The sequence below is a fragment of the Ruegeria sp. S263 genome (genome assembly GCF_056780525.1).
In genome coordinates this window covers 2,835,045-2,945,948 of sequence record NZ_CM165558.1, presented here as the reverse complement: position 1 = coordinate 2,945,948, position 110,904 = coordinate 2,835,045, and the positions used below count along the sequence as shown (strand labels likewise).

The following is a 110,904-nucleotide window of genomic DNA, read 5'->3' as shown; positions in this document are numbered from 1 at the left end:
CCTGAAGATGCGCGCAAGGACGCTATCGTCGTTTCACCCCACAAATTTCCTGGCGGGCCGGGTGCATCCGGGGTTTTGATCGTCAACAAGGCTGCGGTCAAACGCAACTGCCCCAGTTGGCCGGGCGGTGGCACCGTCAGCTTTGTCTCACCATGGCGGCACGATTACAGCGAAGACCTTGCCACGCGCGAGGAAGCGGGAACACCGAACGTGATCGGAGATATTCGGGCTGCGCTGGCCTTTATCGTCAAGGATGTGGTCGGCACGGATGAGATTGCCAGAAGGGAGGAACGCTATAACCAAATGGCTTTGGACGGATGGGGCGACAACCCGAAACTGACCTTGCTGGGCGCGGATCATCCGCATCGGCTACCGATCTATTCCTTCCTTGTGCGCGACAATGCGGGTCATCCGGTTCACCAGCAACTCTTCACCCGGATGCTCAGCGACATCTACGGTATTCAGGCACGTGGGGGCTGCGCCTGCGCCGGACCTTATGCGCATCGTTTGCTGGGAATCGACCAGGCCGCGTCCGAGGGGCTGCACGCGGCTTTGTCGGCGGGGGAAGAGATGAAGAAACCGGGCTGGGTGCGTCTAAACTTTTCGTACCTGATGAGCGATGAGACGGTTCAATTCATAATCGACAGCGTCAATGACCTGTCCCACCGGACCGAGGAATTCGCGCCCTATTACGATGCTGATCCGGCAACGGCCCGCTTCAAAGCGGCGTGACGGAATTGCCGCTTTTCTCAAGGCGTTGAGACAGGTATGAGAGGCTTCAATAAACGGAGCCTCTTATGACAAAGATCACCCCGCAACCCGGCATTATGGACATCGCGCTCTATCAGGGCGGACAGTCGCATGTGGCCGGGGTCAAGCATGTGATCAAGCTGAGTTCCAACGAAAACCCGTTTGGTCCCAGTCCCAAGGCGATTGAGGCTGTGCGCGACAGTGCGGCCACCCTGCATCGTTATCCCAGCACCGATCACGCCAGCCTACGCGCTGCGATTGGTGCGCGCCACGGTCTGGACCCGGCGCGGATCATTTGCGGTGTCGGCAGCGATGAAGTGCTTCAATTCGTGGCTCAAGCCTATGCTGGCCCGGGGGATGAGGTCATCTATACCGAGCACGGCTTTTCTATGTACCCCATCATCGCAAAGATGGCGGGGGCAACTCCGGTCATGGTGCCCGAGACGGACCGTCGCGTGGATGTCGATAATATTCTGGCGGCCGTAACCGGGCAGACACGGATCGTGTTCGTGACCAATCCGGGCAACCCGACCTCGACCATGATCCCAGAGGTCGAGTTGGTGCGCTTGGCCGAGGCCCTTCCGCAATCGTGCCTGATGGTCATCGACGGGGCCTATGCGGAATTTGTCGCAAATTTCGACGGTGGGGCAGCGCTGGTGGACCGGTTCGAGAACGTGATCATGACCCGGACGTTCTCCAAGATTTACGGGCTTGGCGGGATGCGCGTCGGCTGGGGCTATGCCGCGCAGGCGATTATCGATGTGTTGAATCGGGTGCGCCAGCCCTTCAACCTGTCGCTGACTGCGCTGGCGGCGGCCGAAGCAGCGATCAAGGACGAAGAGTATCTGACCTTCTGTCACACGGAAAATGCGCGGCTGCGGGTGTGGCTGGCGGATGAACTTGCCAAGATCGGCGTGCCGTCGGACGCGTCCAGCACGAATTTTATTCTCGCGCGGTTCCGCGATCAGGTCGAAGCTGAGGCATGTGACGATTACCTGAAAACGCAGGGTTTGATCGTGCGCCGTGTGGCGGGTTACAACCTGCCGAACGCTTTGCGGATCACCGTGGGCGACGAAGAAGCCTGCCGCCGTGTCGTCGCTGCGATCACTGAATTCAAAGAGGGCGCCGCATGACCCCAGTTTACGACCGTGTCGCGCTGATTGGGCTGGGCCTGATTGCATCTTCGATGTTCTGGGCCATCAAACGCGCGGGTCTGGCGGGTGAGGTGACGGGGTACGCCCGGTCCCACGCGACGCGCGAAACCGCGCGCAAGATTGGCCTGTGCGATCGGGTCTGTGATACGGCTCAGGAGGCCGTTAAAGGGGCCGATCTGGTCGTTCTCTGTGTGCCGGTTGGCGCGATGGGCGCGGTAGCCGCCGATATAGCGCCAGTATTGAAGCCGGGTGCAACCGTATCGGATGTGGGCTCGGTCAAGCGCCATGTGATTGAGGCGGTGTCGCCGCACATCCCCGACAGCGTGCATTTCATCCCCGCGCATCCCCTGGCGGGAACCGAGCATTCCGGCCCCGAAGCCGGTTTCGCTGAGTTGTTTGACAACCGCTGGTGTCTGTTGGTCCCGGTCGAAGGCACCGACCCCGAAGCCGTCGCGCAATTGCGCGCATTGTGGGAGGGGATGGGCTCAAACGTAGATGAGATGGATGCGGATCACCACGATCTGGTTCTGGCCGTGACCTCGCATGCGCCGCATCTGATCGCTTATACGATGGTGGGCGTTGCTGATGACCTTCGGCGAGTAACTGATAGCGAAGTCATCAAGTATTCCGCTGCCGGGTTCCGGGACTTTACGCGTATCGCAGCGTCGGACCCGACCATGTGGCGCGACGTGTTCCTGACCAACAAGGACGCAACGCTGGAAATTCTTGGCCGCTTTACCGAGGAGCTTTTCGCCTTGCAGCGGGCTATTCGTACCGGTGACGGTGATCAGTTGTTTGACTATTTCACACGGACCCGCGCGATCCGCCGTGGGATCATTGATGCGGGGCAGGATACAGATGCGCCCGATTTTGGACGGGGGAAAGCTGGCTCATGATAGGTGTCCAAAGGGTTCTGGCGGTTGGAATTGTGGCGCTCAGCGCCTCGCTTTCGAACGCGGCCCCTTTGGAACATTCCCTGATCCCCATGATGCGACCCTCTGCGGCCCCGGTCTTGGCCTTTGCAAGCCCGACCCCATCCAAGATTCGCCCCGAGTTGCGCCCTGTTTCAGCTCAGGTTCTGGCGGTCGCTGCGCGCCCGGTGAATGTGCCGACGCTTGGGCCAGATACGTCCCTTATGCCCTATCTGCGCCCGAAAGCGCTGGAACAGGAGGCGTTGTTCAAAAAGCGCAAGCTTCGCAAAGGGTCAGTCTGTGGTGATATTCAAATACAGGGCAAGGCCGTTGGCAAGGTTCCCGGCAAGATCAAGGCCTGCGGGATCAAGGATGCAGTTCAGATCACGTCCATATCGGGTGTCGCGTTAAATCGCCCGTCGACAATGGACTGCGGTACGGCGATTGCTTTGAATGAATGGGTGGACAAGACGGTTATTCCGACTTTCAAACGACGTGGTCCGGTGGTCGAACTGCAAGTCGCGGCGCACTATGCCTGCCGGACCCGAAACAATCAAAAGGGCGCGCGTATCTCTGAACACGGTAAGGGGCGCGCAATTGATATCTCTGGCTTCAAGATGGCGGACGGAGAGGTCGTGACCGTGCTGAACGGGTGGCGCAAGAACCCTTCACAGAAACAGTTGATCAAGATCTGGCGCGGCGCGTGCGGGCCGTTTGGCACAGTGTTGGGGCCAAACTCAGATCGGTATCACCGCGATCATTTCCACTTGGACACGGCGCGCCATCGCCGTGGGGCATACTGCCGTTAACGCAGGATAAGGCGCGGTGCGGGCCCAAGGGGCAATGGGCCCAAGGCAACAAACCCGTCTCGGAAATTCAACTGCATATCCAGCGCATTGGGATTGCCGCCAAGCCCTGCCATGAAATTCAATGCGCGTGTCACCGGGTTGACGGCCTGATCGGGCAGGGCACCCGCGGCATTGGCCATAGCGACCATGTCCCGCCAGTTCTCGGCCTTTATCGCGATTTCACCGGTTGGAATGCCCTGATTGTCAACGTCCAGTTGACCAGTCGCGAACAGGCGTAGCGCACCCCATTTCATCTCCGCCAGGTGGAGGTCGATCTTTTCTGGCTGGGGCCTGCTTTGTTCAAGCGCCGAGCGATCCCACACCTTGTCGAAGGTGGTTGTCATGTCCAATTCCAACGTCTCGAATGACTGGGGCAGGGTGGTTGCTGAACGCATGAGATCACGCAGGTCGTCACCGGGGGTAAAGCCGTCAATTCGCGCGCTGATGTTATAGGCTTCTGGCAGATCGGTTTGTTCCATGACCAAGCCAAGAGTCTCGCCGCCTGCCAGCGCCTCGGCATCGTCTGTGATGGCCCACGGTCCTGCCGTCAGTGCCATCTTTTCCAACACAAGGGCCACACCGGGTTGCAATTGTAATTCTGCCTGAAGGTCACTGGCTTGAATTGTTGCAGTCTGATCGAAGTAGGACAGGCGCTGCGGCGTGTCGGCGAACCGCAGCATTTGACGACCCGGCCAGATTGCAGGGCTTTGGAATTCAATCCAATCCGCGCTCCAGGCGGTGCCGTTGACGGGATCGGCGAGGGCTGGATTGTTCAGCCGTGTGACGTGATGCGTTGGGTAGCCCGCGGTTTCAACGGCAGAGAAGTCCGCTTGCCAGCCCATTTCTTCCTGCTTGTTGAACCAGGTCGTTATTGCGTTACGCAGCCCAAACCCGGCGATGAGCCAGTACGCGCTCCAGATCGCGAATACGAATATGACTGCTCTGATCAAACCGCGCATGGCAGTTGGCCCTTTTTCCCGCCTTGGAATTGATGTTTATAGGCGCAAACGAGCAAGGACCAGTGCAATGACAATGTGGGTATTCGGATATGGGTCGCTTTTGTGGAATCCCGGCTTTCCCGTAGCCCGAAGCGAACATGCCACCTTGCACGGATATGCACGTTCATTTTGCATGAGTTCGATCCACCATCGCGGCACCGAAGAAGACCCGGGGCTGGTTTTGGCTTTGGATGAACAGGCTGACGCGAGTTGCACTGGTCTGGCCCTTGCAGTTGAGGCGGGGCACGAGGATCGCACGTTGCAGGAATTGCGCGACCGCGAACTGATCTCATCGGCCTATGTTGAGAAAATGCTGGGCGTGCATCTGCACGATGGAGAGGTCGTGACGGCGGTGACCTATGTCATCGACCCCGACCATGTGCAGTACTGCGGGGGGATGCCGCTGGAGGAGCAGGCGCAGATCATCGCGTATGCGGTTGGGGGGCGCGGTCCGAATACAGAATACCTTTATAATACGGCTGAACACCTGACCGAGATTGGCCTGCACGATCCTGATCTTGAGTGGTTGGCGCAACGGGTGCGGACCATTGCCGCATAAACCCTTGGCGTAACCGGCGGAATTTCGCTAGATTCAGCGCAGAGCAGGAAAAAAACCGGGAACCACGCGCATGGCGCAGGCACATCAGGGCGCGAGACCGCATTTCTCGCAACCCATTCGCCAGATCGTAACGATGCTGGTCGCGATTGGTTTGGCGGGGTTGGGCGTCTTCATGGCGACGCCATATGTCCTGCCGGTCTTTTACGCAAACCCTTACCTGAACGGGTTCATCCTGCTGGTCTTTGTGGTCGGCGTCTTTGCCTGTTTTTATCAGGTAACCCAATTGATTGGCTCGGTCCGGTGGATTGAGGCGTTTGTCGGCGGTGTTGTCCGCGAAGATGCCCGCACCCCGCAGCTTTTGGCCCCCTTGGCGTCGCTGCTGCGCGAACGCGGTGCGCGGTCTCAGATCAGTTCCAGTTCGACACGGTCCATTCTGGATTCGGTGGCCGAACGGGTGGAAGAAGAGCGCGAGATCACGCGCTACATCACCAACGTGCTGATTTATCTGGGCCTTCTGGGGACTTTCTTTGGATTGGCCACCACGGTTCCAGCCATTGTCGACACGATCCGCAGCCTTAATCCGCAGGAAGGCGAAGAAGGTCTTGCCGTTTTCAACCGCCTCATGGTCGGGCTGGAATCGCAGTTGCAGGGCATGGGCGTTGCGTTCGGATCCTCGCTTTTGGGGCTGGCCGGATCGCTGATCGTGGGTCTGCTAGAGCTTTTTGCGGGGCACGGACAAAACCGGTTCTATCGCGAACTGGAAGAATGGCTGTCCTCGATCACACGCGTTGGATTTGCCGCAGGGGATGAAGGCAGCAGCGCCGAGCTGGCGGTCCTGACCCCGGTTCTGGATACGATGTCGGAACAGATGAACGCGCTGCAGGACCTATTTTCAGCGCAGGAGCGCGACCGTGTGGAGTTGTCGGCCAAGCTGGGCCAACTGGTCGACGTGATTGGCGACATGAATCAAAGGCAATCCGAAAGCGAAGGAGTCACGGCTGCGCTGGAACGTGTTGCGCTGGGACAGGATGCCTTGCTGGATCATATGCGCGAGCAGGGGACAGGCGACGGTATCGATGCCGAAAGCCGGATGCGCCTGCGGTCGATGGACGTGCAACTGCTGCGGATACTCGAAGAGATTTCGGCAGGCCGTCAGGAAAGCATGAGCGAATTGCGCAAAGATATCGAGTTGCTGGTCAAGGCGCTCACACTTCCCCGAGGCGCCGTGCGTACCGCTCCGGAAGGAGAGTAAGCCATGGCGCTGTCCCGTCGCACTGGTCAACGGTTCCAGGGGTCGGTCTGGCCCGGATTTGTGGACGCGATCACCGGGTTGTTGATGGTTCTCACATTCGTGCTGACCATTTTTATGGTCGTACAGTTTGTCTTGCGCGAAACGATCTCGGGGCAAGAGGATGAACTGACGGCGCTGTCTGATGAAATCGCTGCGCTCGCCGGAGCTTTGGGTTTGGAAGAGCGTGAAAACAGCCGTTTGCAAGCAAGACTAGGGGTTTTGAATTCAACTTTAACGCAGGTCGAAACTGAACTTGTTCAAGCCCAAATTCGCCTAACGGACTTCGAGGATCAGGTCACCGCGCTATTGGCGGAACAAGAGCGGGCGGAAGGCGCCATTGCGGGGCTTGAGGCAGAGCGCGATGAACTGTTGACCGAGCAAGACGCGTTGAATCTGGCGCTTGCCCAAAGCCGCGCCGAGATTGACGAACAGACCGAGGCCGCGCGCCTTGCCGCTGCCCGGCGTGAGGCTCTTGAAGCGCTGATCGCTGATCTTGAGCAAACCGAGACTGCACAGTCGGCGCTTATCACGGAACTTGAGGACCAACTGAGCGCCGAAGAAGCTGCAAGACTGGCCGAAGCCGCCGCTGCCGAAAACCTGCGCAACAGGTTGCAAGACGCCGACGCCGAATTAACGGCTATGACGCTGGCCCTTGAGGCGCAGCGCAAAGAGGCTGAGGACACTCTGACCCTTTTGGCGGCGGCGCAAGCTGCAAAGGCTGAATTGGAGCGGCAGTTCGGAGAGTTGAGCGCGCAAGACCTTCAGGCCCGGCTAGAGGCTGCGCTTGCCGCGCAGGTCGAAGCGCAGGATGAGGCTCAGGCGCAGCGGACGCTGGCCGAAGAACGCGCAGCCCTGCTTGCGGTCGCGCGCGACACCCTTTCGGTTGAGCAGACGATTTCCGAAAAAGCGCAGCGTGAGGCGGCCTTGTTAAATCAGCAAATGGCCGCTCTGCGACAGCAATTGGGCGGGCTGCAGGCTTTGCTTGACGACTATGAAGAGCGCAATGCGGCTGCGGATATCCAAATCCAGTCGCTGGGTCAGGATTTGAATGCGGCCCTCGCGCGCGCTGCGTCAGAAGAACGCCGTCGCCGCTTGCTCGAGGAAGCCGAACGCGCCCGTTTGGAAGCCGAAGCTGAGGCATTGTCAGGTCAGAACGAGGAACTGGTGGCCCAAGCAGAGGACCTGCAACGCTACCGCTCAGAATTCTTTGGTCGGTTGCGTGATGTTTTGGGTGATCAGGAAGGTGTTCGGATTGAAGGTGACCGGTTCGTATTTTCGTCCGAGGTTCTTTTCGACACAGGTTCGGCCGTTCTGTCCGGGGAAGGGCAGTTAGAAGTCGCCAAAGTTGCAAGTATTCTGCGAACCGTAGCGGCAGAGATTCCAGACGGCTTGAACTGGGTTATCAGGGTCGATGGCCACACGGACAACGTACCGCTGGCTGGGACAGGGCGTTACCGCGATAACTGGGAATTGAGTCAGGGACGGGCCCTGTCGGTGGTGCGTTACATGGTGGACGCGCTAGGCATCCCGCCCGAACGGCTGGCAGCCAACGGTTTCGGAGAATTCCAACCCGTCAACCCCGCCGACACGCCAGATGCCCGCGCTCAGAACCGTCGAATCGAATTGAAGCTGACCGAGCGGTAATGGACCTGTCCAAGGGGCGCGTCGCCCGATACCTGACACATCCTCAGGTTTCGATTGATCCTGCAGTCGACGTGACACGCTGGTCGTTAAACGAAACAGGCAAAATTCGGGTAATGCACTTGGCCGAGAACCTAGGAGCATTGAAACATACCACGCGTATTGTCAGCAGTCTGGAGGTCAAGGCCTTGGAAACGGCCCAGCCCTTCGCTGACGCGCTGGGGATTGGGGTCGAGTTGAACCCCGAGATGCATGAGAATGACCGTTCAAGCACGGGTTTTCTGCCCCCTGACGTATTCGAAGACGTCGCTGATCAGTTCTTTGCGCAGCCAGAGTGTTCAGTACGGGGATGGGAACGGGCCATTGATGCGCAGGCGCGAATATTGAACGCGGTGAAGGCGTGTTTGCCCAGCGGCGATGGCGGCGACATTCTGTTTGTTGGTCACGGAGGTGTGGGAACTTTGCTTTACTGCGCCTTGTCCTGTCTGCCGATTGACCGCCGCTATGATCAGGGCCCGAACGGAGGCGGAAATTGGTTTCAGTTCAGTCTTGATCAAATGAAACCGCTGCAAGGTTGGCAACCAATGGAGACGTTGTCAGGGCTTTAATCGTTCTGCCACAGGTTAGAAAAAGCCCGCCAATCAGAAGATGGCGGGCTTTGTGTCAGTGTTAGTGGAATTCTCAGTCCGCTGTTAGCAATGGCGGCTTGTCGCCCGGAATACGCGGCTGATCGGGGCCGAGAATTTCCAGGTTCAGATCACCCTTCTTGACCGAGACACGGACCACACCGCCCTTGGCCAGTTTGCCGAATAGCAACTCCTCGGCCAGCGGTTTCTTGATGTGCTCCTGAATGACCCGGCCCAGTGGACGCGCACCCATCTTGTCGTCATAACCCTTGTCGGCCAGCCATTCGGCCGCTTTGGGTGTCAGGTCGATGGTCACGTTGCGATCCAGCAACTGGGCCTCAAGCTGCAGGACGAATTTCTCGACAACCTGCAGAATGACCTCTTTCGGCAGCGGTGCGAATGAGATCACAGCGTCCAGTCGGTTGCGGAACTCAGGCGTGAAGGTCCGCTCGATCGCGGCGGTGTCTTCACCTTCGCGGCGGTCCCGCCCAAAGCCGATTGCGGCCTTGGCCTGTTCCTGTGCACCCGCGTTCGAGGTCATGATCAGCACCACGTTGCGGAAATTCACCGTGCGGCCGTTGTGATCTGTCAACTCACCGTGGTCCATCACCTGCAACAGGATGTTGAACACGTCCGGGTGCGCTTTCTCGATCTCGTCCAGCAGCAGCACGCAATGTGGATGTTGATCAACGCCATCGGTCAGCAGGCCACCCTGATCAAACCCAACATAGCCCGGAGGCGCGCCAATAAGACGGGATACCGCGTGTTTCTCCATGTATTCCGACATGTCAAAGCGCAGCAGTTCCACGCCCAGCGTATCCGCCAGTTGTTTCGCCACCTCGGTTTTACCCACACCGGTCGGACCGGCGAATAGGTAGTTGCCGATGGGTTTCTCAGGCTCACGCAGGCCAGCCCGCGCCAGTTTGATCGCGCTAGAAAGCGCCACGATGGCGTCATCCTGTCCGAACACCACCCGTTTCAACGATGTCTCAAGGTCTTTCAGAACTTCGGCATCATCTTTGGTGACGTTCTTGGGCGGGATGCGGGCAATCTTGGCGACGACAGCCTCGATTTCCTTGACGCCGATCGTCTTACGGCGCTTACTTTCGGCCACCAGATGCTGTGCGGCACCCGCCTCATCAATCACGTCAATCGCCTTGTCGGGCAGTTTTCGGTCGTTGATGTACCTTGCCGACAATTCCACCGCCGTTTTGATTGCGTCCGCGGTATATTTGATGGCGTGATGCTCTTCAAAATAGGGCTTGAGACCGCGCAGGATTTTCACGCTGTCCTCGACCGAAGGCTCGTTCACATCGATCTTCTGGAACCTACGGCTGAGCGCACGGTCTTTTTCAAAGTGCTGGCGGAACTCCTTGTATGTGGTCGAACCCATGGTACGCAGCTTGCCGCCCTGCAGCGCGGGTTTCAGCAGGTTCGACGCATCCATAGCGCCACCAGACGTGGCACCTGCACCGATCACCGTGTGAATTTCGTCAATGAACAGCACGGCGTCGGGATGCTCTTCCAGTTCGGTCACAACCGCTTTCAACCGCTCTTCGAAATCACCGCGATAGCGGGTGCCCGCCAGCAATGCGCCCATGTCGAGCGAATAAATCGTGGTCTCGGACAGCACATCGGGGGCTTCACCCGCGACGATTTTATGGGCCAGACCTTCGGCAATGGCGGTTTTGCCAACACCGGGATCCCCCACCAGCAGCGGATTGTTCTTTCGGCGGCGGCAAAGCACCTGAATGCAGCGCTCAACCTCATCAGAACGTCCAATCAGCGGATCGACATCCCCGGCACGGGACTTGACGTTCAGATCGACGCAGTATTTTCCAAGCGCGCTTTCTTTCTGCTCGCCTTCGCCCGCAGTGGATTGAACTTCTTCTTCGACCTGATCCGCGCCTGAAACCGACCGGTTCTCGCCATAGGCGGGGTCTTTGGCAACACCATGCGCGATGAAATTCACCGCGTCATAGCGGGTCATGTCCTGTTCTTGCAGGAAGTAGGCTGCGTTGCTTTCGCGTTCAGCAAAGATCGCAACCAACACGTTGGCACCGGTCACTTCGGTCCGGCCCGAGCTTTGCACGTGGATCGCGGCGCGTTGGATGACACGCTGGAAGGCCGCCGTTGGAACAGCTTCGGATCCGTCAATATCCGTGACAAGGTTCGACAGGTCTTCGTCGATGAATTCGACCAGAGTGCTTCGCAGTTCATCCAGATCAACACTGCAGGCTTTCATGACGCGGATGGCATCAGGTTCTTCCAACAGCGCCAGCAACAGATGCTCCAGCGTTGCAAATTCATGTCGCCGTTCGTTCGCAGCAGCCAAGGCCGCGTGAATGGCTTGTTCTAATGTGCTCGAGAATGAAGGCACGCGGGTGCTCCTCTGTCTTGGGTCGGAAGGGGCGCGGGCTTTAGGCCGGATCCCCATCCCAACCATGTCCTCATACTATTAGAGTTTGGTTGATCGCGGCCCGGCTTCAAGGGTTTTCTTTCACTTGACAGTCACATTTATTGTGACCGTGGCCGTGAAGAGCGCGAAATAAGCACTAAAAGCGATCTTTTCTAGCCCGGATTTCTGCGAAAACTGCAGCAGGATCGGCATTTTCCATCCCAAGATGCGCCTGAATCGCCGGATCTGTGGCGCGAAGGAACGGATTTGTGGCCTTTTCCAGCGCCAATGAGGACGGCACTGTAGGCTCATTAGCGGCGCGGGCGCGTGCGATATCTGCGACACGCTCCAGCAGGGCCGTGTTATCAGGATCGACAGTTAACGCGAATTTCCCGTTGGACTGCGTGTATTCGTGACCCGAGCATACCAACGTGTCATCGGGCAGGGCGGCCAGTTTCGACAGCGAGGCCCACATTTGCGGCGCGGTGCCTTCAAACAGGCGTCCGCAGCCAAGGGCCATCAGGCTATCGGCGGTGAAAACGACAGAGCTCTGTGGCATGTAGAATGCGATATGCCCGACTGTATGGCCCGAGACATCCATGACCTGCACGGGCTCTCCACCAATCTCGAACTGGTCGCCCTCGGCAACCTGTTGATCCAGCGGTGGCAGGCGATGTGCGTCGGCGGCAGCGCCGATCACCTTGGCCGGGTGTTTCTCGAGAATGGCGGGCAGGCCGTCCACGTGGTCGAAATGATGGTGGGTTAACAATACATGACTAAGCGTCCATCCCCGGTTTTCCAGTTCGGCCAGAATGGGGCCGGCCTCTGGCGCGTCGATCAATGCGGTGTTGCCGCTTTCTGCGTCATGGGCCAAAAAAGCGTAGTTATCGCTTAGGCATGGGATGGTGACGATCTCAAGAGGCATGGCCTTTTGCCCTTTCGTTGCTAGACTGCGCCGAAGCTAAGCCGATTGACCGGGTGTCCGCAATGCATCTTGATGTGCAGGATCTGAGGAACTTTTACTACCGCAGCACCCTGGGTCGTGCGGCGCAGGCTGCGATACGCGGGCGTTTGACGGAATTATGGCCCGAAGCCAAAGGGCAAACAGTGGTCGGCTTCGGCTTTGCCGTCCCGCTGCTGCGACCCTATCTGACTGAGGCGCGGCGTGTGATCGGTTTGATGCCGGGCCCTCAGGGCGTGATGCCCTGGCCTGCGGGGATGCCCAACGTGTCCGTCCTGACGGAAGAGACACTGTGGCCGATTGAAACGGGTCATGTCGACAAGCTGGTCGTCATGCACGGTCTTGAGACATCACAGCGCCCCAGCGAATTGTTGGACGAATGCTGGCGTGTCTTGGGACCCGGAGGTCGGGCATTCTTTATTGTGCCCAACCGGGCGGGGCTATGGTCGCGGACAGATCGCACGCCTTTTGGATTTGGCCGCCCTTATTCGGCGTCGCAGCTTGAGAGCCAGCTCAAGTCCCATCACTTTATTCCGGAAAACCACTGCTCGGCTTTGTATCTGCCGCCATCGTTCCGTCGATTTTGGCTGAAATCCGGAAGCTTGATCGAAAAAACCGGACAACGTCTGCCGACGATCATGGCGGGTGGGGTGTTAATGGTCGAAGTGACCAAGCATATCCGACCGCCCAGCGGCAGCGTTACGAAAGACGCCGAACGGCGTCCGATCAAGGCGCTTGATGGTCTGCTGAAACCGGCCTAGGCCAAGCCAGGCGTTTTACGCCGCGTCGGGCGTAGAAATTGCGGCAAAAAGGCCGCAGGAATCGCAAAAACTTACAGTTTGGTAACATTTTTCGCGCCCTCCAGCAGGAAAAAAGGGTCGCACCCACCGTAAGTGCTTGAAATGGCGTATTTTGTGGATAACGCGGAGGGGATTATAACGTATTGCTAGCTGGGTTCGGCTCTGCTACATCCCCGGTGATTTTGATCCCCGGCCGTAAGGGCGGGGTTTCTTCACGCCCCCGGGATGGCTGCGCGCGCGGTTTTTCGGGGCCTAATATTCGGAAGGGTGGACGTGTCCGAACCAGCTTCGATTTCCACTGGCATAGCTGAACGCTATGCCACGGCGATTTTCGAGATCGCGAAAGAGAACAAGGACCTTGCAGGTCTGGAAACCGGAATCAACGATTTGGCAGCAGCTTTGGGCGACAGCGCCGAACTGCGCGACCTGATTGCCTCGCCTCTGGTTTCGCGCGCCGAACAGGAAGGCGCCATTACTGCAATTGCCGATAAAATGGGTCTGAATGCCATCCTGCGTAATACGCTGGGTCTGATGGCGCAGAAACGCCGCCTGTTTGTTGCACCGCAACTGATTCAGGTTCTGCGCGACATGCTGGCCGAAGAGCGCGGCGAAGTGACCGCCGATGTCGCCTCGGCCAAGGCGTTGACTAAGACGCAAATCGATAAACTGTCCAAAACGCTGTCCGAGCGTGTGGGCAAAACCGTGACAATCAATGCGACCGTTGATGAAAGCCTCATCGGCGGTCTTGTCGTTAAAGTCGGCTCGAAGATGATCGACAGTTCGATCCGTTCGAAGCTGAACTCCCTACAGAATGCAATGAAAGAGGTCGGATAAATGGGAATCCAAGCTGCAGAGATTTCTGCAATTCTGAAGGACCAGATCAAGAATTTTGGTCAGGAAGCCGAAGTAGCCGAAATCGGCCGCGTGCTGAGCGTCGGCGACGGTATCGCCCGCGTATACGGCCTGGACAATGTGCAAGCCGGTGAGATGGTCGAATTCCCCGGTGGCATCATGGGCATGGCCCTGAACCTGGAAAGCGACAACGTCGGTGTCGTTATCTTCGGTTCTGACCGTGACATCAAAGAAGGTGACACTGTTAAGCGCACCAACTCGATCGTGGACGTTCCGATTGGTGACGAGCTGCTGGGCCGCGTTGTTGACGGTCTGGGCAACCCGCTGGACGGTAAAGGCCCGATCAACGCGTCGAAGCGTGGTGTTGCGGACGTCAAGGCCCCCGGCATCATCCCGCGTAAATCGGTGCACGAGCCGATGGCAACCGGCCTGAAATCGGTTGACGCGATGATCCCGATTGGCCGTGGCCAGCGTGAGCTGATCATTGGTGACCGTCAGACCGGTAAGACCGCCGTGGCTCTGGACACCATCCTGAACCAGAAAGTCTATAACGACGCAGCAGGCGACGACGAGTTGAAGAAACTGTACTGCATCTACGTGGCTGTTGGTCAGAAGCGTTCGACCGTTGCACAGCTGGTGAAGAAACTGGAAGAGTCCGGCGCGATTGAGTACTCGATCGTTGTGGCCGCGACCGCGTCTGACCCGGCACCGATGCAGTTCCTGGCACCTTACGCCGCGACCGCGATGGCTGAATTCTTCCGTGACAATGGCCGCCATGCGCTGATCATCTATGATGACCTGTCCAAACAGGCTGTGTCTTATCGTCAGATGTCGCTGCTGCTGCGCCGTCCGCCCGGACGTGAAGCTTATCCTGGTGACGTTTTCTACCTCCACTCGCGCCTGCTGGAGCGTTCGGCCAAGCTGAACGAAGATTTCGGTGCAGGCTCGCTGACCGCTCTGCCGGTGATCGAAACGCAAGGTGGTGACGTTTCCGCCTTTATTCCGACCAACGTGATCTCGATCACCGATGGCCAGATCTTCCTGGAAACCGAACTGTTCTATCAGGGCATCCGTCCTGCTGTGAACACCGGTCTGTCGGTTTCGCGTGTGGGCTCGTCGGCTCAGACTGACGCGATGAAGTCGGTTGCCGGTCCGGTTAAGCTGGAGCTGGCTCAGTACCGCGAAATGGCTGCGTTTGCGCAATTTGGTTCCGACCTTGACGCGGCGACCCAGCAGCTGCTGAACCGTGGTGCGCGTCTGACCGAGCTGATGAAACAGCCGCAGTACTCGCCGCTGACCAACGCGGAAATCGTTTGCGTTATCTTTGCGGGCACCAACGGTTACCTCGACAAGATCGACGTCTCGGACGTTGGCCGCTATGAGGCCGGTCTGCTGGCGCACCTGCGCGGCAAGCACGCCGACCTGCTGAAGTGGATCACCGACGAAGATCCGAAGATCAAAGGTGACGCGTCCGACAAGATCAAGGCAGCGATCGACGAATACGCCGCGACCTTCGCGTAACGGGGGGTTCCGATGCCTAGTCTGAAGGACCTTAAAAACAGGATCGAGTCGGTCAAATCGACCCGCAAGATCACCAAGGCCATGCAGATGGTCGCGGCAGCAAAACTGCGCCGCGCCCAGGAATCTGCCGAAGCCTCGCGTCCCTATGCCGAGCGGTTCAATGCCGTGATGGCGGGGCTGGCAGCTTCGGTCGGGGGCAGCGACAGCGCCCCCAAGCTGCTCCGTGGTACGGGCAGTGATGATGTGCATCTGCTGGTTGTGATGACAGCTGAACGCGGCCTTTGCGGCGGCTTCAACTCGAACATCGCCAAGCTGGCCCGCCAAAAGGCGGAAGAGCTGCGCGGCAAGGGCAAGACGGTCAAGGTTCTGACCGTCGGCAAGAAAGGCCGCGACGCGCTCAAGCGCGATTTGGGCGATCTGTTCGTTGGACATGTCGACCTGAGCGAGGTCAAGCGCATTGGGTACACCAACGCGCAGGACATCGCGAAGGACATTCTGTCTCGCTTTGACGGGGCTGAGTTCGATGTTGCCACGATCTTCTACTCGAAGTTCGTCAACGTCGTGACCCAGATCCCGACGGCACAGCAAATCATTCCTGCTTCGTTTGAGGACGACGCAGCGGGTGACGACAGCGGTGCCATTTTCGATTACGAGCCCAGCGAAGAAGCCATTCTGGCCGACCTGTTGCCCAAGGGGGTTGCGACCGCAATCTTCTCGGCTCTGCTCGAAAACGGAGCATCTGAACAGGGTGCACGGATGTCCGCGATGGACAACGCGACTCGCAACGCGGGTGAGATGATCGACAAGCTGACGATCCAGTTCAACCGCTCGCGTCAGGCCGTGATCACCAACGAGCTGATTGAAATTATTTCCGGCGCCGAAGCGCTGTAGAGACATACCGGAGACGAAACATGGCGAATGCAAAAGGCAAAGTCACACAGATCATCGGGGCCGTCGTCGACGTGCACTTCGAAGATCAGCTGCCTGAAATTCTGAACGCGCTGGAAACCACCAACAACGGCAAGCGCCTGGTGTTGGAAGTTGCTCAGCACCTGGGTGAAAACACCGTCCGCACCATCGCGATGGACGCGACCGAAGGTCTGGTCCGTGGCGAGGTTGTGACCGACACCGGCGCACCGATCTCGGTTCCGGTTGGCAACGCCACCCTGGGCCGCATCCTGAACGTGGTCGGCGAGCCGATCGACGAAAAAGGCGACGTTGTTGCGTCGGAAACCCGCGCAATCCACCAGCCCGCGCCTGAGTTCGCGGAGCAGTCGACCGAGTTGGAAATCCTGGTGACCGGCATCAAGGTTGTTGACCTGCTGGCCCCCTACGCCAAAGGCGGTAAAATCGGCCTGTTCGGCGGCGCCGGCGTTGGTAAAACCGTTCTGATCATGGAGCTGATCAACAACATCGCAAAAGTGCACTCGGGCTTCTCGGTGTTCGCGGGTGTTGGTGAACGGACCCGTGAAGGGAACGACCTGTACCACGAGATGATCGAATTGAACGTCATCAAGCCCGACAACCTGTCGGAATTGCAGGTGGCCCTGGTTTACGGTCAGATGAACGAACCTCCGGGAGCGCGTGCGCGTGTTGCTCTGACTGGTCTGACCCTGGCCGAGCAGTTCCGCGACCAGTCCGGTACCGACGTTCTGTTCTTCGTCGACAACATCTTCCGCTTCACGCAGGCGGGTTCCGAGGTTTCGGCTCTGCTGGGTCGTATTCCTTCGGCTGTGGGCTACCAGCCGACACTGGCCACTGACATGGGCGCCCTGCAGGAACGCATCACCTCGACTAAGTCGGGCTCGATCACCTCGGTGCAGGCGATCTACGTGCCTGCGGACGACCTTACCGACCCCGCGCCGGCAACCTCGTTTGCCCACTTGGACGCAACAACCGTTCTTAACCGTGCGATCTCGGAAAAGGGTATCTACCCGGCTGTTGACCCGCTCGACTCGTCCTCGCGTCTGCTGGACCCCGCGATTGTGGGTGAAGAGCACTACGCGGTTGCGACCGACGTTCAGCAGATCCTCCAGCGCTACAAGTCGCTGCAGGACATCATCGCCATCCTCGGCATGGACGAACTGTCGGAAGAAGACAAACTGACCGTGGCCCGTGCCCGTAAGATTGAACGCTTCCTGTCGCAGCCGTTCGACGTGGCCGAAGTCTTCACCGGTTCGCCGGGTGTTCAGGTCCCTCTGGATGTCACCATCTCTTCGTTCAAAGCCGTTGTGGCTGGCGAATACGATCACCTGCCCGAAGCGGCCTTCCTGATGGTCGGCGGCATCGACGAAGTGATCGCCAAAGCGGAAAAGATGGCCGCAGAAGCCGCCTAAGGAGTATCCCTGATGGCAAACACGATGCAATTCGACCTCGTCAGCCCCGAGCGGAGCCTTGCTTCGCTTGAGGCCACCGCGGTCCAGCTACCCGGCGCGGACGGGGACATGACGGCGATGCCCGATCATGCCCCCACCATCACCACGCTGCGCCCCGGTCTGCTGAAGGTTGAGGCACCTGCCGGAGCCAGCGAGTACCTGGTCACTGGCGGGTTTGCCCAGATCAACGGCGATGGCATGTCGGTTCTGGCAGAAAAGGCCATTCCGGTTGCGGAAGTGACTCGGTCGCACCTGGATGACCTGATCGCCGAGGCCCGTGCTTCGCACGAGGCTGCCAAGGCCGGTGAGGATCAGTCGATCGTTGACGATGCAGCCAAGCTGCTGGCTGACATGGAAGCACTTGGGACACATATGAGCCTGTAAGGTTCATATCATACCCGGATAGTAAGACGGCCCTGCAAAAGCGGGGCCGTTTTTTTGTCGTGATTTTGACAATGCCTCCGAATAAGCTGTCGGAATATTTGGTAAAGAACAAAAATCGAAGACATAAATGAAGGTTTTTCAAACACACCCGATTGGTATCGACCAAGGCGAAACAGTCTTGTTTTCTGACTTTTCGAACGGCGGGGATATGTGGACAGGCGAGGGCGCGCGGGAAAGGCGCTCGGCTGTTTCGTTCAGCCAGCCGTTCCGCTCTGTACCTGTCGTTCAGGTCAACATTTCGCTTTGGGATGTAGACACATCCGCGCCGTTGCGTGCAGAAGTCGTGGCCGAAGATGTCACGGCCACTGGATTCAATGCTGTGTTCCGTACGTGGTCAGACACGCGCATCGCCCGAATTCGCGTTAAATGGACTGCGATTGGTGAGGTGGCCCATGACGATGATTGGGATATCTCATAAGCCACTGATCAAGAGTTTTGGCCGTATTTACTCGTCCTGGTGTTCGATCATGTCCACGCGGGTAGCGTGGCGGCCGCCTTCGAATTCGGCGTTCAGAAAAGCGTCCACGATGTCCAGCGCCTGACCTTCGCCAACGACACGTGCGCCGATGGACAGCATATTGGCGTTATTGTGCTGACGGATCATCCGCGCCGAGAACGCATCGGAACAAACACCACAGCGGATGCCGGGCACCTTGTTGGCGGCCATCATGATCCCTTGACCGGTGCCGCACAAAATGATCCCAAGCGCACAATCGCCCGAGGCAACGGCCTGAGCGGCGGCCTTGCCATGCAGAGGATAGTGGGTGCTTTCCGGCGAGGTCGGGCCGATATCCATGACCTCCCAGCCTTGGGCGGAGATGTGGTCGCCTACCGCTTGGCGCAGTTCGATTGCGGCGTGGTCACTGGAAAGAACAATACGTTTGGGGGCTGTCACGGGAAGCTCCTGACTTGGTGGTCACGAAAAAGGGCGGCTGGTGGGCCGCCCGTTCAGATCAGTCCATATGGTACATGGATTCGTAGATCGGGGTCAGGGTCTTATCCTCGAACAGGGACGACACGCTTGTGCCATTCCAGATGTTCAGGATCGCCTGTGTAAAGATCGGCGCGGTCGGCACGATGCGGATGTTCTTGGCCTTGGCGACCTCTTTGGTGGGCTGGATCGTGTCTGTCAGCACCAGTGATTTCATCACCGAATTGGTAACGCGCTCGACTGCGGGGCCGCTCATGACGCCGTGTGTGATGTAGGAATGAACTTCTTTGGCGCCGTTATCCAGCAGCACCTGCGCCGCCTTACACAACGTTCCCGCCGTGTCGCACATATCGTCTACGATCAGGCAGATCTTGTCTTTTACGTCGCCGATCACCGTCATCTCGGCCACTTCACCAGCCTTCTCGCGGCGTTTATCCACGATCGACAGGGGTGCATTGATGCGCTTGGCCAGTTCTCGCGCGCGTGCAACGCCGCCTACGTCGGGTGAAACCACCATGATCTCGTCCAGATTGTCCTTGAACTGGTTTTTCACGTCCAGCGCAAAGATCGGCGAGGCATAAAGGTTGTCCACCGGAATATCAAAGAACCCCTGAATCTGCGCGGCGTGCAGATCCATGGTCAAAACGCGTTCGATCCCGGCACCGGTCAGCATATTGGCGACCAGCTTGGCGGAAATCGGCGTGCGGGCTTTGGTGCGGCGGTCCTGACGAGCGTAGCCGAAATAAGGGATCACGGCGGTGATCCGTTGCGCGGACGAACGGCGCAGCGCGTCGGCGATGATCAGCAGCTCCATCAAGTTGTCGTTTGCCGGGTTCGAGGTTGGCTGGACGATGAACATGTCCTCGCCCCGCACGTTTTCGAAAACTTCGACGAAAATCTCGCCGTCGTTGAACCGTTCGACGCGCGCATCGACCAAACCCTGATCGACGCCGCGATACAGGCTCATGCGTCGCGAGATGGTTTCGGCAAGAGGAAGGTTGGCGTTCCCAGCAATCAGCTTGGGTTCGTTGAGTGTCGGCATCGGCTGTTTTTCCCCGGGCAGCAATAGCAATGTGACAGATTCGTGATGTTGACACCGCTTATCATGGCCTTACCGTCTCGCAAAGATAACGCAGCGGAGAAAGTGAACATGGCCACCATTGACTACTATTTTGCGACACTCTCGCCCTTTACCTATCTGGCTGGAACCCGGTTGGAAGAGGTGGCGGCGAAACACGGCGCGACAATCAACTACAAACCGCTGGATATTATGGCCCTTTTCGGCCGCACGGGGGGAACACCCCCAAAGGATCGGCATATCTCGCGCATCGAGTACCGGGCGCAGGATCTGCAACGAACGGCTAAAAACCTGGGTATGGACTTCAACCTGCAACCCGCACATTGGCCAACCAACGCCGCGCCATCGTCCTATGCGGTAATCGCTGCAATCAAGGATGGATCAGGGGATATTGGAAAGCTGGTTCATTCCTTCGTTCGCGCGTGCTGGGCCGAGGAAAAAGACATCGCGCAGGATGATGTGATCCGCGATTGCCTGACGCAAGCCGGGTTTGATCCGGGGCTAGCCGACAGCGGCCTGCTGGTTGGGGCCGAGACCTATTCCGCGAATCTGGAAGAAGCCGTCGACCGCGGTGTGTTTGGTGCCCCGTTTTATATAACTGAAGACGGCCAACGGTTCTGGGGTCAGGATCGACTGGACGATCTGGATCGGCACCTGTCGGAGATGAAGGGGTGAAGGACGCAGAAAGCACGTCCCCAGTTTTCGTCAGAACACTTGGACAGGGCGCGCGCAAAGTGCTCGCCCTTCATTGCACAATCGCGCATTCTGGCGTGTGGGCCGGTCTGGCTTCAGCGCTGGGTGACCAGGCCACTTTGACCGCTCCGGACATGCTTTCGCATGGGTACAGCCCGGATTGGGACGGGCAGGGGGATTTCTTTGATCTCACGGCCGGTTTCTCTGCCGATCTGTTGGCCGAGCCGATGGATGTAATTGGCCATTCCTTCGGTGCGATGGTCGCGCTGCGGCTTGCCCTGGAATACCCGGACCGCGTCCGCAGTGCCGTGTTGATGGAACCGGTTTTCTTTGCCGTGGCAGCGCAGGATGCGCCTGACGTTCTTGCACGCCACGATCAAGAGGCGCAGCCTTATGCCGATGCCATGGCCGCTGGGGATATGCAGTTGGCCGCTCGTCTGTTCAACAGGATGTGGAGCGCGGATGTCAGCCCACGATGGACAGAAATGCAGGAAAAGACCCGCGCTGCGATGATACGGGGCGTGCCCGTTGTGCCTGCCGTGAAAGAGGCGGTGTTTGACGACCAAAAGGGCTTTTTGAAGCCTGGTGTTCTAGATCGTGCAACCGTGCCCATTTTGATTCTGAGTGGCACAAAATCGAACCCCGTCATGCCAGTGATCGGTAAGGGGTTACAGAACCGTCTGCCCAACGCGTCTTACGATGTCGTCGAAGGAGCCGGGCACATGCTGCCGATTTCCCATCCCGCAGCTACCGCAAAGCTTGTGCAGAATTTCTGGAAAACCACCGGGTCATCTGAATAAGCTGGCGTTTGCTCTGAGAGTTTTCAGAGCAAAGCGAGAAAGCGGTCGATATCATCCGAACTTATTGACCAGTCGCAAACGAGCCTGCAGGCGAGGGGTTCTTCCTCGTCTGCTCCATCAAGGTCCGCGCCCCACAGGTGATAGACCGCGCCAGCATCGTGCAACTGCCTGTGACGCGCGCGCGAAAACTCGGCGAAGATCATATTGGCTTGCGGTTCGTGCAGAAACGAGGCCCCTTTCGCGCGCAGCCCGTCCGCAAGCCGTGCGCAGTTGGCGTTGGCCTGGCGCGCCATTGTCAGCCACAGATCGTCCTGAAGGTAAGCCGCCATTTGCGCCGATAGGTAACGGTGCTTGGAAAACAGGTGCGCCCCGCGTTTGCGCCGTAGTTCAAATTCCCAAGCCTTTGTTTCGTCAAAGAATACAACGGCTTCAACGCCCATCAGGCCGTTTTTGGTGCCGCCAAAACTGACGACATCCACCCCTGATTTCCATGTCATCTCAGCTGGGGAACAGTTCAGCGCGACCAGAGCGTTGGTGAAACGCGCGCCGTCAAGGTGCACGGGCAGGCCGTATTCTTTTGCCACGCCGCACAATGCCTGCAATTCACCCAACGAATACACCGACCCGCGCTCGGTCACTTGTGTGATGGACACCGGTCCACGTTGGGGGCCGTGTACGCCGCGGGTTTCCTCTGCCAGAATTGCGCCACGCAACGCATCGGGGTCCATCTTGTCGCTGCCCGGGACAAGCGTCAGTTTTGCGCCAGAGTAGAATTCGGGCGCGTTGCACTCATCTTCGTGGATATGCGCAACCGGAGAACAGAATACGGTATCCCAAGGGTTGGAAAGCGTTGCCAGTGCTAGCGAGTTCGCTGCTGTGCCGGTTGCCACCAGATAGACCGCCGCCCCCGGAGCTTCAAAGATGCCGCGAATACGATCGCGCACCTCGTTCATAAGCGTGTCGGCGCCATACGCCATCTGATAGCCTTCGTTGGCCGCGTTCAAGGCGGCCATGACCTGCGGGTGTACCGGCCCGGAATTGTCAGAGGCGAAATACATCAGCTAGGCTCCTCGATGATATAATCTTCCCACTCTTCCATGGGGGTTTCGAACTCGGACACCGTGCGCCCCTGAACTGAGATCCCGGCGGAATGTACGCTGTCGGGCGTACCAGATATCAAAGGGTGCCAGTCGTAAAGGGGCTTACCCTCCCACAGCAGCCGATAGGCACAAGTCTGGGGCAGCCAATAGGCATGGCTGTCGATATTGTCGGGCTTCATAACGATGCATTCCGGCACAAATTGGTGGCGGATGTCATATTGCGTGCAGCGGCAGGTCTCATCGTCCAGCAGGCGGCAGGCAACGCAGGTCAGGCCGACCTCGCCAGTATCTTCATCCTCTAGCTTGTTCAGGCAACACTTGCCGCAACCATCACACAGCGCCTCCCACTCGCGCTGGTTCATCTTGGTCAGCGGTTTGCGTTCCCAGAACCGGGTGGCCAGACCATTGCGGTCAATCGGGTCGGTGGTCATAGCGCCGCCAGCAGCGTGCGGGCCGTGTCGCAATCGGTATCCATCTGGGTGATCAGCCCTTCCAGTCCGTCAAAGGTCATCTCGGGGCGCAGGTATTCGACCAAGCCAACCGAGAGAGTGGCACCATAAAGATCGCCCGAGAAATCGAATAAGAATGTCTCGATATTCGGGACTTCGCCGTTGAACATCGGGCGCGTGCCCACCGAGGCCGCTCCGTGATAGCTGCCCTGATGCGGGCCATCCAGAACATCGACCAGCACGGCGTAAACCCCAAATTTCGGAGGATGCAGCCCCTCAATCGACATGTTGGCGGTGGGATAGCCCAGTTCACGCCCGCGCTGTTCGCCACCGATCACCTTGCCCTCAATCCGGTGCCAGTGGCCCAGCATCGTGGCGGCATCACGCGGTCTGCCTTCGGTCAACGCGGTGCGGATCGCGGTCGAGGACACGATGTTTTCGGACCGCTCCATTAACGGCGCGATTATCACACCAAACCCCATCTCATTTCCAAAACGCACCAGATCTTCTGCCGTCCCGCTTCGCCCCTTGCCGAAACAGAAATCCGACCCAACAACCACATGCGATAGCCCAAGCCCCTCACAAATCACCGAGCGCGCGAACTGCTCGGGCGTTAGCCCGGCCAGCGCAGCGTTGAAGGGGAGTTCGTACAATTTCTTCACGCCCAGTTTCTGCAACCGGTGCGCACGTGCATTGCCTCGCATCAGGCGAAAGGGCGGAGAATCCGGGGCGAAGTATTCGCGGGGATGCGGTTCAAATGTCATCACGCCAAGCGATGCATCTGGCGCGGCGTTCCGCGCCAGTTCAATAACCGACTGGTGACCGATGTGAACGCCGTCAAAATTGCCGATGGCTACGCTGGCGCCACGGTCTTGAGGCTCGACAAACTGAAAATCCCGGATGATGCGCATAGCGACTGCCTAACGGGACTACAGCCGGTGTTCAAGAGGTTGAGAGGTCAGTCGAACTTGCGCGACGGTGCCAAAACCATGGCTTCGCCAACAACCACCTTTTTGCCGTCAACCGCGCAGTGGCAATCTAGCTTGACCCGACGCTTGGCAAAGTCGATGTCGATCACTTTGACTTCGGCATAAACCATGTCGCCGGGACGGACGGGTGCAAGGAACTTCAGCGACTGCCCCATGTAAACGGTGCCATGGCCGGGCAATTGCTCACCAATCACGGCCGAGATCAACCCAGCAGTCAACATCCCGTGAGCTATGCGCCCTTCGAAAATCGTGTCGCGGGCGTAGTCGTCATCCAGATGCACCGGGTTCCGGTCGGTCGAAACCTGCGCGAACATCTCGATATCTTCGTTTGTCACCACTTTGCGCAGGTGACGGGTCATGCCCATTTCGATGTCTTCAATACAGATCGTGCCGCGTGGAAGATTGTCCAACATGTCGCCCTCACTCGATTCGATTGGGCAACAAAAAAACTAAAGTCGCCCATATTGGGCAACTTTATTACTTCGCAAGCGCAGAAAATCAAGCCCTTTCTGATCAGCGCAATCGGCCGATTGTGTAGGTTGGATTGATGTTTTCCCTTGTAATATAATCGGTTAGGGATTCATGGTGGGGATGGTGCGACGTTTTGGTTTCAGCGGCGGCCAGCCCGCCCGAGATGAACAGAGAATCAATCCCTTCGCCCATTCCGCCCAGAATGTCAGTATGTGGCCCGTCACCGATCACCAAAAGATCGCCATCAGGGAAGTCGTGACCCAGTTCTTGTAACCTGCGACGTGCCAGATCATAGATTGGCGGGTGCGGTTTGCCGAAATACAGGCTTTCGCCCCCCATATCCGTATAAAGCTTGGCCAAAGCGCCGGCGCACCATTCTCGTACCTCACCGCGATCAACAACGATGTCTGGGTTGGCGCAAAGCAGCTTCATGCCTTTTTGCTTGGCATAAAGAAATTCTGCGCGGTTCACGGACGGGTCCGCCATTGGGTCGAATGGACCGCAACAGACGATCCCTTGGGCTTCGCTTAGGGGAACCCGCTCAATCTGGATGGGATGATGCAAAAGCTTCAGCGGCTCGAAAAAACCTGCATCCCGCTCCCATTCCCCCATAAAGTAAACTTTCTCACCGACAGCGCCCTGGAACATGGCTGAACGGGCAGAATTGCCGCTGCTGGCAATTGTGTCATAGGCGTCTTCGGGGACGTTGAACTGCACGAGTTGCTCTGCCACCCCCGCGCGGGGTTTAGGGGAGTTGGTGACCAAAACAACAACTCCACCCTTGGCGCGGTAGTCTTGCAAAGCCGCGACTGCCTCGGGGTAGGCGGTGATGCCGTTATGGACGCAGCCCCACAGGTCCACGAACAGGGCTTTGTATCGGTCAGAAATGTCAGAAAGTGTATGAATGATCTGGGTCATTTGATCGCCCCCGGGCACAGATATCGCATTTGCGTCAGCTATGGCAAAGCTGATGCGCTTTGACCATCCCGCAATGCAATTTCCTGACGTTTGTGTGGGTGCTTATCAGTTTTCTTCTGACAGCTTGTCCACGTCCGGGGCCTGCTGGACATTCTCGGTCCCCAGGATGAGTTGCGCACCAATTCTGTTCTGGAACCTTACGACAATCAGGTAGCCAGGGCCCAGCTCATCCTCCAATACGTCCACTAGCGGAGTTTCTCGTAGGCTGTCAGGCAGTAGCCCCGCGATCGAGGACACCTTGAAGGCTGCTTCGATGGGCAGGTCGACGATCAGCCACAGGTCTGCGTGTTTGCGCTTGGCGCTGACGTCGATGCGGATGATCTCGACCGAAACCGGGTCAGCCCAATCGCGGATCGCCTGAGCGACGCGAGCCTCGGTTCTGGTTTCAAGGTACCGGTTGTACGTGGATTTCCCCAATTGCAGGACCACGACAGCCAGAAACGCAAGGGTAACGAAAACGCTGGCTGTAAAGCTGAGTTTGCGTTTGCCCTTGCTAAACATCACCGACCGCGCAGCATAGACTATATAGACAGCGCAGGCGGACAGGATAATTGCCCCAAGGTTCGTCGCAAACAGCAACCCGGCTTCATAGGCGTCAGCGGGTTCGCCGAAATACAACAATACACCCGAAGCCGATAGCGGTGGCACAAGCGACACACCAATCGCGGCACCGGGCAGCAAGCTGGCCTCTGACCTGTTGATCTGCACATATGCTGCCGCCACGCCGGCGGCCAGCGCGACGATCAGGTCTTCGGTGCCCGGGTCAGTGCGCGCCAGCACCTGATCGGGGATCAATATGCCCCGAGGTACGTCCGCGACGTAGACCAGGAACCATGCCAGCAGAACGCTCAGGAACGCTGCGGTACAGACGGTCAAGGCCAGAAACAGCGCCCGCTTTAGCCACCCCATGACCATGGCTGCGGCGATTCCGAGGATCGGCGTCATCAGGGGGGCAACCAGCATTGCAGCGATTACAACTGCGCCGGAATTGCGCAGCATACCCATTGTGGCGATGATCACCGACAAGGTCAGCAGCATGGCAAAGCGCCGCCAATAAGCAGCTTGATCCTTGCCTTCAAACCGCAGGATATCCCGCGTCGTGCTATAGCTGAGCATGCTCATGTGATTGGTTTGGCCCGTGTTCCCAAGTTATCTTGGAACAGATTACCAACGGAAACGGATCTCGCAAATCTTTAGGCGCAAACAATAAAGGCGCCCTGAGGGGGCGCCTTTTCAATCGCAGGGTTGGCAGATCAGACCTTAAGGTTCGGGATGATCTGTTTTTTGCGGCTCATGATGCCGGGCAGAACGACCGCATCGCCATCGACGCTTGCGCCAAAGCTTTTCTCGGCGACGGATTTGACCAGATCGTTGGGGACCAGCAGGGTGGCCTCTTCGTTCAGGATGTCGACCACGAATAGCAGAACCTGATCGACGCCGTCTTCCTTGGCAACATCAACCATCGACGCGGCCAGGCTGTCTTTACGATCCAGCACAACGCCCGGAGCGGTGGTTTCCAGAACCGAGACGCGGAACTTGGTGCCGTCTACCTCATATTCCTTGCTGTCCATGCGGATCAGTTCAGCGTCCGAGAACGAAGACACGTCCGACTTCGCTGCGAACATGTCAGCGGCATAGGCCGAAACGTCCAGACCCAGCTCAGCCGCCAGTTTCTCGGCCACGGCGCGGTCATGCGCGGTGGTGGTGGGCGAGCGGAACTCCAACGTATCCGACAAGATGCAGGTCAGCGCCGCGCCTTTTACGGCGTCGGGCATTTTGGCAGCGTCGTCACCCATCAGGTCAACCATGATGGTCGCGGTGCAGGCCAGCGGGCGCACGGTGATGTCGATGGGGCCTTTGGTTTCCAGACCACCGACCAGCTTGTGGTGGTCGATGATGGCGCGGATATCGGCGCTGTTGACGCTGGCGGGCAGCTCGGCAGTGTTGTTGGTGTCAACGATGACAACAGGCGCGTCTGCGTCCACGTCCGCGATGATGCGCGGCTTGGGCAGGTCCCAGCGTTGCAGCATAAAGGCGGCCTCGGTGTTGGGTTCGCCCAGCAGAACGGGCTCGGCCTGTTCGCCTTTCACTTCGTTCAGGTACCACGACCACAGGATCGGAGAGCCGGTGGAATCGGTGTCGGGGGATTTGTGTCCAAATACGAGGGTTGTCATGTCAGGATCCTGAGGATGGTCATTTTGCGCGCCTTATAGGGCGGTCCTGCGGGCTTGTCACCCGCCCTCGCGTAAACTGCGACGAAGGGTGATCTTTGCCTCAGAATGCGGCACGTTCCAGTGTGTATCCGGCCTGCTCAAGTTGGTTAAGCAAGCCGTGCTCTCCACCCAGATGACCAGCACCGACTGCGATCACGGCCATCTGATCCTGAATCCCCAAAATATGCTGCATCCAGTTGTTGTTGCGTTCGACCAGAAGCTGCTGTTCGAAACCGCCCCATTCCTCGTCAAAGATTTCTTCTGAAAGACCCGAAGATTCGAGCCCCTGAAGGCGGGCGAACTGGATGATCTCGCCGTGTTTTTCTTCCAGATAGGCATTCAGCATGGTGGCCAACTGGTCCTCGCTGCTTTCAAACGCGTCCGCCATGCGCACCAAAGATTGCACTTGCTGTTCCATGGGGAATTCATCGAACATCGCCATCAGGTCTTCGATGCGTTCAAGCGAGAGCTGCGGGATGTTATGCTCGGCTGCCAGATCTGTCAGGCGTGCATCCATCCCGTGATTGGCTTCCGGGTCTTGAATCATGCAAGGTGGGATGCCAAGGGTCATGCTCAGGAACCATGGGCGCATTTTCGCACCCATCCAGCCGGGAATGCCGCGATCGGCCAGCCCCTTGGATAGCGCGGCCCAGTCTTCTTCTGACACCATGTCGATCAAAGTGGGTCCTGACGTGATCAGAACCGGGCTGAGGTCCTGCGCCAGTTGCTTTTCGAAGGCGTCCATTTCGGATTTTGTCACCTCGAAATAGAACGCGTCGGCTTGGCTGAGCGTCGGGGCCAGTCTTTCAACCACAGCATCCATACGCGGATCGTTGGTGTGCACAGTACCAATCAGGTGCAGAACCGTGTCACCCTTTGTGGCCGTCCAGTGATTGCCTTCGGGAAATGGGAAATCTTTCAAGGCCTGCTGCAGTTCCTCTTGCATCTCAGCCGAAATATCGGGCCTTAGATCCCGCCCTTCGCAGGCGGCATGAACCGCCAGCGGCAAAAGCGAAAAGAGGAAGACAAAAAGAAATCGCATCGGCACCATCCCGTTAAACCAAGTACTTATATGTGTCGCGACCTTGCCCTGCTCAAGGTGTCGGTTCAAGCGACTTGGATGCGGGTAAGGCTGATCTGTGTCTGGCATTCCACAGCAAAACGCCTAGCATGGCAGGATGAACCGCGAGCAGGACCTCTATCCCCCCATCAAAACGCTGTTAGAGCGTCAGGGCTATACCGTTAAAGGTGAGGTTGGCGCGGCTGATATCGTAGCCGTTCGTGATAGCGAGGAGCCAGTGATAGTCGAGTTGAAGCTGCGCTTTTCATTGGCGTTGTTCCATCAGGCCATCACCCGGCTGAAAGTAACGGATCAGGTCTATATCGGGGTAAGCAAACCGACAGGGCGCACAGCACGACGTGCTTTGAAGGACAATGTTGCGCTGTGCCGGCGTTTGGGGTTGGGCCTGATCACTGTCCGCGCGGATGGTGCAGTCGAGGTTCAGTGCGACCCCGGCCCTTATGCTCCGCGCAAAAACAAGGCCAAGGCTGCTCGGTTGTTGCGCGAATTTGATCGGTTGGAAGGCGACCCTAACGCCGGGGGCGCCACGCGGCATGGGATCGTTACTGCCTACCGTCAGGATGCTTTGAGATGTGCTGCCCATCTTGCCGAACAGGGTGCCACCAAGGGGGCCGAGGTCGCCAAGGCCACCGGTGTTTCTGAAGCCACCCGCCTGATGCGTGACAATCACTATGGCTGGTTCGACAAAGTAGAAAAGGGCGTCTATTGCCTGACCGAAGCCGGGCAGGAAGGGCTGAAGCACTGGGCTTACAGTTGGGAGCAGCCGGAATAGGACCCCACGTCAAAAAAACCTTCACGGCTTGTTGACTCGGGGATTTGAACTCCCTAGCTATGCGTCGTTATCACTCGCATACTCTGAGTGCTAACGCCCCGCCATCCGGCGAGGGGAGGATTAACAACTTTGAGCCCAAGGAGCTGCAAAGATGGCATTGAAACCGCTTCATGACCGTGTGCTGGTTCGCCGTACCGAAAGCGAAGAGAAAACTGCAGGCGGCCTGATCATTCCTGACAGCGCAAAAGAAAAGCCCAGCGAAGGCGAAGTCGTCGCGACCGGCGAAGGCGCACGCAAGGACAGCGGCGAGCTGATCGCAATGGCTGTAAAAGCTGGCGACAAGATCCTGTTCGGCAAATGGTCGGGCACCGAGGTTCAGGTCGATGGCGAAGAGCTGCTGATGATGAAAGAAAGCGACATCATGGGGATCATCGAGTAAGCCGCGCGCTTTCTCTGATCTTCATTCCCAACTTATTTCTCAAGGAGAAACGACATGGCTGCAAAGGACGTCAAGTTCGACACCGATGCCCGTAACCGCATGCTGGCAGGTGTGAACATCCTGGCCGATGCTGTTAAAGTGACCCTGGGCCCCAAAGGCCGCAACGTGGTTCTGGACAAATCCTTCGGCGCGCCGCGCATCACCAAAGACGGTGTCTCGGTTGCCAAGGAAATCGAACTGGAAGACAAGTTCGAAAACATGGGCGCGCAGATGGTGAAAGAAGTCGCCAGCCGCACCAATGACGAAGCCGGTGACGGCACCACCACTGCAACCGTTCTGGCCCAAGCCATCGTTCGCGAAGGTCTGAAGCAGGTTGCAGCTGGCCTGAACCCGATGGACCTGAAGCGCGGCATCGACCTGGCAACTGCCAAAGTCGTTGCAGGCATCAAAGACGCGTCGCGTGAAGTCAAAGACTCGGCAGAAGTTGCTCAGGTTGGCACCATCTCGGCCAACGGCGAAGCCGAAATCGGCCAGCAAATCGCAGACGCGATGCAGAAGGTCGGCAACGAAGGCGTTATCACCGTCGAAGAAAACAAAGGTCTGGAAACCGAGACCGATGTTGTCGAAGGTATGCAGTTCGACCGTGGCTACCTGTCGCCTTACTTCGTCACCAACGCAGACAAGATGATTGCAGATCTGGATGACTGCATGATCCTGCTGCACGAAAAGAAACTGTCTTCGCTGCAGCCGATGGTTCCGCTGCTCGAGCAGGTGATCCAGTCGCAGAAGCCTCTGCTGATCATCGCTGAGGATGTTGAAGGCGAAGCGCTGGCGACTCTGGTTGTGAACAAACTGCGCGGCGGCCTGAAAATTGCTGCTGTCAAAGCTCCGGGCTTCGGCGATCGCCGCAAAGCCATGCTGCAGGACATCGCAATCCTGACCGGCGGTCAGGTTATCAGCGAAGATCTGGGCATGAAGCTCGAGTCCGTCACCATGGACATGCTGGGCACCGCCAAGAAAATCGAAATCACCAAAGACGAAACCACCATCGTCGACGGTGCTGGCGAGAAAGCCGAGATCGAAGCACGTGTTGCTCAGATCCGCACTCAGATCGAAGAAACTTCGTCGGACTACGACCGTGAGAAGCTGCAAGAGCGCGTTGCCAAACTGGCAGGCGGTGTTGCTGTTATCCGCGTCGGTGGCATGACCGAAGTGGAAGTGAAAGAGCGTAAAGACCGTGTGGACGATGCTCTGAACGCAACGCGTGCTGCTGTTCAAGAAGGCGTTGTTGTGGGCGGCGGTGTTGCCCTGGTTCAGGCCGGTAAAGCGCTGGAAACTCTGGAAGGTGCAAACGCTGACCAGAATGCAGGCATCAACATCGTTCGTAAGGCAATTGAAGCGCCGCTGCGCCAGATCGCCGAAAACGCAGGTGTTGACGGTGCGGTTGTTGCGGGCAAAGTCCGCGAATCCGGCGACGTGGCATTCGGTTTCAACGCGCAGACCGAAGAATATGGCGACATGTTCTCGTTCGGCGTGATCGACCCTGCCAAAGTAGTTCGTACCGCTCTGGAAGACGCGGCATCGGTTGCTGGCCTGCTGGTCACCACAGAAGCGATGGTTGCAGACCGTCCTGCCAAAGAAGGCGCGGCACCTGCCGGCGGCATGCCCGACATGGGCGGCATGGGCGGCATGATGTAAGCTGTCTAAGCCTTAGTGCTTATGGATGGGGTCGCCTTCGGGCGGCCCCGTTTCGTTTGAAATGCCCGCTGCGCGGTCATGCCTCCGGCGGAAGTATTTTTGAACAGAAGAAGATCGGGGTTTTGGTTGCGGGAAAGTGAGTGTGCAAACGGCGTGGAACCCGCTATGCGATGGGTATGCGACTGTTTTTGCTCTCTGCCCTGACCATGTGCGCTTTTGCGGCGAATTCGATTCTTAATCGGTTGGCCATTGAAAGCGGTGCCGCTGATCCCGCCGGTTTTGCCGTTATGCGCGTTCTGGCAGGGGCTGTGGTGCTGGCGGTGCTGGTTTTTCTCAGAGGTGGGCATTTGCCGCTGCGATACACGCGTCGGATCGCCGGGGCGGGTTCCCTGTCTTTGTATATGATCGGCTTTTCGATTGCCTACCTGACACTGGACGCGGGACTGGGCGCGTTGATCCTGTTTGGGGTGGTCCAAATCACCATGTTTGCAGTGACATCGGTGACCGGAACAACTCCGGGCACCCGCCAGATTGCCGGGGCCGCGATTGCGCTTGGCGGGCTAGCTTGGGTGCTATGGCCGTCCGGTGAACTGCGCGTGGACCCAGTTGGAGCCGCCCTGATGACTGCTGCTGGGGTGGGCTGGGCCATCTACTCATTGGTTGGCCGATCCGAGCCGGACGCATTGGCCGGCACAGCGGCCAACTTTGTTGTCGCGTTGCCGGTCACCGCATTGGCCTTGTGGTCCGGCAGCACCGATTGGCACATGACTGCTAACGGTTACCTGCTGGCCGCCCTCTCTGGGGGTGTTACGTCTGGAATGGGCTATGCGCTTTGGTATCGTGTCCTGCCGCAGTTGGCACCGACCACTGCAGCGGTGGTCCAGTTGAGCGTTCCGATCATCGCGATTGTAGGCGGCGTCATCTTGTTGGGCGAGACAGCTTCGGTGCGCTTAATACTTGGTGCGACACTGGTGTTGGGTGGCATTGCGCTGGCGGTCCTTAAGTTGAAGCCGCGCTAGGGGTTTTAATGCACCCTGTTTGGGCTTATCTGGCCGCTATGAGATACCTGTTTGCCCTTGTTCTATTTCTTTTTCCTGCCGTGGCGCAGGCAAAGTGCGTCGTGTTGTTGCATGGGCTTGCGCGTACCGAGGCGTCCTTTACCGTGATGGAGCAGTTGTTCAAGGCGCATGGCTATACGGTCGTGCGGCCTAGTTACCCTTCAACGGATTTGCCGATCCCTGAGCTGGCCAACCAAACTCTGCCCGAGGCGTTTGCGGCCTGCGGCGACGACACAGTCAACGTCGTGGCTCATTCGATGGGGGGGATCCTTTTGCGGTATTGGCTGCAGGGTAACCAGCCTGAAAATCTGGGCCGCGCGGTCATGCTTGGACCGCCCAATCAGGGAAGCCAACTGGTTGATGAGTTGGGCGCATATGAGGTGTTTGGAATGCTGCACGGGCCTGCGGGTCTGGCGCTGGGAACGGGCCCAGAAGGAATCCCGGCCCGGTTACCGCCGGTTGATTTTGAGTTGGGGGTAATTGCCGGCGAAAATTCTCTGAACCCTTTGTTTTCCTCAATGATCGACGGCAAGGATGACGGCAAGGTTTCTGTCGAAACCACCAAGGTCGACGGGATGAAAGATCATATCGTCTTGCCCGTGACCCACACCTTCATGATGAATAACCCCCGCGTCATGGCTCAGGCGCTGCATTTTATCGAGTTTGGCCAGTTCGATCCGGAAATCACCTGGCTGGACGGGGTGCAGGATATTATTGATGAAATCTGCATTGGGCAGGATTGCTCTGAACCTGTCTCGGAGCCCTCTCAGTGACTGCTCTGAACCTGACGCTGACAGGTGCAGAGGTTCTGTTGCCGGACGCCGGTCTGACCGTTGCCAACCTGTCATTGGCCGAGGGTGTCTTTCAATCTGACTGTACAGGACGATCCATCGACCTGTCGGGGTATTTGTTGCTGCCCGGAATCATAGACCTGCACGGTGACGGATTCGAACGTCACATCGCGCCGCGCCGGGGGGCGATGAAACAGATGGATGAGGGTATCCTGTCGGTCGAAGCCGAGCTTGCCGCCAACGGGATCACGACCGCTGTCTTGGCGCAGTTCTATAGTTGGGAAGGCGGCGTGCGCGGCCCTGAATTTGCGGGGCAGGTGTTTGATGCAATCGCGTCGGTGAAAGGCCAGGTCGTAACGGACTTGCTGCCACAACTGCGGTTTGAGACGCATATGCTGGACGATTACAAGGGCTTGCCCGAACGTATCGCAGCGTGGCAAGTGCCCTATGTCGTCTTTAACGACCACTTGCCGCATGACCGCTTGGTAGAAGGGCGCAAACCGCCGCGCCTGACTGGACAGGCGCTGAAGGCTGGGCGCAACCCAGACAAACACTTTGAGATGTTGCTATCCATGCACGCTCGCAGCTCCGAGGTGCCTCAGGCGCTGGATGATCTCTGCGCGACGCTGGCGGGGCAGGGGGTGCGCATGGGCAGTCACGATGACGCGACCTCGACAACCCGGGCCGACTGGCGAAATCGGGGCGCGCGCATTTCTGAGTTTCCCGAAACGCTTGAGGCCGCCGAAGCCGCCCGCGCTGCCGGCGATCACGTTATTCTGGGATCCCCGAATGTAGTGCGTGGCGGATCGCATAAAGGCAATGCCAGCGCGCTGGACCTGATAGCTATGGGGCTGTGCGATGCTCTAGCCTCGGATTACCATTACCCCAGTCCACGCCGTGCCGCTTTGATGCTGGCCAAAAGCGGTCTGCTGGATTTTGCCGGTGCCTGGACGCTTGTGTCCTCTGGTCCGGCGCAGGTTCTGGGATTACAGGATCGTGGCACGCTGGCGCTAGGCCAACGTGCTGATTTGGTCATTCTAGACGCAAAGACACACCGGGTTGCCGCCACAATGGCAGCGGGTCGGATCAGCTACATGGCTGGTGATATCGCGGCCCGGTTCCTAGCCTGATCCACGTGCTTCATCTGGCTAAAAATATCCCCACCGTGGGCATCGCACGCCAGCGCGATTTCTTAGCGCATGATACGGTTGAAATGCCCCATCTTCCGACCTGCCTTAACTTCGGCCTTTCCATAGAGATGTAGGGCCACGTTACGCTCCTGCGCCAGTTCCGGCACGCGGTTCATGTCGGCACCGATCAGGTTTTCCATCACCACATCCGAGTGGCGCTGCTCGTCGCCCAAGGGCCATCCGGCCACGGCGCGAATATGCTGCTCGAACTGGTCGACGGCACAGCCGTTCTGCGTCCAATGGCCCGAGTTATGTACACGTGGCGCGATCTCGTTCACGATCAGGCCGCCGGGCGTTACAAACAGCTCGACCCCCATCACGCCCACATAGTCCAGAGCGTTCAGGATATTGGCCGCCAGCAAAACCGCATCCGTACGCTGTGCGGGGCGCAGACGTGCCGGGACCGTTGTGGTGTGCAGGATGCCGTCGCGATGCACATTTTCGCCGGGGTCGAAACAGGCCACCTGACCATCCAGCCCGCGGGCCGCAATGATCGAGATTTCGTGACTGAAATCGACGAACCCTTCAAGAATTGCAGGCGCGCCGGCCATGTCTGCCAAAGCGGTTTCGGCATCTTCGGGGGTGCGTAGTCGGGCCTGCCCCTTGCCGTCATAACCAAAACGACGGGTTTTCAGGATCGCAGGCGTTCCGATTTGTTCAATCGCGGCTGTCAGGCTGTCCAGATCGGTAATGTCGGCAAAAGGTGCGGTTTGCAGGCCGAGCCCTTGCAGAAATGTCTTTTCGGTCAGGCGGTCCTGGCTGACGCGCAGCGCCTCGCGGCCGGGGCGAATGGGACGGTGGGTTTCCAAAATGTCCAGCGCCTCGGTCGGGATGTTTTCGAACTCGTAGGTGATGACATCAACCGACTCGGCGAAGGCTTTCAAAGCGTCGGCGTCCTCATAGGCTGCCGTCGTCACCCGGTCGGCCACATGACCGGCCGGAGGGTTTGCGCCGGGCTCATAGATGTGGGTCAGAAATCCCAAACGGGCCGCTGCAACCGACAGCATCCGTCCCAATTGGCCGCCGCCAAGAATACCGATCGTTGCGCCGGGCTGCAGCATCTCAGTCATCGACAGGCTCCTGCGGGATCGAGGCCGAGAGCGCATCGCGCCACGTGTCCAACCGTGCGGCCAGAGCATCGTCCTGCAGCGCCAGTATGCCAGCGGCCATAAGCCCGGCATTGGCGCCACCTGCCGACCCGATGGCCATGGTCGCCACGGGAAACCCTTTGGGCATCTGCACGATGGAATAAAGCGAATTGACCCCGGACAACGCCCGCGTCTGGACGGGCACCCCAATCACCGGGACCCGCGTTTTCGAAGCCATCATGCCCGGCAAATGTGCAGCTCCGCCCGCACCAGCAATAATTACCTGCAGGCCACGCGACACGGCGGTCTTCCCATAGTCCCAAAGGCGGTCAGGCGTCCGGTGTGCTGAGACAATGCGCTTTTCATACGCCACGCCCAATTCATCCAGAATGTCTGCGGCTTCTTTCATCGTAGGCCAGTCCGATTGACTGCCCATGATGATCCCCACTTTCACGTCGCTCATCCGCTTGTGTCCCTGCGTTTCGAAAGAGCGCGCACTATAGCCAAATCCGCTTATGTGGCAATGCAGTACAGAGCGTTCAGGCGATGATATCCGGGGTCAGACGGTCTTCGATCAGGCGGATGACGTCTTTCAGGCGCAGTTTTTGTTTTTTCAGCCGTTTGATCGTCAGTTGATCGGACGTGCCCTTGGCCTGCAACGCTTCGATTGCCTCATCCAGATCGCGGTGCTGGCGGCGAAAAACCTCCAGCTCCACCCTTAAAACCTCATCTGTTTTCATTGAAAGATCGGTGGGCGCGTTCATGGGCGACTCGGTTGTTATTGTGGTGCTTGTCACACAAGATAGTGTGTCAGGCGTTATCCCGCCAGACCTTGTGGACATCCTGGTTTCTTCCCATATTCTATAGCATGCGGTTGCCAAAAAGGGGCCGCAAAACACGTCGCTTTGACAATAAAGGACGAAAATACGTGTCAAAACTTACTCTTGGCTCATACCCGCATCTTCTGGGGTTCGAGCAATTGGAACGCCTTTTGGAACGGTCTGCAAAGGCCGGAAATGAAGGATACCCGCCCTATAACATCGAGCAGACCTCGGATTTTTCGTATCGTATCACTCTGGCGGTAGCCGGGTTCGCGGAAGAGGATCTGTCGATCACCATCGAAGATCGCCAGCTGGTGATCCGGGGTCGTCAACGCGACGACAGCGAGGGGCGCATCTTCCTGCATCGCGGCATCGCGGCGCGTCAGTTCCAGCGCATGTTCGTGCTGGCCGACGGTGTCGAGGTGGGCGAGGCGATCATGGAAAACGGTCTGCTGCATGTGGATCTGACCCGCGCCGTGCCGGAAACCGTGGTGCAAACGATCAACATAAGAAAGGGGTAAGAGCAATGAATACACCGATAGAACTGAACGCCGAAGGCGACCGGATCGTCTATGTCAAAACGGTCGAAGTCGCTGATCTGCCTCGGGAACTGCGCGAACAGGCAGGGGATCTGGATCTGCTCTATGCTGTCCACGACTCGGACGGTCAGCAACTGGCGCTGGTCGCCGACCGCAAGCTGGCGTTCAACCTTGCGCGCGAGCATGACTTCTCGCCGGTGGCCGTGCACTGAGCACGGCCCCTCTGACGTTTTCCACGTGACATCTGCTGTCCGTCGGGCGAGTTATGCGAACCGGAGACGGTTTGCATAAGAAAGAGCGCGCGGAAATGAGCTGGTTTGATTTTGACTGGGTAGATGCCTTTACCGACAGGGCATTTGGTGGAAACGGTTGCGCCGTGGTCCACGGTGGGGCGGCCCTATCTGACAACACCTCGATGGCCTTTGTGCAAGAGACCTCGCTTGTCGAGTGCACGTTTACAGGACCGTCCGAGGTCGCCGACATCCGGGTCCGCTACTTTCTGGCCAGCCGAGAATTCCCATTTGCCGGTCATCCAACCATTGCGACTGTCGCGGCCATGCGGTCCCGTGGGTTAATTCAGGGAAATACGCTGACGCTGGAAACGGGTGCCGGTGTTGTTTCGATCCGCCTGATCGGGGATGAGATCGAGATGATTCAGGTCGCGCCACAGTTTGGTGCGTATGTTCCCGCCGATTTGGTGGCTGCGGCGACTGGTTTGTCTCAGGACGACATCATATCTCCTCCGCAGTTTGTATCTACGGGACTGCCTTTTTGCGTTACGGTGCTGCATGATCACGACGCCTTGCGAGCAGCCAAGTTGAATGTCGAGGCGCTTCGGGATGTGTCAGAAATGGCAGGGTTTTCTGGGTCTGACATGGCGGAACCTTTTCTTGTCACGCTGAAGGGCGCAACCGATGCAGGAGACACATTCTCGCGCTTGTTGCTGGCGCCACCCAGCCCGCCCGAGGACCCCTTTACCGGTTCGGCAACCGGGGCGATGGCCGCCTATCTGTGGAAACACGGTCTGATGGCGAAGGATAGGTTCACAGCCGAACAGGGGTACGACATGGGACGCCCCGGTCAAGCGACCGTGACCCGCGTCGGGCCTTCTGATGCGATGACTGGTATAAAGGTTGCCGGGCGTGGTCACGTTCTGATGCGTGGTCAGGTCAACCTGCCAGAGGTGTCTGTATGACCGAACCCGCCATTGCAATATTGCCTTATGGAAATCGTTTGGGGCCAAAGCTGTCATCGCTACCCCTGGCTGACCTGATCTGGCCCGAGGGGTGCCCCGAGCGACTGATCGGCAAATCCGTCGGGGACCTTGAGCCCACCGATCACTTGATCATGTACCCCAATTCAACTGTGCATCTACGCCTGCGCCGGGGCACCCGTGCGCAGATTTCCCTGATGATGGGCGAACCTTCGGCCATCCACGCCAAACACGACCGGATGCTGCGCTGGACGTGGCGGCGGTTTTTCCGCGTCCTGACGTTTCATGATGTTTTGCTGCAAGGTATCCCGAACGCGGTATTCCTGCCCTATGGCGTCACAATGATTCCAAACTGGCGCGAATTGGATGTGACCAAGTCAAAATCCTGTTCGTTGATCGCGTCAGGCAAACGTGATCTCGAAGGGCATCAGTTGCGCCACTCTGTCATCGACTGGGTGCGGGAAACTGATGCGGACGTGGATATCATGGGGCGGGGCTATAACCCCTTTGACCAAAAATCCGACGGCCTTGCGCCTTATCGCTATTCCGTAGTGATCGAAAACGTGCGCGAGAAAAACTATTTCTCCGAAAAACTGACCGACGCGATCCTGTGTTCAACTGTGCCGATCTATTGGGGTTGCCCGAATATCGACGATTTCATGGATAGTTCGGGCATGATCATATGTGAATCTGAGGCTGATATTCAGCAAGCGATCCAATCTCTGTCGCCCGAGGATTACGCAGCCCGCTTGCCTCGGTTGCAAGCGATTCAGGCCAAGGCTGCGGAGTTTGGGGATTTCGAAGGCCGCGCGGTCGCAGCCCTGCGCGCAGAACTTTAACCAGAAATGCAAAAGGCCCTCGCGCTGCGGGGCCTTTCATAGAACATATGCGCTGTCTTAGGAAGCTGCGATCAGGCCCATGCTTTCCAGCTTGAGCAGCACCTGATGGGCGCAGTTGTCGACATCGACATTCTCGGTCTCGACGCTCAACTCGGGGTTTTGGGGGACGTCATAAGGGTCAGAAATTCCTGTGAATTCCTTGATCTTGCCTTCGCGCGCCAGCTTGTACAGGCCCTTGCGGTCGCGACGTTCACATTCCTCGATACTGGTCGCGACGTGAACTTCACAGAAGGCACCGAACTGTTCGATATCTTCCCGAACCGCGCGGCGCGTGGTTGCGTAGGGCGCAATCGGTGCACAAATAGCGATGCCACCGTTTTTGGTGATCTCGCTGGCCACATAGCCGATGCGACGGATGTTCAGGTCGCGGTGCTCTTTCGAGAAGCCCAGTTCCGACGACAGGTTCTTACGCACAATGTCGCCATCCAGTAGCGTCACGGGGCGGCCACCCATTTCCATCAGCTTGACCATCAAGGCGTTGGCGATGGTGGATTTGCCCGAGCCCGAGAAACCGGTGAAAAACACGGTGAAACCCTGTTGGCTGCGCGGCGGTTTGGTCTTGCGCAGCTCGGCCACAACCTCGGGGAAGCTGAACCATTCGGGGATTTCCAGACCTTCGGCCAGACGGCGGCGCAGTTCGGTGCCCGAGATGTTCAGGATCGTGACGTTGTCCTTGTCTTCGATCTCGTCATTCGGCTCGTACTGGGCGCGCTCTTGCACATAGACCATGTGTTTGAAGTCAACCATCTCAAGGCCGATCTCGTCCTGGAACTTGCGGAACAGATCCTGTGCGTCATAGGGGCCGTAGAAATCTTCGCCTTGGCTGTTCTTGCCTGGGCCAGCGTGGTCACGCCCGACAATGAAGTGGGTGCAGCCGTGGTTCGCGCGGATCAGGCCGTGCCAAACCGCCTCGCGCGGGCCTGCCATGCGCATGGCAAGGTTCAGCAGCGACATCGAGGTGGTCGAGGCCGGGTATTTGTCCAAAACCGCCTCATAGCAGCGCACGCGGGTAAAGTGATCGACGTCGCCGGGCTTGGTCATGCCGACAACCGGGTGGATCAGCAGGTTGGCCTGCGCTTCTTTGGCTGCGCGGAACGTCAGTTCCTGATGCGCGCGGTGCAGCGGGTTGCGGGTTTGGAACGCAACGATGCGACGCCAGCCCAGCTTGCGGAAGTAGGCGCGCAACTCGTTCGGGGTGTCGCGACGGGCGCGGAAATCATAGTGGACGGGTTGCTGGATGCCGACAACGGGACCGCCCAGATAAACCTTGCCTGCCACGTTATGCAGGTAGTTCACCGCCGGGTGTGCGTCATCATCTGCGCCGAACACTTTCTCAGCCTCGCGCGCCTTGTCCGGGGTCCAACGGTCGGTCACGGTCATGGTGCCAAGGATCACACCCTCTTGGTCGCGCAGGGCGATGTCCTGACCTAGTTCGATAGTATCGGCAAACTCTTCGCTGACGTCCAGCGTGATGGGCATGGGCCACAAGGTGCCGTCGGCCAGACGCATGTTGTCTACGACGTTGTCGTAATCAGCCTCGGTCAGAAACCCCTTCAGAGGGTTGAACCCGCCAATCATCAGAAGCTCCAGATCGCAAATCTGGCGGGGGCTCAGGTCCCAGCTTGTCAGGTCAGCGGCTTCTACTTTCAGTTTCTGTGCGGATTCGTAGGAAACATATAGTTCAGGGATCGGAGCGAGATTGCTTAACATCGTCATTGGAATACTCTTGTCGAAGTGCGGTTTTGCCAGTGATTCAAGGGCGTTTGCGGGGCATTTGCCCCGACCGTTGGGCGAAGTCCATATACATTCATGAAACAAAGGACGAAATGCGCGGTTTTTTCGCGGAATGGAAGGATTTTCTGACATCCGGCAGAAATTACGACCGTGGTTCCAGCAATGGTCGGCAAAATGGTGCCAAAACGTGAATGTGTTCCTATGAGGAGGCACTTTCCAATAGGTCCGCCGCGCTTTGGACAGGTAGAGCGGGAATCGGTCGGGTCACACCGCGCAGCTGAAAGGACTTCATCCCGTTCAGATCGCCTTGGTACCCGGCAATCTTCAGCAAGTCGTCTGAGACAAGAAGTTCCACTTTCAATGCCTTTGTTTCGGCCTCCAACCGGCTGGCCACATTGACTGCATCGCCGATGATGGTGCGTGCGGCATTTCCCGCAGCACCGATTTCACCAAGAACTAAATCGCCCAGATGCAGGCCCATTCCGATGCGAATGCGCGGGCTTCCTTCGGCTTCCAGCTGCTGATTGAACCGCATGAGGGCGTGACTGACATCTGCCGCTGCCTTCAAACCCGCTTTTGCCGAACTTTCGGCATCAGGCGTTTCAAACACGGCCAGCAGCCCGTCGCCCATGTATTTATCAACCACACCCCCGTCAGCGGTGATGGCCGGAACGATGGCATCAAAAAACCGGTTCAGAAGAAAGACAATGTCGTAAGGCAACTGCCCCGTGGTCCGCGAGGTGAATCCCCGCATATCCAGAAATAACACGGCCAGTTTGCGTTCCTGACCCTGACTGGCATGTGCGCGCTGCCGCCCTCCGTCGGGGCGGAACATGCGAAAGGCCGTGATCGGTTCGGTCGGGCGTATCTGGCACGCCAACCGAGCACCATCGGGTGCGCTGACGGCTGCCAGACTGCGGGCTTCAACGTCACTGGGGGCCGGAAGTTTCTCGGCACCGTCTTCTACGATCACGCGACAAGTCGTGCAGCGTCCCTTGCCGCCACAAAGGGCGGTGTGGGGGATGCCGTTGGCCTGTGAGATTTCCAGCAGCGTCATGCCTTTCTCTGCCACGACTTCGGGGCCTTCGACGTATTTGACCCGCACAGAATGTCTGCGCCGCCAGAGTTTGCGACCAAGAAACACGGCAATGGACGTAGCCAGTGCAATCCAGAACGCCATCATTGCGTTGTCTTTTACACTGAAAAGGGCCTGAAACTCTTCGGGTGAGGGCCAGTTGTAATGTTCGATATATTGTTCGCGCAGTGAAGGATCAGCAAAATCGGTCCAAATCCTGCGACCCTCGGTCAGCAGGCCTGCAAGGGCAAAGGACGGAACAAAAACCGCCAACCCGATCAGATAGGGGGCTACGTTTGACCACCAACGGGTGAGGCGAAGCCACATATGCAGCCCGATGCAACTGTGAACCCAGACGACCAGTAACAGAAGGCCTTGCATGTAGATCGCGGAACTGGGCCACATCAGGGCGATAATATACCCCATCTCGTCGTTGACGTTGTATATCTCATGTGCATAGCGCGTGTGCACGATATGCGCGATCAATTGCAGCGGGATCAGCAAACCCAGTACCACTTGCAGGGCGGTGTTAAACGGCATTCGCAATGTGCGGCGTTGGCTAATGGAATACAGGGCAAGCCCGAAATGGGTGAACAAGGCCACGTACAGAACCGCGCTGCCGATGTCATGGCGTGTGACGGCGTGGCGACCGTCTTGCATATCGTGCAGATAATCGGTGTGGAATAGGCCCAGGCCAATATTGATGAAGTGAAAGAAAGCGAAGGCAAACAGGATTAAGCCGCTGCCAATCCGCAGCCGGGTTGCCCACCCGCCTTGCCAAAGAACGCTTTTCAATCAAGCCACCTGTATTCGCATTTCTTGCGCCCGAGTCTGGAGCGGCTGGGGCTATGGGTCAAGTTATGGTTGAGAATAGGATGGTTCCCACGGGGTTGCCTGAGCGTGGGCGCAAATAATGGCCTGGGAAAGATTGAACAGCACAATGTGGCTCAGCTCTGGGCGGGTCCGAGAGCTGTAGATCAAACCGTCAGCGTGTTTGGCACGAGCTTGGTCGGAATACCGCCATGTTGGTGAAAAGCCATGTTCTTTATGGATATCTTGCCAAACTATCGACGCTTTGTGCTGACCGCGCAGATCGATCAACCTTGCGCCCGATACTTCTGCCCTCTGCAATATTCTTGGTGGGTCGTTGGGCGAGACATATCGACGGATGGCAACACCCGCGCCTTCGGCGCTAAGAGAAGCGTAGAGAGCGATTTGCCCGGAATAATGAAAACGCCCCTCGGGTGCCTGAGCGGGAACCAAAGGGGCGCTAATTTGGGATAGAAACAGAATTCTCCAGACCGGGCCGGAGAACTCCATCATCACGTTACTCCTGCTCGGCCAAAAACCGTTCCGCATCCAATGCAGCCATACAGCCCATACCGGCGCTGGTAACAGCCTGGCGATAGATGTGGTCGGTCAGGTCACCCGCCGCGAAGACGCCCGGAACCGACGTTTCGGTCGAGCCCGGCTTGGTGACGACATACCCGCCCATATGGGTTTCCAGCGAGTCTTTGACCAACTCGTTCGCAGGCGCGTGGCCGATCGCAACAAAGACGCCTTTACACGGGATCTCGGTGACCTCGCCGGTCTTCACATTCTTGACGCGCACGCCTTCGACGCCCAACGGGGCATCCGTGCCGATGACTTCTTCAAGCTCGTGGAACCACAGCGGCTCGATCTTTTCGTGCTTCAGCAGCCGGTCCTGCAAGATTTTCTCGGCCCGCAATTCGTCGCGGCGGTGGATCAATGTCACTTTGCTGGCGAAGTTGGTCAGGAACAGCGCTTCTTCGACCGCAGTGTTGCCACCGCCGATCACCACGATTTCTTGTCCGCGATAGAAGAACCCGTCACAGGTTGCACAGGCGGATACGCCGAAACCCTTGAACTTTTCTTCCGACGGCAGGCCCAGCCACTTGGCACGGGCGCCCGTGGCAAGAATGACGGCATCGGCCGTATAAACTGTTCCGCTGTCACCCTTGGCGGTGAACGGACGTTTCGAGACGTCCAGATCATTGATGATGTCGCCGATGATTTCGCAACCCATCGCCTTGGCGTGGTCCTGCATGCGAACCATCAGATCGGGACCCTGAACTTCTGTATCGCCGGGCCAGTTCTCAACCTCGGTGGTGGTGGTCAACTGACCGCCGGGTTCAATGCCCTGAACCAGAATCGGCTCAAGCATCGCGCGGCTGGCGTAGACGCCCGCTGTATAACCGGCCGGTCCCGATCCGATGATCAGAACCTTCGTGTGACGTGTTTCGGCCATGGTACCCCCAACTCGATCTGCCTGTTTTGGGCGCTTGGCCCCTTGGCGAATGGATATAACGACCACAGTGCGGCGCTTAAAGCCCCTACCTGTCACACATCCGCTATGCGTTCAGCGAAAAGCGCCTAAAAAAAGAACACTGAAAATAAAGAAAATTGCGCATACGCGAAAGATTATTGCGCATCTTTGGGGTGCTGATATAACAACCGAAAATTCAGGAGCATTGAATGGTCGCGACACGGCTGGATGAGATTGACCGCAAGATTCTGGCGGAATTGCAGGCAGACGGTCGCATGACCAATGTCGAACTGGCAAAGCGAGTGGGAATTTCAGCCCCGCCCTGCCTAAGGCGTGTGCGCACGCTGGAAGATTCAGGGCTGATCCGTGGGTATCATGCCGAGGTGAACGCGCGCGAGTTGGGATTCGAAGTTCAGGTCTTTGCCATGGTCGGACTGGAAAGTCAGGCCGAATCCGAACTCAGTTCTTTTGAAGAACGCTGCCGCGACTGGCCTCTGGTGCGCGAGTGTCACATGCTGAATGGCGAGGTCGATTTCATCCTGAAATGCGTGGCCCCGGACCTAAGCAGTTTTCAGCAATTTCTAACAGGTGAACTTCTGACCACTCCGAACGTGGCAAGCGTGAAAACGTCGCTTGTGATCCGGGGCGCTAAGGACGAGCCCGGCGTACCTTTTGACGTGCTGGAAGAACGAATGAGCCGGATGGCTTGAACCGCGCGCGTTTATGCGCAGCACAACATGGCGGTAGAATCGCCGTGACGAGCAAGAACAGTGCCCAACCTAGTAAAATCTGCATAAAGCCCCCACTTTGCAGCAATATTTTTGTGTTTACGCTGTGATTGCGTCTACTTCTCCGTCACCGGCACGCGGCATCAACAGCGGGCCGAAATCGTTCAGCGAATCGACATGCGCAAACAGGTTCAGGTAGATTGACCGCAGCGAATGACTGATCATCCGAACTGCGTTGACCCCCGGGTGATAAGTTTCGAACTGTAGCCCATCAACCTTGATGACCGAGTGGCGTTTTAGGCAGATGTGAAACAGCTCGATCGGAGTGGGCGGAAGGGTTTCGATAACACTCATCCCGTCTTGAAATTCGTGGACCGGTGTCAAAATCGTTTCGTTGCCATGCAGGTGGCGCAGATGGGCCGGTGTCCCGACGATACGCGCGGCCGGACCCGCGATTACGCCAGACAAAGGTTTCTGCATCCCAAACGTGTCCGCCATGATGCGGGTCAAGGGGCGGGTGCGCCCGCGCGAGTCCTCGCGCCCTGGGACAAGAGTGACTGATCCTTTCCACAAAACAGTTTGCGAGGAACCGTCCTGCGTCAGAACGGTGTCACCGGGCAGCAGGTCTTCGATCGCCAAGGGACCCGTCTTTGTTTCAACCAGTGAACCGCGCGTAAATGCGCAGAATGCATCTTCAAACATCGGCAAAGCCGGTGCGATGTGCCGTGTCTGCGAAACGTCACCGTTTGGCATCAGCGAACTGACCTCATAGCGCCGCAGCTGCGCCTTGGGTTTGTTCGGCGATCTTGAGGCATCTTGCAGCATTGCCGAAGTATCAACGGCATTCCTGGCAGCCCGTGAGAGCGAATGTGGAATAGGCATAGTTATTCCGTCCCTTCTAGTACCCGCTCAGACGGAGTGACCTCTCGAAAGAGACCCGTCTGATTAGTCTTATTTTTTGTTTTGATTGAAAGGGCGACCCTAAGGCGGCGGTCGATTCGACGACGCGATGAAAAAATAATCCGCAGACCTTTGGCCAACATTTTGACCCCCCAAACAAACTCACACCAAAGCAGGCTGAAATTGCCGGCGCACACATGCCCCTGAACCTGACCGCTTTGAATACCTGCGGCAGGCCACACACCGGACCGGAGCACCCCTCCGGCGTGTTTCTTGGCCCTGGGGACCGGCAGCTTGGTACCCTGGGCATGTCGGTCAGCCTTGCTTTGCCAAACGGCGCGCAACTCTGACCGAGCGGCTGGAAACGTGTTTCCACGGCATCTCCAGCCCCTTCTCTTTGCTCGCCGCAACAACGGCGCTGAGAAAGCGAGATTTGATCTTCATTTTGTGTTCCTGCTCCTCGGGGGTTTGACACCCCGTTCCCTATGGTTAGCCAATGTGACGCCATATTGAGGCGCCGATAAGGCTGATCCGGGATCAATTCAGGACAAAATGAAGGTTGGCAGCTCCTCTTTCTTCATACTGTCTCGCACTGCTGGAGCATCGGCAGATAAGCACCTGAGAGCGGACAATAAAACTCAATTTGTTCCGACTCAGATAGACACAAAGAATGTGGCGAAAAAGCGGCGATATCGCCACAATTCGGTCTTGGTTTACAATTTGATTGCTGAAATCAGTCTGCCATAGTCGGCTTCTTTGGCGTGGGTCGCCCTGCGATAGGAATAAAATCTAACCGGATCGGAATAGGTGCAGTGCCGAGTCCACTCGGCTTGACCGATTCCCGCCTGTCGCAGCCTGTGAAGGCCAAATGCGGGCAGGTCGAACTGAAGCCTGTCGCCAGTGCCGTTCGCAAAAAACCGCAGGTTGTCTGGGGAATCCGCGACGAAATCGTCCAGAAACTCTGGACCCACCTCATAGGCTGTCTGCGAAATCGTCGGTCCGATCACTGCAATCGTATTTGTGCGACTTGCGCCCAATGCCTCCATCGCGTCGAGCGTGGCCTCCAACACGCCATCCAGCGCGCCTTTCCAGCCTGCATGGGCTGCGCCGATGACCTGTGCTTCGGGGTCGGCAAACAGAACTGGCTGACAATCCGCTGTCAGGATCGTGAGCGCCAGACCGGGCGTCGATGTTACCACCGCATCAGCCTTGGGCTTTTCCCCATTTATCGGTCCGTCGACCGACAGCACGGTTGGAGAATGGACCTGATGAACCCCAATCATTGCGTCGGGCGTAACTTCCATTGCGTCCGCAACCCGATTGCGGTTGATCGCTACGGCCTCGGTCTGATCCGAAGATCCATATCCACAGTTGAGCCCGGCGAATATGCCGGAAGACGCGCCTCCGCGACGGCTGAAGAACCCGTGGCGAACAGAGGACAGCATGTCCGAAGTCAGAATTTCCAGTGTCATGATTCCAGTCCCGGAGGGGGGGCGGCATAGGAAGGGTAGAGGCCCAGTACTTTGAACAGGTTTCCCATTTCATTCGGATGCGTCAACCTGCGATGTGCGGAAACCAGTTTATCAAGCTCGACCCCGCTGAGAGTCGCAGAAAGCTTCTGCGCGCGCGCAGTTATTCCCAGCCGCTCCAGAAATACCCCCTGAGGCGTCAGGCGCGTGTGGGCACATCCGGCGGCGCGTGTGGCGGTGGCCAGCGGCTCGAAATCGACATGGGCGGTCAGATCAGCCTGTCCCGGTGCCTGCAAAGGGTCTGCCCGCTGATGCTTGCGAACGGCCTGCAAGGTATCGCCCAGCGAATGCCAGTCGCCATAATCAACAATCAGCCCGGCTCCGCCTTGCGTCGCGATCCGGCCTGCCAAAACGGTGATAATTGGAATTGCGGATGGGCAGAGTTCGACGAGATCACCATCTTGTGTATCGTCCAGCCGATCCATCAGTGCCACCTGAGATGCCTGTGCCCCCAGACCATACGTCAGTGATTCGCCTTCACGCCCGACCAGACGCTCGCGCCATCCATCGCCGTCGCGTAGGAATTGACGTATGGGGAGGGCGTCGAAGAATTCGTTCGCGACCACAAACAGCGGTGCATCGGGCAGGTCGGCAACCGTTTCGATCCAGCGTGGCGTGTATCCCTTCAGGGTATCCGACTGGATTTGTCGAAGGATCGGGGAAGCCTCCAGCAAGGTGACTTCCGCGGCGTCGTGGAAGCCCTCAATGTTTCGGGTTGTGCGCAGAATGTCGGCCATCAACGTGCCGCGCCCCGGACCCAGCTCGGCAAGCGCAAAGCGGTTGGGGTGACCCTGATCTATCCAGGCTTGCGCCAACGACAAACCGATCAGTTCGCCAAACATCTGACTGATTTCCGGCGCTGTGATGAAATCGCCCAGAGTACCCAGAGGGTCGCGGGTGGAGTAATATCCCTGAGTTGGATGCAGCAGGCATTCGGTCATGTAGTCGGCCACGCTCATCGGGCCGTCTTGCGCGATGCGCGCAAGTAGGTGATCGGTCAGAGTCATCGAACAGATCGCGCACGCAGCGCGAACCACAAGCCAAGTGCGATCATGGGGATTGACAGCAACTGACCCATTGTCAGCCCATAGCCGCCGATATGCCACGCCAGCCCCAGCGGATTACCGGGCGAGATGAATTGTGCGTCCGGCTGCCGGAAAAACTCGACAATAAATCGCGAGGCACCATAACCGGCCAGGAAAACCCCCATGATCAAACCGGGTGTCTTGAACGCACCGCGCCGATAGGCCAGCCACAACAGTACCGCCCCCAGCAGCACCCCTTCCAGCGCCGCTTCATAGAGTTGCGATGGGTGCCGCGCGCACATGCCAGCAAGTACGCCGGGGCAATCCTGCGCGGCCGCACCGGGGAAAATGACGGCCCAGGGCAGCTCGCTCGGGCGTCCCCATAATTCCGCGTTTACAAAGTTTGCCAACCGCCCCAGCAACAACCCCGGCGGAACCGCGTGTGCGATAAGGTCGGCCAAGGACAATACCGGAACCTTGTGGCGACGCGCATACAGATAAGAGGCAACGACCACTCCGAGCAGTCCGCCGTGAAAGGCCATTCCGCCCTGCCAGACTTTTAGAATGTCCTGCGGGTTCGCCAAGTAATAAGCGGGTTGGTAAAACAACACGAAACCCAGCCGACCCCCCAGAATGACGCCGAGAATAATCCATGTGAGCAGGTCTTCCAGTTGCGCGGGCTTCATGGGTGGGGTCGATTCTGGCCAAAGGGCAGGCCGCCGCAGCGCCATTGCACCCAAGCGCCACGCGATCAGAATACCTGCAATATAAGCCAGTGCGTACCAGCGCAGCGCGAACTCCATCCCGAAGAGTGAGATTGAGAACAGCTCGGGCGACAGATCGGGGAAATTCAGAACAGCCTGCATGTGCGTCTCATTGCCCGTGCTTTATGGGGCAAGTCAACCTTGAGCCTGACGCAAACTTTACCCATATAGGGATCAACCGCGATTTCGGAGAAAAGCCATGCAGACCCGCAACAAGATTCTGGACGACGTATCCCAATTGATGACCAACGCCATGGGCGTAGCACAGGGTGCGCGGGAAGAGGCCGAAAATGCGATGAAGTCGATGATCGACCGCTGGCTGGCGGATCGGGATTTCGTGACGCGCGAGGAATTCGACGCGGTCCGTGCGATGGCCCAAAAAGCGCGCGAAGAGAATACCGCGCTGGAAGAACGCATCGCAGCGCTTGAGGCGAAACTGGACAAGTAACGTCCGAATCCAAATTTTCGATGCAAGAGAAACGCCGCGCGATCCGGGTAGGGATTGTGCGGTGTTGTGCATCTTGCCGCCTTGCAGAATTTAATCAAGACAAAGCTGCACGCGACGCCAATATTTTGATCGCCGTGACCGTTCGTCCACAACTTATTGCTGTTATCCCCAATAAATAGGGTTGCCAGACGGGTACTGGCAGCGCACCATATTTAGTACAGGCCCACGGGGGAAGCCCGGCTTGTAGAGCAGGCAACTAGCGCTGGGGCGCTGCCAGCCCCAAAATGCTAGAGATTAGTGAGGTGGCATTATGGCCCTTTCCGAGCAGTTTCTCGAAGAAGATCTTCATCCAATAGATATTGTTGAACACCTGGCTGAGCACCACGACTGGGACTTTGACCGGATCGGGGATGACCAGATCGCCATGGCTGTCGAAGGGCAGTGGCGTACCTACTCAATCACGCTGGCCTGGTCGAACTATGACGAAACCCTGCGCATGGTGTGTTCGTTTGAAATGGACCCGCCGTCCGAGCGTGAGTCCGAGTTGTACGAATTGCTGAACAAGATGAATGATCAGTGCTGGGCGGGTGCCTTTACCTATTGGGCCAACCAGAAACTGATGGTTTATCGCTACGGTCTTGTTCTTGCTGGCGGACAGATGGCCAGTCCCGAGCAAATCGACACGATGATCACTGCAGCCGTCCTGAGCGCCGAGCGGTATTACCCCGCGATCCAGTTGGTCACATGGGGCAACCGCGATCCCGAAGACGCGATGCAGGTCGCCATTGCAGAGGCCTACGGGCGCGCGTAAAGCTTTGCCCCGAACCGACAAGTAAGGGGGAGGGGCAATCATGGATATGTCACGCGTCGCCGAACAGGGGCTGGTGCTTCTGGGTTGCGGCAAGATGGGATCGGCCATGCTCGCTGGATGGTTGGAGCATGGCCTTCCTGCGTCATCGGTCTGGGTTGTGGACCCGTATCCATCGGACTGGTTGAAGGCGCAGGGCGTCAATATCAACACACCGCTGCCCGAAGCCCCCGCTGTGGTGCTGGTGGCTGTCAAACCGCAGATGATGGGCGAGGCCCTGCCTGCGATCAAGGCGCTGGGCGGCGGCGGCAGCCTGTTTATCTCGGTCGCGGCGGGGACGTCGATTGCCACCTTCGAAGCCGTTTTGGGCACGGACACGCCGATCGTGCGCGCGATGCCAAACACACCCGCAGCGATCCGACAGGGGATCACAGCTTTGATCGGGAATTTTGTCGCATCGAATGACGATGTCGCACTGGCCGAAGACCTGTTGTCAGCCATTGGCGAGACCGTCCGATTGGATGACGAATCTCAGATGGACGCAGTAACGGGCCTTAGCGGTTCAGGCCCGGCCTATGTCTTTCACTTGATTGAAACGCTGGCCGCTGCGGGTCAGGCGCAGGGCTTGCCGCACGATCTGGCAATGAAACTGGCTAAGTCGACTGTGGCCGGGGCTGGTGCGCTGGCGATGGCCGCCGATGACGACCCCTCGCAATTGCGGATCAACGTGACCTCTCCCAACGGTACGACCCAGGCCGCGCTTGAGGTGTTGATGCACGAAGAAGAAGGCTTCCCCGATCTGCTGCACCGTGCCGTGAAAGCCGCTACCGACCGATCCAAGGAGCTTTCTCGTGAATGAGATTTCATTTGACGATTTCCTCAAGGTCGACATCCGCGTCGGCAAAGTCGTTCGTGCCGAATCGTACCCCGAGGCGCGCAAGCCTGCGATCAAGATGTGGATCGACTTCGGCGATGAAATTGGTGAGCGTAAGACATCGGCCCAGATCACCGCGCATTACGACCCGGCCACGCTGGTGGGTAAACAGGTGATGGCTGTGGTGAACTTCCCCCCGCGCCAAATAGGTCGCTTTATGTCCGAAGTGCTTGTGTTGGGTCTTCCTGATGAAAGTGGCGAGATCGTTCTGATCGGCCCTGATGGTGACGTTCCTGTTGGCGGGCGGATGCACTGATGAGACTACTTGTTGCCCGCCCTATGACAGCAGCAGTCACAGCCCGCGCGCGGGCAGAGTTTGATGTCGAGTTTCGCGAAGATACATTACCGATGACGCGGGATGAGATGCTGCGTGCGTTGACCGAATTCGATGTGGTGGTCCCGACTTTGGGCGATCTTTTTTCGGAACAGGTATTCGCACTGGTGCCCAACCCCCGATGCAAATTGCTGGCAAATTTCGGAGTTGGGTATAATCACATCGACGTGGATGCGGCGCGGGCCGCAGGCGTTGCCGTGACGAACACACCGGGCGCCGTCACGGATGCAACCGCTGACATAGCGATGACCTTGCTGCTTTCTACAGCCCGGCGTGCGGGGGAAGGGGAACGGCAGGTCCGGGCTGGCACTTGGCAGGGATGGCATCCGACGCAGATGCTGGGCCACCACGTGACGGGCAAACGTGTTGGGATCGTTGGTATGGGGCGCATCGGTCAAGCTATCGCCCGTCGGTGTCATTTCGGGTTTGGAATGCAGGTCTTTTATCAATCCCGCAGCAAGAAAGAGATCGACTTTCCGGCGGAATATGTTCCTGACCTGAAAGAGCTGGGTGCTCGGGTCGATTTCCTGATCCTGGCAGTCCCTGGCGGTGCGGAAACCCGTCACCTGATCAACGCGCAGATACTAGAAGCTATGAACCCGTCGGCCCTTCTGATCAATATCGCGCGCGGAGAAGTCGTGGACGAATCTGCATTGATTGCCGCGCTGCGTGCCGGCCAGATCGCCGGAGCGGGATTGGACGTCTATGAGTTTGAGCCCGCGGTCCCGCAAGCCCTACTCGACATGGAGAACGTGACACTGTTGCCCCATCTGGGCACCGCGACCGAAGAAGTGCGCAGCGATATGGGGAATATGGCCCTGGACAATGTGGCCGCCTTTATCGACGGACGCCCACTGCCGAACCCGGTCTAAGTGCCCACAGCCTCACGCCAGTGTTTGCGGCATAGCGAGACGTAAGTTTCGTTCCCGCCAATCTGCACCTGCGCGCCTTCGGTGATGGTGTTTCCGTTTTCGTCCTGACGAATCACCATCGTCGCCTTGCGCCCGCATTCGCATATGGTGCGGACCTCACGCATTTCGTCAGCCAATGCCAACAACGCAGCCGAGCCTGGAAATAGACGGCCCTGAAAATCCACGCGCAGCCCGTAAGCAAGCACTGGCACTTTCAGGTCGTCTACGGCGCGCGCCAGTTGCCAAACTTGATCTTCGGTCAGAAATTGGGCTTCGTCGACAAACACGCAGGCGACTTTATCTTTGGCCAATCGCCCTTCGATCATTGCGAAAACATCGTCTTGAGCCGTGAACGTGTCGGCGTCCGACGATATTCCGATTCGGGATGCAATCTTGCCCACACCTGCACGTCCGTCCAACGCGGCGGTCATCAAATAGGTATCCATGCCCCGCTCGCGATAGTTGTGCGAGGCTTGCAACAGGACGGTCGATTTGCCTGCGTTCATTGTAGAATAATTGAAGTACAGCTTTGCCATGGTCCCGGGTCTAAAACGCCTGAACGGTGCGGACAAGCCATCATATGTCGCAGTAGAAGCGACGCCGCCGTTGTTGCTGTCAGGGCCGAGCATAGGCTCAATGGGGATGGATACCCGAACGACAACAACAGCGACGTCGTCGGCCAACATGCGGCCTAAACAAAGCAGGGCATTCAAAAATTACCCCACAATCACTCGTACTCGGCAAGAACTGCCGCCACTCACTCACAAAACCCCCGCATATCTGAGGGATAGCCAATATATGCCATTTGAATTATGACTCGGTTATGGGAAATTTCTTTTCCCTTTCCCCCGCAACGAAGAATACACTGGGGAGGCAGGCAGCAGAGGGTGGAGCATGGCGGATATTGGGGCTTATCTGAAAAAGCATACCGAAGCGTTGGTTAAGGATGTCGGAATCGAAGCAGCGTGCGAGATTACCGGAAAATCCAAGGCGACGCTTGGGCGTTATTATTCTGACAACGCTGAACATGCCGACCGCTTTATGCCCGTCGACGCCGTTGCCCGTCTGGAGGGAGTTGCCAATTTTCCGCACGTCACCTCGGCCTTGGCGGATCTGAAAAATATCACGCTGTCCTATGATGGACGAAACAGTGAAACACCGCGCACGGGCGGGGTGAATTCTGACGTGATTGCGTTGAGCCAGCGCTTTGCGATGCTGATGACCGAGTATCAAGCCGCGATTGAAGATGGCATCATTACGGTCAACGAAGCAAAACGGCTGCTGAAAGAAACCAGCCTGCTGCAACAGGTTCTGATCGAAATGAAGCTGCACCTAGAAGAAGAAAGCGTGAGCTGACGCCACCACCGGCCCCTGTCGGGCCGGGGCCAATCCAAAGCTTTCAGTCAGGGAGTCCGGTTTGCCAGGATGAGTGCCTTATCCGTGGCGCTTCACAATCACCGACCCAACTGAATACCCCGCCCCGAATGAGCAGATCAGGCCGACTTCGCCTTCTGCAAAATCATCGGAGTATTTTGAAAACGCGATGATCGACCCAGCCGAAGACGTGTTGGCGTAGTCCTGCAAAATGTTGGGCTGTTCCTCGGGTGCCGGTTGCCGTCCCATCACTTTCTTACCGATGAAATCGTTCATGGTCTTGTTCGCCTGATGCAACCACAGGCGCTTTAGGTCTTCGCTGCTGACGCCCTCGGATTCCATGTGGTCTGCGATGTGTTTGCTGACCATCGGCAAGACCTCTTTGAACACCTTCCGGCCGTTCTGCATGAACTGCATGTCACGGCGATCCTCAAGTCCGGCAGGTCGGGTGCGGCGCAGAAATCCGTTGTTGTTTCGGATGTTATTGGAAAACTCGGTTGCGCAACGTGTCGAGAGTATTTCGAAATGCGGGCCATCCGCGTCATCGATCCTTTCGATCAAGGTCGCTGTTGCGACGTCGCCAAAGATAAAATGACAATCACGGTCTCGCCATTCCAAATGCCCCGTGCAAATCTCGGGGTTCACCACCAGCGCGCTTTTGACTGAACCCGACCGAACCATGTCGGCGGCGGCCTGAATGCCGAACGTCGCCGAAGAACAGGCGACGTTCATGTCAAACCCAAAACCGTTTATGCCCAGTGCTTGCTGTATCTCGATCGCGATCGCGGGATAGGCGCGCTCGTGGTTCGAAGCTGCGCAGATGACCAGATCGACATCTTCTGCGGTGCGCCCGGCCTGTGCCAATGCTTTCTTGCAGGCGTCTACAGCCATCTCGGTCATGATGCCCGGCTCGTCATCGCTGCGCTGACGCATAAGGGGGTGCATGACGTCAGGGTCCAGAACGCCGCTTTTGTCCATCACGTAGCGGTTTTCGATACCAGAGGCTTTCAGGATGAACTCTTCCGACGAATGTTGCATAGGCTCCATCTCGCCTGCGGCAATCGCGTCTGCGTTCTTGGCGTTCATCTTGTCGGCATAGGCATTGAACGCGGTGACAAGTTCGGCGTTCGTGATGACATTCTCTGGCGTGAAAACACCGGTGCCGGTGATAGCTGGCGTGTACATGATCATCCCTGGATATCTCGAATTTGCCCAAAATGCAGTCAACTTGGGGTTAGTTCAAGGTAGATTGACCTAAGGGAATATCAAAGTTGGGGATTTAATCAGCTTCACTTGTTGAATATTTCATTTTTCGAAGTATACGGCGAAGACGAAATCTGAAATGGATTCGACCAATGACCTTAGACGACAGTGAGCTGGTAAAGCGCCTTAGCCCTGAAATGCAGGCAATGATGGGGGTCTATGCTCTCTACTGGAAGTTGCAGGAAAGCCTGGATCTCATCGACGTAGAGGTAAGCCAGCAGGAATGCCACATGCTGATCAAGCTGGATCAACCTAAACGTATGGGCATCTTGGCGGCGGATATGCTGACGGTTCCTTCAACCATCACCTCAACGGCTGACGCACTTGAGGCGGCGGGATATCTGACGCGTCAGCGCGACCCCGAGGATCGCCGCGCGTGGCTGTTGGTTTTGTCGGACAAGGGTCTGGAAATGCGCCAGGAAATTTTAGCCGAGGCCGGTGCTTTGTTTAACCGGGCCTCTGGATTGAACGATGCCGAAACCGCCGAGTTTGCGCGGCTGGCCCGGAAAATCCGGGAAAACATCTTAAAAACGGGAATACCCGAGGGAATGACGAAATGAAGCTTTTCTCTGTTCTAAGCCTTGCTCTGAGCGTTCTGGCAGCCCCCTTGGCGGCACAGGAAGCTGTAAAGCCGGTTAAGCTCATGGTTGCAAAGGAAACAAGCCCGGGGTTTTCGCGTCAGTTTTTCGGGCGGGTGGCAGCGCGCCAGACGGTTGATCTGGCGTTTCAGGTGGCCGGGCAGATCGTCGAGCTTCCCGTGACGCAGGGCTTCGTTATCCCGAAGGATGGGTTGATCGCCCAATTGGATCAGGAACCGTTCCAGCGTCGGTATGACCGCGCGGTGCTGCAAAAGGATCAGGCAGATCGCACTTTGGCTCGTTTGTCGCGCTTGCGGGGGACAGCAGCTAGTCAGGTGGCGGTGGATGACGCGGAAACCGCCGCGCAGCTTGCCGAAATTGCAGTACGCGATGCGCAGTACGATCTGGAACAGGCCACTTTGACCGCGCCGTTTGATGCTTTGGTATCAAGTCGGGCGGTCGAGTCCTTTACCACCGTATCGGCGGGCACTCCGATTGTGCGCATTCACGACATGTCCGAATTACGGATCGAAGTCGATGTGCCTGAAATTCTGTTCCAGCGCTCTGGGCAGCAGGATGACATCGAAATCACCGCCAAGTTCCCCGTCAGTGACGAGGTCTTCCCGTTGCAGATTCGCGAGTTTGACGCGGAATCGTCAAGTGTGGGGCAGACTTTCCGCATCCAGTTCGGTCTTACCCCGCCGGAAGGATTGCAGATTCTGCCCGGCTCTTCGGTGACGGTAAACGTGCAGGTGCAAGATCAGCGCACTGGCATCATTGTCCCGTCGACGGCCATTGTCGCTGATGCGGAAGGGGAACTGGGCATCATGGTGTTTTCACCTGCCGGGGCAGATGAAGGCACTGTTCGTCGGGTTGCGGTCACGATCGAACCCACTGAATCAGGTGATGTTCGTGTTCTGACGGGCCTGAACAATGGCGATGAGATCGTGGTTGCCGGAGGCGGCGCCCTAACCGACGGGCAGGCGGTGCGCCGCTTTGTCGGATTTGCGAACTGAGGGGCAAGGGATGAACATCGCACGCGCTTCCATCGACCGCCCGATCTACACATGGCTGATCATCTTGATCGCCTTGTTTGGCGGTATTTGGGGATTCTTGTCGCTTGGTCGGCTTGAAGATCCTGCATTTACAATCAAGAACGCGGTCATCTCGACGCAATATCCCGGTGCCACGGCTGAACAGGTGGCGCTGGAAGTATCTGAGCCGTTGGAATCCGCCATTCAGCAGATGGGCGAGGTCGACACTATCACCTCGATCAACCAGCCCGGATTTTCGCTGATCGAGGTTGAGATCAAATCCACCTATGACGGCACCGAATTGCCCGAGGTCTGGACCAAACTGCGTGCAAAAATGCGCGATGCCGCCCGCCATCTTCCCCCGGGTGTTGGGCAACCGTTGGTCAACGACGGTTTTGGAGATGTGTTCGGTTTGTTCTATGCCGTGACTGCGGATGGATTCTCAGACGCGGAAAAGCACGAGCTTTCAACATTTTTACGGCGCGAATTGCTAACAGTAGAAGGCGTGGCCGATGTTGAGGTGATGGGGCTGCCGGAAGAGGCTATTTTCGTCGAACCCGATCTGGCGATCACGGTGAACCAGAATGTTCCTATTCAGGCGGTCAACGAAGCAATCGCCAACGCGGATTCCGTCAACGCATCGGGGTCCGTGCGGTCAGAGGACGAGCGCACGACTATTCTGACAGCAGAAGGGTCTGACAGCGTTTCGGCCATCGCCGGGCTGTCGGTGGGGTCACAGGGGCAGGTGATCAATCTGTTCGACATGTCCGACGTATATCGTGGACGTCAAACTGATCCTGATGTCATCATCCGCTTTGACGGAGCCGAGGCCTTTACGCTGGGCATTGCTGGCCTGTCGTCGGAGAATATTGTCGAGGTCGGCAAGCGGGCCGACGCCAAGTTCGCCGAGCTGGATTCTCAGGTACCCTTCGGCGTCGAAATCCAGCCGATCTATCAGCAGCATGTCGTGGTTGAACAAGCCTCGAACGACTTTCTCGTGAACCTTGCGCTTTCTGTGACCATCGTGGTTGCAGTGCTGGCACTGTTTATGGGTTGGCGTGCGGCGATTGTCGTCGGTTCGACCTTATTGCTGACGGTTGTCGGGACGCTTTTGTTCATGTCGATTTTTTCGATCGAGATGGAGAGGATTTCGCTTGGCGCACTGATCATTGCCATGGGGATGTTGGTGGACAATGCCATCGTGGTCGCCGAGGGTATGCAGATCGCGATGTTGCGGGGTAAGAACTCACGCGATGCTGCGGACGAGGCTGCCTCTAAGACACTGATCCCGCTGTTGGGCGCGACGATCATTGGTATCATGGCCTTTGCCGGTATCGGTCTCAGCCCTGATGCGACGGGCGAATTCCTGTTCTCGCTGTTTGCCGTGATCGGCATCTCGCTACTGCTGAGCTGGGTGTTGGCGCTGACCGTAACGCCGCTGCTGGGCCACTACTTTTTCAAGCAGGGCAAAGAGGGTGCGGTGGATGCTTATGGCGGGATCATGTTCCGTTTCTACGGCGCTATCCTGCGCTGGGCGCTGCGGTTCCGCTGGCTGGTGATCGCTGGATTGATCGGGGTGACCGTTGCCTGTTATGCGGGCTTCGGTCTGGTCAAACAGCAGTTCTTTCCCGACTCGAACACGCCACTATTCTTCGTTCATTACAAATTGCCTCAGGGCACGCCAATCTCGCGCACTGCGCAGGACATGGCTGTCTTCGAAGACTGGCTGGCCGAACGGGAAGACGTGGTCTCGGTCACGACTTTTGTCGGGCAGGGCGCGACCCGATTCCTGCTGACCTATTCAGCGGAAAAGCCTAATCCCAGCTACGGTCATCTGATCATCCGTACAAAAACGCTGGACGACATTCCGCCGCTGCAGGCGGAACTCGAAACCTTCGGAACGGCCCAGTTCCCCGAGGGTGAATTCCGGACCCGGCGTCTGGTATTCGGTCCCGGTGGAGGAGATCCCATTCAGGCGCGCTTCTCGGGCAGTGATCCGGCCGTATTGCGGCAGCTTGCGGATGAGGCCGTCTTGCTGATGCGAGAAGCGTCGGACAACGTCCTGAATGTGCACCACGACTGGCGCGAGAAAGAACTGGCGGTGCAGCCGATCTATGCAACCGAACGGGCGCAGACAGCAGGGGTCACGCGAGAGGATATTGCCGCCACGCTGCAATTCTCGACGGATGGGATATCTGGCGGCATGTTGCGCGAACGCGATCGCCTGATCCCGATTATTCTGCGGCGACCAGCCGACGGGGATTATTCAATCGTTGATCAGGTCGTATTCTCGGATCAGTCCGAAAAGTTCGTTCCCATCGAGCAAATGGTTGATGGGTTTGAATACAAAGCCCTGAACACACTGGTGCATAGACGCGACAGGGTGCTGACCATCACGGTAGGGGCGGATATTCCGTCTGACCTGACGGCGGCACAAGTGCATTCGGAAGTGCGAAGCGCCATAGAATCCATGGACCTTCCGCCAGGATATCGCATGGAATGGGGCGGTGAGTTTGAGAATGCGGGTGACGCGAATGAAAGCCTTGGCCGTCAGTTGCCTTTGAGCCTGCTGATCATGATCTTGATCTCGGTTCTGATATTCAACGCCATTCGTCAGCCGATCATAATCTGGTTGCTTGTGCCCATGTCGGTCAACGGTGTTGTCATCGGCCTGTTGGGAACCGGTCTGCCCTTCACCTTTACCGCCCTTCTGGGGCTGCTCAGCCTGTCGGGTATGTTGATCAAGAACGGGATCGTTCTGGTCGAGGAAATCGACCTTGTGCGCGAAACCGGCAAGGGGCTGCGCGAGTCGATCATCGAAGCTTCGGTCTCGCGTCTGCGGCCGGTGATGCTGGCGGCGATTACTACCATTCTGGGGATGGCGCCGCTGTTGACGGATGCGTTCTTCAAGTCGATGGCGGTGACGATCATGGGGGGGCTGGCCTTTGCCACGATCCTGACCATGGTGGCGGCTCCGGTGTTCTATATGGTGTTCTTCCTGCCTGAGTACCGGCGGAAATCAGCGCCGCAGCCTGTTGTTTGAACGAAAAACCCCCGGTCACTGACCGGGGGTTTTTCTTTATTCTGGTGCGGGGTGGCGGGGTCAGCCTTGCAGCGATTTGACCTCGACATCGCCTTCGGCCTGCGCCTTGATTGCCAAAGCTGCTGCATGGCTGGCGGCCGCTGTGGTGAAATAGGGGATCTTGTCATAGAGCGCGATGGAGCGGATAGACTTGCTGTCTTCGACCGCCTGCGCGCCTTCGGTGGTGTTCATCAGCAACTGCACCTGACCGTCTTTCAGCATGTCCGCCACGTCGGGGCGACCTTCATAGACCTTATTGACCACGTCGCAGGCCACGCCCTGTTCTGCCAGCCATGACTGCGTGCCGCGGGTTGCGACCAGCGAGAAGCCCTGTTCGGTCAGTACCTGCGCTGCCTCAAGCATTGCGGGCGTCTTGTCGGCATCCTTGATCGAGATAAATGCCCGGCCCTCGGACGGCAGCACCATACCGGCCCCCATCTGCGCCTTGAGGAAGGCGCGCGGGAAGTCGCGGTCCCAGCCCATAACCTCACCAGTCGATCGCATTTCGGGGCCAAGGATCGTATCGACGCCGGGGAAGCGGGCGAAGGGCAGCACTGCCTCTTTCACCGAGAACCACGGCATGTCCGGGTCGGCCAGTGTCATCTGGTCCGCAATCTTGGTGTCCTGACCCTCTTTGTACGCCGGGCGCATCGGGAAGCTTGCCAGTTTTTCACCAGCCATGATGCGCGCGGCGATAGACGCAATCGCGCTGTCGGTGGCTTTGGCGACGAATGGCACGGTGCGCGAGGCGCGAGGGTTCACTTCGATCAGGTAGATCTCGCCGTCCTTGATCGCGAACTGCACGTTCATCAGGCCGACGACGTTCAGCGCCTTGGCCAGTTTGAACGCCTGATCCTTGATCTGGTCGAGGATATCCTTGGACAGCGAGTAGGGCGGCAGCGAACAGGCCGAGTCGCCCGAATGCACGCCCGCTTCCTCGATATGCTGCATGATGCCCGCAACGTGCACGTCGGTGCCATCACACAGCGCATCGACGTCCAGCTCAACCGCACCCGCCAGATAGCTGTCCAGCAGAACGGGGCTGTCGCCCGAGACCACAACGGCCTCGTTGATATAGCGCTTAAGCTGCTCCATATCGCGCACGATTTCCATCGCGCGACCACCCAGAACGTATGAGGGGCGGATCACCAGCGGGAAACCGATTTCGTCCGCGATCTCCAACGCCTGTTCGTCGGTCGAGGCAATGCCGTTCTTGGGCTGTTTCAGACCCAGATCGTTGACCAGCGACTGGAACCGTTCGCGGTCTTCAGCGAGGTCAATCGCATCCGGCGTGGTGCCGAGGATCGGAATGCCTTCGGCCTCCAGCGCGTTGGCCAGTTTCAGCGGGGTCTGTCCGCCGAACTGAACGATGACGCCGTGCAGCGTGCCGTTTTCCTGCTCTTTCGTCAGGATTTCCATGACGTGTTCAAAGGTCAGCGGCTCGAAATACAGGCGGTCCGAGGTGTCATAGTCGGTGCTGACGGTCTCGGGGTTGCAGTTGACCATGATGGTCTCATACCCCTGTTCGGTCAGTGCGAAACAGGCGTGGCAGCAGCAATAATCGAACTCGATCCCCTGACCGATCCGGTTGGGGCCGCCGCCCAGAATGACAACCTTTTTTCGGTCACTCGGGCGTGCCTCACATTCGACCTCGCCCATCATCGGGGCCTCGTAGGTCGAGTACATATAAGGCGTTTGCGCCTCGAACTCGGCGGCACAGGTGTCGATGCGTTTGAACACAGCGTTGACGCCCAGATTACGGCGGGCGCGGCGGACGTTATCCTCATTCCGACCAGTCAGGTTGCCCAAACGCGCGTCGGTGAAGCCCAGCATTTTCAGCTTGCGGATGCCATCTTCGGTCACCGGTAGGCCATCCGCGCGGACCTGACGCTCGGCGTCGATGATCTCGCGGATGCGGGCCAGGAACCACGGGTCAAACTTGGTGACACCGAAGATTTCATCATCGGTCAAACCATGACGCATCGCCTGCGCGATGGTGCGCAGGCGGTCGGGTGTCTGCTGGCTGATAGCCTTGATGACGGCGGCCTTGTCGTCCGCTTCGTCCCACAGACCCACGTTCAGGCCGGGGATTTCAATTTCATCAAACCCGGTCAGGCCCGATTCCATCGAGGCCAGCGCCTTTTGCATCGATTCGTGGATCGTGCGGCCGATGGACATCGCCTCACCCACCGATTTCATTGCGGTGGTCAGGTAGGGTTCCGAGCCGGGAAATTTCTCGAACGCGAATTTCGGAATCTTGGTGACGACATAGTCAATGGTCGGCTCGAACGAGGCGGGCGTGACCTTGGTGATGTCGTTGTCCAACTCATCCAGAGTATAGCCCACGGCCAGCTTGGCCGCGATCTTGGCAATCGGGAAGCCGGTCGCCTTGGAGGCCAGCGCGGACGAGCGAGACACACGGGGGTTCATCTCGATCACAACCATGCGGCCATCGACGGGGTTGATCGCCCATTGCACGTTCGATCCGCCGGTCTCAACCCCGATCTCGCGCAGCACGGCAATCGAGTGGTTGCGCATGATCTGGTATTCTTTGTCAGTCAGCGTCAGCGCCGGGGCCACGGTGATCGAGTCACCCGTATGCACACCCATTGGGTCGACGTTTTCGATGGAACACACGATGATGGCGTTGTCGGCAGTGTCGCGCACCACCTCCATCTCGTATTCTTTCCAACCCAGCAGGCTTTCGTCGATCAGGATCTGACCCACGGGAGATGCATCCATGCCTGTACGGCAGATATGAATGTAATCCTCGCGGTTATAAGCCACGCCGCCGCCAGTGCCGCCCAGTGTAAAGGCGGGTCGAATGATGGCGGGCAGACCAACCGTTTCCAGCGTTTCCAGTGCCAGCGCAACACCAGCCTCAAGGTCTTTCTTGCCATCCGCATCTTTGGGGGCGGTGACAATCTCGGCCTTGGGGTTTTCGATGCCCAGCCGGTCCATCGCCTCGCGGAACAGGGCGCGGTCTTCGGCCATCTCGATGGCGTCGCGCTTGGCGCCGATCATCTCGACGCCGAACTTGTCCAGCACGCCCATCTCTTCCAAGGCAAGCGAGGTGTTCAGCCCAGTCTGCCCGCCCATGGTAGGCAGCAGCGCGTCAGGGCGCTCTTTCTCGATGATCTTGGCGACAACTTCGGGGGTGATCGGCTCAATGTAAGTCGCATCCGCTAGCCCGGGATCGGTCATGATCGTGGCCGGGTTTGAGTTCACCAGAATAACCCGGTACCCTTCTTCCCGCAGCGCTTTACACGCTTGCGCACCGGAATAGTCGAATTCGCAGGCCTGACCAATAACAATGGGGCCGGCCCCGATGATCATGATCGACTGGATGTCGGTTCTTTTGGGCATGGCCATGCTCCTTCGATTGTTCGCGAGTCAGGGCACCCCCCGAGCGCCCAAATTGTCCTGCGTTATAGGGACCGCGCGAAAAGGTTCAAGGGGTATCGGAAACGGGGGCAAAATTGCCGCTTTCCCCTCTTTCCCTTAGCGCCGTATTCTCTATACCGCGCAGCACGGCAAATGAGGATGCACTTGCGTATTCGTTTTGATCAGGGCCCGGCCGGGCAGGGGACAACGTTCGACCGGCCAACAGACGTGATCCGCGCTGATACTGCGGACGAGGTGCCCCAGGCTTTGGCGGCGCTGGATGGCGCGCGCATGGGTGGGGCGTGGCTGGCAGGCTATGCCAGTTACGAACTGGGCTATGCGCTAGAGCCGCGCCTTGCGGACCGGATGCCCCAAGGTCGACGTTTGCCGCTGCTGTGTTTCGGGGTGTATGACACACCGCGCTCTACCGATCTGCCCGCCAATCGGGGCGGAATGACAGGGTTTGAACCACGCTGGGACGAGGCACGATACACGCGCGCGTTCCAACAGGTGCACGATGCTATCGGTGCAGGCGATATCTATCAGGCAAACCTGACCTTTCCGATTGATTTGACGGTCGAGGGCGACAGCGCCGACGTATATGCTGCGCTTACCGAGGGGCAGTCTGTGGGCCATGGCGCGCTTGTGCAGCAGGACGGCTTGCCCGACTTGCTTAGCCGCTCACCCGAGTTGTTCTTTCGCACGGATGCCGATCGGATGATCGAGACCCGGCCGATGAAAGGCACCCAGCCGCGCAGCGAGGATTTGGCAGAAGACGCCCGACGCCGTGATTTTCTGTCGCGTGACGACAAGAACCGTGCCGAAAACCTGATGATCGTCGACTTGCTGCGCAACGATATCAGCCGCGTGGCGATGCCCGGCTCGGTCAAGGTGCCCGAATTGTTCAAGGTCGAGACTTACGCGACCGTGCATCAGATGATCTCACTCGTGCAGGCGCAACTGCATCTCGGGGCCGAGTTGTCGGATATTTTGATGGCCCTGTTCCCCTGCGGCTCGATCACCGGCGCGCCCAAAATCCGCGCGATGGAGATTCTGTCTGACCTCGAGCCTTGGCCGCGCGACATCTATTGCGGCGCGATTGGCTGGGCCGCGCCGGATGGGCGGTCGGAATTCAACGTGGCAATCCGCACGTTGATGGTTGAGGGTGGCAAAGCGACCTTAAACGTAGGGGGAGGCGTCGTTTGGGACAGCACCGCTCCGTCAGAATATGAGGAGGCGCTATGGAAAGCCCGCTTCGCCCGCCAGATGACCCTGACTTCCGTTTAATCGAAACGCTGGCCTTCCGGCCGGGACAAGGGTTTGTGCGACGGGATCGCCATTTGGCCCGTATGGCGCGATCGGCCGCCGCTTTTGGTATTCCATTCGACGGTGTGTATGCAGTTGAAATGCTTGATAAGGTCGTTGGCGAGTCACCGCTGCGCTGCCGGTTAACTCTGGCCGCAGACGGGCAGTTGGAGGTGACCACCGGTGCACTGGCCGACAATCCACCTGTTTGGGAGGTAGCTGTTGCCGAGCCTCGTTTGTGCGCGTCCGATATCTGGTTGCAGCACAAAACCACACAGCGCGTGGTTTACGACGCCGCCCGCGCGGCCTTGCCCATCGGGGTCGATGAACTGCTCTTCCTGAACGAACGTGACGAGCTGTGTGAAGGCACCATCACCAACCTGTTTGTCGATATGCCCGACGGCCGTCGCCTGACGCCCGCACTGTCCAGTGGCGTGCTGCCGGGCATCCTGCGCGAAGAATTGCTGGGTAATAAACAGGTTACCGAAGCCACCCTGACCTTGACCGAACTGAAAAGCGCAACAAAGTTCTATATGGGCAATTCGTTGCGTGGTCTGATCCGGGCGGAGTTGGCATAACCGTGAGCAAACAAATTGATTGGGCCAACAGCGCGGCACCGCACATGCGGTTGCGATTGGAATTTGGGCTATTCTTCATTGCTGTACCGGTGTTGATCGCGGTGTTTTTCCCGCCCAACTGGATGTTCCCGTCCCTGTTTGGCTTTACGGGGCTAGGCATCGTATTGCTGCATTTCACGCCGGGCTTCGCCTGGGCTGAGCTGCGGTATAACTGGCGCAACTGGTCCTGGGGCGAAGTGGCAGTTTTTGCCGTCGCGATGACGCTGTTTTGCACCGCCCTTGTAATGGCCACAAGGCCCGACGCCGCATTCTTTCTGCTACGCAACCGGCCCGAGTTTCTGATCGTCATCTGGACCTTCTATCCAGTGGTCTCGGCATTGCCACAGGAATTGCTGTTTCGCGTTCTGTTTTGCCCCCGTTACCACGCGATCCTGCCGGATGGCCGTGCCTTTTACCTGCTGAATGCGTCCCTGTTTTCACTGGCTCACCTTATGTATTGGAGCTGGATCGTTGCCATCATGACCTTTGGCGGCGGGCTGCTGTTCACATGGGCCTATCGCAAGCGCGGCTCGTTTTTCTACGCGGTGCTGTTGCACGCGATTGCGGGGAACATCATCTTTGCGGCGGGTCTGGGCATCTATTTCTACTCGGGCAACGTGCAAAGGCCGTTTTGACGGGCTGACCTGCCTTGACTTTCCAAGCCTGACAGGGTGTATCGGCGCGACGAATTCTGCGCCCGAAGGGATATGATCCATGCACGCCTATCGCAGCCACACCTGCGCCGCTCTGACCGCCGCCAATGTCGGTGAAACTGTCCGCCTATCCGGTTGGGTGCATCGTGTCCGAGATCATGGCGGCGTGCTGTTTATCGACCTGCGCGACCATTTCGGCGTAACGCAGGTTCTATGCGATGGTGACAGCGCTGCTTTTGCCGAGTTGGAAAAGGTCCGCTCGGAATGGTGTATCCGCATCGACGGCACCGTCAAAGCGCGCGACGCCGATCTGGTGAACCCGAAACTGCCCACGGGTGAGATCGAGGTTTACGTGCGCGAGTTGGAAGTGCTGGGTGCTGCCGACGAACTGCCGCTGATGGTGTTCGGCGATCAGGAATACCCCGAGGAAACCCGCCTGCGCTATCGCTATCTGGACCTGCGCCGCGAGGCGATGCAGCAGAACATGACCCTGCGCTCGGACGTTGTGGCCTCGATGCGCCGCCGCATGTGGGATCAGGGTTTCCGTGAATATCAGACGCCGATCATCACCGCCTCGTCGCCCGAAGGCGCGCGTGACTTTTTGGTACCCTCGCGCCTGCATCCGGGCAAGTTCTATGCGCTGCCGCAGGCACCGCAGCAATTCAAACAGCTGATCATGGTGTCGGGCTTCGACAAATATTTCCAGATCGCGCCCTGTTTCCGCGATGAAGACCCGCGCGCCGACCGGTCGCCCACCGATTTCTACCAGCTTGACCTTGAGATGTCGTTTGTCGAGCAGCAGGACGTGTTCGATACAATCCAGCCCGTGCTGACAGGCGTGTTCGAGGAATTCGGCGGTGGCCGCAAGGTCGATCAGGAGTGGGCGCAGATCTCCTACAAGGACGCGGCGCTGTGGTATGGCAGCGATAAGCCCGACCTGCGGAACCCGATTAAAATGCAAGTGGTCTCCGACCACTTCCGCGGGTCTGGCTTTGCGATTTTCGCAAAGCTGTTGGAGCAGGAGGGCACCGAAATTCGCGCCATCCCAGCGCCGACTGGCGGTAGCCGCAAGTTCTGTGACCGTATGAACGCCTTTGCCCAGAAAGAGGGCTTGCCGGGGATGGGTTACATCTTCTGGCGCGATCAGGGCGAAGGGATGGAGGCCGCTGGCCCTCTGGCCAAGAACATCGGCCCCGAACGCACCGAAGCGATCCGTCAGCAACTGGGTCTGGGCGTCGGCGATGCAGCATTCTTCCTCGGCGGCAAGCCGAAAGCCTTTGAAAAGGTTGCAGGCAAGGCCCGTGATGTGATTGGCGACGAACTTGGCCTCACCGAAAAGGACCGCTTTGCCTTTGCCTGGATCGTCGATTTCCCGATCTATGAGCAGGACGAAGAAACCGGCGTGATAGACTTTGAACACAACCCGTTCTCGATGCCGCAGGGCGGGATGGAAGCGCTGAACGGCAACCCTCTGGACGTGCGCGGGTATCAATACGATCTGGCCTGTAACGGGTACGAGCTGGTCTCGGGCGCGATCCGGAATCACAAGCCCGAGATCATGCTGAAAGCCTTTGAACTGGCTGGCTATGGCGCGGATGAAGTGAAATCCCGCTTTGGTGCGCTGTTCAATGCGTTCCACTATGGCGCGCCGCCGCACGGTGGTTGTGCTGCGGGCATCGACCGGATCGTGATGCTGCTGGCAGATGAGGCCAACATCCGCGAGGTTATGATGTTCCCGATGAACCAGCGCGCCGAAGACCTGATGATGGACGCGCCCTCTGACCCTACGTCGGATCAGTTGATGGAACTGGGTCTGCGGATCATCCCTCAGGAGTAAGAAGCAGCCCGTCGCCGACCGTGTGGCGGGTTGACGTCCGAACTTACCATAGAACTGTTGCTACAGCCGCCCGGTCCTCTTGACCGGGTCGGTCAACTGGTCCCGTGCCAGCCTTATCTTTCGTGCTGCTGCGCGTGTTTGCAGGTACATCCAAAGACACAAGACGGTGGCTGTCACGAAATAGGCAACGGCCATTCAGATCGCCTCACGCTGTTCAAGCCGGGACTGTACGATCCCGGCCACCTGCGCAGCCAACGCGGTGACTGGGGTTCCTTCGGCCCGGGATGTGGCAAGTTTCCGGGCTGCGTCGGCAAGCACCGCGTCATCCGCGTCCTGAGCGACACCGCGCAGGAACTGGGCCGCATAATCCAGCGTGCGGTGATCGTTCGGGCCAGCAAGGACATCGGCGATATGGGCCATGTCATCCTGATAGGCCATCGGGTCCGGGATGATCACCTCATCCCGAACGGCGTGGAGGCTGTTTGGGCGGCGGTCTCGCGGTAAGCGTTCCAAAATCGAGGTTTGGAAATAAGCTAGCGAATTTAGCGGCTTTGCCAAAAAGCCGTCAGCGCCCGCTTCCAATGCTGTGCTTTGGGTGCGATCATCCCCCGACATTCCCAGAATGGCACCGATGCGCGGGGTCGCTTCTACCAGTTCGGCAATCAATTCGGCCCCGGACCCGTCGGGTAGCCCCATGTCCACAAGGATGACGGACGGCCGGTAGATTTGCAGGTGCCGTCTGGCCGACTTCAGACAATCCGCCCGACGAATACGCGCGCCGGAATGCAGGCACATCAGCCGGATAGCGTCGCAGGCGTAACGGCTGTCCTCGACAACCAGGATTGTTTGACCCAGCAGAGGCCGCGTGGCGGTCGGCTGCGCGGGAGAGGCAAGGTGGCTCGAATCGTCCATGGCAGAACTCCTAATCAGCAGATGCCTCACGCTAGGAACTTCTGGCTAACACCACGTTAACGGCAATTTGGCGCACTTGTTCTTTGGCCGAACTGCCCTCATAAACCGCTGCAACGCAGAACATAGGAGAGTTCCATGATTGGTCGCCTGAACCACGTTGCCATTGCCGTACCGGACCTTGAGGCCGCGTCCGAACAGTATCGCGCCGCACTGGGGGCCAAAGTTGGCGCACCGCAGGACGAACCCGATCACGGTGTAACGGTCGTGTTCATCGAGCTGCCAAACACCAAGATCGAACTTCTTTACCCATTGGGCGAAGACAGCCCGATCAATGGGTTTCTGGAAAAGAACCCCGCAGGCGGCATCCACCATGTCTGCTATGAGGTCGAAGATATCATCGCCGCGCGCGACCACCTGAAGGAAACCGGCGCGCGGGTACTGGGCTCGGGTGAGCCCAAGATTGGTGCGCATGGCAAGCCGGTGCTGTTTCTGCACCCCAAGGACTTTAACGGCTGTCTGGTCGAACTAGAACAGGTCTAACCCAAGCGAGGCTGTCATGACGATCACTGCTGCACTGGTTCTGTTCGCCGTTATCTGGTTCATGACGCTGTTGGTCGTGCTGCCGGTCCGCATCAAGACGCAGGGCGATCTCGGTGAGATCGTTCCGGGCACACACGCGGGTGCCCCAGAAGTGCATCACATGAAGAAAAAGCTGTGGATCACCACCGGTGTCTCGGTGGTGCTCTGGGCGATCATCGCGGGGATCATCATCTCAGGCGTAATCTCGGTGCGCGACTTTGATTGGTTGAACCAGTTGGAGCCGCGCAACTGATCCTCAGGTAGACAGCTTGTGATAGATATGGGTGAATGTGGCGGCTCCGATAATCGGGATCACCAGGTTCACCAGCGGTACTGACAAGGGGATCGCCATCAGCGTCCCCGCCATCCAAATCGTAGCCGAGTGTTTTGCGCGCAATTTGCGCGCGCCGTCGCGCCCAATCCGGCGCATGGCGGCCAGAGTGAAGTATTCACGCCCCAACAAGAACCCGTTCATGGCCCAAAAGATAAACGGGGCCAACGGCGTGAAGATGGCGTAAAGGACCAGCGCCAGAAGGTTGGCAACAATCAGCACGCCCATAAAGCTGATCGCATCGCGCAGCCCTTCGCTGAACGGAATGCCGGGAACAGAGGGCAGGGCCGGATAGTGTTTATCTTCGACCGCCTGCGCGACCTCTTCCAGAAACATTGAGATAATGGCCGAGGCGACCGGCATCATCAGGAAAACCGGAAGAACCAGAACCACAAAAATACCCGAATAGTTTAGCACGTCGTTTAACCACGGGACGGCCCCGATCCATGGCAACGAAATCTCACCACGGGCCAACCAGTTGATCAGCCAGATCGCCGCCGCGCAGGCCGCAATCAACAGGACGATCGTCAGACCAACACCGCGAAACAGGACCGAGCGAAACTTGGGGTCTCCGATCTGACCCAATGCCGCAAAAAAAGAGTTCAGGATCATCATTCTGAAACCCATTCTGTCAGCGCCTCAATATCAGGGCGGGGGCGTTCAGGCGGGGCAACACCTTCGGTTGCGATATGGACCAGGCCCGCCACGCGCTCATTATCTGCAAGCCCAAATGCGGCGCGGCAAAAATCCGGATCATGAGTTTGCCAGCCCGACAGCCAGTTTGCCCCCCAGCCCGACGCAAGTGCGGCGTTCAAAAGCCCCAGACACACGGCACCCGCCGAATAGGTTTGTTCAATCGCCGGAATTTTTTCTGAAGGCTTCTGTACCTCGATCACGGCAACCGCCAGATGGCCCAATTCGAACTGGCTGCGCGCCTTAATGATGTCCTCGGGTGACTTGCCCAAGGCCACGCCCCGGTCGTGCGTCAGCTTGGACAATCGCGGCATTGCTCCCTTCTCGATCACGATGAATCGCCATGGCTCCAGCTTGCCGTGATCCGGGCAGCGCGCGGCGGCGGTCAAAAGCGGCTGCAATTGTTCACGGGTCGGGGCAGGGGCGATCAGAGTTTTGGCAGGCCGGGACCGGCGCGATTGTAGAAACTCCAAGGCGGCCGGATTTTTCAAGGACATATGTTAACTTCCTTTACATGGGCAGTGTCTATCTGGTCGAACACCTGGCGGGTTTCAAGTGGAACCGGCTTGGTTTCCCAGATCAATTTCATTCAATTGCCGGCCGTGCAAGAATGTTCGCGAATTGGAGGATGGAATGGCTAGACCAAAACCGCGCGACTTGCCGGACTTAACCCGACTGGCCAAGCCGGGTGCTAGGTTTGAGGCTAAAGTCATCCCCAAATCCACGTCGGACCGAATGACGTTTGAAAATGGGCCCATCCGCATTCACGTCACAGCTTTTCCTGAGAATGGCAAAGCAAATCAGGCGGTGAGCCGCATTCATGCGTCTGCGTTGGGGGTTGCGCCGTCCCAATTTTTGCTGGCGCGCGGACATGCGGCGCGGGACAAGGTATTTGTCTACGAACCCTGACCTGGCGTTTCGTGGATTTGATAGACCCCTTCGGGTAAGTCCAACGCCGCCGCCAGATCCCGGACCTGTTCTGGGGACAAAGTAATCTTCTGTACCTTGTCCGTGCGCGGGTCCAATTGCTCTAGCGTCACGCATTCAGCGAAATTATTGATGACCACATCCTCTTGCAGAGGCTTTGCGCCTTCGTCCACCAGAGTGATCACCGTCGAGTCGAATTCATGCTCAATCGAAAACATGATCCAACAGTGAAGGGCGGCGAACCGCATTGCAACCCGTTCAATCGCATTCAGGCTGTGGCGGTCCCTAACGTCCCGCGCTATGGTCCGAAAAACGGCATGACCGTTTCAAAGGATGATCCATGCGCCGTCTGACTTTACTGTTGCTTCCCCTGATGCTGACGGCCTGCGTTGCCGACACTTTGCGTGTTCAGCCAGCGGAAGAGTGGCAACAGGACAGGGACGATTTTCAGGTTGAGGCTGCGACCTTTCAGGAGATCAGCCGACAGATTGGGCAACAGGCCAGATCAGAATGCCTCAGGCGTGGGAATGTCTCCAATTGCGATTTCACGATTGTGGTTGATCTGAACCCGCGGGCCCCGGCCAATGCTTTTCAGACGCTGGACGAAGACAATCAACCGGTCATCATCTTTACCCGTTCCATGATCGAATCTGCGCAAAACGCTGATGAATTGGCTTTTGTCATGGGGCATGAGGCCGCGCATCACATCCTAAGACATATTCCGCGCCAAACCGTAAACGCCCGGGAAAGTGCCGAGATTTTTGGCGAACTGGCTAGATTAGGTGGGGCAGACGGGGCCGGAGTTGAAAAGGCTCAGAAATTGGGAGCTCAGGTCGGTGCACAGGTTTACATCAAGGATTTCGAGCTGGAAGCAGATCAATTGGGCACGGTCATAACGTATAAGGCCGGGTACAACCCTTTGATCGGTGCCAAGTATTTTGACCGCTTGCCTGACCCGGATGACAGTTTTCTGGGAACACATCCACCCAACGAGCAACGTGTTCAGATCGTTGTGGAAACCGCAAGACAGCTTGGGCTTTCGCAATGACCGCAATTGAATGCATGGGCGTGATCCTGACGGATCGCGGATCGAAATACGCTGTGTCCGGCGCGCCTGTGGCTACGCGCGATGATGTGGACGCCGTCCTGCAAGAGCTGAAATCTGACAAGAGCTATGCCAAGGCCACCCACAACACTTGGGCCGCAGTTCTGCCCACCGGCGCACTAAAGGCCGACGATGGCGAAAGTGGTGCGGGTATGGTGATTCTGCGGATGATGGAGCGTGCCGAACTGGAAGGTCATGTGATCATCGTCACGCGCTGGTATGGCGGCAAGAAACTGGGCGGAGACCGCTTTCGTCGCGTGCAGGACGCCACGCGCGCCTATCTCGATCATATCGCGTCGCCCTCTTGACCTGAGTCAAAGGTCTGCGGTTCGGCATCGGCTATCCTGACCTAAACGCGTCAGGGAAAGGATGTCGAATGCGCAGCCGAGAAACGCTTAGGCGGCACGCCGGTCTGGTGGACAACATGGCGACGAAAATCGGTGTTGACCTGGAAGCAGCCGCGCTTGGCGGCGAAATCTCGATCGACCAGATTTCGGAATCTGTTCTTCGATGCAGTGGGTGCCCAAACCCGGATCATTGCGAAAGCCTGATGCAGCGGTCCGAGGGGCTGGAAAAGACGCCAGAATATTGTCGGAACTCTGACTTATTCGCCAAGTTGATCCCAGAAGCGAACAAGTGATGCAACGGTTGGGTCACATTATGACTCATCTGCGTCTTGTTCTGCGCATGGGACAGGCAACCGGTACGGATGTCGTTGCCGCACACCGGCAGGGGCGGCTGTCCCAGCGGGACTGGGCCAAGATGGTGCGCTCTTGTCAGGGGTGCACGTGGGCCGCCAAGTGTCCCGATTGGCTGGATAAAACTGACGGTGTAGTACAGCCCCCCAATACATGTCCCAATCACAAGCGATTTGAGGTACTAAAGGCGCAGCAGTCGAAGGGTAGCTGACGATGCAGGATGTTCTGGGCGACATTGAAAAGCACTTCTGGCTGACCCGGTCCGTTGCCAGAAGTCTTGACGTCTCACTGACCGAGGCGATCGCAGACAAACAGATCTCCCCCACTTTGTACGCCGAAATGGTCACCCGCTGCCGCGCATCTCAGTGCACTGAGCGGTGCATGGCGTGGCTGGCAGAACGTCAGACCACAGCAAAGTCGGCGCCGAAGTTCTGCGCCAACGCTGATATCCTCAACTCCCTGAAAAAGTAGTCAGAGCTTGGAATGTGAACCGTCGCACAGCGGCGGATTTGCGCTGTGTTTGCAGCCGCAGAAAAACACTTTCTTGCTTGCGTCCGCGTTGAATTTCACTGGCTCGATGCCTGTATCCTTGTGTGAGCCATCGCAAAACGGCTGCCGCTTGGATTGGCCGCACGCACACCAGAAATAGGTTTTACCCTCGGTTACCTCGACAGGATATGGGGCTTTTTGTGCGAAAATTGGCGCTTCTGACATATGGCTACTCCGTGGTTTGCGAAAGGCGTTTCCCAACTGTAGGGCGCTTTTGGCAAAACTGTAGGGGTGACCATCTATGCCGACCAGACAGCATGGTTTTGCCGCTTTCACATTTTCGTGATTGATTTTGTTGCAAAAAACCCTTGAAGGGCGTAGTTTTAGGACGGCCCCGAATTTCAGGGCAATACTAGAAAATTGATAGAGGAACGACGGACATGAAAATTAAATTCGCTGCCGTTAGCGCAATTGCCCTGATTCTGGCTGCATGCTCGCAGCAAGAAGAGCCTACACCAGTCTACATCACACCTGAGTATGACAAGTTCGGCACGCCGAGCTGCCCGGCAGGTACTGAACTGGCAACAACCGAAGCCGGACAGACCGTTTGTAACCCTGTCGCACAATAAGAATTTTGCAGGTGGCCCATGTTCGGGCCACCTGCACCCGACGTTCAACCGCCTTTCCGGGCGGTTTTTTCTTGCCTAGTCGCCTTCCATCAGGTTTCTGTCGGCTCTGTCTGAAAGCAGAGGGCCCATGAAAAATTTCTTTGTTCGTCTGAAAGACCGCACGCGTTGGAGCTGGCAGGGTTTGGCCGCGACGTGGAAGGAAGAGTATTCGTTTCGCGCTTGGGCATGGTCCAACCTCGTTTCTATTGTGCTGGCCCTTTTCTTGCCCCTGTCCGACGGTCTGCGTGCGCTTATTATTGTGTTGGGCGTCTTGGTGATGGTGGCAGAGCTGTTCAATACGGCGGTTGAACGCGCAGTGGACCATACTTCAACGGATCACAATGTATTGGCGGGACAGGCGAAAGACGCGGCAAGTGCCGCTGTTGCGCTGACGGCTCTTGCCGCAGGCGTGGCGTGGATTATCGGGCTTGTCAGCCTGTTCTGAAGTCAGATTTCGGCCACGGTTACCGACGCCGAATGCCATAGTTTTGCGGAATGTAATAGGGTGAAGACAAACGGTTGAAGGGGCTGTGGACCGAGTAGTGATACCGCTTTGCTGGTTTGTGGTAATACCGTTTTGACTTGGCTTTGTAGCGATGGCCTTTGTGGTAATGCGCCTTGGGTTTTCCCGTGTATTCAATCCCTGTCGCACTGGATTTGTGACCATGCACCGAAGGCTTGTTCTTGCGTTGATACACCTTCGGGGCGGCATAGTGCCTATGGACCTGATGCTTACTGCGAAGGTGCAGACTGACCGAGTCGGACCCGATGAAAATGAATCCGCCTGTTCCTTTGCTATCTGCGACAACGGGCATGGCGCAAAGCTGGGCGATGAAGGTAAGCGCGAACACCTTCGGGGCAAAGCCGTTAAAACTGGACAAGGGACCCTCCTGGCGACAAAGCAGGTTGCCCTGTCATGATCCACCATATGCGCGCAAAACGCCAATAAACTTGTTTCACGCACCAACGACTTGGGGTGAGCAGATCAGACCAGCTTGCCCCATAGGTCGTATTCGCCAGCCTCGTCCACTTCGACGGAAACGATATCGCCGGGTTTCAGGCTTTCGAAGACCTCGTCGATGAATAGGTTGCCGTCGATTTCCGGTGCATCGGCTTTTGTACGGCAGGTGGCAGCCTCGTCATCCACCTCGTCCACGATCACGTCGAGTGTCTGACCCACTTTGGCGGCCAGCTTTGCCTCGGATATCGCCTGCGCCTTTTCCATGAAGCGTTCCCAGCGGTCCTGTTTGACGTCGGCTGGAACGTGATCCGGCAAATCGTTCGACCGTGCGCCATCAACGTTTTCGTATTGAAAGCAGCCAACGCGATCCAACTGTGCCTCGTCCATCCAATCCAGAAGGGTTTGGAACTCGACCTCGGTTTCGCCTGGATAACCGACGATAAAGGTCGAGCGCAGGGTGATATCGGGGCAGGTGGCGCGCCATGCGGCGATCTCGTCTAGCGTCTTGGCGGCTGCTGCCGGGCGTGCCATGCGTTTCAGAACGTCGGGGTGGGCGTGTTGGAACGGAATGTCCAAATAAGGTAGCACGCTGCAGCCCGCATCAGCCATCAGCGGAATCAACTCGCGCACATGCGGGTAGGGATAGACGTAGTGCAAGCGCACCCACGCATCGAACTGCCCCAACTCACGTGCCAGATCGGTGATGTGGCTGCGTACCTCGCGGTCTTTCCACGGGTTCACGTCATATTTGCGATCCAGCCCATAGGCCGAGGTGTCCTGCGAGATCACCAACAGCTCTCGCACGCCGTTGTCGACCAGCTTTTCCGCCTCGCGCAGGACAGCATGAGCCGGGCGGCTGGCCAGCTTGCCGCGCATATCTGGGATGATGCAGAACTTGCACTTGTGGTTACAGCCTTCCGAGATTTTCAAATAGCTGTAATGGCGCGGGGTCAGTTGCACGCTTGCCGCAGGCAGCAGATCAACGAACGGGTCGGGGTCGGGCGGCACCGCCTGATGCACGGCATCCAGCACCTGTTCATATTGATGCGGGCCAGTGACGGCCATGATGCGGGGGTGATGTTTACGGATGTAATCCGGCTCGGCCCCCAGGCATCCCGTGACGATGACCTTGCCATTCTCAACCAGCGCTTCACCGATGGCGTCCAACGATTCCGCCTTGGCACTGTCCAGAAACCCGCAGGTGTTCACGATCACGGCATCCGCCCCTGAATAATCGGGCGAAATCCCGTACCCCTCGGCCCGCAAGCGGGTCAAGATGCGTTCACTATCCACCAAGGCCTTGGGGCAGCCCAAAGAGACCATGCCGATTGTTGGCTGGTTTGAACGGGGCGTATCGGTGATCCGGGCGGCAGGCGCCAGGTCGGGGCGGAGGTTCGGCGGGTTCGTTGTCATGGCGCGCCATATAGTGGGGAACGCTTCCCCTTGCAAATGGCCGCTGGGCTTTGAATGATATTTTCAACGCATGCCAGATAAGCGGAGAGCAGAAAAATGAAGTGGCTGTTGCGCATCGTCTTCCTTCTTGTGGTCGTTATCGGGCTGGTGATCGGAGCATTGTTGATGATGCCCGGTGACAAGCTTGCGGCCATCCTGACCGAGCAGGTGCGCGGCCAGACGGGGCGGAATTTGAAACTGTCCGGCGATGTAAACCTGTCGTTCTGGCCGGTCTTGGGCATGGAAACTGGCCCCGTGACATTCAGTAACGCGTCTTGGGCCGGACCAGAGCCCATGCTGAGCGCCGACAGCATGGCGGTTGGCGTGGATGCTGCGGCGTTGATCTCGGGGGATCTGAGGATACGTCGGATCATCGCGGAAAACCCGACGCTGCGGCTTGAACTGTCCGAAGGGCGCGGCAACTGGCAATTTGACCGGGCCGCACCTGTATCCTCTGGCAACGCTGTCAGTGCCCCATCTCAAAGTACGACGGGTACGGTAACACTGGACTTTCTGGAACTGACCAACGCACGTCTTGTTTATGTAAAAAACAACGCGGTGAAGTTCGACTTTGCCAATGTGGATCTTTCCGCGAACTGGCCTGACGTGACTGCCCCGCTATTTGTCGAGGCCAAGATGGTTGTCCCCGGCGGCAAGGTCGAGGTTGAACTGAAAATTCCGGACTTGCCTGCCTACGCCACAGGCGTCGCGGCGCCGCTGGAACTGCTCTTGCGCGCACCGGGCGGAGAAGTGGATTTCGATGGCCTGGTGAACCTTGCCGGAGAGATGGACGGCAAGCTGCATGTCAAAGCGCAAGACACCGAAAGGATGCTGGCCGCTTTTGGGCAGGCTGGCGTTGGCGTACCGCTTGGTCTGGGGCGGAAAGCCGAAGTCGCGGGCCATATGACCTATACCAGCGAGGGACGTATCTCGCTGCGAGAAATGGTGGCGCAACTGGACGACAACCGGCTGACCGGAGAAGCGGATATCGTGATCTCGGACCCTCCGCAGATTACGGCACGGCTGAACGGCGGGGATCTTGATCTTTCACGTTTTAACGCGCCTTCAGGCGAAGGAGGTGACGGCGGCGGATCGGCGGCGGTTACGGCCGCAGAAGGGTGGTCGACCACACCAATTGACGCCTCTGCCCTTGCTTTGGCCAATGGAAAAATCCGGCTGACGGCCAATTCGATCGCTGTGCCTGAGCTAACTCTGGGGCCAAGTGACCTGACGCTGAACCTCGATCGTTCAAGAGCGGTGCTTCAAATGAATCCCGTCACGCTGTTTTCCGGAAAACTGACCGGTCAGGTCGTGGCAAATAACAGAAACGGTTTGTCGGTTGGCGGTAATCTTCAGGCTGAGGGCATCGACCTCCAATCCGCTTTGTCCACTTTGGCGGATGTCACACGACTATCTGGTACCGGCTCTGGATCGTTCGAGTGTCTGGGGGTGGGTCAGACCGAAGATCAGATCATGCGCTCCCTCAGTGGCAAGGGTCGGCTTGATGTCGGCAGGGGCGTAATCTCGGGCATTGATCTGGATCGGATAATGGGGCGCGGAGACGGCAGTGGCGGTGCGACGGTGTTCAACAGTCTGACGGCCAGCTTCACCATTGATCAAGGGGTTCTCAGGAATGAGGACCTGCTGATGTCGCTGGACAACTTCAGGGCAGACGGCAAGGGCACGGTTGGTATAGGCGCCCGCAATATCGACTATCTTTTCACGCCGACTGCCTTGAGGGCCAACTCGGGGCAAGGGTTGTCGGTACCAGTCAGAATCGTGGGACCGTGGAGCAACCCATCGATTCAACCGGACCTGAGCAAAGTGATCGAGGCCGCTGCAGAGGGAAAGATCAAGGAATCGGAAGGCGACGCCAAACAGCAAGTCCTTGATAAGGTCGAGGATGAATTGGGTACCGCCGTCACGGACAGCGAAAGCCTTGAAAAGGCGGTAAAGAAGAAGCTGGAAGAGGAAGCCAAGAAAGGGCTTTTGAAACTGCTGGGTGCAGATTGATGGGCTGGGGCGTTATCTACGCCCCAGCCCTACGATAAAATCAGATAGTTTGATCGTAGTCGCCAACGCCGGGTTCGGTGCGAATAACGGCGTCAATATCAGCGAAGATTGCGCGCATTTCGTCTTCGCTTTCGCTGCTTTCGCAAACGACAACCAGATTAGGTGTGTTTGACGATGCGCGCACCAGACCCCAACTGCCATTGTCCAGAATGACCCGCGCACCGTTGACGGTCACGACTTCTTTGATTGCGCGGCCAGCAAACGTCTCGCCCGCTTCGGACTTGGCGACCAGCTTTTCGACCAACCGCTTGAGAATGTCATATTTCTCGGTATCCGCCGCATAGGGGGACATGGTCGGCGTTGACCAGGTCTTCGGCAGGGCCTTTCGCAGATCCGACATGCTTTGATTTGGGTTGCGGTCCATCAGCTTGCAAATCTCGACCGCCACGCGCATTCCGCAGTCATATCCGCGCCCGATGGGCTCGGCCAAGAAGTAATGACCCGACTTCTCGAACCCGGCCAACGCGTTGATTTCCTTGACCCGGCGCTTCATGTGGCTGTGGCCGGTTTTCCAGTAATCTGCCTTAACCCCAAGGGCCTGCAACTCTGGATCGCTGGCGAATAGGCCGGTCGACTTCACATCGGCCACAAAAGTTGAGTTGGGGTAAAGCTTCGCCAGATCGCGCGCCATGATGACACCGACCTTATCGGCGAAGATCTCTTCACCCTCATCATCGACAACGCCACACCGGTCGCCATCACCGTCAAACCCCAGAGCCATATCCGCGCCGCTGGATTTCACGGTATCGGCCATGTCATGCAACATCTCCATGGCTTCGGGGTTGGGGTTATAGTTGGGGAAGGTGTAATCCAGACGATTGTGGCTGGGGACCACTTCGACGCCCATCCGCTCAAATATCTCGGGCGCAAAGGCCGAGGCGGTGCCGTTCCCGGTCGCACAGACCACTTTCAGCGGGCGTGACATTTTGAAATCACCGACCAGATCGTCGATATACGCTTCTTTCACACCATCAACGAATTCATACGAGCCACCTTCATGCGCCACACCGTCGCCGTTCAGGACGATATCGCGCAGTTCTGACATCTCGTCCGGGCCGTGGGTCAGGGGACGGTCAAAGCCCATCTTCACTCCAGTCCAGCCGTTCGGGTTGTGGCTGGCAGTGACCATCGCGACCGCAGGTACGTCCAGATGGAACTGTGCGAAATAAGCCATCGGGCTAAGTGCAGGGCCGATATCCTTGACCTGAATCCCCGCCTGCATCAGGCCCAGAATCAACGCGTTTTTGATGGCCAGCGAATAATCACGATAGTCGTTGCCCACCGCGATCACAGGTTCGATCCCGCGTTTGCGCATTTGGGTGCCCAGACCCAGACCCAGCGCGGTCATGCCGGGCAGGTTGATCTCTTCGGGATATTTCCAACGGGCGTCATATTCGCGAAACCCGGTGGGTTTGATCATCGCGTCGCGCAGAAAGCTCCAGGTGTTTGGGGTCACCTCGGGGATGGGTTTGTTCATTCTATAGCTCGTGCTCAAATTTGAATTGGGTTGGCTTTCGCCAGCGCATCAAAGCGCATCAATGTGTCAATTAATTGAGGCATTTGATCCAAGGGGATCATATTCGGACCATCAGAAGGTGCCGAGTCCGGGTCTTGATGGGTTTCAATGAAAACCGCCCCAACGCCTAAAGAGACAGCAGCCCGGGCCATGACTGGCGCAAATTCACGCTGTCCGCCGGATGATCCGCCTTTGCCACCGGGTTGCTGAACCGAGTGGGTCGCATCCATAACAACGGGGTACCCGGTCTGAGCCATCTGAGGCAGCGCCCGCATATCAGCGACCAGCGTGTTGTACCCAAACGAGGTTCCACGCTCGGTCAAAAGGATGTTCTGGTTTCCTGTGCTTTCGACCTTGTCGACAATATTGGTCATTTCCCACGGGGCAAGGAACTGACCCTTTTTGACGTTCACGGCCTTGCCGGTGTTACCCGCAGCCAGCAACATGTCCGTCTGCCGGCATAGAAACGCCGGGATTTGCAGGACATCCACAAATTCGGCCGCAACGGCGCATTGGGCTTCGGTGTGGACATCGGTCAGAACCGGAATACCCATGGTCTTGCGGATGTCGCCAAGAACCTTCAGCCCGGATTCTATCCCCATACCCCGTTTCCCGGACAATGAGGTCCGGTTCGCTTTGTCATACGAGGCCTTGAAAATATATTGCGCGCCTGCAGCGTCGCAGGCTTCTTTCATTTTGCCGGCGATCATCTGGGCGTGATCGGCCGTTTCAAGTTGGCAGGGGCCGGCGATGATCGTCAGAGGCAGATCATTGCCGACCGTGAGGTCGGAGATTTTTACATGTTTCATATGTCTTACGAGGATACCTGTTCACGAAGGACCGACGCTGTTAGCGAGATCATCAGGTAGATACCAGCAAACAACAGGAAAGCCAAAATCGTATTTTCGAATTTGCGCGGATAAGTCGGATCCTGGCTGGGAACCGGATTCACCGATACCGACAAGTAACGGACCTTGCGGTTTGCTTCGGTTCGGGTGGTTTCCATCTGTTGCATGGCCGTTTGCAGCATCATGTCGCGTGCGGCAAGATCTGCCTGCGCCATCTGAATCCGCACGCTTAGCCGGGCCAGAGAGTTTTCGCCGCCAGAAACGTCCAGCATTTCGGCATTCAGTTCCTCAAGAACGGCTTCCAACCGGGCGATATCAGCGCGCGCGCCGTCCACCTTGGCCTTGTTCGGACGCAAGTTGTCCAATAGCGCCGCCAATTGCAGCTCTTTCTCCTGAAGCTGGGTTTCAAGTGTGTTAATGCGCGTGCGTAAGCCGACAATGACATTTTCGGGGTCCAGAATCGCGCCCTGCAATTGCAGCTCGATAAGTGCTTCCTGCGCCTGCCTGCGATCTTCCTGTGCGAGTTCAAAGCTTTCCAGTGCATCCCGCATCTGGTCTTCTCGCTTCAATTCGGACAGGCCGTTGATCGTTTCTTCCGCGTAGGACAGCAGTTTTTCGGACAAGCCCACCGCGATATCAGGGTCCGGGGCCGCAACTTCCATGCGGATGATGCCATCGCTTGGATCATATCCAATCGTGACCATTCGCTTGTAGAGCTTGTAGGTTTCTTCGAGGCTTGCGTCCGGGGCAAGGCGCTGGATCGGATCAATCCATTCTTGTTTGAAGATGTCCGAAAAGCCCATGTCCCGCTCCAACCTGATCAGAGCGTCCTTGGATTCCAAAAATTCCTGTGTTGCGACCGAATCCTGCGCGGTGGCGTACTGTGTTCCGGCCAGAAAACCGCCAAACGCTGCACCGCCGCCATCGGCCTGCAATATCGAATAGGCCGAGTCGCTGGCATACATCGGTGTCGCGTAGCGGTAGAAATACATGCCGACGGCCACTGTCGGCAGCAGCACAAACACAGCCAGTCGCGCAAACAGGGCAAACAGTTTGCGACGGCGGCGGCGAGCGATGTCCTTTTGTATTTCGCCGATCTCGAATTCCCGGCGCTGTGCAGGGTTCAGTTCAGGGCCGGGTAGGGTCTGAGGGCCTTCGGAAAAAGTCTGCGGCAGTTGGATTTTGACCTTGTCTGTTGTCTCGTCCTCGGCCCGCTTCTTTTCCGCTGCAAGGTCCAGCAGGCTGGCGCGTTCAAACGGATCTATGCCTTTCTTTCGCAACAACCGAACCGCATCGTAATCCGACGTTGCCGCCAAACCGTGTTTATGGGCCAGACGGCGGGCGATCCTGAGTTGGCGTCCTGTCAGACCTTCACGTTTGATATCGTCAATATCCGTGCCCGGCTGCGGTTCGTTGGCCGCCTCGGGTGCGCTGGTTGCCTCTCGGATACGCGACATTGCGTCGGCGCGGGCCTCGGCCGTGCCCGATCCGCTGCGCTTGCGCCGCCAGTTATAGATTCTAGCCTTGGGTTTGGTAGTCATATAGCTGTTTTGCCTCTTCCAAGGTGTCGAACATGTATAGCTGGCCGTCCACCAGAACAGCCGCTTGGCGCGCGAATTTCTCCAGAACTTGCGGACTGTGCGACACGATCACCAAAGTGGTGGTGCGCAGTCTTTCCCGCAGGATGTCGCCCGCTTTTTTGTTGAATTCCACATCTGTCGTGGCTGGCATCCCCTCATCTATGAGGTACATGTCAAAGTCCAGCGCCAACATGAGCGCAAACGTAAAGCGCGCTTTCATGCCTGACGAATAGGTGGCGAGCGGTTGATCAAAATACTCGCCCAAACCACAAAGCCAACTGCAATAAGCTTCGACATAGTCCGGGTCCATGCCATAGATCTTGGCGATGTAGCGTGCGTTTTCCAAAGCTGACAACTTGTTGGACACGCCGCCGGTGAAGCCCATGGGAAACGACACCCGGCAAGATTTGCGAATGACCCCGTCGTCGGGTTTCTCTAACCCGGCCATCATGTTGATCAGTGTGGTTTTTCCGGTTCCGTTTGGTGCGAGAATGCCAACGGATCTGCCCAGCTCGACCCTGAACGAAACCCTGTCCAGGATCACTTTGCGGCGTGTCCCGGTCCAAAAGGACTTACTGACATTTTCGAATTCAAGCATTCTGGGCCTGCTATATTTCTTGTCAATTCCTACCGGTCAGGGAGGCGGAAAAGCAGAGTTTTTATCCATTCACGTTGGCTGCATTATGTCGAATTATGAAACAAATGTTCAATGCATCCTGTTGCGGCCTGTTTTAATTGTGACTTTTCCACCTGTTTCGGAAGAACCTCGCCGTGACTAGGTTATGAGTAACTCTCGGGCAGTTTGCTTCAGGAAACCTTGCGATCTTATGAATTCACTCGAAGAAGAAATTGCGGCCTGCCGTCTTTGCGCGGATCGGTTCGCGGCCACTGAGACGGCCCATGAACCAAGACCGGTGGTCTGGTTTCGCAAAGGCGCCCCGATTCTCATAGCCGGTCAGGCACCGGGCGCAAGGGTGCATGCCTCGGGGCGGCCTTTTACAGACCCCTCAGGTGATCGGCTACGCGAATGGCTGGGGGTGGATGAAACCACGTTTTATGACCGCACCTGCGTATCCATTGTGCCGATGGCGTTTTGCTTTCCGGGGTATGATGTGCGTAAGGCCGATCTGCCGCCGCCGCGGGTTTGCGGCCAAACCTGGCATGACAAGGTAATGCGGACGCTCGGTGAGGTTTCTTTGACTGTCCTCGTGGGCGGCCATGCATTCAAGTATCACCTCAAAGCGCGCGGGTTGGTGACGGACACTGTGCGCAACTGGCGGGACCATGCGCCGCGGGTCTTTGCCTTGCCTCATCCTTCGTGGCGGAATACGGCATGGATCAAGAAAAATCCGTGGTTCGCGTCCGACCTGTTGCCGGTCCTGCGCGCGCGGGTGCAAGAGGTATTGAATGACTGAGATAACCGCGCTGGATTCGGCTCATGCCGCGATGGACGCTGCGCCTCAGGACGACGCCGCGCGTCTGAGGTTCTTTGAACGGTTGGCGGACAGCGAGTTGTTCTTGATGCTGACCGAAGAGGCACGGGACGAAAACATCTCACCCGAACTCTTTGACGTTGCAGATGGCAGTTTCGTGCTGGCCTTTGATCGTGAGGACCGTCTGGCGCAGTTCGCTGGCCGCCCGGTTCCCTATGTCGCGGTGTCGGGGCGCGTTCTGTCGTCGATGCTGGCGGGGCAAGGTATCGGGTTGGGTCTGAATTTGGAGACGGCCCCGTCTTCGATGTTGATTCCGTCCGAGGCGTTGGGCTGGCTGGCGACAACCCTTCAACATGGCCCCGAAGAAGTTGAGCAGCACTTTGCTGAGTTTGTACCGCCTGCGGGATTGCCAGATGAACTGCTGACCGCGCTGGACACCAAGTTGGCCACCGCTGTTGGGCTGGCTCAGGCCGCGTTTCTTGTGGGCACCAGATCGAAAGAAGGTGGCTCAGGGCACATGCTGGGATTCGTCGACGCGGTAGACGGTGCCGAGGCCGCCTTGGCCAAAGCCGCGTCCGAGGCGTTGACGTTTTCGGGGATTGAGGCCGGGGCGATGGATGTCGGTTTTTTCAGTGCACAAGATGCAGCCGCGGCATCTCTGGCCCGTGTGGGATTGCGCTTTGATCTGCCGCAGCCCGAAGCGCGGGCCATGACGCAGGTTGCGCCGGGCAGCGACCCGGATAAACCGCCTGTCCTGAAGTAGAACAAGACCCCGCGGAGCGTTCCCCGCGAGGTCTAGGTGTCTTATTCCGCCGCGGCCTCAAGCTTATCCTGCGTGCGGGTTTCGAAATCGCTGGCTTCGTGACGTTCGTGAAGCTGCGTATGTTTCTCACCAAATGCGCGATTCACCATTCGGCCGCGTTTGACGGCTGGGCGCTCGTCAATCGCTTTGGCCCAACGCATGACGTTCTTGTAGGAGTCGACGTCCAGGAATTCGGCCGCGCTGTAAAGACGCCCCAGAACCAGTTGGCCGTACCAGGGCCAGATCGCAATATCTGCGATCGAATAGTCGTCACCCGCGATATAGGTCTTGTCGGCCAGTTCACGATCCAGCACGTCCAGTTGCCGTTTGGTTTCCATGGCGAACCGGTTGATCGGGTATTCGAACTTTTCGGGCGCGTAGGCGTAAAAATGTCCGAACCCGCCGCCCAGATAAGGCGCACTGCCCATTTGCCAGAACACCCAGTTCATGACCTCTACGCGCTCTGGGCCGGATTTGGGAAGGAAGGCATCAAACTTTTCCGCCAGATGGAACAGGATCGAAGCGCTTTCGAACACACGTACGGGCTTTTCACCCGAGCGATCCCAAAGGGCAGGAATCTTCGAATTTGGATTGGCCTCGACAAAACCTGATCCAAACTGGTCACCGTCACCAATATTGACGAGCCATGCGTTATACTCGGCGCCTTCGTGCCCCAGCGCCAACAGCTCTTCGAGCATGACGGTTACCTTTACCCCGTTCGGGGTCGCCAAGGAGTACAACTGCAGCGGGTGACGCCCGATCGGCAGGTCCTTGTCATGTGTGGCCCCGGCAATCGGCCGGTTGATATTGGCGAACTGGCCGCCATTCTGACTGTCCCATGTCCAGACCTTGGGGGGCGTATAGGTCGTTTGTTCGGTCATTGTCCGTCTTTCCCAGAAGATTTCATGTAAATTGTCCGTCCGTCACAACAGCTAATATTGCAGACTTCAGAGTCCAACCCCGGAAGTTGGGTCGTTTTTGTAACAAACGGGGCGAAACCTTCACGTTTTCACGTGCGATGTCACAGCGGCGCGAGCGGGACTGCGCAGAGCACACAAATCACCTATCCTCAGACCGAACCCGAAAACCGGAGCGATGAACCGCTCCTCGGACATGAGGATTGAACACATGAAACGCTTTGCCCTGACCCTAGCCGCTACTCTTGCGCTGTCGCTGCCCGCATTTGCCGGAGATCAGTATGTCGATGGCACTGGTTTTGCGGTTTCAGGTTATGACGTCGTCGCCTATCGCGGCCTCGATCAGTCTCCGGTCGGTCAGGCGCAGCCCGAAGGAGTGCGCGGCCGGGCGGATATCACCGCTGAATACAATGGTGCAACCTGGGCGTTTTCGACCGAAGAAAACCGCGACAAGTTCCTTGAGAACCCCGCCTTTTATGCGCCCCAATACGATGGCCATTGCGCTTATGGCGTTTCGCGCGGCGGCAAGGTTCCGGCAAATCCCAACCTTTGGCGGATCGTGGACGACAAGCTGTATCTCAACATCACGGATGTGGTCGTAGGTTTCTTTGAGGAAGACATTCCCGGCAACATCAACCTTGCCGAAGGGAACTGGCCGGGGATCGAGGCCGACGCAGCATCAACCGCCGTCATTCCGAAATTCACCTCGGACGCTCCGGTTTCAAACTGATAAGTGGAAATTCGAATGGAAACCCGGCTGTTTCAGCCGGGTTTTTTTGTGTCGAAGTCAACTGGCCAGCCAAAACTCATCCTGAGTTTTCTGATCCGCCTCGAACCGGATGCGGACGCTTTTTGCGCCGGGGAACTTGCGGTTCAGGATTGTCTCGGGGACAACCACCTCGCCAGCACCGGCCTCTTTGCACTGAAAACTGAGGACCTCAGTCTCGGTGCGGCGAGTCCCAGCCAAAATCGACGTAGGAAGCGCGATACGGTTTGCACCTTCACAAACCGGAGATGGCACGAAATACGTCAGGTTGCGGCCATAGCAGCCGACAGCCTCGGGGATATGATCCGAGTCGGCCCGCAAATCGACCGTCGCCTCGGTCTGATTGGCTTCCTGTTCTTCCGAAACATGCGCAAGCGCTTTGTCGAGCAATGAACGACAGGCATCGATATCCGCATCTTCCAGCGTGATTACGCGTTTGCGCAACCTGGGACGCTTTGGTTTTCCGGCATCAGCAGCTTTCCCAGCCAACCCTTCTTCGCGCAAAAGATCGTAAGCTTCCTTGGCGCGTGTGAAGTCTGCCGCATCAGACGAGGAACAATCGGGATGTGCGTGAAACGCGATCTGTCGCCACGCGTTCCTGATGTCCGCAGAACCAGCTTGCTGGTTCAATCCAAGGGCATGAAGTGCCTCAGCACGCGCCCTGATTCTATCAACAGGTTCCATAACAAATCACTCGTTAAACAACTACGAGAACCAGTGTCAGGACGGGTGAATTTTTGTCAAATAAGGCAAAAAATTGAATATGAAGGGGGAACAATAGGGGTGTTTGCGAATGGATTGTCCCCCGGGTTTGGCTCGACAATATCGTGTGTTCGGACCTTTGGATCAGGCGACGTTCTGAAGCTCGGTTTTGGGTGTGATGCCCAATGCAAAACAGACATCACGGGTAAGTTCCGGGCGGTTCAGCGTATAGAAATGGAGCTTGTCGACACCGCCTTCGATCAGGTCGGAACACAGCTCGGTGCATAGGGCCGTGGCCAGCAGGTCTTCGCGGTCGTCGCGAACGGCCTTGTCAAACGCCTGTTCAACCCATGCCGGGATGCGCGTTCCACAGCGGCGGGCAAAGTTGCGCGCCCCTTTCCAGTTTTCGATCGGCAGAATTCCCGGCACGATGGGCTTGTCGATCCCCGCTTTGGCGCAGTCGTCGCGAAAGCGGAAGAAGGTTTCGGCCTCAAAGAAGAACTGCGTCAGGGCTTCGTCGGCACCGGCGTCCAATTTGGCCTTGAGCCAGTCTACGTCTGTGCGCGCATTTTGCGCCTCGGGGTGGATATCGGGGTAGGCGCCGACGCGAATGTTGAACTTGCCTGTTTCAGCCAGCGCCGCAATCAGTTCGACCGAGTTCTGAAAGCCGTCAGGGTGCGGAACAAAACTGTCCTGACCTTTTGGTGGGTCACCGCGCAACGCGACGATATCCTGGACGCCTGACTTGGCAAAACTGTCGGCAATGGCCAATGTTTCCTCGCGCGTCGCATCCACACAGGTCAGGTGGGCCGCGACAGGCAGGCCAGAAGATTTGTGCAAAGTTGCCACCGCATCGCGGGTCAGTTCCCGCGTGGTTCCGCCTGCACCGTAGGTGACAGACACAAATCGAGGATCAAGTGGGGCCAATGTCTGAACAGTGTCCCACAACCGAAAAGAGGCTTCCAGCGATTGCGGCGGGAAGAACTCGAACGAAATTTCTGGCTTGGTCATCTTGGCCTCATTTGCTGCGGTCCCGGGTCTTGTGCCAGTTTCTGCTATGTGAGACAAACTCATATTGTTCAAGAACAACATGAGCGAATCTGAAATGCACATCGAATTCCGGCACCTGCGCACAATCAAGGCGATCCATGAATGTGGTGGGCTTGCCCGCGCTGCGGACCAGTTGAACATCACGCAGTCTGCGCTGAGTCATCAGATCAAGGGGCTGGAAGATCAGGCGGGTGTTGAACTTTTCCTACGTCGGTCCAAGCCGATGAAATTATCGGCGGCTGGTCTGCGCCTGTTGCGGTTGGCCGAGCAAATCCTGCCGCAGGTCGAAGCGACCCAGCACGAATTCTCGTCCCTGCGTGATGGTCGTACCGGTCGGATGCATATCGCTATCGAGTGCCACGCCTGTTTCGAGTGGTTGTTTCCCGTGCTGGAAACCTTCCGCAAGTCGTGGGGGGATGTCGATGTAGATATCAAACCAGGTCTTGCGTTCGACGCTTTGCCAGCGCTGCAAAAAGAAGAGGTCGATCTTGTCGTGTCGTCCGACCCCGAAGACCTGCCGGGTGTCGAGTTCATCGAGCTTTTCGACTATGACGCCGTATTTGTCGCCGCGTCGGTGCATCCCTTGGCGCAAAAGGACTATATCGAAGCCGAAGATTTCCGGGGGCAGACCTTGATCACTTATCCTGTCGAGCGCACGCGACTGGATGTGTTCAGCCAGTTGCTGATCCCTGCGCGGGTGGAACCGACCGCGATCCGGCAGGTGGAACTGACGGCGGTCATCCTGCTTTTGGTTGCCTCGAACCGTGGGATTTCGGTGTTGCCCGACTGGGTCGTGCGCGAGGTAAAGTACAATTCCGACTATGTGACACGCCCACTGACCAAGGATGGGATTACGCGCAGTTTGTACGCAGCGGTTCGCACGGAAGACCTTGAAAAGCCCTATGTGCAGGAGTTGATTCAACTGGCCGGAACCGAGGCCCGCAAGCTGCAACAGCAATAGGCGCAAATCGCGGGTCTGCTATGCGTATCATTCCTCTTGGCAAGGGCGCTTTGCATCAGTATACGCGCGGTTTGACCGAACAGGAGCCTTTGGACAATGGTTGGCAGTGCAAACCTCAACATCATGATTAAAGCCGCGCGCAAGGCGGGGCGGTCTTTGGTCAAAGATTTTCGCGAAGTCGAGAACCTTCAGGTGTCGATGAAAGGCGCAGGCGATTTTGTCTCAAAGGCGGATATCGCCGCAGAGGCGATCCTGAAAGAGGAACTGCTGGGCGCGCGCCCGACCTATGGTTGGCTGGCCGAAGAGGGCGGCGAAATCCCCGGCGAAGATCCCACCCGCCGCTGGATCGTGGACCCGCTGGATGGGACAACGAATTTCCTGCACGGCCTGCCGCACTGGGCGATTTCAATCGCGTTGGAACATAAGGGCAAGATCGTCGCTGGCGTGATCTACGACCCGGCCAAGGACGAGATGTTCTTTGCCGAAAAAGGTGAAGGTGCGTGGATGAATGACACCCGCATTCGCGTCTCAAGTCGTCATCGTATGATCGAGTCTATCTTTTCGACGGGCCTGCCCTTTGGTGGCCGTTCGGACTTGCCAGCAACGCTGCAGGATCTAGCGCGTTTGATGCCGACCTGCGCCGGTGTGCGCCGCTGGGGCTCGGCTGCGCTTGACTTGGCATACGTGGCCGCAGGTCGGTACGAAGGGTTCTGGGAACGCCGCCTGCACGCATGGGACGTGGCGGCCGGGATCATCATCGTGAAAGAGGCCGGTGGCTTTGTGCAGGCCCTAAACCCCGAAGGCAGTGTCTTGGAAGATGGCGAGGTGATCTGTTCGAACGAACCGATTTTTGACCAGTTTGCAAAGGTGATCCGGGGCTAAGACCTGATCGCCACGATCGAAGTTGCGCGCCCCGAACGAGGCGCGCTTTTTCGTTTCATAGGGCCGCGCGCTGCGCCAAGCTTGCCTCATCCGCCAATCGCGCGGCGACCGACGCAACTGCCAAATCCTGCAAACCGACCCCGGTTCCGTCGAACAGGGTGATTTCGTCTTCGCTGGTCCGGCCGGGGTGATCCCCGTTGATCACGGCACCAATTGGTGTGATCTGATCCTGCTTCAGCGCCCCCGAGTTTACAGCGTGCTGGGCTTCGCCGATCGTAACGGATTGGGCGACCTCGTCTGTGAAGACGGTTGCTGCGGCCAAAAGCGCGGGGTCGACCTCTTGCTTGCCTTTCGTGTCGGTGCCCATGCAGGCAAGGTGCGTGCCGGGTTTGATCCAGTCATTCATCAATAGCGGTTCAAAGGCTGAGGTGATCGTGATGATCACATCCGCCTGCGCGCCCAGTTCCTGCTGGCTGACGGCCTCGAACTCCAACCCGATTTCCTCGGCCACGGCAGCCAGACGCGGCAGCATGTCCGGGTGGGGGTTCCAGGCGATGACCTTTTCGAACGCGCGCTGTTCGGCTGCCGCACGCAGTTGAAAGGCGGACTGATGACCTGCACCAACCATCCCCAGAACCTTCGAATCTTGCCGCGCCAGATGTGCAATCGAGACCGCTGACGAGGCCGCCGTGCGCACCGCCGTCAGGTAATTGCCCCCGACAAGCGCAGAGAGCTGCCCGGTGTCAGGATCGAACAGAAAGACGGTGGATTGGTGGTTGGTCAGATTTTTTTCGGCATTGTCGGGCCAATATCCGCCCGACTTTACACCCAGCACCTGTCCTTCCCTGTCGAACCCTGACTTGAAGCCGTACAATGCGTCCGCGTAACCCAGCGCCTCGCGCACAACAGGAAAATTCCACGCCCCGCCGTTGGCCATTGCGCCAAAGACCGACTGAACCGCGTCAAAGGCTTGCTGGCGGCCGACCAGTTGCTTGCAAAGATCTTCGCCTACGATCAGCAGCCCGTCTTGAGAAGTCATGATATCCCTCATTGCTCAGAACGCCTTTCCACGGGCCGAAACAGGCCAGAGCGTTTCAACCTTGCCGCCCCGCACACCCACATACCAGTCATGGACGTTGCAGGTTGGGTCACAATGACCGGGAACCAGACGCAGCTTGTCGTTGACCTTGAGAACATTGCCGGGATCACCGATCACGCCGTGTTCATCCGAGCATTTGAGGTATTCGACATCATCGCGCCCAAAGATGAACGGCAAGCCGCTATCGACGGACTGCGCCTTTAGACCTGCATCACAGATCGCCTTATCTGCTTTGGCGTGGCTCATGACGCTTGTTAGGATAAACAACGCATTTTCCCACTCACCCTGGTCGATCCGCTTGCCATCCTTGTCCAGAATACGGCCATAGTCGGCATCCATGAAGGCGTAGGAGCCGCATTGCAGCTCGTTGTAAACACCTGAATTGCTTTCGAAATAATACGACCCGGTGCCGCCGCCCGAGACCAGCTCGCAGTCGATTCCTGCGGCCTTCAACCCGTCAACTGCGTCTTCTACCATCGCGATTGCAGCATCCAGTTTCTCTTTTCGGGCCTCGTACGTGTCGAGATGCTGCATTGCGCCCTGATACGCCTGAATGCCTGTGAATTTCAGGTTTGGGGCAGCCACGACCGCCTCGGCGATCTCGATTACAGCCGGAGTTGTGGTCACGCCGCACCGCCCCGCGCCGCAGTCGATTTCGACCAGAACCTCTAATTCGGTGCCGTTGCTGACTGCCGCAGCGGACAGGTCCGCGACGTTATTGACGTCGTCCACACAGACGATGGTGCGCGCTCCGGTCTTGGGCAGTCGCGCCAGGCGGTCGATCTTGGCCGGGTCACGCACCTGATTTGATACAAGGATATCCTTGATGCCGCCGCGCGCAAAAACTTCTGCTTCCGAGACTTTCTGACAGCAGACACCCACCGCGCCGCCCAGCTTTTCCTGAAGTTTGGCGACATCAACGGACTTGTGCATCTTGCCGTGTACGCGGTGGCGCATGCCATGTGCCTTGGCATAGTCGCCCATCTTCCTGATATTCCGCTCCAGCGCGTCCAGATCGAGTATCAGGCACGGTGTTTGAATGTCTTTTTCGTCCATACCGATTGAGGCGGGGATGTCGAAGCCGACTTCGAGGTCGTCAAATTTCACAGGTTTGTTCATGTTATTCCTCCTTACCCTTTGAGCCAGGGCAGCTTGTCCAAATCCACGTTGCCGCCGGTGATGATTACGCCGACGCGTTTTCCGCGAAACACGTCCGGATTTTTGAGAATGGTTGCCAAAGGCACAGCCGAGGACGGCTCCATCACCACGCGCAAGTATTTCCACGTTAGTTTCATCGCCTCGATGATCTCATCCTCCGAGGCGGTGAAGATGTCGGTCACGTGGTTGGACACAAAGTGCCACGTGTTTTCCTTGAGCGGCACCAGCAGACCGTCGGCAACCGTTTTGGGCGCGTCGTCCGCGATAATGCGACCCGCCTTGAACGAACGATAAGCGTCATCCGCCTGTTCCGGCTCCGCGGCATAGATCGCTGTACCGGGAGCCAGGTTTGACATTGTTAAACAGGTTCCGGACACCATACCGCCGCCGCCAATCGGCGCAATGACCGCATCCACGCCGTCGGTTTGTTCCAGCAGTTCTGCCGAACATGTCGCCTGCCCAGCGATCACGCGGGGGTCGTTATAGGGGTGGACGAATTCGCCGCCCGTTTTGGCCTGCACTTCGGCAAACGTCGCTTCGCGCGAGGTGGTCGACGGCTCGCACTCGGTAATCGTTCCGCCAAAGCGCCGGACCGCATCTTTCTTGGCCTGTGGTGCCGTGCGCGGCATGACCACGTGGCAGGGAATGCCCCGCCGCCCGGCCGCATACGACAGCGAAAGCGCATGGTTGCCGCTGGAATGGGTGCAGACACCCTTTGCCGACATCTCATCGCTTAGGCCAAACACGGCGTTGCTTGCTCCGCGAACCTTGAAGGCGCCGGCCTCTTGAAAGTTCTCGCACTTGAAAAACAGATCGGCGCCTGTCAGGTCATTCAGGTAGTCGGACACCATGACCGGGGTTCGGCGGATATATGGTTTGATCCGTTCATGCGCCGCTCGCATGTCGTCGATTGTCAGCTTCGCGGCGGGGGTGTGATCCAGCATGATCAATCTCCTCAGGCTGCCGCCATTGCGTTGCCGGACGAGCCGGAACGATAGAATTCCTGCGCGGCCGCGACCCCGCTGCCCAGTGAGATCGGGTAATTCAGGTCCGCCATCGCCATTTCGATCGTGCTGAGGCCAGACAGGACCATCACGTCCGTCAGGCTGCCCAGATGACCGATGCGAAACGCCTTGCCGTTCAGTTGCCCAAGGCCGATCCCGAAGGACACGCCATATGCGTTGAACGCGTGATCTGTCAGGGCGTTGCTGTCGAACCCATCGGGGACATAGATTGCGCTGACCGTATCGGAATAAAGGTCGGGCGACTGTGCAACCAGCTTCAAGCCCCACGCGTCGGTGGCACGGCGAACCCCTTCGGCCAGCCGGTGGTGGCGGGCATAGACGTTGTCCAAACCTTCCTCAAACAGCATCTTAAGGCTTTCGCGCATCCCGTAGATCAGTTGCAGCGGCGGGGTATAGGGAAACCCGCCCGATGTATTCGCAGCCATCATGTCGCGGAAATCAAAAAAGGTGCGGGACAGCTTGGCGGACGCCATCGCCTCTTGCGCCTTTTCGCTGACACACAGGATCGCCATCCCGGTCGCCAGCATGAATCCTTTTTGCGACCCCGACACGGCGATATCGACGCCCCATGTGTCAAACTGAAATGGCACAGAGGCCAGCGAGCTTACGCAATCCACAAACAGCATCGCGGGATGGTTTGCGGAGTCCATGGCTTGACGCACAGCACCGATATCCGAAAGCACGCCGGTGGCAGTTTCGTTATGGGTCACCAGAACGGCGCGGATGTCGTGCGACGTGTCCTTGGCAAGGGCTGCCTGAAACAGGTCTGCTGGTGCACCTGTCCCCCAAGGGCAATCAATAATCTGCACGTCCAACCCGTGCCGTTGGCACAGGTCGATCCAGCGATGGCTGAAAACGCCATAACGGGCCACCAGAACCTTGTCTCCGGGGCTGAGGGTATTGGTGATCGCCGCTTCCCACCCGCCGGTGCCCGAGGCAGGGAATGTCACGATCTGACCGGTTTGAGTGCTGAAGACACGCTTTGTCTCTTCGAGAACAGGGGCGAACGTGTCGACAAAATCCGGTGCGCGGTGGTCTTGCGTTTGAACCTGCATGGCCAGCCGCAGCCGGTCGGGGATATTTGTCGGCCCTGGTATGAAGACCGGGTTTTGGTTGGACATCTTCTATTCCTCCGCTTTGGAGGACATTTTCCGGGATTATGCGGCGTCATGCAATTTTCTTGAAAAATATTTTCATTTTTGTCAAAAAATTTGTAACCGACGAAATTCGTGAAGATTTCCGTTTTTCATTTTGAAGGCGAATTTCAGCCGCGACAAAAAATATCGGGCAAAGGAGGAAGGGAAATTGGGACAAGAGCCGCAAAAAAGACCACGAGGTCGACCGAAATCCATGTTCAAGGAAAGCTCGGCCGGGACCATGCAGTCTTTGGATCGCGCGTTGGGCGTTATGACCACGGTTGCGCGCATGGAGCGGGCCGCGCTGAGTGATCTGGCCAGAGAGATCGGGGTCCCCACAGCCACTACGCACCGTATTCTGGTCACGTTGCAAAAACACGGCTTCGTCAGCTTTGACGAAGAGCGTCAGGAGTGGGTGATTGGCATCGAGGCATACAGAACCGGCGCGTCTTTCCTGCGTAGAAACAGCGTGATCGAGATCGGACGACCCATCCTGCGGCGCTTGATGCAGGACAGCGGTGAGACAGCCAATCTTGCGGTTCCCGATGGGTTCGAGGTTGTGTTTGTTGGGCAGGTCGAAACCGGGAACCCCATCCGGGCGTTTTTTCCGCCGGGGGCCCGGACCCCGATGTATGCATCGGGAACTGGCAAGGCGATCCTGGCCGAACTGGGCGAGGCCGGGTTGACCAAAGCGCTAGGCTTGGGGGAAACGGTTGCCTTTACCGAGAGTACCCTGCTGCCCGGGTCAAAGTTGCAGTCGGACTTGGCGCTGACGCGAAAGCGGGGCTGGTCGCATGATCGGGAAGAGCGCTATGAAGGCATGTCCTGCATTGGCGCGGCGATATTCAATGACCGTGCCGAGCCCTGTGCCGGGATATCCGTGTCCGGCCCGACTGTGCGATTCAAAGCGGACCGCGCGCCGGACTTGGGCGGGTTGGTTATGGCCGCTGCCCGGGAAATCACTGAACTAAGCGGCGGGCGTCTACCTGCGCGGAATGCGGGGAATGCGTGATTGCGAGAACTTGTAGGTCTGCTCTGGGTGGGGTGGATGGCCGTGTGTCCGGTTCCAGTATCTGATGCCACCGCGCCGCAACCACAAGGGAATACTCAGCACCAAACCGACGAAGAAACCGCCTGTATGCGCCCAATATGCAATCCCCCCTTCGTCCGGGTTGCTGGAGAGGCTGCCCAGAAACTGCATGCCAAGCCAGACCCCAAGCATGACAAAAGCCGGAATGGTGAAAACGCGAATATAAACGATCAGGATCAACAGGATATCGACCTGCGCCTTGGGGAACAGCAGCAAATAGCCGCCCATCACTCCGGCAATCGCGCCCGATGCACCGATTGTGGGAACCAATGAGCCGGGGGCTGTCAGGACGTGAATCAGGCCAGCGCCGATCCCGGCGGCCAGATAGAACAGAAGGAAGGGTAGGTGGCCCATCTCATCTTCGAGGTTGTCGCCAAAGATCCACAGAAACAGCATGTTGCCGATCAGGTGCATCCAGCCCCCGTGCAGGAACATTGATGTCACCAAAGTATCGAACGCAAATCCGTCAGTGATCCGAGCCGGAATAACGGCGTAATCATAGTAAATCTGGTTGATTAGTCGCGCGTCGTCCATGGCGCCTGCATAGCTGATAAAGATCAGAATATTCGCCGCCATTAGCAGGTAAACGACGAACGGAGTGCGCCCCGAAGGGTTATGATCGCGGATCGGAAACATGGCGCGACGCTGGGCTTTCCTTAGCCCAGCGTCAAGGTCTGTTTAGGCCGCACCACCCAGCAACGCCGCGTTACCCCCTGCGGCGGTTGTGTCGACGCAGACGTGGCGCTCGGCCTGTACTCGGGCCTTGTCTGGCAAGCCAGGGATCAGGGGCAGGATCGGACCAGTGCGGCGGGCCAGATGCCGTTCAATGTCTCGGGCCGTGGCTTCATCACCCCACCACAAAACGCCGGAGATACCTGTCGCATTTTCAAGCCGATGCAGGTCGATCGTACCTGTGGCGCGGATTGCTGAACCGCCCAATTCCTGCACGGCCACCGCTTGTGCCTGAACTGCAGCCTCACCCGGCCCCATACACAATAGAGGCGGGCGGGGGAACTCGCTGAGGCGGTTGGATTCTCCGGTGGGGCCGGGCAGGGAACGGGTTTGAACTGATGCCGGTTCGCCGTCCGGGGCAGGCATGCCGCCCATTGTTGCATCCCACGTCCCGGCGCTGTTCTGGCGGTCGGGTGCGCGGAAACGGGTCATGTAGTTTGGGCCACCGGCCTTGGGGCCAGTCCCGGAAAGCCCTTCACCACCAAAAGGTTGCGATCCGACAATCGCTCCAATCTGGTTACGGTTCACATAGATATTGCCTGCGTGAACGGCTTCGGTGATGTGCTGAACACGGTCGTCAATGCGCGTGTGCAAGCCAAAGGTCAGGCCGTACCCCGTGGCATTGATGTCAGCGATCACCTGATCAATCTCGGACGCCTTGAACCGCACGACATGCAGAACCGGGCCGAAAATTTCTCGTTCGAGCGCGGCAATGCCGGGGATTTCAATAAGCGTCGGTGCGACGAATGTGCCGTCGGGCGGCGTTGGCATCTCTTTTAGGATGCGCCCGTCCCGACGGGCCGTTGCAACGTGATCCGTGATGACCTGCCGTGCATCGTTGTCGATAACAGGGCCGCAATCGGTTGAAATCAACCATGGGTCGCCAACCTGCAGGGCCTCCATCGCGCCCTTCAGCATCGTCAGCAGGTCGTCCGCAATGTCCTCTTGCACATAAAGGCACCGAAGGGCCGAGCAACGCTGACCCGCCGATTGAAACGCGCTTTCGATGATGGATTGCACGGCTTGTTCTGGCAGGGCAGTGCTGTCCACTATCATGGCATTCAGTCCGCCGGTTTCCGCGATCAACGGGGTGCCGGGCCGCAGGTTTTCTGCCATTGCCTCGCGGATTTTCAGCGCTGTCGCGGTCGAGCCTGTAAAAGCCACGCCCGAAACCCGCGCATCCGAGGTCAGTGCCGCACCCACCGTAGGGCCACCCGGCAGCAACTGCAGAACATCCAGTGGCACACCTGCTTCATGCATCAACTGCACGGCGCGATGCGCGATCAGGGGTGTTTGCGGGGCGGGTTTGGCCAGTACAGCGTTACCAGTGGCAAGCGCCGCCGCAATCTGACCGGTGAAAATGGCCAGCGGAAAGTTCCACGGGCTGATGCATGTGAAGGTTCCAGCAGGCGCAAGATCAGGAATATTCGCAGCATAGTACCGCAGGAAATCAACGGCTTCGCGCAGTTCAGCAACTGCATCCGGAAGCGATTTCCCAGCCTCCCGGGACAACAGCGCAAAAAGCTCGCCGTAATGGTATTCGTACAGATCGGCAACGGCGTTCAGGATGCGGGACCGCTCGGTCGCTGGCGATTGCCATGGCGCCGCAGAGGCCAGCGCCAGTTCGACGTCCTCGGCGCTTGCTGGGGCGACAGCGCCGGGCCGGTCCTGAGGTTGGGCCGGATTGATGACAGGCTGGTCGTCCTCGGGCGTGGCATCCCCGGACAAAAGTGGCCGCGCGTACCAGTGATGTGCTCGGAACCAGTCGCGGGCGGCGTCGATCCGATCCAGTGTGGGCGTGTGTTGCAAGTCAAACCCGCTCGAGTTCGGGCGCTCGGGCTGAAACAGTTCAGGTCCGGTGGGCAGTGGCCGTGCCGGTTCGCGGATATCGTTGAACGGGTCGGCGGCGACTTCTTCCGGCGGCACAGTCTCATCCACAATCTGATTCACGAAAGATGAATTCGCACCGTTCTCCAACAGTCGGCGCACCAGATACGCCAACAGGTCGCGATGCGCACCGACCGGAGCGTAGATACGGCAGCGGGTAGAGTTCTGATCTTTGACCAACCCGTGCAGCGTTTCGCCCATCCCGTGCAGGCGCTGGAATTCATAGGGTTGATCCTTGGCCATATTCAGGATCGCGCTGACGGTATGCGCGTTGTGGGTGGCGAATTGCGGATAGATCCGGTCGGTCATACCCAGCAATTTGCGCGCATTGGCGATGTAGGAAATATCGGTCGCCGCCTTGCGGGTGAAGACAGGGAAGCCATCGACGCCTTCGACCTGCGCACGCTTGATCTCGGTATCCCAATAGGCCCCTTTGACCAACCGGACCATCAACTTGCGATCGTGGCGTTGGGCCATGTCATAAAGTGTGTCCAAGACGATCCCGGCGCGTGGGCCATATGCCTGAACCACGACCCCGAACCCGTTCCATCCGGTCAGGGCGGGCTCGGACATGACCTCTTCTATGACCTGCAGCGACAGGGACAGGCGGTCGGCTTCTTCGGCATCTACGTTCAGGCCCATCCCGGCGGCCTTGGCCAGCAGGCAGAGCGCACGCAGGCGGGGCACAAGCTCATCCATCACGCGCTGTTCCTGCGCCAGTTCATAACGCGGGTGCAGCGCCGACAGCTTCACCGAAATTCCCGGATTGGCGCGTATGTCGTCATGGGTGCAAGCATCGGCAATGGCCGCAATCGCGCGCGAATAGGACAGGTGATAGCGGGCAGCATCGGCCTCGGTCCGGGCGGCCTCGCCCAGCATGTCGTAGGAATAGGTATAGCCCTTGGCTTCCATCCCCTTGGCGCGGTCCATTGCGGCTTGGATGGTTTCGCCCAGTACGAACTGACGGCCCATTTCTTTCATGGCCCGGCCTACGGCCGTGCGGATCACCGGCTCACCCAATCGCTTGATTGCGCCGCGCAGGGCACCGACCGGAGACAATTTGCCTTCATCCAGAACCTTGCCCGTCAACATCAAGGCCCAGGTTGAGGCATTGACCAGCGAGGACGAGGACTGCCCCAGATGTTTACCCCAATCGGATGGCGCAATCTTATCCTCGATCAGCGCGTCGATCGTGTCGGCATCGGGGACACGCAACAGTGCTTCGGCCAGGCACATCAAGGCCACGCCTTCGTCAGTGGACAGGCCGTATTCGGCCAGAAATACCTCCATCATGCCGGGCGACGTGCTGGAACGAATATCGCGCACCAACTGAGCGGCAGAGGCGCATATGGACTGACGATCGGCTTGGGTCAGATCAGACTGTGCAATCAGGTGGGCCAGTATGGCTGACTGATCGGCATAGGTCTGACCGTCGATATGGGCGCGCAGGCTGTGTGACATGTATCCTCCGGGGCTTTTGATAAATATAGGGTCGATTTGACAGGAGGATTGCCTTATTTCTTTCCAAACTAAGGCGAATGGACTGAAGTTTTGGGAGAATACAGTGCAAAAAGACTTTCCCGGTCTTGATCGGTTCGATCAGTCAATTCTGACGATTCTGTCTGAGGATGGGCGCATCCCCATCGCTGACCTTGCGCGGCGGATTGGGTTGTCGAAATCGCCCACTCAAGCACGTGTGAAGAGACTTGAGGCCGATGGCATCATCACCGGATATCGCGCCTTGCTTGACCCGATCCGCCTTGGTCTGGACCACGTGGCCTTTGTCGAGGTGCGTCTGACAGATACTCGCGAAAAGGCATTGGCCGAGTTCAATGCGGCGGTGCGCAAAGTGGCCGAGATTGAGCAAGCCCATATGATTGCATCGAATTTCGACTATCTTCTGAAAATTCGCACCGGTTCGATGTCCGAGTATCGGGCCGTTCTGGCCGAGAAAATTTCGTCGTTACCCCATGTGGCCAGCACGTCGACCTTTGTTGCGATGGAGGCGGTGAAGGAAACCGGCGTCTCGGGCGCGTTCTGAAGGCTGGGTTGACGAAAGCCGTGCAAGCGTCACCATTGCTGTATGAAACAGCTTTTCCTTGCCTCTGCCTTTGTTGCCGCAACCTCGGGTGCTGCCTTTGCCGATGATTGCCCCATGGCACCGGATCATTCTGCTGGAGTGACCGGGTTGATCTCGCAGATACAACAGGCCGAAAACGAACAGGCCGCCCGCGCGCTGTCCAATCAATTGTGGGAGTTCTGGACGGATGCACCGGACGAAACGGCTCAGGCCGTTCTGGACCGGGGTATGACGCGTCGGAATGCATGGGATTTGTTGGGCGCGATCGAGGATTTCGACAAGCTGATCGAGTACTGCCCGTCCTACGCCGAGGGATATAACCAGCGTGCCTTTGCCCATTATCTGAGGCAGGATTTTCAGGCGGCATTGCCCGACCTGGACCGGGCTATTGAGCTGTCACCGAACCACGTCGCCGCGATAAGTGGCCGTGCGTTGACGTTGATGGGTCTTCAGCGAACGGACGAAGCGCGAGAAGCTCTGCAGCAGGCATTGGAGTTGAACCCATGGCTGTCAGAGCGTCACCTGATGGCTCCGGGCGGGCCGTTGGCTTTGCCGGGCGAGGATATCTGACAGCGCCCTCACCCGTATTCGGAAGAGGGCACCACCAAAAGATGTATTAGCCGACCAAGCCGTTGTCATTCCGCTTGATAGCGATGATCGAAGACCGTGGCGTTCCGCCATCGGGCCAATTGCTGCCGGGGTGTTGAATTCCGACGAACATTGTCCGCAGGTCGGTTGACCACGCGAGCCCAGTGACTTCGCACCCATTCGGACCCGTCATAAAGCGCGCGATCTCTCCGGTGATCGGATCACCAACCAGCATCTGGTTGTTCCCGTTTCCGGCAAAGTCCTCGGCGTTGTTGTCATTGCCGTCTGTCTGAATCCAGATCAGTCCGGTTGTGTCGATGACCATGCCATCCGGCGAATTGAACAGGTTGCCTTCATTGACATTGGGCGACCCGGCATAAGCATCCGTATGCACGGTTGGGTTGCCGGCCATGACGTAGAGATCCCATTCGAACGTATCTGCTGCGTGGTCGTCGTTGCTTGGGCGCCAGCGCACGATCTGGCCGTATTTGTTAGCCTCACGCGGGTTGGGTCCATTGACCGGGGTATCGTCGCCGCCTGCGTTTGGCTTGATGCCTCGGTTTTTGTTGTTGGTCAGGCAGCAATATGCCTCGACCGCAACCGGGCTGGAGGCAACCCATTCGGGGCGGTCCATGGTCGTGGCACCCACTTTCGAGGCCGCGAGACGCGTGAAGATCGAAATCTCTGCGGCGTCCATGTCTGTTGTTTCGGGCGTCAAAGGCAGCCATTCGCCCGACAGGTCGTCGTCGAACTTGGCTGCGTATAAGGTGCCGTCGTTCAGCAGGCTCTCGGTCTCGCCGCCCGGCTGATAGGTGCCGTTCGAGACGAACTTGTACAAGTACTCGCCCCGCTCATCGTCGCCCATGTAGACGACCACACGACCATCCGCGGCCAGAGTTACCTCGGCGTTTTCGTGCTTGAAGCGGCCCAGACCGGTATGCTTGACAGGTGTGCTGTCGGGTTTGGTCGGGTCGATTTCCACGATCCAGCCTACGCGGTGGGGTTCATTCGGGTTTTTCGACGTGTCGAAACGCGGGTCAAACAGTTCGTAGCCGTTCCAGCTTTTGGCTTTGACGCCATAGCGCGCATATCCGTCCGCGACCGGTTTATCGTAAACGGCGGTTTCATCGGACGATCCGAAATAGCCGTTAAAATTCTCTTCGCAGGTCAGGTAGGTGCCCCAAGGCGTTTTGCCTGCACCACAATTGTTCATGGTGCCCAGCGACGTCGTGCCAGTAGGGTCAGCCTTGGTTTTCAACAGGTCGTGACCAGCAGCGGGACCCACGATTTTCATAGGCGTATTGTGGTGGATGCGGCGATTGAACGGGCTGTCCTTTACCACAGACCATCCGTCAGCAGCCTCCTTGACCTCCATCACCGTAACGCCCTGAATGTTCTGCATTTTCAGAACGTCGCCTGCGTTGGCGGGAACACCTTCTTGCGCAGAGGGAAGGTTGATGCCGTTATTTGGGAACTCATGGTTGATCGCGATCAGTTCGTGACCCTGATATGAAAAGCTCTCCATCCCGTCTGTGTTTTCGCCAAAGATACGGTCGGATTTTTCAACCGGGCCACCGTCGGCGATGTCATAGCCATCCGCGTCCGAAAACAGCGGGTCGCCCCAGCGCATCAGCACCTTCCAGTCATACCCTTCGGGCACATGTACGGTCCCGTCGGTTTGCGCGGGAATAGGGGTGAAGGCAAAGCGCGAGGCCTCGACCGCCTGCGCCGATGTCGACCCCATTAGACCGGCGCCCATCGCCGCCGCGCCCGAGCCGAACGCCAGAACGCCACCCAGAAACCCTCGGCGAGAAATGGCGCTTTCGACAACGCGGTCAAATTCGTTTTCCTCGGGGCGGGGAAAGTGCAGTTCGTCCCAATCGTCTGCAGAGAGAGACATGCGATCAGCGTCTTTCATGGGGTGGCTCCTGGCTGTAAATGGATAGCTATGAAACGGACTTAGTGCCCCATTGTGACAGTGGAATAACGGTCCTGCAAATGTGTCTGTCCGGTCTTCTGTCAGGCCGACATTGCCAGATATATATGTTCCACCACACCGTAATTCCAACCAAAGCGCCGCAATTTGCAGCTTTGGTGCTTGTTCAGGCGCTTCAGGTTTTGGGGTGTTAATGGGCGCGCCTAACGCAAACGCTGCCCATTGGTGTCAAACCGATAAGCTTTGTCGGCGGTATAAGCGAATCGCAGTTCCTCGCCTTCGCTGATCGCGTGCTGGCCGAACAAGCGGGCGGTGACGGAATGGTCGTTGACCTTGGCGATAACGTTTGTATCGCCGCCCAGCTTTTCGACATGGCTGACGCGCGCTTTCAGCGGGCCGTCATCCGACAGAAATAGGTCTTCAGGCCGAATGCCGATGGTGTTTTGACCTTCGCCCAACATCCCCTCGGGCAAGAAATTCATTGACGGCGACCCAAGGAACCCGGCGACGAACTGGTTGGCGGGGTTGTTGTACAAGTCTATCGGAGTGCCGATCTGCTCAACCCGCCCGTCACGCAGCACGACGATCTTGTCGGCCAGCGTCATCGCCTCGGTCTGGTCGTGGGTGACATAGATCATCGAAGCATCAAGCGCGCGGTGCAGGTTTGCGATCTCGATCCGGGTGTTCATCCGTAGGGCGGCGTCCAGATTGGACAGCGGTTCATCGAACAGGAACAGTTTCGGCTCGCGCACAATAGCGCGCCCGATGGCGACGCGCTGCCTTTGACCGCCGGACAGTTCCGAGGGGTAGCGATCCAGATATTCCTCAAGGTTCAGCATCCGGCTGGCCGTGGCGACACGTTCCTCAATCACCGCTTTGGATTGTTTCTCTTGTTTCAAAGCCAGCGTCATGTTCCCACGCACGTTCAGATGGGGGTAGAGCGCATAGCTTTGAAAAACCATCGCGATCCCGCGTTTCGACGGCGGCACCAGATTGACCGTTTGCCCGTCGATATTGATCTCGCCCGAGGACGCATCTTCCAACCCTGCGATCACGCGCAGCAGGGTGGACTTGCCGCAGCCCGAGGGGCCGACGAAGACGACGAACTCACCTTCCTCCACCTCAAGCGAAATGTCTTTCAGGACATGAACCTCGCCAAAGGACTTGTTCACATTAGTCAGGGTCAGAGCGGTCATGTCGTGGGCTCCTTGAGCGAAACGGGCTGGCCGGTGCGGATGCTTTCATCGGCAGCCAGACAAATGGCAAGGGATTGGACGGCGTCATTCATATGGCGCGTCAGGTCGATATCGTCAGCGATGGCGCGCAGCATAAAGGCTTGTTCGGCGTCACACAGTTCCTGGTGGCCGGGCTCATCCGGCATGTCGACGGTACGGTCGCCGCCCGGCGTGTGGATCAGCAGGCCACCAACCTTGGTGTGCCCGTCGATATCCGCTGAAGCGCCCTTGTTGCCGTCGGTGATCGAGACCGAGCCGTTGGGCGAGACAATGTCTTTTACGAAAAACGCAGTCTCGGACATCATCGGGCCCCATCCGGCCTCGTACCAGCCGACCGATCCGTCGTCGAAGATCACCTGAAACTGGCCGTAGTTATACATGTCCTCGGCGATCTCATCAGACAGGCGCAGGCCCATGCCATGCACACGGACCGGCTGTGCATCAGTGATCTGGCACATCACATCCACATAATGCACACCGCAATCCACGATGGGCGAGGTGGTCTGCATCAGCGCCTTATGCGTCTCCCACTCCGCACCCGAGGATTGCTGGTTCAGGTTCAGGCGGAACACGTAAGGCCCGCCCAAATCGCGTGCTTCGGCAATCAAGCGCATCCACGAGGGGTGATGGCGGAGGATATAGCCCACGACCAGCTTTCGGTTCAGCCGTGTGGCGGTTTCCACCACGCGCCGCGCATCGGCGACATTGGTGGCCAGCGGTTTTTCTACAAAGACATGCGCGCCTGCCTCCATCGCGGCGCAGGCGAAATCGGCGTGGCTGTCGGAATAGGTGGCGACGACCACCAGATCGGGTTTGGTCTCGGCCAGCGCGGTCTGGAAATCCGAATAAGCGGGGTAGTGGCCCAGTTCGGGGTGGTCCACATGGCCCGACCGATTCACCAGCCCGACGATCTGTGCATTGGGGTGGTTATGTTGGGCCAGCGCGTGGCTCAGGCCCATATTCCCAAGGCCAGCGATCAGAACTTTGGTCATTTGACAGCTCCTGAAGTGATGCCGCGGATCAATTGGCGCGAGAAAATGACATAGAGGATCAGTACCGGCAGGATCGCCATGGACAGCGCCGATAGAACCGCGTTCCAGTCCGTAACGAACTGGCCGATGAAGACCTGACTGCCCAGTGTGAGCGTCTTGGTCTCTTCGGCCGGGGCAAGGATCAGCGGGAACCACAGATCATTCCAGATCGGGATCATGTTGAACACAGCCACGGTCGCCATCGCGGGCCGGACCAAAGGCAGCACCAGCCGGAAAAAGATCGTGTATTCCGACAGCCCGTCGATGCGCCCTGCGTTTTTCAGATCATCACTGACCTGTCGCATGAACTCGGACAGGATGAACACCGCCAGCGGTAACCCTTGCGCCGTGTAGACCAGTATCAGCGCCCACAACGTGTTCACCAACCCGGTCGCCACCATCATCTCAAGGATTGCCACGGTGCCGATGCGGATCGGGATCATGATCCCCAGCGCCAGATACAGCCCCATCACCAAATTGCCCTTGAATTGGTACTCCGACAGCGCATAAGCCGCCATCGCGCCGAACAGCAGAATAAAGAACAGCGACGCCACGGTGACGATCATCGAATTCTGGAAATAGAGGAAGAAATCCCCCTGCTTCATCACTGTCTCATACCCGATCATCGAAAAACTGTCGGCATTCGGCAGCGCAAGTGGTTCCCGAAAGATCGCGCGGCGGGATTTGAAGCTGTTGATCAGGATCACAAAGACCGGGAACAGGGCGATCAGCGTATAGAGGATCAGCGCCCCGTGCATTGCGGCGGTGTTGATCGGGTTATGGCGTGCTTTGTTCATTTCAGCCCCCTCACATCTGGTATCGGCGCATCCGGGTCTGGATGCCGAAGAGGTAAATACAGACGCCCACAAGGATGATCGCGAACATGGCCCCGGCGATGGCCGACCCCATATGCGGATCGCCCAGTTGCAACTGGAAGCCAAAGAAGGTGCGGTACATGAAGGTACCCAGAATATCGGTCGAGAAATCCGGCCCCGCCAGCGCGCCCTGCGCGGCATAGATCAGATCGAACGCGTTGAAGTTCCCCACGAAAGTCAGGATCGAGATGATGCCGATCGACGGCAGGATCAGCGGCAGCTTGATTTTCCAAAAGGCCGAGGCCCCGGTGATGCCGTCAATCTCTCCGGCCTCAAGGATTTCTTCGGGGATGGTCAGCAGGGCAGCATAGATCAGCATCATCGGGATGCCCACAAATTGCCAGACCGAGATCAGCGCCAGTGTGGTCAGGGCGTATTCCTCTTTCCCCAACCACGGTGCGAACAGGGATTTCAGGCCCACGGCATCCAACATCGAAGGTGCGATGCCCCAGATGGGAGACAGGATCAGCTTCCACGCAAAGCCAACGATCACAAAGCTCAGGATCGTCGGGATGAAAATTGCCGACCGGTACAGCGCCGAGAACCGCAGGCGTGGATGGCTGAGCAGCGCCGCCAATGCGATCCCGATGGGGTTTTGCACCAGCATATGGATCAGGAAGAACCAGAAATTGTTGCCTAAGGCGTTCCAGAACTGCTCGGACCAGATCGGATCGAAAAACAGGGTTTGAAAGTTCTGCAATCCAACGAACACGCGGCTTTGATCAATCTCTGTATACAGTGCCAGACGCAGCGTGTTGAACAGCGGGAAGATCATCACTGCCGTATAAACCAGCACGGCAGGTGCCAGAAATACAACGATATGCCAGCGGAAGCGGGGGCGGTTCATGGATCAGCTTTCAAAGGAGTAAAGGGTGTACCCGGTCGAACAGTTCCGCCCGGGTATGTGTCAGCTTACTGATGCGGTGCGTACCACGAGGCCAGACCCTCTTGCAGCCGTGCGCCTGCATCGGCGGGGCTTTCCGCGCCTTTGACGACCTGAGCCGCAGCGTTCCAGGTTTCGTTCTCAAGGTTCGGCGTGCCGCGCGACAGGATCTGATAGGTAGACCGGATTGTCGAGCCGCAGTCATTCCGCCAGCTTACAAATTCCTGCGCCAGCGGATCTTCCATCGCGATGTCGTGGCTCGACAGTGAGAAGAAGCCCGGCAGAGCGTTGGCATAGATCGTGGCGAATTCCGACGTGCCCATCCAGTCAAGGAAGGTGCGCGCTGCTTCGGCATTCTCCGACGCTGCGTTCAGACCCATCGCAATGTCCGTGTGGTCAGAGATGTAGCATCCGTCGCCCGCATTACGGACCGGGGGCTTGAACGCGCCCATTTCGAAATCGGCCTGTGCGTTGAAGCCCGAAATCTCCCACGAACCGGCCGGATAAATCGCGGCGCGTCCAAGGGTAAAGATGTTCTGGCTGTCGGGGTAGGTCTGTGCCTCAAACCCGTCGCCCAGATAGTCTTTCCAGCGCGCAATGGTCTCATACGGCTCGACCCACTGCGGATCGGTCAAGGACTGCTCGCCCGATATCAGCGCCAGACGGCCTTCTTCGCCCTTCCAGTAGTTGGGGCCGATATTCTGGTAGCCCATCGTGGCGGCTTCCCACTGGTCGTTGGTCCCCATCGCCATCGGAATATAGGTGCCGTCTTCCTTGAACTTGTCCAAAGCGGCAAAGAACTCGTCTTCCGTCGTGGGAACGTCGACACCCAACTCGGCAAAAGCGTCTTTGTTGTAGATGAACCCGTGGATCACCGATGCCATCGGCACGCAGAACGTGGCGGAGCCGTCATCGTTCTGCCATGCGGATTTCGCCACATCCGAAAAGTTGTCCATCGCACCCAGATCGCTCAGATCCGCCAGGTTTCCGTTTTCAAACAGCAAAAGCGACGTGTCGAAGGGGCGGCAGGTAATGAGATCGCCCGCAGAGCCAGCTTCCAGTTTTGCGTTCAGAACCGCGTTGTATTCCGCAGGGGCAGAGGGCGTGAAGTTCACCTTGATGCCCGGATTGGCGGCTTCGAATGCCGGGATGATCTTTTCCTGCCACAGCGTCAGGTCGTCGTTGCGCCAGCTTTCGATGGTCAGCGTCACGTCCTCGGCCAAGGCCGAAGTGGCCATAAGCGTTGTGCCCAATAGGGCAAGTTTCAGGCTTTTGCGTTTCATTGTATTCTCCCAGTTGGTTAGCAGTTGTTTTGTATTTCCAATGCGGTGCTCAGGATGCCGTTTGTCGCGTTCAGTTGTTCTGTTGCTTCGGCCAGAGACAGGCCGCGCGCTGCAATCAGAATTGCGGGCTTAACGTCGCCGTCAGCCGTTTCCAAAGCGGATTGTGCCGTGTCCGTATCCACTTCGGCGATCCGTGTAACGATGCCAGCGGCCCGTGCGCGCAGCTTGTCATTATCCGCGCGCAGGTTGACCATCATGCCCCGATATACGTGTCCAAGTTCCAGTGCCATTAGCGAAGACAGCATGTTCAAGGCGATCTTCTGCGCCGTTCCAGCACCCATGCGGGTTGATCCGGAAATCAGCTCTGGCGGTGTAGCCAAAAGGATCGGGATGTCGGCACCTTCCAGCAGCGGACTTTGCGCATTGTTGGCGATGCCGATGACGGTGGCCCCTTTTTCCCTGGCGATTTCACAGGCCGCTAATGTGTAAGGCGTGGAACCGCTGGCTGACACCGCGATAACTGTGTCTTTGGCCTGAAGGTCTTGCAGGTCATTTCTGAGGCCTTCGTCTTCATCTTCAGCCGCGCCGGGCATTTCCACGCCGGTCGGCAAGCCACCCGCCATGTGAATCCGCAACTGGCTTGCAGGGATCGAGAAGGTGCCCCCAAGCTCTTGCGCGTCGGCAGCGGCCATCAGGCCAGAAGAGCCCGCAGCGATATAATGGATCACGCCGCCAGAACGAATGGTATTTGCCATTGATTCCGCTCCGCCTGCTATGGCGTCCACCGCCTCAAGCGCGGTGTTTGCAGCAGCAACCTGCCCCGAAGCCAAAAGGCGGGCAGACAGCGTCAGGTCGCTGCGGTCAAGCCGCGTAGCTTCTTGATGCAGTTGTTCAGTCGACGGCAGCGTCAAGAGAATCCCCCATTGGTTTTCCTTACAATACCTATTCAATACCACTTGTCTATAATTTTCTTCCCACGCTCGGAAAAATGAGAAAATCTACAAAGGAAAGACAGAATTGGTTCAAATTGGTCTATTTTTGTCTTTCCTGACGGCAATAGGTATTATAATGGTATTGTCATGACTGAGTCTCGAAATAGTGCCGTTTTGGCCGTTGATGGGGGTGGAACGCGGTGCCGTGTTGCCTGTGACATGGAGGGTGCCGTCCATTCAGTAGAAACCGGACCAGCCAATGTTTCGAGCGATTTTGAGGGCGCGATTAAGCAGATCAACATCGGATTTGAACGGTTGGCCAAAAGTGTGGGCTGCAGAACGGATGACATGCTGCACTGGCCGTCCTTCGTTGGGCTGGCCGGCGTGACGGACGCCGGGATAGCGTCCCGATTGCGCGTGTCTTTGGGATTGGCGCAGGCACGGATTAAGGACGACCGACCTGCGGCCCTACGCGGTGCCTTGGGCGCGCAGGACGGTTTGATTGCACATTGCGGCACGGGATCGTTTCTTGCGGCGCAGATGGATGGAGAAATGCGGTTTGCCGGGGGGTGGGGGCCTGTTTTGGGTGACGAAGCCTCGGCTCAGTGGGTTGGTCGCCGCGCCCTGACCGAGTCATTGAATGTGATGGACGGGGTCGAGGAGGAAACCGGCTTGACGCGCAAGCTGTTGGATCGCTTCGACGGTACGGCCGGTATTGTCGGCTTTGCCGGGACTGCAACGCCTGACCAATTCGGCGCGCTCGCGCCCGAGGTGACTGCGGCTGCGCGTGAAAACGATGCGATCGCCAAGCGGATCATGCAGGCAGGGGGCGATTACATAGCGTCGATGGCAGCGAAATTGGGCTGGCGTCCGGATCAGGCGTTTTGCCTGACAGGAGGGATCGCGTCGCATTACGCAGATTACTTGCCACCGGAGATGCAGTCTGCCGTGCTTGCCCCTTTGGCGGAACCTTTGGTCGGAGCATTGGAATTGGCGAAGGAGATTCAGCATGAGCATAACTGATTTCCTGCGTGCAGACCTGTGGCTTTCGCCCGAAAACGGCCCGCGATACGTTCAACTGCGACGCAGGTTGCAGGAAGGGATCGACAAGGGTGTGCTTGCCCCCAATTCGTCGTTGCCGTCCGAACGTGAATTGGTGGAAATCACCGACTTGTCTCGGGTTACTGTGCGCAAGGCGATACAAGAACTTGTGCAGGAAGGCGTTATTGAGCAGCGACAGGGGTCGGGTTCTTTTATTCGCGAACGCGTTCCAAAGGTCGAACAATCTCTGACCCACCTAACATCGTTCACCGAGGATATGTCGACCCGTGGTATGAAAACCGCGTCCAAGTGGCTTGAGCGCGGAGTTTTCGCACCGACTGCCGAAGAAATCAGTGCGCTGAACCTGTCGGAGGGTGAACAAATTGCCCGCATCTACCGATTGCGAGAGGCCGATGGTCGACCCCTTGCGCTTGAACGCGCGGCGTTGCCTTTGGATATCCTGCCTAATCCGATTGAGGTGACAACCTCACTCTACGAAGTTCTCGAAGGTCTGGGGCGTCGTC

118 protein-coding genes (2 of these 118 running past the window's edge) are annotated in these 110,904 nt (G+C 57.9%); 62 read left to right on the top strand and 56 right to left on the bottom strand.

Annotated features, from left to right (window positions below; all coding sequences use genetic code 11):
• The 4 genes from ACT2B1_RS14700 to ACT2B1_RS14685 form a co-directional block, all read left to right on the top strand.
• A protein-coding gene (locus ACT2B1_RS14700; RefSeq protein WP_481668013.1) for an aminotransferase class V-fold PLP-dependent enzyme crosses the window boundary here: on the top strand, positions 1-732 show its 3' portion. 684 nt of this gene lie to the left of the window's left edge; 732 of the gene's 1,416 nt are visible here — the last part of the coding sequence; its start codon lies off the left edge, out of view; its stop codon occupies positions 730-732.
• Between the two features lie 65 nt (positions 733-797).
• Positions 798-1,883, top strand: a complete 1,086-nt coding sequence (gene hisC / locus ACT2B1_RS14695) for a histidinol-phosphate transaminase (RefSeq protein ID WP_481668012.1) — start codon at positions 798-800, stop codon at positions 1,881-1,883.
• Positions 1,880-2,800 carry a prephenate/arogenate dehydrogenase family protein gene (locus ACT2B1_RS14690; RefSeq protein WP_171127016.1) on the top strand — a complete coding sequence of 307 codons (921 nt, stop codon included), beginning with the start codon at positions 1,880-1,882 and terminating at the stop codon, positions 2,798-2,800. Before hisC ends, ACT2B1_RS14690 begins: the two co-directional genes overlap by 4 nt.
• Positions 2,797-3,624 carry an extensin-like domain-containing protein gene (locus ACT2B1_RS14685; RefSeq protein ID WP_481668011.1) on the top strand — a complete coding sequence of 276 codons (828 nt, stop codon included), beginning with the start codon at positions 2,797-2,799 and terminating at the stop codon, positions 3,622-3,624. Before ACT2B1_RS14690 ends, ACT2B1_RS14685 begins: the two co-directional genes overlap by 4 nt.
• Here ACT2B1_RS14685 and ACT2B1_RS14680 read toward each other — a convergent pair.
• Positions 3,621-4,622 (bottom strand): DUF2125 domain-containing protein, encoded by a 1,002-nt coding sequence (locus tag ACT2B1_RS14680; RefSeq protein ID WP_171239583.1) that lies wholly within the window; start codon positions 4,620-4,622, stop codon positions 3,621-3,623. The two genes, ACT2B1_RS14685 and ACT2B1_RS14680, sit on opposite strands and share 4 nt — an antisense overlap.
• Positions 4,623-4,689: 67 nt before the next feature.
• Between ACT2B1_RS14680 and ACT2B1_RS14675 the strand changes: the two genes are divergently transcribed.
• The 4 genes from ACT2B1_RS14675 to ACT2B1_RS14660 all read left to right on the top strand — a co-directional run bounded on the left by ACT2B1_RS14675 (position 4,690) and on the right by ACT2B1_RS14660 (position 8,760).
• On the top strand, positions 4,690-5,220 hold the full coding sequence (locus ACT2B1_RS14675; RefSeq protein WP_481668010.1) for a gamma-glutamylcyclotransferase: 531 nt from the start codon (positions 4,690-4,692) through the stop codon (positions 5,218-5,220).
• A 70-nt stretch (positions 5,221-5,290) separates the two neighbouring features.
• Positions 5,291-6,472, top strand: a complete 1,182-nt coding sequence (locus ACT2B1_RS14670; protein ID WP_171127019.1) for a biopolymer transporter ExbB — start codon at positions 5,291-5,293, stop codon at positions 6,470-6,472.
• 3 nt (positions 6,473-6,475) lie between these two features.
• Entirely contained in the window at positions 6,476-8,155 is a 1,680-nt protein-coding gene (locus ACT2B1_RS14665) for a peptidoglycan -binding protein (RefSeq protein WP_171239585.1), read from the top strand.
• Positions 8,155-8,760: a histidine phosphatase family protein gene (locus ACT2B1_RS14660; protein WP_171127021.1), complete on the top strand. Its 606-nt coding sequence runs from the start codon at positions 8,155-8,157 to the stop codon at positions 8,758-8,760. The genes ACT2B1_RS14665 and ACT2B1_RS14660 overlap by 1 nt, the downstream gene beginning before the upstream one ends.
• Before the next feature lie 73 nt (positions 8,761-8,833).
• Here ACT2B1_RS14660 and clpA read toward each other — a convergent pair whose 3' ends face one another.
• Positions 8,834-11,158: an ATP-dependent Clp protease ATP-binding subunit ClpA gene (gene clpA, locus ACT2B1_RS14655; RefSeq protein ID WP_171120196.1), complete on the bottom strand. Its 2,325-nt coding sequence runs from the start codon at positions 11,156-11,158 to the stop codon at positions 8,834-8,836.
• A 175-nt stretch (positions 11,159-11,333) separates the two neighbouring features.
• Entirely contained in the window at positions 11,334-12,101 is a 768-nt protein-coding gene (gene gloB, locus ACT2B1_RS14650) for a hydroxyacylglutathione hydrolase (protein WP_171239586.1), read from the bottom strand.
• 62 nt (positions 12,102-12,163) lie between these two features.
• On the opposite strand from gloB, the gene ACT2B1_RS14645 reads away from it, so the two are divergent.
• The 7 genes from ACT2B1_RS14645 to ACT2B1_RS14615 all read left to right on the top strand — a co-directional run bounded on the left by ACT2B1_RS14645 (position 12,164) and on the right by ACT2B1_RS14615 (position 18,547).
• Positions 12,164-12,898, top strand: coding sequence for a class I SAM-dependent methyltransferase (locus ACT2B1_RS14645; protein ID WP_171120199.1), 735 nt, complete (start codon positions 12,164-12,166; stop codon positions 12,896-12,898).
• Between the two features lie 312 nt (positions 12,899-13,210).
• On the top strand, positions 13,211-13,771 hold the full coding sequence (locus ACT2B1_RS14640; protein WP_171239587.1) for a F0F1 ATP synthase subunit delta: 561 nt from the start codon (positions 13,211-13,213) through the stop codon (positions 13,769-13,771).
• Positions 13,772-15,310, top strand: coding sequence for a F0F1 ATP synthase subunit alpha (gene atpA, locus ACT2B1_RS14635; RefSeq protein WP_481668009.1), 1,539 nt, complete (start codon positions 13,772-13,774; stop codon positions 15,308-15,310). It begins immediately after the preceding gene.
• 12 nt (positions 15,311-15,322) lie between these two features.
• Positions 15,323-16,201 (top strand): F0F1 ATP synthase subunit gamma, encoded by an 879-nt coding sequence (locus ACT2B1_RS14630; RefSeq protein WP_171120204.1) that lies wholly within the window; start codon positions 15,323-15,325, stop codon positions 16,199-16,201.
• A 20-nt stretch (positions 16,202-16,221) separates the two neighbouring features.
• On the top strand, positions 16,222-17,646 hold the full coding sequence (gene atpD / locus ACT2B1_RS14625; RefSeq protein WP_481668008.1) for a F0F1 ATP synthase subunit beta: 1,425 nt from the start codon (positions 16,222-16,224) through the stop codon (positions 17,644-17,646).
• 12 nt (positions 17,647-17,658) lie between these two features.
• Complete coding sequence (locus ACT2B1_RS14620) at positions 17,659-18,069, top strand: F0F1 ATP synthase subunit epsilon (RefSeq protein ID WP_171239588.1); 411 nt, start codon at positions 17,659-17,661, stop codon at positions 18,067-18,069.
• 127 nt (positions 18,070-18,196) lie between these two features.
• Positions 18,197-18,547 (top strand): H-type lectin domain-containing protein, encoded by a 351-nt coding sequence (locus tag ACT2B1_RS14615; protein WP_171120210.1) that lies wholly within the window; start codon positions 18,197-18,199, stop codon positions 18,545-18,547.
• Positions 18,548-18,574: 27 nt separating this feature from the next.
• On the opposite strand, the gene rpiB is transcribed toward ACT2B1_RS14615, so the two are convergent.
• Both rpiB and ACT2B1_RS14605 read right to left on the bottom strand, forming a co-directional pair.
• Positions 18,575-19,024: a ribose 5-phosphate isomerase B gene (gene rpiB / locus ACT2B1_RS14610; RefSeq protein ID WP_171239590.1), complete on the bottom strand. Its 450-nt coding sequence runs from the start codon at positions 19,022-19,024 to the stop codon at positions 18,575-18,577.
• Positions 19,025-19,082: 58 nt separating this feature from the next.
• Positions 19,083-20,102 carry a ribose-phosphate pyrophosphokinase gene (locus ACT2B1_RS14605; RefSeq protein ID WP_171120214.1) on the bottom strand — a complete coding sequence of 340 codons (1,020 nt, stop codon included), beginning with the start codon at positions 20,100-20,102 and terminating at the stop codon, positions 19,083-19,085.
• A gap of 108 nt (positions 20,103-20,210) precedes the next feature.
• Here ACT2B1_RS14605 and ACT2B1_RS14600 point away from each other — a divergent pair, with 108 nt between their 5' ends.
• Together ACT2B1_RS14600 and ACT2B1_RS14595 are read left to right on the top strand one after the other, a co-directional pair.
• Positions 20,211-20,813: a 2-hydroxychromene-2-carboxylate isomerase gene (locus ACT2B1_RS14600; protein WP_171212195.1), complete on the top strand. Its 603-nt coding sequence runs from the start codon at positions 20,211-20,213 to the stop codon at positions 20,811-20,813.
• A complete protein-coding gene (locus ACT2B1_RS14595) occupies positions 20,810-21,631 on the top strand; it encodes an alpha/beta fold hydrolase (protein WP_481668007.1) in 822 nt (273 codons plus the stop codon). Before ACT2B1_RS14600 ends, ACT2B1_RS14595 begins: the two co-directional genes overlap by 4 nt.
• 23 nt (positions 21,632-21,654) lie before the next feature.
• On the opposite strand, the gene ACT2B1_RS14590 is transcribed toward ACT2B1_RS14595, so the two are convergent.
• From ACT2B1_RS14590 to ACT2B1_RS14555, 8 genes are all read right to left on the bottom strand, one after another.
• Positions 21,655-22,689, bottom strand: coding sequence for a threonine aldolase family protein (locus ACT2B1_RS14590; RefSeq protein WP_171120219.1), 1,035 nt, complete (start codon positions 22,687-22,689; stop codon positions 21,655-21,657).
• On the bottom strand, positions 22,689-23,162 hold the full coding sequence (locus ACT2B1_RS14585; RefSeq protein ID WP_481668006.1) for a YcgN family cysteine cluster protein: 474 nt from the start codon (positions 23,160-23,162) through the stop codon (positions 22,689-22,691). Before ACT2B1_RS14585 ends, ACT2B1_RS14590 begins: the two co-directional genes overlap by 1 nt.
• Positions 23,159-24,091 (bottom strand): bifunctional riboflavin kinase/FAD synthetase, encoded by a 933-nt coding sequence (locus tag ACT2B1_RS14580; protein ID WP_171239592.1) that lies wholly within the window; start codon positions 24,089-24,091, stop codon positions 23,159-23,161. The genes ACT2B1_RS14585 and ACT2B1_RS14580 overlap by 4 nt, the downstream gene beginning before the upstream one ends.
• Positions 24,092-24,138: 47 nt before the next feature.
• Complete coding sequence (locus tag ACT2B1_RS14575; RefSeq protein ID WP_481668005.1) at positions 24,139-24,582, bottom strand: MaoC family dehydratase; 444 nt, start codon at positions 24,580-24,582, stop codon at positions 24,139-24,141.
• 100 nt (positions 24,583-24,682) lie between these two features.
• Positions 24,683-25,558, bottom strand: a complete 876-nt coding sequence (locus ACT2B1_RS14570; RefSeq protein ID WP_481668004.1) for a TIGR01459 family HAD-type hydrolase — start codon at positions 25,556-25,558, stop codon at positions 24,683-24,685.
• A 105-nt stretch (positions 25,559-25,663) separates the two neighbouring features.
• Complete coding sequence (locus ACT2B1_RS14565) at positions 25,664-26,740, bottom strand: DUF389 domain-containing protein (RefSeq protein ID WP_171120228.1); 1,077 nt, start codon at positions 26,738-26,740, stop codon at positions 25,664-25,666.
• A gap of 131 nt (positions 26,741-26,871) precedes the next feature.
• A complete protein-coding gene (locus ACT2B1_RS14560; RefSeq protein ID WP_481668003.1) occupies positions 26,872-27,792 on the bottom strand; it encodes a manganese-dependent inorganic pyrophosphatase in 921 nt (306 codons plus the stop codon).
• 100 nt (positions 27,793-27,892) lie between these two features.
• On the bottom strand, positions 27,893-28,873 hold the full coding sequence (locus ACT2B1_RS14555) for a TraB/GumN family protein (protein ID WP_171120231.1): 981 nt from the start codon (positions 28,871-28,873) through the stop codon (positions 27,893-27,895).
• Positions 28,874-29,009: 136 nt separating this feature from the next.
• On the opposite strand from ACT2B1_RS14555, the gene ACT2B1_RS14550 reads away from it, so the two are divergent.
• The 6 genes from ACT2B1_RS14550 (at position 29,010) to ACT2B1_RS14525 (ending at position 34,800) form a co-directional block, all read left to right on the top strand.
• Positions 29,010-29,684: a DUF2161 domain-containing phosphodiesterase gene (locus ACT2B1_RS14550; RefSeq protein WP_171120233.1), complete on the top strand. Its 675-nt coding sequence runs from the start codon at positions 29,010-29,012 to the stop codon at positions 29,682-29,684.
• A 151-nt stretch (positions 29,685-29,835) separates the two neighbouring features.
• Complete coding sequence (gene groES / locus ACT2B1_RS14545; protein WP_170352338.1) at positions 29,836-30,123, top strand: co-chaperone GroES; 288 nt, start codon at positions 29,836-29,838, stop codon at positions 30,121-30,123.
• 54 nt (positions 30,124-30,177) lie between these two features.
• A complete protein-coding gene (groL, locus tag ACT2B1_RS14540; RefSeq protein WP_171120235.1) occupies positions 30,178-31,821 on the top strand; it encodes a chaperonin GroEL in 1,644 nt (547 codons plus the stop codon).
• Between the two features lie 176 nt (positions 31,822-31,997).
• On the top strand, positions 31,998-32,840 hold the full coding sequence (locus tag ACT2B1_RS14535; protein WP_481668002.1) for a DMT family transporter: 843 nt from the start codon (positions 31,998-32,000) through the stop codon (positions 32,838-32,840).
• 38 nt (positions 32,841-32,878) lie between these two features.
• Positions 32,879-33,652, top strand: coding sequence for an alpha/beta fold hydrolase (locus ACT2B1_RS14530; RefSeq protein ID WP_171239784.1), 774 nt, complete (start codon positions 32,879-32,881; stop codon positions 33,650-33,652).
• Positions 33,649-34,800 carry an alpha-D-ribose 1-methylphosphonate 5-triphosphate diphosphatase gene (locus ACT2B1_RS14525; RefSeq protein ID WP_481668001.1) on the top strand — a complete coding sequence of 384 codons (1,152 nt, stop codon included), beginning with the start codon at positions 33,649-33,651 and terminating at the stop codon, positions 34,798-34,800. Before ACT2B1_RS14530 ends, ACT2B1_RS14525 begins: the two co-directional genes overlap by 4 nt.
• Before the next feature lie 62 nt (positions 34,801-34,862).
• Here ACT2B1_RS14525 and ACT2B1_RS14520 read toward each other — a convergent pair whose 3' ends face one another.
• From ACT2B1_RS14520 to ACT2B1_RS14510, 3 genes are all read right to left on the bottom strand, one after another.
• Complete coding sequence (locus ACT2B1_RS14520; protein WP_171239600.1) at positions 34,863-35,930, bottom strand: 5-(carboxyamino)imidazole ribonucleotide synthase; 1,068 nt, start codon at positions 35,928-35,930, stop codon at positions 34,863-34,865.
• A complete protein-coding gene (purE, locus tag ACT2B1_RS14515) occupies positions 35,923-36,411 on the bottom strand; it encodes a 5-(carboxyamino)imidazole ribonucleotide mutase (protein WP_481668000.1) in 489 nt (162 codons plus the stop codon). Before purE ends, ACT2B1_RS14520 begins: the two co-directional genes overlap by 8 nt.
• A gap of 76 nt (positions 36,412-36,487) precedes the next feature.
• Positions 36,488-36,712 carry a YdcH family protein gene (locus tag ACT2B1_RS14510; protein WP_171239601.1) on the bottom strand — a complete coding sequence of 75 codons (225 nt, stop codon included), beginning with the start codon at positions 36,710-36,712 and terminating at the stop codon, positions 36,488-36,490.
• Between the two features lie 164 nt (positions 36,713-36,876).
• Here ACT2B1_RS14510 and ACT2B1_RS14505 point away from each other — a divergent pair, with 164 nt between their 5' ends.
• From ACT2B1_RS14505 to ACT2B1_RS14490, 4 genes are all read left to right on the top strand, one after another.
• Entirely contained in the window at positions 36,877-37,290 is a 414-nt protein-coding gene (locus ACT2B1_RS14505; protein ID WP_058275530.1) for an Hsp20 family protein, read from the top strand.
• A 5-nt stretch (positions 37,291-37,295) separates the two neighbouring features.
• The gene (locus ACT2B1_RS14500) at positions 37,296-37,520 is read left to right on the top strand and encodes a DUF1150 family protein (protein ID WP_171120244.1); all 225 of its coding nucleotides are present in this window, start codon (positions 37,296-37,298) and stop codon (positions 37,518-37,520) included.
• 95 nt (positions 37,521-37,615) lie between these two features.
• Positions 37,616-38,503, top strand: coding sequence for a PhzF family phenazine biosynthesis protein (locus ACT2B1_RS14495; RefSeq protein WP_481667999.1), 888 nt, complete (start codon positions 37,616-37,618; stop codon positions 38,501-38,503).
• Positions 38,500-39,360 (top strand): glycosyltransferase family 10 domain-containing protein, encoded by an 861-nt coding sequence (locus ACT2B1_RS14490; RefSeq protein WP_171212208.1) that lies wholly within the window; start codon positions 38,500-38,502, stop codon positions 39,358-39,360. The genes ACT2B1_RS14495 and ACT2B1_RS14490 overlap by 4 nt, the downstream gene beginning before the upstream one ends.
• A gap of 57 nt (positions 39,361-39,417) precedes the next feature.
• Here ACT2B1_RS14490 and ACT2B1_RS14485 read toward each other — a convergent pair whose 3' ends face one another.
• From ACT2B1_RS14485 to trxB, 4 genes are all read right to left on the bottom strand, one after another.
• Positions 39,418-41,136, bottom strand: coding sequence for a bifunctional sulfate adenylyltransferase/adenylylsulfate kinase (locus tag ACT2B1_RS14485; protein ID WP_481667998.1), 1,719 nt, complete (start codon positions 41,134-41,136; stop codon positions 39,418-39,420).
• 217 nt (positions 41,137-41,353) lie between these two features.
• Positions 41,354-43,024: an adenylate/guanylate cyclase domain-containing protein gene (locus ACT2B1_RS14480; protein WP_481667997.1), complete on the bottom strand. Its 1,671-nt coding sequence runs from the start codon at positions 43,022-43,024 to the stop codon at positions 41,354-41,356.
• Positions 43,025-43,087: 63 nt separating this feature from the next.
• Positions 43,088-43,552 carry an RES family NAD+ phosphorylase gene (locus ACT2B1_RS14475; RefSeq protein ID WP_171239605.1) on the bottom strand — a complete coding sequence of 155 codons (465 nt, stop codon included), beginning with the start codon at positions 43,550-43,552 and terminating at the stop codon, positions 43,088-43,090.
• A 4-nt stretch (positions 43,553-43,556) separates the two neighbouring features.
• Positions 43,557-44,498 (bottom strand): thioredoxin-disulfide reductase, encoded by a 942-nt coding sequence (trxB, locus tag ACT2B1_RS14470; RefSeq protein ID WP_171120255.1) that lies wholly within the window; start codon positions 44,496-44,498, stop codon positions 43,557-43,559.
• Between the two features lie 227 nt (positions 44,499-44,725).
• On the opposite strand from trxB, the gene ACT2B1_RS14465 reads away from it, so the two are divergent.
• Complete coding sequence (locus ACT2B1_RS14465) at positions 44,726-45,226, top strand: Lrp/AsnC family transcriptional regulator (RefSeq protein WP_171239606.1); 501 nt, start codon at positions 44,726-44,728, stop codon at positions 45,224-45,226.
• Between the two features lie 117 nt (positions 45,227-45,343).
• On the opposite strand, the gene ACT2B1_RS14460 is transcribed toward ACT2B1_RS14465, so the two are convergent.
• The 5 genes from ACT2B1_RS14460 to lgt form a co-directional block, all read right to left on the bottom strand.
• Positions 45,344-46,126, bottom strand: a complete 783-nt coding sequence (locus ACT2B1_RS14460) for a Hint domain-containing protein (RefSeq protein WP_171122240.1) — start codon at positions 46,124-46,126, stop codon at positions 45,344-45,346.
• Between the two features lie 333 nt (positions 46,127-46,459).
• Positions 46,460-46,588, bottom strand: a complete 129-nt coding sequence (locus ACT2B1_RS14455; RefSeq protein WP_255431604.1) for a hypothetical protein — start codon at positions 46,586-46,588, stop codon at positions 46,460-46,462.
• Positions 46,589-46,857: 269 nt separating this feature from the next.
• Positions 46,858-47,616 carry a peptidoglycan editing factor PgeF gene (pgeF, locus tag ACT2B1_RS14450; RefSeq protein WP_171239607.1) on the bottom strand — a complete coding sequence of 253 codons (759 nt, stop codon included), beginning with the start codon at positions 47,614-47,616 and terminating at the stop codon, positions 46,858-46,860.
• A complete protein-coding gene (locus ACT2B1_RS14445) occupies positions 47,613-48,680 on the bottom strand; it encodes a class I SAM-dependent methyltransferase (RefSeq protein WP_171239608.1) in 1,068 nt (355 codons plus the stop codon). The genes pgeF and ACT2B1_RS14445 overlap by 4 nt, the downstream gene beginning before the upstream one ends.
• Positions 48,677-49,564, bottom strand: coding sequence for a prolipoprotein diacylglyceryl transferase (lgt, locus tag ACT2B1_RS14440; protein ID WP_171239609.1), 888 nt, complete (start codon positions 49,562-49,564; stop codon positions 48,677-48,679). The genes ACT2B1_RS14445 and lgt overlap by 4 nt, the downstream gene beginning before the upstream one ends.
• A 97-nt stretch (positions 49,565-49,661) precedes the next feature.
• Between lgt and ACT2B1_RS14435 the strand changes: the two genes are divergently transcribed.
• The 5 genes from ACT2B1_RS14435 (at position 49,662) to ACT2B1_RS14415 (ending at position 52,858) form a co-directional block, all read left to right on the top strand.
• Positions 49,662-49,910 carry an accessory factor UbiK family protein gene (locus tag ACT2B1_RS14435; RefSeq protein ID WP_170548257.1) on the top strand — a complete coding sequence of 83 codons (249 nt, stop codon included), beginning with the start codon at positions 49,662-49,664 and terminating at the stop codon, positions 49,908-49,910.
• A 310-nt stretch (positions 49,911-50,220) separates the two neighbouring features.
• Positions 50,221-50,721, top strand: a complete 501-nt coding sequence (locus ACT2B1_RS14430) for a type III secretion system chaperone family protein (protein ID WP_170753355.1) — start codon at positions 50,221-50,223, stop codon at positions 50,719-50,721.
• Between the two features lie 40 nt (positions 50,722-50,761).
• A complete protein-coding gene (proC, locus tag ACT2B1_RS14425; protein WP_171120269.1) occupies positions 50,762-51,577 on the top strand; it encodes a pyrroline-5-carboxylate reductase in 816 nt (271 codons plus the stop codon).
• Positions 51,570-51,908, top strand: coding sequence for a tRNA-binding protein (locus tag ACT2B1_RS14420; RefSeq protein ID WP_171120270.1), 339 nt, complete (start codon positions 51,570-51,572; stop codon positions 51,906-51,908). The genes proC and ACT2B1_RS14420 overlap by 8 nt, the downstream gene beginning before the upstream one ends.
• Positions 51,908-52,858, top strand: a complete 951-nt coding sequence (locus ACT2B1_RS14415; protein WP_171239611.1) for a 2-hydroxyacid dehydrogenase — start codon at positions 51,908-51,910, stop codon at positions 52,856-52,858. Before ACT2B1_RS14420 ends, ACT2B1_RS14415 begins: the two co-directional genes overlap by 1 nt.
• Here the strand turns inward: ACT2B1_RS14415 and ACT2B1_RS14410 are convergent.
• The gene (locus ACT2B1_RS14410; RefSeq protein WP_171239785.1) at positions 52,855-53,433 is read right to left on the bottom strand and encodes a thymidine kinase; all 579 of its coding nucleotides are present in this window, start codon (positions 53,431-53,433) and stop codon (positions 52,855-52,857) included. The two genes, ACT2B1_RS14415 and ACT2B1_RS14410, sit on opposite strands and share 4 nt — an antisense overlap.
• A 358-nt stretch (positions 53,434-53,791) precedes the next feature.
• Here ACT2B1_RS14410 and ACT2B1_RS14405 point away from each other — a divergent pair, with 358 nt between their 5' ends.
• On the top strand, positions 53,792-54,253 hold the full coding sequence (locus tag ACT2B1_RS14405; RefSeq protein ID WP_171120274.1) for a hypothetical protein: 462 nt from the start codon (positions 53,792-53,794) through the stop codon (positions 54,251-54,253).
• Positions 54,254-54,331: 78 nt separating this feature from the next.
• Here ACT2B1_RS14405 and ACT2B1_RS14400 read toward each other — a convergent pair whose 3' ends face one another.
• Positions 54,332-55,456 carry a beta-ketoacyl-ACP synthase III gene (locus ACT2B1_RS14400; RefSeq protein WP_171239612.1) on the bottom strand — a complete coding sequence of 375 codons (1,125 nt, stop codon included), beginning with the start codon at positions 55,454-55,456 and terminating at the stop codon, positions 54,332-54,334.
• Positions 55,457-55,626: 170 nt separating this feature from the next.
• On the opposite strand from ACT2B1_RS14400, the gene ACT2B1_RS14395 reads away from it, so the two are divergent.
• Genes ACT2B1_RS14395 through ACT2B1_RS14385 form a run of 3 tightly spaced genes read left to right on the top strand, consistent with a single transcriptional unit; the run spans position 55,627 to position 60,189 of the window.
• Positions 55,627-56,094 carry a MarR family winged helix-turn-helix transcriptional regulator gene (locus ACT2B1_RS14395; RefSeq protein ID WP_171122254.1) on the top strand — a complete coding sequence of 156 codons (468 nt, stop codon included), beginning with the start codon at positions 55,627-55,629 and terminating at the stop codon, positions 56,092-56,094.
• Entirely contained in the window at positions 56,091-57,128 is a 1,038-nt protein-coding gene (locus tag ACT2B1_RS14390; RefSeq protein ID WP_171239614.1) for an efflux RND transporter periplasmic adaptor subunit, read from the top strand. Before ACT2B1_RS14395 ends, ACT2B1_RS14390 begins: the two co-directional genes overlap by 4 nt.
• 10 nt (positions 57,129-57,138) lie before the next feature.
• Positions 57,139-60,189, top strand: a complete 3,051-nt coding sequence (locus tag ACT2B1_RS14385; protein WP_481667996.1) for an efflux RND transporter permease subunit — start codon at positions 57,139-57,141, stop codon at positions 60,187-60,189.
• Positions 60,190-60,249: 60 nt separating this feature from the next.
• Here the strand turns inward: ACT2B1_RS14385 and carB are convergent, their stop codons facing one another.
• On the bottom strand, positions 60,250-63,594 hold the full coding sequence (gene carB, locus ACT2B1_RS14380; RefSeq protein WP_481667995.1) for a carbamoyl-phosphate synthase large subunit: 3,345 nt from the start codon (positions 63,592-63,594) through the stop codon (positions 60,250-60,252).
• Between the two features lie 177 nt (positions 63,595-63,771).
• Between carB and ACT2B1_RS14375 the strand changes: the two genes are divergently transcribed.
• The 4 genes from ACT2B1_RS14375 (at position 63,772) to aspS (ending at position 68,024) form a co-directional block, all read left to right on the top strand.
• Entirely contained in the window at positions 63,772-64,899 is a 1,128-nt protein-coding gene (locus ACT2B1_RS14375) for an aminodeoxychorismate synthase component I (RefSeq protein ID WP_171239617.1), read from the top strand.
• Positions 64,854-65,495, top strand: coding sequence for an aminotransferase class IV family protein (locus ACT2B1_RS14370; protein WP_171120288.1), 642 nt, complete (start codon positions 64,854-64,856; stop codon positions 65,493-65,495). Before ACT2B1_RS14375 ends, ACT2B1_RS14370 begins: the two co-directional genes overlap by 46 nt.
• A gap of 2 nt (positions 65,496-65,497) precedes the next feature.
• Complete coding sequence (locus ACT2B1_RS14365; RefSeq protein ID WP_481667994.1) at positions 65,498-66,169, top strand: CPBP family intramembrane glutamic endopeptidase; 672 nt, start codon at positions 65,498-65,500, stop codon at positions 66,167-66,169.
• Between the two features lie 79 nt (positions 66,170-66,248).
• Complete coding sequence (gene aspS / locus ACT2B1_RS14360; RefSeq protein ID WP_171120305.1) at positions 66,249-68,024, top strand: aspartate--tRNA ligase; 1,776 nt, start codon at positions 66,249-66,251, stop codon at positions 68,022-68,024.
• 60 nt (positions 68,025-68,084) lie between these two features.
• On the opposite strand, the gene ACT2B1_RS14355 is transcribed toward aspS, so the two are convergent.
• Entirely contained in the window at positions 68,085-68,219 is a 135-nt protein-coding gene (locus ACT2B1_RS14355; RefSeq protein ID WP_256368353.1) for a hypothetical protein, read from the bottom strand.
• On the bottom strand, positions 68,220-68,936 hold the full coding sequence (locus ACT2B1_RS14350; protein WP_481667993.1) for a response regulator: 717 nt from the start codon (positions 68,934-68,936) through the stop codon (positions 68,220-68,222). It abuts the gene before it with no gap.
• 135 nt (positions 68,937-69,071) lie between these two features.
• Here ACT2B1_RS14350 and mce point away from each other — a divergent pair, with 135 nt between their 5' ends.
• Together mce and ACT2B1_RS14340 are read left to right on the top strand one after the other, a co-directional pair.
• The gene (gene mce, locus ACT2B1_RS14345) at positions 69,072-69,476 is read left to right on the top strand and encodes a methylmalonyl-CoA epimerase (protein WP_171122272.1); all 405 of its coding nucleotides are present in this window, start codon (positions 69,072-69,074) and stop codon (positions 69,474-69,476) included.
• Between the two features lie 16 nt (positions 69,477-69,492).
• On the top strand, positions 69,493-69,768 hold the full coding sequence (locus ACT2B1_RS14340; protein ID WP_171120311.1) for a DUF1467 family protein: 276 nt from the start codon (positions 69,493-69,495) through the stop codon (positions 69,766-69,768).
• A gap of 3 nt (positions 69,769-69,771) precedes the next feature.
• Here the strand turns inward: ACT2B1_RS14340 and ACT2B1_RS14335 are convergent, their stop codons facing one another.
• Positions 69,772-70,473 carry an EI24 domain-containing protein gene (locus ACT2B1_RS14335; protein WP_254449162.1) on the bottom strand — a complete coding sequence of 234 codons (702 nt, stop codon included), beginning with the start codon at positions 70,471-70,473 and terminating at the stop codon, positions 69,772-69,774.
• Positions 70,458-71,036, bottom strand: coding sequence for a nitroreductase family protein (locus ACT2B1_RS14330; protein ID WP_171120315.1), 579 nt, complete (start codon positions 71,034-71,036; stop codon positions 70,458-70,460). Before ACT2B1_RS14330 ends, ACT2B1_RS14335 begins: the two co-directional genes overlap by 16 nt.
• Positions 71,037-71,172: 136 nt before the next feature.
• Here ACT2B1_RS14330 and ACT2B1_RS14325 point away from each other — a divergent pair, with 136 nt between their 5' ends.
• Positions 71,173-71,448 carry a DUF167 domain-containing protein gene (locus ACT2B1_RS14325; protein WP_481667992.1) on the top strand — a complete coding sequence of 92 codons (276 nt, stop codon included), beginning with the start codon at positions 71,173-71,175 and terminating at the stop codon, positions 71,446-71,448.
• On the opposite strand, the gene ACT2B1_RS14320 is transcribed toward ACT2B1_RS14325, so the two are convergent.
• The gene (locus tag ACT2B1_RS14320) at positions 71,436-71,684 is read right to left on the bottom strand and encodes a hypothetical protein (RefSeq protein WP_171121670.1); all 249 of its coding nucleotides are present in this window, start codon (positions 71,682-71,684) and stop codon (positions 71,436-71,438) included. The two genes, ACT2B1_RS14325 and ACT2B1_RS14320, sit on opposite strands and share 13 nt — an antisense overlap.
• 122 nt (positions 71,685-71,806) lie before the next feature.
• Between ACT2B1_RS14320 and ACT2B1_RS14315 the strand changes: the two genes are divergently transcribed.
• From ACT2B1_RS14315 to ACT2B1_RS14295, 5 genes are all read left to right on the top strand, one after another.
• On the top strand, positions 71,807-72,514 hold the full coding sequence (locus ACT2B1_RS14315) for a M48 family metallopeptidase (RefSeq protein ID WP_171120319.1): 708 nt from the start codon (positions 71,807-71,809) through the stop codon (positions 72,512-72,514).
• Positions 72,511-72,879, top strand: coding sequence for a YigZ family protein (locus tag ACT2B1_RS14310; RefSeq protein WP_171120320.1), 369 nt, complete (start codon positions 72,511-72,513; stop codon positions 72,877-72,879). Before ACT2B1_RS14315 ends, ACT2B1_RS14310 begins: the two co-directional genes overlap by 4 nt.
• Before the next feature lie 68 nt (positions 72,880-72,947).
• Positions 72,948-73,211, top strand: a complete 264-nt coding sequence (locus ACT2B1_RS14305) for a DUF6455 family protein (RefSeq protein WP_171239621.1) — start codon at positions 72,948-72,950, stop codon at positions 73,209-73,211.
• Positions 73,211-73,480 (top strand): DUF6455 family protein, encoded by a 270-nt coding sequence (locus ACT2B1_RS14300; RefSeq protein WP_371808217.1) that lies wholly within the window; start codon positions 73,211-73,213, stop codon positions 73,478-73,480. Before ACT2B1_RS14305 ends, ACT2B1_RS14300 begins: the two co-directional genes overlap by 1 nt.
• Positions 73,481-73,482: 2 nt before the next feature.
• Positions 73,483-73,740 (top strand): DUF6455 family protein, encoded by a 258-nt coding sequence (locus ACT2B1_RS14295; RefSeq protein ID WP_171120325.1) that lies wholly within the window; start codon positions 73,483-73,485, stop codon positions 73,738-73,740.
• Here ACT2B1_RS14295 and ACT2B1_RS14290 read toward each other — a convergent pair whose 3' ends face one another.
• Complete coding sequence (locus tag ACT2B1_RS14290; protein WP_481667991.1) at positions 73,741-73,983, bottom strand: CDGSH iron-sulfur domain-containing protein; 243 nt, start codon at positions 73,981-73,983, stop codon at positions 73,741-73,743.
• Between the two features lie 215 nt (positions 73,984-74,198).
• On the opposite strand from ACT2B1_RS14290, the gene ACT2B1_RS14285 reads away from it, so the two are divergent.
• Positions 74,199-74,387 carry a hypothetical protein gene (locus ACT2B1_RS14285; RefSeq protein ID WP_171120330.1) on the top strand — a complete coding sequence of 63 codons (189 nt, stop codon included), beginning with the start codon at positions 74,199-74,201 and terminating at the stop codon, positions 74,385-74,387.
• Between the two features lie 127 nt (positions 74,388-74,514).
• A complete protein-coding gene (locus ACT2B1_RS14280; RefSeq protein WP_171120333.1) occupies positions 74,515-74,871 on the top strand; it encodes a diacylglycerol kinase in 357 nt (118 codons plus the stop codon).
• Between the two features lie 19 nt (positions 74,872-74,890).
• On the opposite strand, the gene ACT2B1_RS14275 is transcribed toward ACT2B1_RS14280, so the two are convergent.
• Both ACT2B1_RS14275 and rimO read right to left on the bottom strand, forming a co-directional pair.
• The gene (locus ACT2B1_RS14275; RefSeq protein WP_171120335.1) at positions 74,891-75,307 is read right to left on the bottom strand and encodes a hypothetical protein; all 417 of its coding nucleotides are present in this window, start codon (positions 75,305-75,307) and stop codon (positions 74,891-74,893) included.
• Between the two features lie 104 nt (positions 75,308-75,411).
• Positions 75,412-76,800 (bottom strand): 30S ribosomal protein S12 methylthiotransferase RimO, encoded by a 1,389-nt coding sequence (gene rimO, locus ACT2B1_RS14270; RefSeq protein ID WP_481667990.1) that lies wholly within the window; start codon positions 76,798-76,800, stop codon positions 75,412-75,414.
• A 96-nt stretch (positions 76,801-76,896) separates the two neighbouring features.
• Between rimO and ACT2B1_RS14265 the strand changes: the two genes are divergently transcribed.
• Positions 76,897-78,852 (top strand): AsmA family protein, encoded by a 1,956-nt coding sequence (locus ACT2B1_RS14265; protein ID WP_481667989.1) that lies wholly within the window; start codon positions 76,897-76,899, stop codon positions 78,850-78,852.
• Positions 78,853-78,892: 40 nt separating this feature from the next.
• Here the strand turns inward: ACT2B1_RS14265 and ACT2B1_RS14260 are convergent, their stop codons facing one another.
• The 4 genes from ACT2B1_RS14260 to ACT2B1_RS14245 are packed head-to-tail and all read right to left on the bottom strand — an operon-like array spanning position 78,893 to position 83,454.
• Positions 78,893-80,389 (bottom strand): phosphomannomutase/phosphoglucomutase, encoded by a 1,497-nt coding sequence (locus ACT2B1_RS14260; protein WP_171239626.1) that lies wholly within the window; start codon positions 80,387-80,389, stop codon positions 78,893-78,895.
• Between the two features lie 14 nt (positions 80,390-80,403).
• Positions 80,404-81,237 (bottom strand): 3-deoxy-8-phosphooctulonate synthase, encoded by an 834-nt coding sequence (kdsA, locus tag ACT2B1_RS14255; RefSeq protein WP_481667988.1) that lies wholly within the window; start codon positions 81,235-81,237, stop codon positions 80,404-80,406.
• A gap of 5 nt (positions 81,238-81,242) precedes the next feature.
• Positions 81,243-82,817 (bottom strand): KpsE/RkpR family capsule polysaccharide export protein, encoded by a 1,575-nt coding sequence (locus ACT2B1_RS14250; RefSeq protein WP_481667987.1) that lies wholly within the window; start codon positions 82,815-82,817, stop codon positions 81,243-81,245.
• Positions 82,795-83,454 carry an ABC transporter ATP-binding protein gene (locus tag ACT2B1_RS14245; RefSeq protein ID WP_171212237.1) on the bottom strand — a complete coding sequence of 220 codons (660 nt, stop codon included), beginning with the start codon at positions 83,452-83,454 and terminating at the stop codon, positions 82,795-82,797. Before ACT2B1_RS14245 ends, ACT2B1_RS14250 begins: the two co-directional genes overlap by 23 nt.
• Before the next feature lie 229 nt (positions 83,455-83,683).
• On the opposite strand from ACT2B1_RS14245, the gene ACT2B1_RS14240 reads away from it, so the two are divergent.
• Together ACT2B1_RS14240 and ACT2B1_RS14235 are read left to right on the top strand one after the other, a co-directional pair.
• Complete coding sequence (locus ACT2B1_RS14240; protein ID WP_481667986.1) at positions 83,684-84,271, top strand: uracil-DNA glycosylase family protein; 588 nt, start codon at positions 83,684-83,686, stop codon at positions 84,269-84,271.
• Complete coding sequence (locus ACT2B1_RS14235) at positions 84,264-85,052, top strand: SseB family protein (RefSeq protein WP_171122295.1); 789 nt, start codon at positions 84,264-84,266, stop codon at positions 85,050-85,052. The genes ACT2B1_RS14240 and ACT2B1_RS14235 overlap by 8 nt, the downstream gene beginning before the upstream one ends.
• Before the next feature lie 41 nt (positions 85,053-85,093).
• Here the strand turns inward: ACT2B1_RS14235 and yghU are convergent, their stop codons facing one another.
• Positions 85,094-85,972 carry a glutathione-dependent disulfide-bond oxidoreductase gene (gene yghU / locus ACT2B1_RS14230; protein ID WP_171239631.1) on the bottom strand — a complete coding sequence of 293 codons (879 nt, stop codon included), beginning with the start codon at positions 85,970-85,972 and terminating at the stop codon, positions 85,094-85,096.
• Positions 85,973-86,219: 247 nt separating this feature from the next.
• On the opposite strand from yghU, the gene ACT2B1_RS14225 reads away from it, so the two are divergent.
• Positions 86,220-86,738, top strand: a complete 519-nt coding sequence (locus ACT2B1_RS14225; RefSeq protein ID WP_171120355.1) for a YHS domain-containing (seleno)protein — start codon at positions 86,220-86,222, stop codon at positions 86,736-86,738.
• A gap of 57 nt (positions 86,739-86,795) precedes the next feature.
• On the opposite strand, the gene ACT2B1_RS14220 is transcribed toward ACT2B1_RS14225, so the two are convergent.
• Both ACT2B1_RS14220 and metF read right to left on the bottom strand, forming a co-directional pair.
• On the bottom strand, positions 86,796-87,458 hold the full coding sequence (locus tag ACT2B1_RS14220; protein ID WP_171122300.1) for a DnaJ domain-containing protein: 663 nt from the start codon (positions 87,456-87,458) through the stop codon (positions 86,796-86,798).
• Positions 87,459-87,620: 162 nt separating this feature from the next.
• Positions 87,621-88,487 carry a methylenetetrahydrofolate reductase [NAD(P)H] gene (gene metF / locus ACT2B1_RS14215; protein ID WP_171120358.1) on the bottom strand — a complete coding sequence of 289 codons (867 nt, stop codon included), beginning with the start codon at positions 88,485-88,487 and terminating at the stop codon, positions 87,621-87,623.
• 94 nt (positions 88,488-88,581) lie between these two features.
• Between metF and ACT2B1_RS14210 the strand changes: the two genes are divergently transcribed.
• Positions 88,582-89,487 carry a LysR family transcriptional regulator gene (locus ACT2B1_RS14210; protein ID WP_481669027.1) on the top strand — a complete coding sequence of 302 codons (906 nt, stop codon included), beginning with the start codon at positions 88,582-88,584 and terminating at the stop codon, positions 89,485-89,487.
• Between the two features lie 96 nt (positions 89,488-89,583).
• Complete coding sequence (locus ACT2B1_RS14205; protein ID WP_171120360.1) at positions 89,584-90,369, top strand: inositol monophosphatase family protein; 786 nt, start codon at positions 89,584-89,586, stop codon at positions 90,367-90,369.
• A 55-nt stretch (positions 90,370-90,424) separates the two neighbouring features.
• Here ACT2B1_RS14205 and bhcD read toward each other — a convergent pair whose 3' ends face one another.
• The 4 genes from bhcD to bhcA are packed head-to-tail and all read right to left on the bottom strand — an operon-like array spanning position 90,425 to position 94,772.
• Positions 90,425-91,408, bottom strand: coding sequence for an iminosuccinate reductase BhcD (gene bhcD / locus ACT2B1_RS14200; protein ID WP_481667985.1), 984 nt, complete (start codon positions 91,406-91,408; stop codon positions 90,425-90,427).
• A 15-nt stretch (positions 91,409-91,423) separates the two neighbouring features.
• The gene (bhcC, locus tag ACT2B1_RS14195) at positions 91,424-92,587 is read right to left on the bottom strand and encodes a 3-hydroxy-D-aspartate aldolase BhcC (protein ID WP_171239634.1); all 1,164 of its coding nucleotides are present in this window, start codon (positions 92,585-92,587) and stop codon (positions 91,424-91,426) included.
• Positions 92,588-92,598: 11 nt separating this feature from the next.
• The gene (gene bhcB, locus ACT2B1_RS14190) at positions 92,599-93,570 is read right to left on the bottom strand and encodes a beta-hydroxyaspartate dehydratase BhcB (RefSeq protein WP_481667984.1); all 972 of its coding nucleotides are present in this window, start codon (positions 93,568-93,570) and stop codon (positions 92,599-92,601) included.
• Between the two features lie 11 nt (positions 93,571-93,581).
• Entirely contained in the window at positions 93,582-94,772 is a 1,191-nt protein-coding gene (gene bhcA, locus ACT2B1_RS14185) for an L-aspartate--glyoxylate aminotransferase BhcA (protein ID WP_481667983.1), read from the bottom strand.
• Between the two features lie 229 nt (positions 94,773-95,001).
• Here bhcA and ACT2B1_RS14180 point away from each other — a divergent pair, with 229 nt between their 5' ends.
• Positions 95,002-95,799, top strand: a complete 798-nt coding sequence (locus tag ACT2B1_RS14180) for an IclR family transcriptional regulator (protein WP_171239636.1) — start codon at positions 95,002-95,004, stop codon at positions 95,797-95,799.
• Here the strand turns inward: ACT2B1_RS14180 and ACT2B1_RS14175 are convergent.
• A complete protein-coding gene (locus ACT2B1_RS14175; RefSeq protein WP_171239637.1) occupies positions 95,770-96,513 on the bottom strand; it encodes a rhomboid family intramembrane serine protease in 744 nt (247 codons plus the stop codon). The genes ACT2B1_RS14180 and ACT2B1_RS14175 overlap by 30 nt on opposite strands.
• Before the next feature lie 42 nt (positions 96,514-96,555).
• Positions 96,556-99,957, bottom strand: coding sequence for a bifunctional proline dehydrogenase/L-glutamate gamma-semialdehyde dehydrogenase PutA (gene putA, locus ACT2B1_RS14170; RefSeq protein ID WP_481667982.1), 3,402 nt, complete (start codon positions 99,955-99,957; stop codon positions 96,556-96,558).
• 103 nt (positions 99,958-100,060) lie between these two features.
• On the opposite strand from putA, the gene ACT2B1_RS14165 reads away from it, so the two are divergent.
• Both ACT2B1_RS14165 and ACT2B1_RS14160 read left to right on the top strand, forming a co-directional pair.
• The gene (locus tag ACT2B1_RS14165) at positions 100,061-100,537 is read left to right on the top strand and encodes an Lrp/AsnC family transcriptional regulator (protein ID WP_170411303.1); all 477 of its coding nucleotides are present in this window, start codon (positions 100,061-100,063) and stop codon (positions 100,535-100,537) included.
• Positions 100,538-100,579: 42 nt separating this feature from the next.
• Entirely contained in the window at positions 100,580-101,146 is a 567-nt protein-coding gene (locus ACT2B1_RS14160; RefSeq protein ID WP_171120376.1) for a tetratricopeptide repeat protein, read from the top strand.
• A 46-nt stretch (positions 101,147-101,192) separates the two neighbouring features.
• On the opposite strand, the gene ACT2B1_RS14155 is transcribed toward ACT2B1_RS14160, so the two are convergent.
• The 7 genes from ACT2B1_RS14155 to ACT2B1_RS14125 form a co-directional block, all read right to left on the bottom strand.
• Positions 101,193-103,082, bottom strand: a complete 1,890-nt coding sequence (locus ACT2B1_RS14155; RefSeq protein ID WP_481667981.1) for a PhoX family protein — start codon at positions 103,080-103,082, stop codon at positions 101,193-101,195.
• Positions 103,083-103,303: 221 nt separating this feature from the next.
• Positions 103,304-104,296, bottom strand: coding sequence for an ABC transporter ATP-binding protein (locus ACT2B1_RS14150; RefSeq protein WP_481667980.1), 993 nt, complete (start codon positions 104,294-104,296; stop codon positions 103,304-103,306).
• Entirely contained in the window at positions 104,293-105,327 is a 1,035-nt protein-coding gene (locus ACT2B1_RS14145; protein WP_481667979.1) for a Gfo/Idh/MocA family protein, read from the bottom strand. The genes ACT2B1_RS14150 and ACT2B1_RS14145 overlap by 4 nt, the downstream gene beginning before the upstream one ends.
• The gene (locus ACT2B1_RS14140; protein WP_170384640.1) at positions 105,324-106,163 is read right to left on the bottom strand and encodes a carbohydrate ABC transporter permease; all 840 of its coding nucleotides are present in this window, start codon (positions 106,161-106,163) and stop codon (positions 105,324-105,326) included. Before ACT2B1_RS14140 ends, ACT2B1_RS14145 begins: the two co-directional genes overlap by 4 nt.
• 10 nt (positions 106,164-106,173) lie before the next feature.
• Positions 106,174-107,088, bottom strand: a complete 915-nt coding sequence (locus ACT2B1_RS14135; protein ID WP_171120388.1) for a carbohydrate ABC transporter permease — start codon at positions 107,086-107,088, stop codon at positions 106,174-106,176.
• 65 nt (positions 107,089-107,153) lie between these two features.
• Positions 107,154-108,407 carry an ABC transporter substrate-binding protein gene (locus tag ACT2B1_RS14130; protein ID WP_171120389.1) on the bottom strand — a complete coding sequence of 418 codons (1,254 nt, stop codon included), beginning with the start codon at positions 108,405-108,407 and terminating at the stop codon, positions 107,154-107,156.
• A 17-nt stretch (positions 108,408-108,424) separates the two neighbouring features.
• Positions 108,425-109,318, bottom strand: coding sequence for an N-acetylmuramic acid 6-phosphate etherase (locus tag ACT2B1_RS14125; RefSeq protein ID WP_171239642.1), 894 nt, complete (start codon positions 109,316-109,318; stop codon positions 108,425-108,427).
• Between the two features lie 168 nt (positions 109,319-109,486).
• Here ACT2B1_RS14125 and ACT2B1_RS14120 point away from each other — a divergent pair, with 168 nt between their 5' ends.
• Both ACT2B1_RS14120 and ACT2B1_RS14115 read left to right on the top strand, forming a co-directional pair.
• On the top strand, positions 109,487-110,362 hold the full coding sequence (locus ACT2B1_RS14120; protein WP_481667978.1) for a glucosamine kinase nucleotide-binding domain-containing protein: 876 nt from the start codon (positions 109,487-109,489) through the stop codon (positions 110,360-110,362).
• A protein-coding gene (locus tag ACT2B1_RS14115; RefSeq protein ID WP_171120395.1) for a GntR family transcriptional regulator crosses the window boundary here: on the top strand, positions 110,349-110,904 show its 5' portion. The gene runs 194 nt beyond the window's last position; only the first 556 of its 750 coding nucleotides appear in the window; it begins with the start codon at positions 110,349-110,351; its stop codon lies off the right edge, out of view. The genes ACT2B1_RS14120 and ACT2B1_RS14115 overlap by 14 nt, the downstream gene beginning before the upstream one ends.

Coding starts and splice junctions, on each gene's coding strand:
- hisC (WP_481668012.1), top strand. CDS start 798: ATGACAAAGATCACCCCGCAACCCGGCATTATGGACATCGCGCTCTAT.
- ACT2B1_RS14690 (WP_171127016.1), top strand. CDS start 1,880: ATGACCCCAGTTTACGACCGTGTCGCGCTGATTGGGCTGGGCCTGATT.
- ACT2B1_RS14685 (WP_481668011.1), top strand. CDS start 2,797: ATGATAGGTGTCCAAAGGGTTCTGGCGGTTGGAATTGTGGCGCTCAGC.
- ACT2B1_RS14680 (WP_171239583.1), bottom strand. CDS start 4,622: ATGCGCGGTTTGATCAGAGCAGTCATATTCGTATTCGCGATCTGGAGC.
- ACT2B1_RS14675 (WP_481668010.1), top strand. CDS start 4,690: ATGACAATGTGGGTATTCGGATATGGGTCGCTTTTGTGGAATCCCGGC.
- ACT2B1_RS14670 (WP_171127019.1), top strand. CDS start 5,291: ATGGCGCAGGCACATCAGGGCGCGAGACCGCATTTCTCGCAACCCATT.
- ACT2B1_RS14665 (WP_171239585.1), top strand. CDS start 6,476: ATGGCGCTGTCCCGTCGCACTGGTCAACGGTTCCAGGGGTCGGTCTGG.
- ACT2B1_RS14660 (WP_171127021.1), top strand. CDS start 8,155: ATGGACCTGTCCAAGGGGCGCGTCGCCCGATACCTGACACATCCTCAG.
- gloB (WP_171239586.1), bottom strand. CDS start 12,101: ATGCCTCTTGAGATCGTCACCATCCCATGCCTAAGCGATAACTACGCT.
- ACT2B1_RS14645 (WP_171120199.1), top strand. CDS start 12,164: ATGCATCTTGATGTGCAGGATCTGAGGAACTTTTACTACCGCAGCACC.
- atpA (WP_481668009.1), top strand. CDS start 13,772: ATGGGAATCCAAGCTGCAGAGATTTCTGCAATTCTGAAGGACCAGATC.
- ACT2B1_RS14630 (WP_171120204.1), top strand. CDS start 15,323: ATGCCTAGTCTGAAGGACCTTAAAAACAGGATCGAGTCGGTCAAATCG.
- atpD (WP_481668008.1), top strand. CDS start 16,222: ATGGCGAATGCAAAAGGCAAAGTCACACAGATCATCGGGGCCGTCGTC.
- ACT2B1_RS14620 (WP_171239588.1), top strand. CDS start 17,659: ATGGCAAACACGATGCAATTCGACCTCGTCAGCCCCGAGCGGAGCCTT.
- ACT2B1_RS14615 (WP_171120210.1), top strand. CDS start 18,197: ATGAAGGTTTTTCAAACACACCCGATTGGTATCGACCAAGGCGAAACA.
- ACT2B1_RS14605 (WP_171120214.1), bottom strand. CDS start 20,102: ATGCCGACACTCAACGAACCCAAGCTGATTGCTGGGAACGCCAACCTT.
- ACT2B1_RS14600 (WP_171212195.1), top strand. CDS start 20,211: ATGGCCACCATTGACTACTATTTTGCGACACTCTCGCCCTTTACCTAT.
- ACT2B1_RS14590 (WP_171120219.1), bottom strand. CDS start 22,689: ATGTATTTCGCCTCTGACAATTCCGGGCCGGTACACCCGCAGGTCATG.
- ACT2B1_RS14585 (WP_481668006.1), bottom strand. CDS start 23,162: ATGACCACCGACCCGATTGACCGCAATGGTCTGGCCACCCGGTTCTGG.
- ACT2B1_RS14580 (WP_171239592.1), bottom strand. CDS start 24,091: ATGCGCATCATCCGGGATTTTCAGTTTGTCGAGCCTCAAGACCGTGGC.
- ACT2B1_RS14575 (WP_481668005.1), bottom strand. CDS start 24,582: ATGTTGGACAATCTTCCACGCGGCACGATCTGTATTGAAGACATCGAA.
- ACT2B1_RS14570 (WP_481668004.1), bottom strand. CDS start 25,558: ATGACCCAGATCATTCATACACTTTCTGACATTTCTGACCGATACAAA.
- ACT2B1_RS14565 (WP_171120228.1), bottom strand. CDS start 26,740: ATGAGCATGCTCAGCTATAGCACGACGCGGGATATCCTGCGGTTTGAA.
- ACT2B1_RS14560 (WP_481668003.1), bottom strand. CDS start 27,792: ATGACAACCCTCGTATTTGGACACAAATCCCCCGACACCGATTCCACC.
- ACT2B1_RS14555 (WP_171120231.1), bottom strand. CDS start 28,873: ATGCGATTTCTTTTTGTCTTCCTCTTTTCGCTTTTGCCGCTGGCGGTT.
- ACT2B1_RS14550 (WP_171120233.1), top strand. CDS start 29,010: ATGAACCGCGAGCAGGACCTCTATCCCCCCATCAAAACGCTGTTAGAG.
- groES (WP_170352338.1), top strand. CDS start 29,836: ATGGCATTGAAACCGCTTCATGACCGTGTGCTGGTTCGCCGTACCGAA.
- groL (WP_171120235.1), top strand. CDS start 30,178: ATGGCTGCAAAGGACGTCAAGTTCGACACCGATGCCCGTAACCGCATG.
- ACT2B1_RS14535 (WP_481668002.1), top strand. CDS start 31,998: ATGCGACTGTTTTTGCTCTCTGCCCTGACCATGTGCGCTTTTGCGGCG.
- ACT2B1_RS14530 (WP_171239784.1), top strand. CDS start 32,879: ATGAGATACCTGTTTGCCCTTGTTCTATTTCTTTTTCCTGCCGTGGCG.
- ACT2B1_RS14520 (WP_171239600.1), bottom strand. CDS start 35,930: ATGACTGAGATGCTGCAGCCCGGCGCAACGATCGGTATTCTTGGCGGC.
- purE (WP_481668000.1), bottom strand. CDS start 36,411: ATGAGCGACGTGAAAGTGGGGATCATCATGGGCAGTCAATCGGACTGG.
- ACT2B1_RS14510 (WP_171239601.1), bottom strand. CDS start 36,712: ATGAACGCGCCCACCGATCTTTCAATGAAAACAGATGAGGTTTTAAGG.
- ACT2B1_RS14500 (WP_171120244.1), top strand. CDS start 37,296: ATGAATACACCGATAGAACTGAACGCCGAAGGCGACCGGATCGTCTAT.
- ACT2B1_RS14495 (WP_481667999.1), top strand. CDS start 37,616: ATGAGCTGGTTTGATTTTGACTGGGTAGATGCCTTTACCGACAGGGCA.
- ACT2B1_RS14490 (WP_171212208.1), top strand. CDS start 38,500: ATGACCGAACCCGCCATTGCAATATTGCCTTATGGAAATCGTTTGGGG.
- ACT2B1_RS14485 (WP_481667998.1), bottom strand. CDS start 41,136: ATGACGATGTTAAGCAATCTCGCTCCGATCCCTGAACTATATGTTTCC.
- ACT2B1_RS14475 (WP_171239605.1), bottom strand. CDS start 43,552: ATGATGGAGTTCTCCGGCCCGGTCTGGAGAATTCTGTTTCTATCCCAA.
- trxB (WP_171120255.1), bottom strand. CDS start 44,498: ATGGCCGAAACACGTCACACGAAGGTTCTGATCATCGGATCGGGACCG.
- ACT2B1_RS14465 (WP_171239606.1), top strand. CDS start 44,726: ATGGTCGCGACACGGCTGGATGAGATTGACCGCAAGATTCTGGCGGAA.
- ACT2B1_RS14460 (WP_171122240.1), bottom strand. CDS start 46,126: ATGCCTATTCCACATTCGCTCTCACGGGCTGCCAGGAATGCCGTTGAT.
- ACT2B1_RS14455 (WP_255431604.1), bottom strand. CDS start 46,588: ATGAAGATCAAATCTCGCTTTCTCAGCGCCGTTGTTGCGGCGAGCAAA.
- pgeF (WP_171239607.1), bottom strand. CDS start 47,616: ATGACACTGGAAATTCTGACTTCGGACATGCTGTCCTCTGTTCGCCAC.
- ACT2B1_RS14445 (WP_171239608.1), bottom strand. CDS start 48,680: ATGACTCTGACCGATCACCTACTTGCGCGCATCGCGCAAGACGGCCCG.
- lgt (WP_171239609.1), bottom strand. CDS start 49,564: ATGCAGGCTGTTCTGAATTTCCCCGATCTGTCGCCCGAGCTGTTCTCA.
- ACT2B1_RS14435 (WP_170548257.1), top strand. CDS start 49,662: ATGCAGACCCGCAACAAGATTCTGGACGACGTATCCCAATTGATGACC.
- ACT2B1_RS14430 (WP_170753355.1), top strand. CDS start 50,221: ATGGCCCTTTCCGAGCAGTTTCTCGAAGAAGATCTTCATCCAATAGAT.
- proC (WP_171120269.1), top strand. CDS start 50,762: ATGGATATGTCACGCGTCGCCGAACAGGGGCTGGTGCTTCTGGGTTGC.
- ACT2B1_RS14415 (WP_171239611.1), top strand. CDS start 51,908: ATGAGACTACTTGTTGCCCGCCCTATGACAGCAGCAGTCACAGCCCGC.
- ACT2B1_RS14410 (WP_171239785.1), bottom strand. CDS start 53,433: ATGGCAAAGCTGTACTTCAATTATTCTACAATGAACGCAGGCAAATCG.
- ACT2B1_RS14405 (WP_171120274.1), top strand. CDS start 53,792: ATGGCGGATATTGGGGCTTATCTGAAAAAGCATACCGAAGCGTTGGTT.
- ACT2B1_RS14400 (WP_171239612.1), bottom strand. CDS start 55,456: ATGTACACGCCAGCTATCACCGGCACCGGTGTTTTCACGCCAGAGAAT.
- ACT2B1_RS14395 (WP_171122254.1), top strand. CDS start 55,627: ATGACCTTAGACGACAGTGAGCTGGTAAAGCGCCTTAGCCCTGAAATG.
- ACT2B1_RS14390 (WP_171239614.1), top strand. CDS start 56,091: ATGAAGCTTTTCTCTGTTCTAAGCCTTGCTCTGAGCGTTCTGGCAGCC.
- ACT2B1_RS14385 (WP_481667996.1), top strand. CDS start 57,139: ATGAACATCGCACGCGCTTCCATCGACCGCCCGATCTACACATGGCTG.
- carB (WP_481667995.1), bottom strand. CDS start 63,594: ATGCCCAAAAGAACCGACATCCAGTCGATCATGATCATCGGGGCCGGC.
- ACT2B1_RS14375 (WP_171239617.1), top strand. CDS start 63,772: ATGCACTTGCGTATTCGTTTTGATCAGGGCCCGGCCGGGCAGGGGACA.
- ACT2B1_RS14370 (WP_171120288.1), top strand. CDS start 64,854: ATGGAAAGCCCGCTTCGCCCGCCAGATGACCCTGACTTCCGTTTAATC.
- aspS (WP_171120305.1), top strand. CDS start 66,249: ATGCACGCCTATCGCAGCCACACCTGCGCCGCTCTGACCGCCGCCAAT.
- ACT2B1_RS14355 (WP_256368353.1), bottom strand. CDS start 68,219: ATGGCCGTTGCCTATTTCGTGACAGCCACCGTCTTGTGTCTTTGGATG.
- ACT2B1_RS14350 (WP_481667993.1), bottom strand. CDS start 68,936: ATGGACGATTCGAGCCACCTTGCCTCTCCCGCGCAGCCGACCGCCACG.
- mce (WP_171122272.1), top strand. CDS start 69,072: ATGATTGGTCGCCTGAACCACGTTGCCATTGCCGTACCGGACCTTGAG.
- ACT2B1_RS14340 (WP_171120311.1), top strand. CDS start 69,493: ATGACGATCACTGCTGCACTGGTTCTGTTCGCCGTTATCTGGTTCATG.
- ACT2B1_RS14335 (WP_254449162.1), bottom strand. CDS start 70,473: ATGGGTTTCAGAATGATGATCCTGAACTCTTTTTTTGCGGCATTGGGT.
- ACT2B1_RS14330 (WP_171120315.1), bottom strand. CDS start 71,036: ATGTCCTTGAAAAATCCGGCCGCCTTGGAGTTTCTACAATCGCGCCGG.
- ACT2B1_RS14325 (WP_481667992.1), top strand. CDS start 71,173: ATGGCTAGACCAAAACCGCGCGACTTGCCGGACTTAACCCGACTGGCC.
- ACT2B1_RS14320 (WP_171121670.1), bottom strand. CDS start 71,684: ATGTTTTCGATTGAGCATGAATTCGACTCGACGGTGATCACTCTGGTG.
- ACT2B1_RS14315 (WP_171120319.1), top strand. CDS start 71,807: ATGCGCCGTCTGACTTTACTGTTGCTTCCCCTGATGCTGACGGCCTGC.
- ACT2B1_RS14310 (WP_171120320.1), top strand. CDS start 72,511: ATGACCGCAATTGAATGCATGGGCGTGATCCTGACGGATCGCGGATCG.
- ACT2B1_RS14305 (WP_171239621.1), top strand. CDS start 72,948: ATGCGCAGCCGAGAAACGCTTAGGCGGCACGCCGGTCTGGTGGACAAC.
- ACT2B1_RS14300 (WP_371808217.1), top strand. CDS start 73,211: ATGCAACGGTTGGGTCACATTATGACTCATCTGCGTCTTGTTCTGCGC.
- ACT2B1_RS14295 (WP_171120325.1), top strand. CDS start 73,483: ATGCAGGATGTTCTGGGCGACATTGAAAAGCACTTCTGGCTGACCCGG.
- ACT2B1_RS14290 (WP_481667991.1), bottom strand. CDS start 73,983: ATGTCAGAAGCGCCAATTTTCGCACAAAAAGCCCCATATCCTGTCGAG.
- ACT2B1_RS14285 (WP_171120330.1), top strand. CDS start 74,199: ATGAAAATTAAATTCGCTGCCGTTAGCGCAATTGCCCTGATTCTGGCT.
- ACT2B1_RS14280 (WP_171120333.1), top strand. CDS start 74,515: ATGAAAAATTTCTTTGTTCGTCTGAAAGACCGCACGCGTTGGAGCTGG.
- rimO (WP_481667990.1), bottom strand. CDS start 76,800: ATGACAACGAACCCGCCGAACCTCCGCCCCGACCTGGCGCCTGCCGCC.
- ACT2B1_RS14265 (WP_481667989.1), top strand. CDS start 76,897: ATGAAGTGGCTGTTGCGCATCGTCTTCCTTCTTGTGGTCGTTATCGGG.
- ACT2B1_RS14260 (WP_171239626.1), bottom strand. CDS start 80,389: ATGAACAAACCCATCCCCGAGGTGACCCCAAACACCTGGAGCTTTCTG.
- kdsA (WP_481667988.1), bottom strand. CDS start 81,237: ATGAAACATGTAAAAATCTCCGACCTCACGGTCGGCAATGATCTGCCT.
- ACT2B1_RS14250 (WP_481667987.1), bottom strand. CDS start 82,817: ATGACTACCAAACCCAAGGCTAGAATCTATAACTGGCGGCGCAAGCGC.
- ACT2B1_RS14245 (WP_171212237.1), bottom strand. CDS start 83,454: ATGCTTGAATTCGAAAATGTCAGTAAGTCCTTTTGGACCGGGACACGC.
- ACT2B1_RS14240 (WP_481667986.1), top strand. CDS start 83,684: ATGAATTCACTCGAAGAAGAAATTGCGGCCTGCCGTCTTTGCGCGGAT.
- ACT2B1_RS14235 (WP_171122295.1), top strand. CDS start 84,264: ATGACTGAGATAACCGCGCTGGATTCGGCTCATGCCGCGATGGACGCT.
- yghU (WP_171239631.1), bottom strand. CDS start 85,972: ATGACCGAACAAACGACCTATACGCCCCCCAAGGTCTGGACATGGGAC.
- ACT2B1_RS14225 (WP_171120355.1), top strand. CDS start 86,220: ATGAAACGCTTTGCCCTGACCCTAGCCGCTACTCTTGCGCTGTCGCTG.
- ACT2B1_RS14220 (WP_171122300.1), bottom strand. CDS start 87,458: ATGGAACCTGTTGATAGAATCAGGGCGCGTGCTGAGGCACTTCATGCC.
- metF (WP_171120358.1), bottom strand. CDS start 88,487: ATGACCAAGCCAGAAATTTCGTTCGAGTTCTTCCCGCCGCAATCGCTG.
- ACT2B1_RS14210 (WP_481669027.1), top strand. CDS start 88,582: ATGCACATCGAATTCCGGCACCTGCGCACAATCAAGGCGATCCATGAA.
- ACT2B1_RS14205 (WP_171120360.1), top strand. CDS start 89,584: ATGGTTGGCAGTGCAAACCTCAACATCATGATTAAAGCCGCGCGCAAG.
- bhcD (WP_481667985.1), bottom strand. CDS start 91,408: ATGACTTCTCAAGACGGGCTGCTGATCGTAGGCGAAGATCTTTGCAAG.
- bhcC (WP_171239634.1), bottom strand. CDS start 92,587: ATGAACAAACCTGTGAAATTTGACGACCTCGAAGTCGGCTTCGACATC.
- bhcB (WP_481667984.1), bottom strand. CDS start 93,570: ATGCTGGATCACACCCCCGCCGCGAAGCTGACAATCGACGACATGCGA.
- bhcA (WP_481667983.1), bottom strand. CDS start 94,772: ATGTCCAACCAAAACCCGGTCTTCATACCAGGGCCGACAAATATCCCC.
- ACT2B1_RS14180 (WP_171239636.1), top strand. CDS start 95,002: ATGTTCAAGGAAAGCTCGGCCGGGACCATGCAGTCTTTGGATCGCGCG.
- ACT2B1_RS14175 (WP_171239637.1), bottom strand. CDS start 96,513: ATGTTTCCGATCCGCGATCATAACCCTTCGGGGCGCACTCCGTTCGTC.
- putA (WP_481667982.1), bottom strand. CDS start 99,957: ATGTCACACAGCCTGCGCGCCCATATCGACGGTCAGACCTATGCCGAT.
- ACT2B1_RS14160 (WP_171120376.1), top strand. CDS start 100,580: ATGAAACAGCTTTTCCTTGCCTCTGCCTTTGTTGCCGCAACCTCGGGT.
- ACT2B1_RS14155 (WP_481667981.1), bottom strand. CDS start 103,082: ATGAAAGACGCTGATCGCATGTCTCTCTCTGCAGACGATTGGGACGAA.
- ACT2B1_RS14150 (WP_481667980.1), bottom strand. CDS start 104,296: ATGACCGCTCTGACCCTGACTAATGTGAACAAGTCCTTTGGCGAGGTT.
- ACT2B1_RS14145 (WP_481667979.1), bottom strand. CDS start 105,327: ATGACCAAAGTTCTGATCGCTGGCCTTGGGAATATGGGCCTGAGCCAC.
- ACT2B1_RS14140 (WP_170384640.1), bottom strand. CDS start 106,163: ATGAACAAAGCACGCCATAACCCGATCAACACCGCCGCAATGCACGGG.
- ACT2B1_RS14135 (WP_171120388.1), bottom strand. CDS start 107,088: ATGAACCGCCCCCGCTTCCGCTGGCATATCGTTGTATTTCTGGCACCT.
- ACT2B1_RS14130 (WP_171120389.1), bottom strand. CDS start 108,407: ATGAAACGCAAAAGCCTGAAACTTGCCCTATTGGGCACAACGCTTATG.
- ACT2B1_RS14120 (WP_481667978.1), top strand. CDS start 109,487: ATGACTGAGTCTCGAAATAGTGCCGTTTTGGCCGTTGATGGGGGTGGA.